The following is a 113,310-nucleotide window of genomic DNA, read 5'->3' as shown; positions in this document are numbered from 1 at the left end:
TTCCAGCGCTACGTCCAGCACTTCCCCACCGAGGGCGAGATCGTGCTGTTCGACCGCTCCTGGTACAACCGCGCCGGGGTCGAGCGGGTGATGGGCTTCTGCTCCGACGACGAGTACCAGACCTTCATGAACCAGGTGCCGGAGTTCGAGCGCCTGATCGTCGACTCCGGCATCCACCTGACCAAGTTCTGGTTCTCGGTGACCCGGCGCGAGCAGCGCACCCGCTTCGCGATCCGCCAGATCGATCCGGTCCGCCGCTGGAAGCTCTCCCCCATGGACCTGGAGTCACTGGACCGGTGGGACGACTACGGGGCGGCCAAGGAGGCGATGTTCGCTCGCACCGACACCGACCACGCCCCCTGGATCACGGTGCGCAGCAACGACAAGAAGCGTGCGCGGCTGAACGCGATGCGCTACTTCCTGAGCCGGTTCGACTACGAGGGCAGGGACGCGTCCGTCATCGGCGAGCCCGACCCCCTGATCGTGACCCGCGCCCGCGACACGATCGGCGACTAGGAAGCTCGCCCCGGCTGCCCGGAGCGACCCCGAGGACGGGGACGCCTAGCCTCGCCCCCGGACCACCCGGCCGACGCGGCGGCGCGCGTTGCGGTAGATCAGGTGCAGGCCGCCGCGGGCGATCTCATCCTGGCTGCGCCGCAGGTCGCGCTCGGCACGGGCCAGCGCGGAGCGCGTCTGGACCAGCTCGTCGCGCAGCCGCTGCGCGCGCCCGGCCTCCACGTCGGCGGTCCGGGCGCTGGTGTAGGTGTTCAGCGCGAGCTCGCGCTCGAACGGGGTCATCGGCACGAAGGCGTCCGGGTCGCCGGCGTCCCCGGTGAGCGTGCTGCTGATGAGCCCCAGGTTGTCCAGAGTCGTCCGCCAGAGCCGTTCCCGGGCCACGGCGAACGCGGCCCGCTCCCCGTCCGGGTCGCCGAACCAGCGCTCGACGAGGTCGAGCACCCGGGTTGTCCAGCCGTCCCCGCGTGGCTCGACGGCGAGGTCGGGACGGCCGAGGTCGTCCACGAAGTAGGCCAGCTTGCGCCGCGCGGCCACCGAGACGATGCCGTTGCCCATCCCGAACGGGATCATCTGGCCGTGGCCGCGCATGCCGATCGTCAGCGGGAGGCGCCCGTAGTAGGCCAGGCCGTCGAAGAGCCCGCGCGGGGCGGCGTGCAGCCGGACGTGTCGCGCGGGGACGCCGTGGTCGCGAAGGTGGTCGGCGAACGCGTCGTCGACGTCGCTGTGGCTGATCACGTCGAGCTCGTAGCCCCGGCGACGCAGGTCGCGGGCGACGGTCAGCAGGCCGGCGAAGACCTCCCTGCCGTCGAAGCCGGCGAGCTCGTTGCGCGCCTCGAAGGTCACCTGGAGCCCGACCCTGCGCTCGGGGGCGAGGTCGGGGACGTACAGGTCCGGCACGAGGTGGGACGCGACGGTCGTCGGGCACGGCTGGAACAGCACCTTCCCGGCGAGCTCGGGACGCAGGTAGCCGCGCACCGCCTCCATCGAGCCGTGGTTGCGGACGCCGAAGAAGGCCGCCTTCTCGACTGTCGCGTTCAGGTGCTCGGTGAACACCGGCTCGAACTCCGGCTCGCCCTCGAAGCGGTTGTAGCCCACGGCGAAGACGACCAGCGGCACCGCGATCGCCGCGAGCCGGTCGAGGCCGATGTTCCACTGCCAGCCCGCATTGGCGTTCTCGTTCGTGCTGCGCAGCATCAGCCCGCCGCCGCCGAGGACGACGGCGTCGGACTCGGCGTTGATCTGCTCCACCGTGCGGGGGCCGACCACGTGGCGAAGGTTGGTCGTGGAGGTCACGAGGAACTTCTCCCGCCCGGAATAGCCGTCGAACAGCTGCCTGACCAGCTCGAACAGCACCGTGTCGCCGTAGTTGTTCCTCGGCTTGAGGTCGAAGTGGAACAGGTGCCGGGTCACGCCGGTCGGTCTCCTTCCCGCTCGGGGCGGGCACCGCCTCGGTGACGGTTCCGCCAACCCGGGGCCGGTGGGACACCGATTCGGTGCACGCGCCTCCCCAATGGTTCCGGTTGCTGCGCCGAGCCTCGCGGGCCCGGGCCACGGGCCGCCGACGCCGACGTGAACGGCGCGTGCCCATCCGGGGAACGTCGGGCACCCGCTCACGGCGCGCGCGTACCACCCCACCCGGGGCGGGTCACCGCTCCGACCAGCGGGCGCCGGCCGGGCCGGCCGTCCGGCTCGCCGGGCGTCCACCCACCGGCGGCTCCCCGGCGCTCCAGGCGAGACTGATGACGAAGCCGGGCGGGCCGGCGACGTCGGCCAGGAGGTAGCTGGACTTCTGCCCGGCGATCCAGGCGCCACCGCGACGCAGCCACACCGCTCCCGGGTCGATCAGCAGCCCGCGGCCGTCGGCCTTGAGCACCGCCTCCACCCTCGTCCACCGGCGCACCACCTTCTCCGACGACTGCCCGAGCAACCGGTGCAGCTCGTCGAGCCGGTCCTGCTCCACCGTGTCGCGCTCGGCGTCCACGCCGAGCCGGCCGACGTGCGTCGACGGGGCGAGGGCCGCGACCACCAGCCCGTCCGCGTAGGCGACACTGGCCAGGGCCGGCACACCGCTCAGCCGGGGCCCGAGGTGGGCGTCGCCGCAACGCGCGCATCGTCCCGGCGTGACAGCCCAACCGGTGGCCGCGGGGAACCGCTCGGCGACGAGATGGTGGAGGAGCAGCCGGCCCACCCGCAGGCGGTGTCGTGCCGGGGGTCCGAGGGACGCGGCGCGCTCGGCGTCGACCTCGTCCAGCAGGCCGGGCAGCGCCTCCGTGACGACCCTGTCCTCCCAGGCCCACGCGACCGCAGCCGGGCCGACGGTGGCCGCACCCGCCGTCGGGTGCACGGGAGCGCTGGCGGGCGCCGGACCGGACACGGGCCTCCTCCTCGATGCCGCTGACGAGGGAACCGTCACCCACAGCGACGAACACCGCGCCACCGGCGGGTGAACGTCGGGAGAGGAGGCGGCGAACAGTCCCTCGTCGCCACCGTCGCGCGGCCGGCGGCCGTCCGCACCACGCAGGGGTGAACGGCGGATTGCTACCCTTTCTCCTTGCGATGAACGGGATGGGACGGATGCGACTGCCGCGGTGGCTGGGTGTGACCCGCTGGGCGCTCTTCACCGCTGCCCTCGTGCTGCTGGCGCTCGCGGGCTGGATCCGCTACCGGTTCGGGGTCGTCACCCTCGACCAGACCCTGCTGAACCTGCGTGGGGCGGCGGGTGACAAGGCCGGCAACCCGGCGCTGGTCGCCGAGGCCGTCGTCGTGTGCATCGTGCTGCCGCTGGTGGCCGCGGTGGCCCTGGTCGCCGTCCTCGCCTGGCGTCGACGGGTGCGTGGCACCCGGGGCGCTGCCCGCGTCCGCCGCCACCCGGTGCTGCCGGGGGCGCTCAGCCTGACCGTGGCGCTGGCGATCCTGCTCACCGTGACCGGGGTGCCGCAGTACGCGTCCGCACTGCTCGGGGACGCGTCCTTCGCGCCGTACTACGTGGCCCCGGGGACGCCCGTCCCCCCGTCGAAGCCGAAGAACCTGGTGACGATCTACCTGGAGTCGGGCGAGAACACCTTCGCCGATGCTTCCCTGTTCGGCAGCAACCTGCTGTCCGACCTCGACGACGCCACGGCCGGCTGGGCTCATTACGAGGGCCTCCAGCAGTACCCCGGCGGCGGCTGGACGATGGCCGGGCTGATCGGCACGCAGTGCGGGATCCCGCTCAAGAGCGACCTGCTCACCGCCGGCGTCGACCACAACCTGTTCGGCGAACAGGTCGACAGCTTCCTTCCCGGCGCGCGGTGCCTCGGCGACGTCCTGCACGAGGCGGGCTACACCAACGTCTTCCTCGGCGGCGCCAACTCCAAGTTCGCCGGCAAGGGCACCTTCCTGATGGACCACGGCTACGACTTCGTCTACGGGCTGGAGAACTGGGAGGCCGAGGGCGAGGCCCGGGAGAACATCTCCATCTGGGGCATGTCCGACCACCAGCTCTTCGCCCACGCCACCGAGCGGATCGACACCCTGCGCGCGGCCGGTCGCCCGTTCAACCTCACCATGCTCACCCTCGACACCCACGAGCCGGGGGGCGTGTACCCGACCTGCCGCACCGACGACGACGTGGCCATGGCGACCGCGATCCGGTGCTCGATGCAGGCCGTCGGCGGGTTCCTGGAGCACCTGCGTACCAGCGGCTACCTGGAGGACACGGTCGTCGTCGTCATGGGCGACCACCTGAAGGCCACCGCGGAGGGCGGCTTCTACAAGGCCGAACTCGATGCCCAGGCCGACCGGACGATCGTGCTGCGCGTGTGGAGCCCCGACGGCACCGTGCGGTTCGCGCGCGAACGCGCCGACCAGTTCAGCATGCTTCCCACGACCCTCGACCTGCTCGGCCTGGGCAGCCGTGACGGACGGGCGGGCCTGGGGTTGTCGCTGATCGGCGAGCGCGACCCGGCCGGCACCGCGCTGACCCTGCCACCGAACGACTACGCGGCCCTGATGGGCTCGCCCTCCTCCGACCTGTACCGCCTGTTCTGGCAGGAGCCCTGACGGCGGCCGCCCTCCGGGGCCTCGGGCAAAGCGTCAGCCGGCCGCCCGACGCTCCCGCGCCCTCGCGCGGACGTGCTCGAGGTCGCCGGACGGCAGCCCGAGCGGCGTCCCGTCCACGTGGAAGACCTCCCCGACGGCCTTCACCGTGACCTGTGCCCCTGGCACGATCCGGTGCTCCCGCAGGCGCCGGAGTCGCTCGGCATCCGCGTCGGAGACCCGCACGACGCGGTAGCCGCCGGGCGCGGCGTCGGACAGGCGCACCGCGTCCGCCTGCACCGTCCACTGCCCGCCGGCCGCAGGGATGGGGTCTCCGTGCGGATCGGTGACCGGGTGGCCCAGCAGGGCGTCGATGCGGTCGAGGAACCGCTCGGACACGGCGTGCTCGAGTCGTTCGGCGTCGCCGTGCACCTCGTCCCAGCCGTAGTCGAGCACCTGCGCGAGGAAGGTCTCCACCAGCCGGTGCCGCCGCACCATCGCGACGGCGAGGCGTTCCCCCAGCGGGGTCAGGGTCACCGGCCGGTACGGCTGGTAGCTCACCAGGCCCTGGAGCTGCAGCCGGCGCATGGTCTCGGAGACGTTCGCCGGGCTGGTCTCGAACCGGGCGGCCAGCGCCGTGGTGCTGATCGGCGGCTCGCCCCACTCCACGGCCGACCAGATGGCCTTCAGGTAGTCCTGGGCGACCGGCGTCAGGTCCTCGACCTGCATCAGGCACCCCCGGTCACGGTGAGCACGATGAGCACCAGGTTGAGCGCGACGATGAGGGCGACGACCGTCCACGCCAGCGCGCGCAGCACCAGGGTGTTCGCGAAGCGTCCCATCACCGTCGTGTCGCTGCTCAGGCGCACCAGCGGCGCCAGCGCGAACGGGATGCCGAGGCTCAGCAGCACCTGGCTGAGCACCAGCGCCCACGTCGGGTTCACACCGAGGGCGAGGATCACCAGCGCCGGCACCAGGGTGACCAGTCGGCGCGCCAGCATCGGCACCCGCACCTTGAGCAACCCGGACATGATCGTCGCGCCCGCGTAGCAGCCCACCGAGGTGGACGCCAGGCCGGAGGCGAGCAGGCCGATGCCGAACAGCGCCCCGACGGTCGGCCCGAGCGAGGAGGTGATCGCGGCGTGGGCTCCCTGGATCGAGTCGGTGCCGGCCACCCCCTGGAGGCTGCCCGCGGCGACCAGCAGCATCGCGATGTTCACCGTGCCGGCGACGGCCATCGAGGCCACCACGTCCCAGCGCGTGGCGCGGAGCAGGTGGGACAGGTCCTCCGCGCGGGGTCGGTGCCGGTCGCGGGCGAGCGCCGAGTGGACGTAGATCGCGTGCGGCATCACCGTCGCCCCCAGCATGCTGGCCGCCAGCAGTACCGAACCCGCCCCGTCGAAGCGGGGGACGAGCCCGCCCAGGGCGTCCGGCCAGGAGGTGTGGCTGACCAGGAGGCCGGCCATGAAGCCGATGGTGATCACCAGCAGCAGGCCCATCACCACGATCTCGAAGGGACGCTGCCCGCGCCGGCTCTGCACGGACAGGACCAGCATCGAGACCGCGCCGACGATGACGCCGCCCAGCAGCAGGGGCACGCCGAACAGGATCTCCAGGGCGATCGCGCCACCGAGCACCTCGGCGAGGTCGGTCGCCGCGGCCACGAGCTCCGCCTGCGCCCAGTAGAGCAGCCGCGGACCGCGCCGCAGCCGCGTCCCCATCAACTCCGGCAGGCTGCGCCCGGTGACCAGCCCGGTCTTGGCCGAGAGGTACTGCACCAGCACCGCCATGGAGTTGGCGGCGACCAGCACCCACACCAGCAGGTAGCCGTGCTGGGCGCCCGCGGTGAGGTTCGCCGCGACGTTCCCGGGGTCGACGTAGGCGATCGCCGCGACGAAGGCCGGGCCCCACAGCCACAGCACCCGGCGCCGGGGACGGACCGCCCCCAGCCCTGCCGACTCCTCCGGCGTCAGTACGTCACCGTGCACGAAAGTTAAGCTACCCCAACTTTTCGGTCGCCGTGTGCGGCGCCGTCAGGCGACGGTGAGCCCACGCGCGGCGAACCGCGCACAGAGCACGTCCGCACTCTCCGGGCGCGAGTACCAGAACCCCTGCATCTGCCGCACTCCCAGGCGCAGCAGGACGTCGCGCTCCTCGGGGAACTCGACGCCCTCGACGACCATGTCGAGGTGCAGCGTGCGGCTGAGCCGCACCAGCGACCGCATCACCTGCACCGAACGGCCGGACGTGGTGATGCCGGCGAGCAGCGACCGGTCCACCTTGAGGATGTCGAACGGGACCTCGACCACAGCCAGCATCGTCGAGTACCCCTGTCCGAAGTCGTCCAGCGCGAGCCTGATCCCGCTCGCCCGTACGTCCTCCAGGCGGGCGAGCACGTCCTCCCCCGCGCCGTGCACAGAATCCTCGGTCATCTCCACCGTCAGGCGGACGTGGGGATGCGCGGCCGCCAGGCGCGGCAGGAGCTCACCCATCTGGCCCTGGGCGAGCTGGCCCAGGTCGAGGTTCACGTGCAGGTCGCGCAGCCCCGGCGCGAGCGCCTGGAAACGGGCCATGTCGGACAGTGACCGCTCCAGCACCTGGTCGGTCAACTCGTCGAGCAGGCCCAACCGCTTGGCCTCGTGCACGAGCAGGGACGGGTCGATGGGCCCGTCATCGGGATGGGTCGCCCTGGCCAGGGCCTCGACGGCGACGATGCTGCCACGGGAGCCGTCGACGATCGGCTGGTAGGCCACCTCGACCGCCCGGCCCGAGATCAGGTCGGCGATCGCGGCCCGCCGCCCCGACGGACGTCCGGGCTGGTCCGCCACGGCCGCGGCGGACGGCAGCCGCCGCCCCCGCCCCGCGTACATGAGCGCGTCCGCCTCGTTGACCAGGGCGACGAGGTCGTCCTGGCCGTCCGCGGAGAAGGTGACGCCCTCGGACAGGCTCACCGGGAGCAGGTGCCCGTCGACCGCCACCGGCGACGCCGCTGCGGACACGATGCGGTGGGCCACCTGGCGGGCGTGCCCGGCATCCCGGACGTCGCGGAGCAGGACGACGAACTCGTCCCCGCCCACCCGCGCGACGGCGTCCCTGGGGCGGACGGCCTCCTGGAGCCGCCGGCCCACCTCGCGCAGCACCTCGTTTCCGGCCTCATGGCCGTACCGGTCGTTGACGGCCTTGAAGCCGTCGAGGTCGATGTAGACCACGGCGACGCCACCCCGCTCGCCGCGGCGCGCGTTGACGTCGTCGATGGCCGCCTGGAAGCCCCGGTAGTTGAACAGCCCGGTCAGCGGGTCGGTGTTGGCCTCGGTGCGCAGCTCGTTGGCCTCCCCGCGCACCCGCATCGTCTCCTGCCCGATGTGGGCGATCGCGCTGAGGGCCTGGAGGTCACGGTCGAGCAGCGGCGAACTGCCCGGGTTCCGGCGGGCGACGAGGTGGCGCACCTCGCCGGAGTGCGTGCGGAACGGCGTCCCGATCTCGAACCTCGACAGCGGGGGGGTGGCCCGAACCTCCACCCGGTCCACCCGCAGGGTGGCGGCGGCGAAGTCCGTCATCTGCTCCAGCGGGTCGGGGTCGTCGGGCCACGGCAGGGCCTTCGCCGTCCGGACGAGGCCGTCGAGGCGGTGCCGCGCGTCGTAGCCGAACAGCACGAGGGCGATCACCGCGAACACCGCAGTGGTGATCGTGAGGTCCATGATGAGCTTCATCCGGAACGGGTCGGCCAGGATGAACGCCCACGCCTGCGGCTCGCCGTGGTGGCTGACCATCGGGATCACCGCGTTCAGCGCGAACAAGAGCCCGAGGCGGCGAGGGATGTAGTGGCTGGTGACCGGGGCGTCGTCGTCGAGGATCGCCGGCAGGCGCCACAGCAACAGCGAGGCCGCGAGGTACACCCCCGTCGCGCCGAGGACCCCGACCCACAGGGGCAGGGCGAGAGCGAGCGACCAGCCGAGCACCGTGCTGTAGAGGAGGCCGAGCAGGACCGAGCGTCCCCCGACCCTGGCACCGGCGCGGACGTCGCGCTGGACCACGGTCGAGCCGACCGCCACGCCCACGGCCCACACCGCGACTGTGGTCAGCATGTCGGCCGACGGCAGTGCGAGGCCGAGGATGCCCGCCCCGATGCCGAAGGCTATGCGCTCGTCGACGGCAGACACGCGCACGCGGAACGACTGCGAGGCCGCGGCGCTCACGCCGAGGAAGGCGAGCTCGACCAGGTGGCCCTCGATGGTGGCGAGGCCGCGCACGGCGCAGCCCACCGCGAACAGGACGAGCAGCGAGATCTCCGCGGCGGCGTAGACGTCGTCCAGGGTGCGCCGCCGCGGGCGGCGCGCGCTCCGGAGGGGCAGGGCGTCCACTGCCTACTTCTCCAGCAGCTTCCGGATCTCCTCCTGGCTCAGCGCCTGCCAGGGCGAGCCGCCGGGGTCGACAAGGCTCGACTCGGGGCTGGTCGCGGTGTTCCACCAGCGTGCCTCGAACGCCATGCCCTGGTAGATGACGCGGTCACCGGCGGTGTAGGCCTTGTCCGGCTTCCAGGTCGGGTAGAAACCCGCGGGCAGGGTCGGCACCGGCACCGGCGTCTCTCCCGGCAGCACCGGGCCGACGAGGCGCCAGGGCGTCTGGGAGTCCTGGAGCACCGGGTCGTCGGGGACGTCGCCGCGCGTCCACCACTTCGCCTCGTACACGTTGCCGTGCCACACCACCTTGGTACCGGCGGGGTAGGAGGAGGTCGCGGACCAGATGCGGTACGGGCTGGTGGCCGGGTCGTCAGCGGTGGCCGTGGGGACCGGCTCCGGGGTGGTCACTCCCCCGGCGGCCTCACCGGGCGTGCCCGTGAGCCCCTCGGCCAGGACGGCGGCGAACCGCGTCGCGCCCTGGTCGACGCCGCTGCACGAGTCACTGACGCGACGGACGTCGGGGTAGTTCGTGCTGCAGGCCTTGTCACGGTTGAGCGACCAGACCGAGAGCCGGCCCAACCCGTTGTCGCGCGCGAACGCGTTCACCTCGCCGGCGTCGGCGAGGGTGAAGACCTCGGCCGGCTCGTCGTTCTGGCCGAGCATGGGCGTAGCGCCCACCTTGCGCCACAGCGACGACGGACCGAGAGGCATCCCGGCCGCCGAGTACAGGACGCCGAGCTGGCGGCGGGTGGCCGACAGCGCGGCGATCGACGCCGCGGCCATCGACTGGCCCTCCGCCCTGGTGTCGCCGAAGTTCATCGTCATGGCGTTGACGCCGGCCAGGTCGACACCGGCGGCGAGGAACCGGGCCACCGTGTCGGTGCCCTGCGTGGTGAGGCCCGAGGAGACCACCGGCAGGGTGAGCCAGACCGCGAGGTCCTTGCCCGCCGCGCGCCGGGCCTCCTGGAGGGCGGCGATCGCCTCGGCGCGGCGCTGCCCGCTGGCGGCGTCGGCGAGCGCGTCGCCCTCGATGTCGAGGTCGATGGTGTCCAGGCGGTAGCGGTCGACCACGGACGCGTACGCAGCGGTGAGGTCGGCCACGCTCGCGCAGCGCAGTGCGAGCTCGTCGTTGCGCTGCCCGCCGAAGGAGACGACCACCGAACGGCCCTGGTCGCGCAGGCGGGCGATCCGCCGGTCGAGGTCGAGGTCGGACGCCGCCTGGTCGAGCCCGTAGCTCGCACCCCAGCTGGGAGTGCAACTGCCGTCGGTCGCCGCGACGACGAAGGCGAGCACAGCGGACTGCGTCCCCTCGCCGGCCGGCGCCTCGAACGCGTAGGACGGGGTCGCGGTGACGTCCACGTAGCCGGCGAACCACGGCGTGCCCTCCACGGTCGCCTCCGCGGAGTCCTGCCACCACCCGAGGGTGAGCGCGGCTCCCGAGCCCGCGAGCGCGACGACGAGCACCAGCACGCCGAGGCGTAGCCAGGAGAAGCGGCGTCCGGGGAAACGGGTCGACATGTGATCCTCCGGTGGTCGGGGGTGGAGTCCGGCAGGGAGGCTGCCCTGCTGAGCTTGATACTACATTATAAAGTGTTATAGAGTCCACTGCATCACCCTTGGGCACCGAGGACCGTCACGAGCGAGGCACGTGCTGATGACCACCACCACACAAGCTCCCCCGGGCACCACGTCGACGGCATCGAGCCGGCGCCGTCAGTGGGGTGCCGAGCGGCGGCCCGAGCCGCTGGCCATCGTCCACTCCCGTCCGAGCACGGCGAAGATCACACTGGGCCGGCTCGGCATCGTGGTGACCCTGCTGGCCTGGGCGCTGTACGTGGTCACGACGATCATCCGTGAGTTCATCGACAACCCCCACCTCGACTTCCGCTTCGCCGTCGAGGCGGTCTTCTACCTGCTGGTGGTGACGTCGCTGACGTTCTCCGCGCTGATGTACCTGATCGCCCGCCAGGGCGCCCTGTACCGCTACCGCGACCACACCCGGGTTCCCCGCGCCGAGCTCGACCGGCACTTCCCCGACGGCTACGACCGGCGCGTCACCGTGCTGGTGCCGTCCTACGTCGAGGAGCTCCAGGTCGTCCGCAAGACCCTGTGGTCGGCGGCGCTGCAGGAGTTCGGCGACCTGCGCGTCGTCCTGCTGATCGACGACCCGCCCTCGCCGAGCGACCCCCAGCGGCTCGCCGACCTCACGGCCACCCGCGGGATCCCCGCGGAGATCGAGCGCGAGCTGGCGCCGGTGGCCGCCCGCTTCGAGGAGTTCGCCGACCGGCAGGCCGAGCGGCTCGCCCGCCGCGCGGCCACCATCGGCGACGTCCGGCTGCTCGCCGCGGAGTACACCGCCGCGGCCGAGTGGCTCGAGGCCCGCGCCGACGCCTGGCCGATCGAGGACCACACCGACGTCTTCTTCGCCGAGCAGGTGCTGATCGGCCTGGCCAGCGAGCTCCGCCTCAACCTGCTCGCGCTCAACGCCGCCGTGGAGCAGGGGCAGGCCCCCGGTGCCACGCGCATGGAGGAACTGGCCCGGCGCCTGGTGTGGACGTTCCGCGCCCGCCTGGACGCGTTCGAGCGCAAGACCTTCGCGTCGCTGTCGCACGAGGCGAACAAGGCGATGAACCTCAACTCCTACATCGGCCTCATGGGCCACCGGTGGAAGAAGGTGCCGACGGCCGACGGCGTCGTCCTGCTGGAGGCCGCGCCGGACGAGCCGTCCGACCTCGACATCCCCGATTCCGACTACCTGCTCACCCTGGACGCCGACTCGATGCTGCTGCGCGACTACTGCCTGCGGCTGGTCGAGTTCCTCGAGCAGCAGGGCAACGAGCGGGTCGCCGTCACCCAGACCCCGTACTCGGCCTACCGCGGCGCCCCGACGCGCATCGAGCGGATCGCGGGCGCGACCACCGACATCCAGCACACGCTCCACCAGGGCATGACCTACTACGGCGCGACCTTCTGGGTGGGCGCCAACGCGGTGATCCGCAAGCGCGCGCTCGACGACATCTGCCAGGTGGAGGTCGTCGGCGGCTTCCCGATCCGGACCTACATCCAGGACCGGACGGTGATCGAGGACACCGAGTCGTCGATCGACATCGGCACCCACGGCTGGTCGCTGGTGAACTACCCCGAACGGCTCAGCTACAGCGCCACTCCCCCGGACTTCGGCTCGCTCATCGTGCAGCGCCGGCGCTGGGCGAACGGCGGCCTGCTGATCCTGCCCAAGTTCCTGGTGCAGCTCGGCGAGCGGCGCCGCCGCAGCGAGCGCATCCTGTGGCGCGAGGCGGCCCTGCGGGTCAACTACATGGCCTCCATCGCGTGGGCGAGCGTCGGCCTGATCTTCCTGCTGGCCTACCCCTACGACGGGCGCCTGCTGAGCCCCTGGGTGTTCCTGGCCGCCGTGCCGTACTTCCTGCTGATGGGCTCCGACCTGCGCTACAACGGCTACCGGTTCAGCGACATCTTCCGCATCTACGGCTTCAACCTGGTGCTGCTGCCGATCAACCTCGCCGGCGTGCTGAAGTCGATCCAGCAGGCGCTCACCGGCGAGAAGATCCCCTTCGCGCGCACCCCGAAGGTCGCCGGACGCACGGCAGCCCCGGGCCTGTACGTGCTGTTCCCGTTCCTGATCGTGGGGTTCTCCGCCTTCACCTTCTGGCGCGACTTCACCGCCCAGAACTGGGGCAACGCCGCGTTCGCCGCCCTCAACGCCGTGCTGGCCGCCTGGGCGATCATCGCCTACATCGGCCTGGGCAACGCCCTCACCGACATGGTCCTCGGCGTGGTGAACTGGCTGTGGGTCGATAAGAAGCCTGCTCCCGCCGAGCGGGTCGTCGACCCGTCCGCGCCGGTGAACTGGGAGGCGATCCTCTACCACGGCGACCGGCGGCTGGCCCGCGACGCCCACCACGACCGCGACCGTCGCCGCAGGGCGGCGGGACGGCGCTCCTAGCCGGTCGGCACCAGACGGGGGCCGAGCGCTCAGCGCAGCAGGCGGCGCAGCCCCGCCCGGTAGGCCAGCCTCCCGACCAGGCCGACCACCGGGTCGGCCAGGCGAGGGAGCCAGGGAATCGTCAGCTCCTGCTGCCACTCCACGACCGATCCGCCGTCGGCGGGGGTCACCGTCCAGCGCACCCGGCCGCCGACGACCCGTCCGGTCTTGGCGATCTCGACCAGGCCGGGCAGCGCCCCCTCCGCGTCGCCGGCGGGCGGGCGGAACAGCTCGACGCGCATCGGGTCGTCGAAGCCCCACCTCCCCCAGCCGGTGCGGGCGACGAACTCCTGGCCGCGCGCAGGCGCACCGGCGTGGCGCAGCGTCGTGAGCGGGATCGCTGCGGAGTGCGCGTCCCAGTCGACGAGGCGGTCGAAGGTCTCCCCGGCGGGACGCGAAGAGACCGCCCGGAGGGTGAACGCGGCCATCGGTGCTCCTTCCGCCTCCAGCGTGCCACGCGCGCGGACGGGTGGACGGGGGTAAGGAGAGTGCTGTGGCACGCGTGTGGATCGGGACGTCCGGCTGGACCTACGCCTCCTGGTGGGGACGGGTCTATCCGGACATGCCCGACCGCGACCGCCTCGAGCACTACGCCGCCCACCTGTTCGACACCGTGGAGCTCAACGCGAGCTTCTACCGGTGGCCGCCGGACAGCTCCTTCGCCTCGTGGCGCCGCCGGCTCCCCGACGGCTTCCGCCTCTCGGTGAAGGCTCCCCGGGCGCTGAGCCACGCCCGCCGCCTGGGCGAACCGCAGTACTGGGTCGGACGCATCCGCGCAGCGGCAGGGATCCTCGGCGACCGGCTGGGGGTGGTGCTGCTCCAGCTCCCGCCCTCGCTCGCGCGCGACGACGGCCTGCTGCGCGCCTTCCTCCCGGCGTGGCCACGCGCCCTGCCGCTGGCCGTCGAGTTCCGCCACCCGAGCTGGGTCGACGACGCGGTGTTCGCCGCCCTGGAGGAGCACGGTGTCGCCTACGTCGTGACGAGCGGGGCCGGCCTGCCGTGCGTGCTGCGCGCGACCGCGCCGTTCGTCTACGTCCGGTTCCACGGCCCTGACGACCACCACCTCTACGCCGGGAGCTACAGCGACGACGCGATGGGCTGGTGGGCCGACCGGATCGGCGAGTGGCTGGACCAGGGCCGCGACGTGTGGGCCTACTTCAACAATGACGGGGACGCCAACGCCGTGCGGAACGCGGCCGCCCTGCGCCACCAGCTGTCGCTGCGCTCCCGGGTCTGACCCGGCTCAGCCTGCGGGGAGCTCCCAGGTGTGCACCGGCTCGTTGGCGTGCATGTGGGCGGCGTAGGCGGCGATCATCCCGCGCAGCGCCTCCGCCCGGGACAGCCCCTTCGCCTGGAGCCTCCGCACGGCGGCCACCTGCCAGTCGGCACCGTTCTGGCCGGTCAGGCAGCGTCCCTCGATCACCCCGAGCAGCCGGTCGCGGACGGCGGCATCCACCCCCCAGGCGGCCAGGCCCTCGTGCGCCATCGGCAGCAGCTCTCGCAGTACGAGCTCGCTGGCCGGGATCTCGCCGCGTCCCGGCCAGAACAGCGCGGCGTCGATGCCGTTGCGGGCCCCGATCGCGAAGTTCTCGGTGGCGGTGTTGAACGACATCCGCGTCCACAGGGGACGGTCGTCTGCGACCATCGCGTGCAGCGTGCCGTAGTAGAACGCCGCGTTGGCCAGCGTGTCGACGATCGTCGGGCCCGCGGGCAGCACGCGGTTCTCCACGCGGAGGTGGGGACGTCCGTCCACGATGTCGTAGATGGGCCGGTTCCAGCGGTAGATGGTCCCGTTGTGCAGGCGCATCTCGGCCAGCCTCGGGGTGCGGCCGGCGTCGAAGGCCTCCTGCGGGTCCTCGTCGTCGAGTTCGGGGAGCATGGCCGGGAAGTAGCGGGTGTTCTCCTCGAACAGGTCGAAGATCGAAGTGATCCACCGCTCCCCGAAGAACACGCGGGGACGCACACCCTGGTTCTTCAGCTCGACCGGACGGGTGTCCGCGGCCTGCGTGAACAGCTCGATGCGCGTCTCGGCCCACAGCTCCTTGCCCATGAAGTAGGGACTGTTCGCACCGAGGGCGAGCTGCGGCCCGGCCAGCACCTGCGCCGCGTTCCAGTGCGCGGCGAACTCCGACGGCTGCACCTGGAGGTGCAACTGCATCGAGGTGCACGCCGCCTCGGGGGCGAGGGAGTCGCTGTACCGCAGCAGCCGCTCCCCGGACGGACCGGTGATGTCGAGGTGGATGTCCTCGCCGCGGGCGGCGAGCACGGCGTCGTTGAGCGCCTGATAGCGCGTGTTGGCGCTCATCCAGTCGCCCTCGAAGGTCTCCGGCGTCACCGTCGGCAGGATGCCGATCATCATGATGTGGGCGCCCCGCTCGGAGCACCGCCGCTCGGCCTCGTTGAGCGAGGTGCGCAGGTCCGCCTCCAGCTGCACCGCGCTGCTGCCGTGGAGGCGGTGCGGGGCGACGTTGAACTCGATGTTGAAGCGGGCGAGCTCGGTCTGGTACTCCGGGTCGGCGATCGCCGCGAGCACCTCCGCGTTGTCCATCCTCGGCCGGTAGTCGCTGTCGACCAGGTTGAGCTCGATCTCCATGCCGGTCATCGGCTCGTCGAAGTCGAACGAGCGGGAGGCCAGCATCTGCTCGAACACGTCGAGGCAGGTCTTCACCTTGTCCCGGTAGCGCTGGCGCTGCTCACGGGTGAATGTCGCCGACTCGACGTCGCGTCCCATGCGGTGAGTATGCCCGCCCGCTTCCGCGCAGGGATAGGGCCGGCGTGTCCGGTCGACGACCGGCGGGCCGTGTCAGTCGGCGAACTCCGTGGCCGCGAAGCGCTGCAGGTAGGTGCCCAGCTCGAGGGCCACCGCCCCGTCCAGCTCGGTCGGACCGGGTCCGATCCACAGGTCGACGTCGAGCCCGGAGATGGCGCCGGCCAGCTCCGGGGGCCACTCGTTCCCGTAGCCGTAGCGGCTGCGGAGCACGACGTACTCCGCGCTGACCCGCTCGATGCGCTCGATCTCGGGCTGCTCGAGGAGCCGGAAGGCCGCCACCGGGTTCAGGGCGTCGAGACGCCGCGACAGCGTGGCGCGAAGGATCGTCGAGTTCGTCCAGCCGAGGACCGCGTACGCGTCGCCGGCCGGCGCGTGGGTGGCATCGCCGGGGTCGAGGGTCCAGGCGCGGGTGCGGTAGAGGCTGCGGAAGTCGACGCAGTGCTCCCTGAGCAACGCCGACAGCGATGCCGGGGTCTGTCCGGGGTGCCGGACCAGGCGCATCGGCAGCGTGGCGACCCGTCTCGTGGGCTCGCCGGGAGGGACTCTCTCCCAGGTATCGGTTCTCAACATCGTCGGCTCCTCCGGTCCTGCACGTCGGAGGCCAGACGTCGGGTCGTGATACCTCCACCCACGAGTACAGCGCGTGCGCCACGGCGGGGGTAAGACCCCCTTCGAGCGACGCCCTCGCGGGCGTCACCCGGACGAGTGGCGCCCGGTTTGTCCTCGCTGACTAGGTGATCTCCACGCTAGGACACCGACGCGCCGTCCTGCGCCACCCCACGAGACCATGTCGTGCACCAACCGCATGGCTTCCTGGCGTACCACCTCGTAGGGGACGGGCCCCGCCGTCGGCCGATCAGGCGAGGTGGCGCCGGGTGCCCGTCTCCAGCAGACCGGCATCGTGGGCACGGCGGACCAGCTCTGCGCGCGTGGCAGCCCCGAACTTCTCGCGCAGCGCGACCACCTGCTTGCGCACGGTGTTCACCGAGACGTACTGCTGGTCGGCGATCTCCTGCACGGTCGCGGACGTCGCGAGCAGCGGCAGCAGCACCTCCTCGCGACGGGTCAGCCGGACGAGGGTCGGCCGGGGGGCGCACGTGTCCCGCAGCGCGACCAGCGCCTCGCGGCGTCGGGCCGCCTCCACCGGGCAGTCCGGCTCCCCGTGGTGCGCAGCGTGGCTCTCGACGAGCCGCCCCCGCACCTCGGAGGGCAGCAGCGCGAAGGGCACGACGGTGTCTGCCTGGGCACCCACCTCGCAGGCCGCGGTCGCCGCCGCGGCCACGTCGCCCGACGGCGCCCCGAGGAGGGACAGCGCGGCCGCCTTGATGGCGTACAGGTGGGCGCGGTCACCCAGGGACGGCTCGAGGGAGAAGATCCCCTCATCGGCCGTGGCCACCGCCTCCGCGTACCGGCCCGCGGACAGGAGCAGCCGGGCCGCGGGCACCGTCGAGAGGGCCGGGTCGTCCCGCGTCAGGAGCTCGTCCACCACCTGGGCCGCGCGGTTCAGCTCGCCGATCCCGATCAGGATCTCCGCCCGGGCACGCAGCAGCAAAGGGCCCCACGGGCCGTGCTGGACGTCCTCCCCGGAGTCGGCGAGGATCGCGTCGAACCGTGCGAGCACCCGGGACGGCTCCTCCCACAGGAGGCCGTAGGTGGCGGCGAGGTGGGCGTGCATCGGCCGGAGGTTGAACCACCGGATCGCACCCTCCGCGTCATGGAGGCGCAACGCGCGGTCGGCGAGCCGACGGTCGAGGCGACGCAGCGCGGCGTCCGCCCACGCGAGGTGGAACACCGGCTCGATCCAGTTCGCGACCCGGCACTGGTGCTCGGCATGACGGGAGAGGTAGCGCTCGCTGGTGGCGAAGGCCTGCGTGTTGCCGGACGCGCTGCTCGACAGCGCCAGCACGAGGGCGGCCAGGAACCCGGCGAAGCCGCAGGACTCGGCGAGGAGCATGGCCAGCTCGGCCTCCCGCCGGGCACGCGCCCAGTCGGCACGCAGGAAGGCGACGAGCGAGGCCGTCGAGTGGAAGAAGCTGAGGTACTTCGCGCCCACCGCCGCCCCGTGCGGCGGCGGCTGCCGGATCACCTGGAGCAGCGCGGAGTAGGTGCGGGTGGCGCCGTCGAGCCGGACGTCGCCGACCGACTCGGGGATCGTCGCCTGGGCGAGCATCCACAGCGTGCCCGCGGCAACCTTCGCGTCGGCGCCCTCTGCGGTCTCCCAGTGGGAGTGCAGCGCACGGCCGTCGCGGATCATCGCGCTCAGCATGACGTCGAGGTCGAGCCGCCCGGTCACCGGATCGAACGCAGACGACAGCGCGGCCCCGTAGCTGAGCCCGGGATGGACGGCCCGCTGCTCCGGCGGGGCTTCGGCGTAGGCGGCCCGCACGACCGCGTTGGCCAGCAGCAGGCCGGGCGAGTAGGTGCACCACAGGGTCTCCAGGGCGACCCAGTCGTGCTCCTCCGCCGCCCAGCCGGCCAGTTGCACGGCGAGTGCCGGGAAGCGCCGGGCGAGCCCCGCGGCGAGCATCTCGCGGCGACAGGCGTCCAGGTCCGGGTCGGTCGACCGGAGGTCGGCGAGCATCGCGTCGCGGACGTCAGGGCGCAGGGTGCTCGGCTCAGCGCACGCGCCGTCCTCGACGAAGGCGCCGGCGGCCTCCAGCTGGGCGAGCAGGGCCGTGCATCCCCCCGGGACACAGCAGGACCTGGCGCTCTCGGCGGCCAGGGTGAGCACCTCCCGGCCGGCCTGGTCGGCAAGGGCGATGCGGGCCAGCCACGCGGGCCAGGGGCCGCCCGTGAGCAGGTCCTGCCAGGACGGGCGGTCGTCGGCCGGCACGCGGTGCGCGCCGGGAGGGTCGGTGGTCAGCAGATCGAGGTGGGGCACGAGTCACGTCCATGGCGGTGGAAGCGGCGCCGCCCGCGGTGGGGATGGGTCCCGCCGTGGGCGACCGGGTGGTGGAGGTCGGGGGGTCGACCACCGCGCCCGGGTCGGGCCAACCACTCCCCGTCCCGAACCGCGTCCTCGCGGCCCGCGACACCCGGACGAACCGGAGATTACGCGACCACCACAACGAACGCCTAATCGGCGTCCCACTAGGAGGAACGCCTATCACCCATCCGGGTGACCGAGGAGAGGGCGCCCGCAGGCTCACAACCCTGAGACGGGACGGTCCGGCCGGGTCGGGGTGGCCAGCAGACCGCGCAGGAGGCCGAGGAAAGCGGCCTTGTCCACCGCCTCCACCACCGTCGCGTTCGGGGTGAGGTCGAAGGTGCTCCACGCCATCACCGAGTGCCCGCGGGTGAGGCTGGACGACGTCTCGACGTCCACCCGGTAGGGCGCGGACGCGAGCACGAGCTCCGGGTGCAGCAGGATCGCCAGCGTCAGCGAGTCCGGGTGGGTCGACCCGTCCACGCCCACCGACTCGTCGAAGTCGATCGTCGCGTCGCACATCCGGCGGAAGAAGTCCGACAGCGGCGTTCCCAGCGAGCACAACCCGTTGTAGGTGGCCCGGTCGAAGGTGGCGTCGCGCAGCGTCAGAGGCGCCCAGGGCACGATCACCAGGTCGTCGAAGCCGGCGTCCATGACGATCTGCGCAGCCTCGGGGTCGACGTAGAAGTTGTACTCGGCGCTCGCCGTGATGTTGCCGCGCCCGTTGTTGGAGCCACCCATCACGTACAGGCTGCGCACGCGGGCTGCGAACCCGGGGTCGCGCAGGACGGCCGAGGCGATGTTGGTGAGCGGGCCGATGGCCACGATGCTCACCTCTCCGGGGTCCTCCGCGGTGATCCGGAGGAGGGCATCCACTCCGTCCTCGGGGTCGAGGTGGACCCCGTCCAGATCCATCGACAGGCCGCCCGACCCGTCGCCGTGGACGTTCTCCGCCGACTCCCACTCCCTGCGCAGGGGGCGCCGGCACCCCTCGTGGACGGGCACGCTGCCCAGCCGGCCGGCCACGTTCAGGGTCGTGTGCGCGTTGGCGACCTGCTGGTCGAACGACACGTTGCCCGCCACCATCGTGATCGCGCGCAGGTCCGCGCGCTCGTCCATCAGGCCGAGCAGGATCGTCACGCAGTCGTCCTGCGCCGTGTCCGTGTCGATGACCACCGGAATCCTCGCCATGCCACTCCCTTCCCGGCACACCCTAGGTGGGCGACAACGGGCACCCGGACCGCCGGGCGTGAGCACTTCTTGCCCAGTGCGGCCGCCGTCCCGCCACCCCCGCCGCGCACGGACGCCGCACCGCGGCCACCGTCGCCTTGCTAGCGTCGGGGACGAAGGGAGGGCGATGTCGCACAACCGCTTCCCCCGCGGCGTCTACGCGCGCGGGACGGACCCGGATGCCAGGTTCTCGCTCGCCAACGAGCGCACGTTCCTCGCCTGGATCTCCGCCGGGCTGGCCCTGGTCTCGGTCGGGGTCGGCGTGGCCTCGCTGGGCGTCGGCCTCAACCCCGTGTTCCGCGCGCCGGCCGCCGTGGTCCTCGTCCTGGGCGGGATCGCCTGCCCGGTCCAGGCCTGGTTCGGCTGGGTGCGCGTCGAGACGGCCCTCCGCGAGGGTCGCCGGCTCCCGTTCCCGCCACTGGTGGCCCTGCTGTCGGTGGTCGTCGCGGTCGCCGGGGCGCTGGTGCTGCTGGGCCTGCTGGTGCCGTGAGCGGGACGCCCGGCTGGCGCGACGACCCCGGCAGGCAGCCCGAACGAACGGCCCTGGCCTGGCAACGGACGGCGCTGGCCTTCCTCGTCCTTGCCCTCGCCTCCGCGCGGCTGGCCTGGCCCGCGCTGGGGGGCTGGGCCCTGCTGCCCGCGTCCGCGGTGGGCGCCGGAGCCATCGGCCTGCTCGTCGGCGCGCGCCGCCGCTACCACCGCACGCTCGACCAGGACCGCGAGGACGTCCTCGTCGCGCCACCGGACGGGAGGATGCCCCTGCTGGCCGCCGGCCTGGGGCTGGCCGTGGGCGCGCTGGCCGTGCTGCTGGTCTGGCTGGCGACGTCGTGAACGCTGCGGGACACACTTTCCTACATGGCCTCCTGTAGAAATCTCGACTAGATTCCCCCCATGGGCAGCGCTACGCGGAACGGGCCGAACCCGCTGCGCACCGACCGTCCCCGACCCGCGGCGCTGAGGGTGCTGCGACGGCTGGTCGCCGCGGACGGCCCCGTGACCATCGGGGCGATCACCGGGCTGCTTGGAGGGCACCCCAACACCGTGCGGGCCCAGCTCGCCCACCTCGTGGCGCAGGGATTCGCCACGGAGATGACGGTCACCGGCGGGGGACGCGGCCGTCCCGCACTGGCGTTCGTGCCCACGCTCTCCGGACGCCAGGTGGTGCTCGAGGAGCCCGACCGTGACGACCACAGCGCCCTGGTGGAGGCGGTCGCGGAGCACCTCGCCACCGCCCAGGACCCCGTCGCCTCCGCCCTCGCCCTCGGGCGGTCGTGGGGACGCAGGATCGCCCCGGCGAGCGACCGCACCCTCGTCGGCACGCTCGGCGCGCAGGGGTTCACCCCCGAGGTCTCCGCCGACGGCATCGCCCTGCGTACCTGCCCGCTGCTCGCGTCGGCGCTCCGGCACCCCGAGGTGGTCTGCGCCATGCACCAGGGGCTCATCGACGCGCTCTCGGCCGACCCTCTGGAACTCGTGCCGTTCGCCGCGCCGGGGCGGTGCCTGGTGCGCCCGGCCCCCGCCGCCCCGGCCTGAGGGCGGGCCGCGCCCGCCGTAGACTCGCCCGGGTCGGCCCGCAACCCGAGAGGCCCGCCGTGGACCTGTCCGCCCTCTTCCCCGCCGGCTTCGGCTGGGAGACCATGCTGGTGCTCGCGCTGGTCGCGCTCGCCGCCGGCTGGGTGGACGCCGTCGTGGGCGGGGGCGGGCTGCTCCAGCTGCCGGCACTGCTGCTGGTGCCCGGCATCGCGCCTGTCCAGGCCCTGGCCACCAACAAGCTCGCCTCGATCTGCGGGACGACCACCAGCGCGGTCACCTACTACCGGCGCGTCCGGCCGGACCTGCGCACGGCGTTGCCGATGGCAGGTTCCGCCCTGGCCGGGAGCGCGGGCGGCGCGGCGCTGGCGACCCTGCTGCCCGCCGCGGTCTTCACCCCGATCATCCTGGTGGCCCTCGTGGTCGTGGCGGTGTTCACGGTGGCCCGTCCCGCGATGGGCGCCCGCACGCGGCTGCGGTTCACCGGCCGGCGGCATTACGGCAGCGCGGTCGGCATCGGCGCGGTGATCGGCGCCTACGACGGGCTGCTCGGTCCCGGCACCGGCAGCTTCCTCGTGATCGCCCTGGTCGGCGTGCTCGGTTACAACTTCCTCGAAGCCTCGGCGAAGGCGAAGATCGTGAACGTCGCCACCAACCTCGGCGCGCTCGCGCTCTTCGTCTCCCACGGCGCCGTGCTGTGGGGGCCCGGCCTCGTGCTGGGCGTGGCGAACATGGCCGGCGGCTACCTGGGATCGCGGACTGCCATCGCCCGGGGGACCGGGTTCGTCCGGGCGGCCTTCCTGGTGGTGGTCGCCGCACTGATCGCCCGCCTGGGCTACGACGTCGTCACCCGCGACCTGCTCCCCTTCCTCGCCGGGCGCTGACCCGGTCCCCCGTAACGGGACTTCTCAGCCGCCCGGGGCGGCTCGGTAGGCTTCACCCGCCGCGGAACGGCCAAGGAGCGGGGCCGGGAGCGGATGAGTGGGGGTGGATGGTGCCGTTCGCACTGGAGGCACACGGCCTGGTCAAGGTCTTCGGCGACCTGCGCGCCGTGGACGGCGTCGACCTCGCCATCCCGCGCGGGACGTTCTACGGCATCGCCGGGCCGAACGGAGCGGGCAAGTCCACCACGCTGCGGATGCTGACCGGACTGCTGCGGCCGGACGCCGGCAACGCGGTCCTCGGCGGCGTCCCGGTGTGGCCGGACCCGCGGGCCGCCAAGGCGCAGGTCGGCTTCGTGCCCGACAACCCCGTGCTGTTCGACCGCCTGACCGCCCCCGAGATGCTCGAGTACGCGGGGCTGCTGCGGCGGATGGACCCGGCGGTGGTGGCCGAGCGGTCGACCGAGCTCCTGCACGTGCTCGACCTGGCGGACGAGGGCGAGAAGCTCATCGCCGACTACTCCCTGGGCATGATCAAGCGCATCGGGCTGGCGGTCGCGCTGCTGCACGGCCCGCGGGTGCTGGTGCTCGACGAGCCCTTCGGCGCGCTCGACCCCGTGAACACCCAGGTGATGGAGGACGTCCTCCAGCTGTACCGCCGCGGCGGCGGCACCGTGCTGTTCGCCAGCCACGTGATGGATGTCGTCCAGCGCCTGTGCGACCGGCTCGCGGTCATCGGATCCGGCCGCGTCCTCGCCGAGGGGACGGTGGCCGACGTCGCCGGCGGCCGGAACCTGCAGGACGCGTTCGTCGAGCTCGTCGGCGGGCGCGACCTCGAGGAGGGTGAGCTGTCGTGGCTCTCGTCCTTCTCCGGCTGAGGCTCGCGATCGCCCGCCGCGCGCGCGGCCACGGAAACGGTGCCCAGCTCTACTTCGCGACCTCCTGGGTGCTGGGGGGCGTGGGCGGGCTGCTGGCCGGCATGGTCACCGCCGTCCTGGTCTCGGGAGGCGGCACCGGCGACCTCCTGCTGGTGGTCGCCTTCTGCGGGGTCTTCCTGCCTTGGGTGATCGGCCCGATCGTCGAGCCGACGCTCGCCGACGGCGTCGTCGACCCGCAGCGGCTCGAGCAGTTCCCGCTCACCGGGTGGCAGCAGGTCACCGGCCTCCTGGCGGGGGCACTGGTGGCACCCACGGCCACGTTCACGTTCCTGTTCGCCTCGGGGGGCGTGGTCGCGCTCGAGGAACCGCCCGCGGTCCGTGCGGCCTCCCTGGTCGTGGCGCTGTGCTACACCGTCATGTGCGTCGCGGTGTCACGCTCGGCGCAGGCCCTTCTCGCCGGGGCGCTGCGCTCACGCCGGGGCACCGACCTGGCCGCCTTCGCGGCGAGCCTGCTCGTGCTGGGCGTCTACCTGTTCGCCCAGCAGGCGCGGGCGACGACAGCCGCACTCGGCGGCCAGTCGGCGACCGGACCGCTGGGCACCGTGCTGAGCTGGACGCCGCCGGGCGCGGCCGGCCGCGCGGTCCTCGCCGCACGGGACGGCGAATGGCTGGAGTTCACTCTGCGCCTGGGCATCGTCGCGCTCACCGCGGTGCTGGCGTTGCTGGCCTGGGCCTGGGTACTCGGCCGCCGCGTGAACGGGACGACGCTGGGCCAGCAGCGGGCGAGGAGCCGGCGCGCCACCTCACCCCTGCCGCTGCGCCCGGCCGTGCTGCGGGGGCTTCCCGCGGGGCCGGGGGTCGCGGCGGCGTCCCAGCAGCTCCGGTACTTCTTCCTGCGCTCGCCCCGCGCCATCCAGACCCTGGTGATCCCGCCCGTGATGGGCGTGGTGGTGGCGCATTCGAGCTTCGCCGGGTACGGCCTCGCCGCCCAGACCGCCGCCTTCGCCGCCATGTCCGTGGTGGCCGGCAGCTTCAACCTGTTCGGCTACGACGGCCCCGGCTTCACCTACCTGGTCCTGGGCGGGGCGCCGCTGCGCCGGGTGCTCACCGGCAAGGCGCTCGCCCCGCTGCTCTACCTCCTGCCCCTGGTCGCCACCTTCGCGCTCACGGAGTCGGCCATCCGCGGGGCGCCTGAGGCGATCCTCCCCGCGATCCTCGCCGGCTTCAGCGTGGTCGCCCTCGGCCTCGGAGTCGGCTCGGCATCCAGCGTGCTCAACCCGAGCGACCAGTCGCGGGTCGGCCTGCGGCGCGGGTCGTTCCTGAAGGTCTTCGCGTGGTTCATGGGCTTCTTCTCCGTCGCCGGGATCGGCGGCGGCCTGTGGTGGGTGCTCTCGCGGTTCACCGGCAGCCTGCTCACCGGGGTCTTCCTCTCCCTGGTGGCTGTCGTCGTCGCCCGGGCGATCCTGCACTGGTCGGGCCGGCGGCTGGAGGGCGACCCGTACCAGGTGATGCTCAAGCTGGACCCGCGGACGGCCTGAGCCGGCTTCAGCCGGCCTTGCGCAGCCCCTCCACGGTGGTCGTCGTGCCGTCCGCGGCCACGAGGAGCGCCGCGTGGTCGGCCAGCGTGGCCAGCCATCCGATCGCCGCGCGCCCACGGACGAAGGCCGCGGTCGCGTAGACGTCCGCCCAGGTGAGGCCCGGGCCGATAACCGTGGCCGAGGCCAGCCCGCTCACCGGCGCGCCCGTCTCGGGGTCGAGGATGTGGGCGCCACGGGCGGCCGTCCCCGAGGTGGCCACCGCACCCGAGCGCAGCGCGAGCGTCCGCAGCACGCGGGTGCGGTCGCGCGGGTCCTCGATCGCGACCACCCAGTCGGGGGTGTCGGTGCGGCGGCACGCGACGGCGATGTCCCCGCCCGCACAGACGAGCGCGTCGTGTGCGCCGAGCGGGCGCAGTCGCTCCTGGAGGCCCGTGAACGCCTCCTCCACGGCCCATCCCTTGACCAGGCCGGTCGGGTCGAACCGGGGGCGTCCGTCGGGACCGGGGATCCAGGCGGAGAAGGCGCCGCCGGTGCGCTGCCCGGCGAGCTCGCACAGCGCCGCCACGTGGCGGACGCGGGGGTGCGCGTCCGCCAGCCGGTCGCGACCGTCGCGGATGCGACTGGCGGGGCTGTCCGGTCGCCAGAGGCTGAACATGGCCTCGTCCTCGCGGAGGTCGTCGAACGCCGTCGCGACGGCCGCGGCCACCTCCGCAGACGCCGCGCGCGGCCCCCGCACGTGCACGCTCATCGGAAGGCCCATGACCTGCGCGACGAACGCCCGGCGAGGCAGGTCCTGCGGTCCCGGAGCGGGACGGAGCACCCCGGTCATCACAGGTGCGCCGCGTCGATCGCGGACTGGAGCGAGGTGATGTAGCCGTCGCTGGTGACAGTGGCGCCGGAGACCGCGTCGATCTCCGCGCTCTGGGCCGCGACCACCTCGGCGTTCAGCCGGGGCACGGCGTAGGCGTTGATCTGCTGGTCCTTGCCGTTCTCGTTCGGGTACTGGATGGCGTCGGCGGAGGTGATCGTGCCGTTCTCCACCGTGATCTGCACCTGCACCGTGCCCCACCGGGTCTGCACCGCGTCGCCGGTGTAGGTGCCGGACGCCGAGGAACCGGACGTGGAGCCTGTGCCGGCGGTGCCCGACGAGCTGGGCGCGGTGCTGGCCGGGCTGCTCGGCGTCGCACCCGCGGTGCTGCCGTCCCCGGACGCGCCGTCACCGGTGGTCGGGGTCGCGACCTGCGTGGCGGTGCTCGTGTGGTAGCTGAACAGCAGGACCAGCCCGCTGATCGTGCCCATGACGGCCGTGACGATTCTTCGCATGTCTCTCCTCCAGGTTGTGCCGGGTTACCAGCTGAAGCGTTCGGTGTGGATGTTGGCCGCCGGGACGCCGGCGGCGAGAGCCGCCTTCTCGACGGCATCCATCCACCCGGTGGCCCCACAGACGAACAGGTCGTGGGCGGCGATGTCGGGGACGAGCGCCAGCAGTGCCTGCTCGTCGCTCAGGTGGGCCGCGGCCTCCGGCAACCAGCTGTGGCGTCCGGCGATCCGCCGTCCCACGAGGTAGTACACCCGGGCACCGGTGCGGGCGGCCAGCCGCTCGATCTCGCCCCGCAGCACGAGGTCGGCCTCGGAGCGGGCACGGTAGAGGAGGGTGACCTCCCCCGGCTGCTGCTCCAGGTCCTCCAGCAGAGCCCGCAGCGGGCTGATGCCGATGCCGCTGGCCACCAGCGTCACGCCGCGCCGCGTCCGGACCCCGGCGTGCAGGCGCCCGTAGGGGCCCTCGAAGAGCACACGGGCCCCGGGGCGGACGGACGCGAGGGCATGGCTGCCGTCGCCGAGATCCTTCACGGTGACCCGGAGCGTGGTGTCCGTGGGCGCGGCCGAGAGGGAGTAGGGGTGCGCGCGGGTCCAGCCCGGGCCGGAGAGGAAGCGCCAGTTCATGAACTGGCCCGCGGCCATCGGGAGGCGGTCGAGGCCCCGTCCGGACATGATCACAGAGACCACGTCCGGGCCCTCCCGGACCACGCGCTCGACCCGCACGTCGTGCACCAGGCTGCGAACCAGCGGCACGCCGATCCGCCAGACGAGGATCGAGCCGGCCGCCGCGATCCACAGCGTCCACCAGTAGGCCGTGGCCACCGGGCTGGCGAGGAACTCCTGGCCGGTCCACAGCATGTGCGGGATCGCCAGGCCGACGCCGAGGTAGGCGTACAGGTGCAGCAGGTGCCACGACTCGTAGCGCAGCTTCCTCCGTGCCCGCCGCAGGCTGGTCAGGGCCACCATCACGATCAGGGCGGTGCCGGCGGTCGCAAGCAGCATTCCGGGGTAGTCGACGACCATCTCCCAGAACTGCACGAACGGGTTGATGCCGGCGGTCACGGCATAGCCGGCCGCGATGAGCACGAGGTGGGCGAGCATCAGCGAGAACGACCAGAAGCCCACCAGCCGGTGACGGCGGGCGAGTTCATCCTGCCCGTACGACCGCTCGACCACAGGGATCCGCGCCATCAGCAGCACCTGTACCAGCAGGAGGTCCGCGGCGACGAGGCCGGTGATCCTGCCGAGGCTGGTCAGCGCGCCGCCGGCCGTGCCCATCGCCTGGAGCCCGCCGCCGGCGACCCAGAGGGCGACGACCACGAGCATGCTCGCCCAGGTGGCGGCGCCCACGGCGTCCCGCCACCACCGCGGGGTGGTGACTCGTCGTCGGGGGGCTGTGGCGGGCGCCCGTACGGGTGCCGGCGCCTCGGTCAGGACTGCCATGGTCGCGGTGCCTTCCTCTTCTCTTCGCCTCGAGGATGGCCCCGGCCGCTTTCGGTTTCGTGCGGCGGCCCTGTGTGCCGGCTGTGGACAGCTAGCCCGCCATCGGCTGGTCGCGCCGGGGGTCCAGGGCGGCGGCCAGCGGCCGCAACGCGTCCAGGGCCCGCTTCTCCAGGCGCCGGACGGTGCTCGTGCTCAGCCCGAGGCGGCGCGCCACGTCGCCGCACTCCAGCGGCTCGCCGCCACCGAGCCCGTGACGCAGTCCGATCACCCGTGCCTGGTCCGGCTCGAGGCGGGCGAGCAGCCGGCGCACCTGCGCGGCGAAGATGCCGGCGTCCGGGTCCTCCGGCGACGGCTCGGCCAGGCCCGGGCCCTCGGCCAGCTGGTCGATGGCCAACGGCGGCCGGTAGTCCACCAGCCGCCGGGTCGCGGAGACGTCCTGGCCGATCAGGCCGGCCAGTTCCGCTGCCCCGGGGACGACGCCGCGCTCCTGCCCGAGTTCGGCCTGCAGGCCGCGCACCCTCCGCAGCTGCGCAGCGAGACCGGGCGGCAGGGTCACCGCGCCGAAGCGCAGCGAGCACACCTCTGCCAGGTGCTGGCGGATGCGCATCGTGGCGAAGGTCGAGAATCGGCCGCGTTCGACGTCGTAGCGCTGCAGCGCCACGGCCAGCGCCACGCAGCCCTCCTGGAAGAGGTCGTCGACGGGGAGCCCGCACCGGCGCGCCTCGACCCCGGCCAGCCGCCGCACCAGCCGCAGGTTGGCGAGCAGGAAGTGCCGGCGCGCCCGGACGCCGGCCTCTGCGATCGCCCGGAGTTCGGCGGTGGTGGCGGAGACGGGCCGTTCCCCGGTGGCGAGCAGGTGCTCGGCGAGGACGCCCGCCTCGATGGTGCGCGCGCCGGCGTACTCCTCCTGCGCCGACATGAGCGGGGTGCGGAATCGGGTCTCCATGGCCCCACCCTCCGGCCGCGGGACGCCGCGCAGAACCCCCGCGTCCCCGAATGTGCAGCAACACCGTGGCAACACCCGATCCTGGGGACGGGCTCACACCCGCCTCCGCCGCTCAGAGGGCGGGACCGGTGGCCAGCGCGAGCAGCTCCTTGCGCTCCTTCTCGAGGTTCACGAGCGTGGCGAACATCCGGTTGTAGGCCTGCTGGTCGTCCAGGGGATTCGTCCGCTGGAGCTTCGACTTCAGCCCGGCGATCTTCCGGGACAGCCCCTGCACCCGCAGCTGCGCGGCGTACTCGCGCGCGTAGGCCTCGGTGGGATCGCGCAACACCGGCTCCACCGCCAGCGAGACCACGAGCTGCTCCAGTACCGGGTCGGGGCGGGCGTGCAGGATCCGCTGCGTCCACTGCCCTGCGCCGTCCGCCGCGGACAGCACCGACTCGAACAGGGCCCGGTAGGCGGGATGGGTGAAGTCGTCCGCGACCAGACCGTTCCAGTCGGCGGTGAACGTCTCCGGCGCGCGGACGATCAGCCTCAGCGTGCCGCGCTCCGCCTCCAGCCGGCGGTCGCGCGGGTCGGGCACCGGCAGCCCCGGGCGGGGCTCGGGGATCGGGAGGGCCTCCTCCTGCTCAGGCCGGCGCTCCGCGGTCCGCGACCGGCGCTGCACGGTCACCTTCACCTCGCGGCGGACCTCCTCCGGGTCCATGCCCAGCCACTTCGCCAGCTCGCGGACGTAGCCCAGCACCAGGCTCTCGTCGCGGATGCTGCTGACCAGCGGCGCCGCGGCGCGCAGGGCGGCGAGCCGCCCGTCCACCCGGTCGAGGTCGTAGCCGGCCAGGACGTTGCGCATCACGAACTGGTACAGCGGCACCCGGCGTCCGACGAGCTCCCGCAGGGCGGCCTCGCCCTGCTGGATGCGCAGGTCACAGGGGTCGAGCCCGCCGGGCTCCACGGCGACGTAGGTCTGGGCGAGGAAGTTCTGGTCACCCTTGAAGACCTTCAGCGCCGCCGCCTGCCCGGCCGCGTCGCCGTCGAAGGTGAAGATCACCTCTCCCCCGGACACGTCGCCGGTCCCGAGGAGTCGCTGGAGCATGCGCGCGTGGTCGTCGCCGAAGGCCGTCCCGCAGGACGCCACGGCAGTGTCGACGCCGGCGAGGTGACAGGCCATCACGTCGGTGTAGCCCTCCACCACGACCGCCTGGTTCTTCTTGGCGATGTTGCCCCGGGCCAGGTCGAGGCCGTAGAGCACGGTCGACTTCTTGTAGACGATGGTCTCCGGGGTGTTCAGGTACTTGGCCGGCATGCGGTCGTCGTCGAAGATCTTCCGGGCGCCGAAACCGAGGACCGAGCGGCCCGCGTCGCGGATCGGCCACAGCACGCGGCCCTGGAAGAAGTCCCAGCCGTTCTCGCGCACGAGCCCGGCCTTGACCAGTTCGTCGTCGCTGAAGCCGCGCGAGCGCAGGTGCTGGCCCAGCTCACGTCCCCCGGTCGGGGCGAAGCCGATCCCGAAGTGCTCCGCGGCGTCCTTGTCGAAGCCCCGGCCGTCCAGGAACTGGCGGCCCGGCAGGCCGGACGGGGCCAGCAGGTGACCGGAGAAGAACTCCGCGGCCAGCTGGTTGGCCTCGAGGATGCGCAGCCGCAGCCCCGGTTCGACCCGCTGGCCGCCACCGTCGGAGTACCGCAACTGGAGGCCGACGCGGTCGGCGAGGAACTCCACGGCCTCGGCGAAGCTGACGTGGTTGATCTTCTGCACGAAGCTGATGACGTCGCCGCCCTCGCCGCAGCCGAAGCAGTGGAAGAAGCCGCGCGCGGGCGTCACGTGGAAGGACGGGGTGCGTTCGTCGTGGAACGGGCACAGGCCGGTGAGCGAGCCACCACCGGAGCGGCGCAGCGTTACATAGGACCCGATGACGTCCTCGATCCGGGAGCGTTCCCGGACGGTCGCCAGGTCCTCCTCGTTGATCAGTCCGGCCACGCGCGCAGTCTAGGCCCCGGGGCGAGGCCCGCGCGGACGGCTCAGGCGTCCCGGCCGATCCCCTTGGGCAGGCGGCCCGGATCCCACCCCAGCAGGTCGACCGCCGTGCCGAAGGCGAAGCGGTCGGTCATGCCGGCCACATAGGTGACCGCCGCGCGCACGCGTCCCTGCGTCCCCTGGTCGGGGGCGACGAACGCGACGGGGAGGGCGAGGGGGTGCTCGGCGTAGTACTCCACCAGCGCGTGCAGGACGGCGATCACCGCCGTCGACTGCGCCACCGAGTCCGGGCGGGTGTAGATGCGCTCGTAGTTGAAGGCGCGCAGGGCGGCCAGGGCGGACGCCTCGTCCTCCGCCATCCCCACCGAGCCGGTGCGGGACGCGGTCGAGATGACGGCGCGGACGAAGGTGCCCAGTTGCTGCCGGCGGCTGCGGCCCGCCACCTCCACCACCTCTGCGGGCAGGTCGTCGAGATCGACGATGCCCGCGCTCGCGGCGTCCTCCAGGTCGTGGGCGCAGTACGCGATCCGGTCCGCCCAGCTGACGATCTCACCCTCGATCGTCGCCGGCACCGGCCTCGACCAGGAGTGGTTGCGGATCCCGTCCAGCGTCTGGGCGCAGAGGTTGAGGCTGGTCAGCACCACGTCAGCACCCCAGGGCCCGTGGTCGTAGCCCTCGGCGAGGAACGCGTCGAAGGCATCCTCGCTGGCGTGGCCACCGGGCCCGTGCCCGCAGTCGTGGCCCAGGGCGATCGCCTCGGCGAGGGTCGCGTTGGCGCCGACGCCGCGGGCGATCGAGGTGGCCACCTGCGCCACTTCCAGGGCGTGGGTGAGCCGCGTGCGCTGGTGGTCGTTGGGAAACACGACCACCTGCGTCTTGCCGGCCAGCCGCCGGAACGCGCTGGAGTGGACGATGCGGTCCCGGTCGCGCTCGAAGCAGGTGCGCTCGGGGTCAGGCTCCTCCCGGATCTCCCGCTCCCCCGCCCCGGACGCCAGCGCCGCGCCCGGGCGCAGCTCCGCGGCCTCCCGCTCTTCGCGCTCCTCGCGCAGCACCGGCCGTCCCGGCTCGAGGCGGAGGCCCGGCTCGGCGTGGGCGCGCACGAGGCTGTCGCCCGCGTGCCCGGACATCGTGCGGGCCCAGGCGATCGCACGAGGTGGCAGTTCCGGCATGGGGTCCATCTTGGCAGCCCTCCGTCCCGGCCGGACGCCGCGCGGCGAGCCGTGTGGTCCGGGTCGCCGGAGGGCGTCCGCACCGCGCCACTGCCGGACGGCGGCGCCCGCGGTGTCGCGGGCGCGAATCGGCCGTCCGGCGGCGTGCCGACGCTACCCTTGCTGGCATGACGAACCAGCAGCCCGAGGGCACCTCGCCCAACCCGACGCCGCAGGGCGGCTTCCCGCAGCCGGGCACCTACGGCTCTCCGCAGCCCTATCCGCAGCCGGGTTCGTCCGGGTACACCCCGACCGCCCCTGCGTACGGCCAGCCCGCGCAGCCGGGCTACGGCGCCCAGCCCGCCTACGGGCAGCCGGCCGCGCCGCAGCAGCCGGCGGACAGCCCCTACCAGATCACCCACTACGCGGCCCAGTACGGCGCCCAGGGCACCCCACAGGCGCCCTACCCGCCGGCGCCGTACCAGACCCAGCCCTACCCGCCGGCGTCGGGGTGGCAGCCGGGCCAGCCGGAGAAGCGGAGCCCGATCCTGGGCATCGTCGCATTCGCCCTCGTCGCGATCGCGCTGGTGGCGAGCCTGGTGTCGCTGCAGCCGCTGGTGCAGTTGATGTCGAACCTCATCATCGCCAACGGAAGCACCACGATCGACAGCTCGATGATCACCCAGCAGATGGCCGACCAGTTGGCCGGCCCGGCCACGATGATCTTCGGCGTGAGCCCCGGCCTCGGACTGGTCGCGCTGATCCTCGGCATCGTCGCGATGGCCACGCGCCGGGGTCGCCTGTGGGGCGTGATCGCCCTCATCCTCGCGATCCTCGGTCCGGTCATCGTGTTCACCGCCCTGATGATGGGCATCCTGCCCGCGGCGGAGGCCGTCCAGTAGAACGCACCGGCAGCGCAGGACGGCCCCGGACCGCGGTAGCGCGCCGGGGCCGTTCCGCGTCCCCGGCCGCCGACGGGCCCCAGGTAACGCTTCGATAACCATCGACGGCACCTCTTGTTCCTTCATAAGTTAGTAAGGTTTACTAACCGACATGAGAGAGGTCGTGCGCCGCAAGCTGCGCCCCGAGGACGCCCGGAGGAGCAACCTCGCGCTCGTCCTGCGGGCGATCTACGAGGACTCCCAGCTCTCCCGCGCCGACCTGGCGCGGGCGACCGGCCTCACCAAGGTGACCGTGTCCGACCTGGTGGCCGAGCTCATCGCCTCCGGGCTCGTGCGCGAGACCGGCACCAGCGAGATCCAGCGTCCCGGCAAGCCGTCCACCCTGCTGGCATTCGACGCCGCCGCGCGCGACATCCTGGTGATGGACCTCTCGGCGCGTGACGAGCTCCGCGGCGCGGTGGTCTCGCTGCGCGGGGAGCTGCTGCTCACCGCCGTCCGGCCGCTCGACGGTGCGGTCGGCGACGAGGCGCTGGCCGCGGCCCTCGACCTCGCCCGCGAGCTGGTCGCGTCCGCCACCCACCCGGTGCTCGGGCTGGGCGTGGGCACGCCCGGCACCGTGAACGGCTCCGGCACGGTGCTGTCGGCGCCCAACCTCCACTGGCACAACCTGCCGCTCCAGCAGCTGCTGCACGACGAGCTGGGTATCCCGGTGCGCGTCGAGAACGACGCCAACGTCGCGGTGCTCGCCGAACGCCGGTTCGCCGGGGGCCCCGACGACCTGGTGCGCGTCCAGCTGTCGCGCGGCGTCGGTGCCGGCCTCGTGGTCGGCGGCCGCCTCGTGCACGGCGCGGCCAGCGACGCCGGTGAGATCGGCCACGTCGTCATCGATGAGAGCGGCACCCCGTGCGGCTGCGGCAAGGTCGGCTGCCTGGAGACCTGGACCTCGGTGCCGGCGCTCACCGCGCGCATCGGTGCCGAGCCCGGGCGCCGCGACGAGCTGCTCGCCGAGGCCGGCCACCGGCTGGGGCTCGCGCTGGCCCCGGTCGTCGGCATGCTCGGCCTGGCCACCATCGTCATCGGCGGCCCCACGGAGATCGCCACCGCCCCCCTGCTGGACGCCGCCCGCGAGTGCATCGCCGAACGCACCCGCTCGGAGTTCCGTCCCGACCTCGACCTGACCGCCAGCCGGCTGGGCGCGGACGCCGTCCTGCTCGGCGCCGCGGCCCTCGTCCTGCTGAGCGAGCTCGGCGTCGACTGACCCACCCGACTTCCCTGACGTCCGTCCTACCGAAAGGAATGCAATGAAGAAGATGCTGTCGGCGCTCACGCTGGTGACCGCCTCAGCCATCGCGCTGGCGGGGTGCTCCTCCGGCACCGCGAGCAGCCCGACCGCTGCGGCCTCCGCGTCCTCGGCCGCGCCGCAGAACATCACGCTGTGGCTGGCGGGCGGCGACACGCCCCAGGAGCTGCGTGACTACCTCAAGACCACCTACAACGCCAAGACCGGCGGCACCCTCACCATCGAGGAGCAGTCGTGGGGCGATCTGGTCACGAAGCTGACCACGGCGCTGCCCGACCCGAACAACACTCCCGACGTCGTCGAGGTCGGGAACACCCAGTCACCGACCTTCACCAACGTCGGCGCCTTCGCCGACATCTCCGACATGTACACCGAACTGGGTGGCGACAAGCTGCTGCCCTCGTTCGTCGAGGTCGGCAAGGTGGACGGCAAGAACTACACGCTGCCGTACTACTTCGGCTCGCGCTACATGTTCTACCGCAAGGACGTCTACAAGGCCGCCGGCGTCGAGGTGCCCAAGACCCTGGACGAGTTCAACGCGACCGTGAAGACCATCGCGGAGAAGAATCCCAAGAACATCAAGGACTTCTCCGGCTTCTTCATCGGCGGCCAGGACTGGCGCAACGGCATCTCCTGGATCTTCGCCAACGGCGGCGACCTCGCCAAGCAGGAGAACGGCCAGTGGGTCTCCACGCTGTCCGACCCCAACAGCATCAAGGGCCTGACCCAGCTCCAGGAGATCCAGAAGGTCGCCTCGCGCGCCCCGAAGACCGCCAAGGACGAGTCCCCGTGGCTCTACATCAACGACGCGGACAAGATCATGGACGGCGACAAGGTGGCCGGGAAGACCAGCCTCGCCGCGGCCACGATCATGGCCCCGGGTTGGGCGCACTGGTCGATCGGCGACCTGGTGAAGAAGGACGGCAAGGAGGTGCGCGAGTGGAACCCCGACACCTTCGGCGTCTACCCGCTGCCGGGCAACGACGGCAAGCCCGCCCCGGTCTTCGCCGGCGGCTCCAACATCGGGATCTCCGCCGCGTCCAAGAACCAGGCCGGCGCCCGTGAGCTGATGAAGATCATCTTCTCCTCCGAGTACCAGCAGATGCTGGGCAAGAACGGCCTCGGCCCGGCCAACTCCGACTACGTGTCCAGCATGGGCTCCGATGAGTTCGCCAAGGCGCTGATCGACTCCGCATCCAACTCCAAGCTCACCCCGGCCGCTCCGGGCTGGGCCGGCGTGGAGGCCTCGGGCAAGCTCGAGGAGTTCTTCTCCAAGGTGGCCGACGGTGGCGACATCACCGCCCTCGCCGCGGAGTACGACGCCCTCCTCACCCCGATGCTCAACGCCAAGTAGTCCACGAACCGCCCGGGCCGGGTCCGCACACCCGGCCCGGGCGCCCCTCCCGACGCTCGCCACCCCTCGCTCCGCTCGTCACCCCGCGCGCCGCTCGTCACGCCTGGTGACCCCGGCGTCGGCGCCGAACCCCTCCGCGGCGTCCCGCACCCCTTCCAGCCCCCCTCTCACCGAGGGCCAGCCAATGCGCCGAGGGCTCGACCCCCGGCGCTGGCCCTCGGCGCGAACGCTGGCCCTCGGCCAGGAAGGCTGGCCCTCGGTCCGGGCGTCAGCCGGCTTCCGATCAGGAGATACTCCCTCATGACTGCGTTGTCCTCCCCTGCCCGCGTGCAGCCGGCAGCGTCCGACCCGGGCACGGTCCGGCGCCGACGGCCGCCGGTGGCGCCCTACCTGCTGCTGGTGCCCGCGATCGCGGTCCTGCTGCTCGCCCTGGGCTACCCGCTGGTGTGGCAGTTCTGGACGTCCACCCAGAAGTTCGGGCTCGCCCAGCAGTTCGGCCGGCCGCCGGAGTTCGTCGGCCTGGCCAACTACACGCAGCTCTTCTCCGACCCCCAGACCTGGGCGGTGGTGGGACGCTCGATCGCGTTCTGCCTCGTCAACGCCGCGGTGACCGTGGTCATCGGCGTCCTCGTGGCGCTGCTCATGCAGGCGGTGGGGACCCTCACCCGGCTCGTCCTCCAGGTCGCGATGCTGCTCGCCTGGGCGATGCCCGTCATCGCGTCCATGACCGTGTGGATCTGGCTGTTCGACTGGCGCCGCGGCATCGTCAACTGGCTGCTGACCGGGCTCGGCCTCGACTTCACCAACCACAACTGGCTGGAGCACCCGCTCAGCTTCTACTTCGTCGCCACCGTCATCGTGGTCTGGATGTCGGTGCCGTTCGTCGCCTTCTCCGTCTACGCGGGCCTCACCCAGATCTCGGACGAGGTGATGGAGGCGGCAGCCCTCGACGGCGCCTCGCCGCGCCAGCGGTTCTTCTCGATCATCCTGCCGATGATCCGGCCCGTGCTGATGATCGTCGCCCTGCTCCAGGTGATCTGGGACCTGCGGGTCTTCGCCCAGATCAAGATGCTCCAGGACGCGGGGGCGCCGACCGCCTCCACCGACCTGCTCGGCACCTACATCTACCGCCTCGGTGTGGGGGCCTCCGACTTCGGCATGGCCTCCGCCCTGTCGATCTTCGTCCTCCTGCTCACCGTCGCCCTCAGCTTCTTCTACGTCGTGCACCTGATGAAGGAGGACTCCTGATGTCCACCACCACCGCCGCACGGAACCGCCGCCGCTTCCGCCCCGGTCGCGCCGCGGCCACGGTCGTCGCCGTCCTGGTCTCGCTGGCCTGGGTGTTCCCGGTCTACTGGATGCTGAACTCCTCGTTCCTGCCCAACACCGTGCTCACGTCCACAACTCCGCGGTTCCTCCCCATCGGCGGGTCGCTCGACAACTTCGTCGCCGTCATCGCCCAGGGCACCTTCTGGCCGGCGCTCGGGATGAGCCTCGCGATCACGCTCACCACGGTCGCCTTCTGCCTGGTGTTCGCCTTCCTGGCAGCACTGGCGATCAGCCGCTTCCGGTTCCGCGGGCGCGCGTCCTTCGTGCTCGCCGTGCTGTTCATCCAGATGCTGCCCGCGGAGGGCCTGTTCATCGCCCAGTACAAGCTGATGAGTTCGATCAACCTGCTCAACTCGGTCGCAGGCGTCTCGATCCTCTACATCGCCGCGGTCGTGCCGTTCACGATCTGGATGCTGCGCGGCTTCGTGGCCGGCGTCCCGATCGAGCTGGAGGAGGCAGCGATGGTGGACGGGCTGAGCCGCACCCAGGCCTTCTTCCGGATCACGTTCCCGCTGCTCGCCCCCGGCCTGGTCGCCTCCGGCGTCTACGCGTTCCTCCAGGCGTGGAACGAGTTCACCGTCGCCCTGGTGATCCTCCAGAAGGAGGAGTACCGCACGCTGCCGCTGTGGCTGCGCGGCTTCGTCCAGGCCAGCGCAACCCGGGCCACCGACTGGGGCCAGGTGATGGCCGCGTCCACCCTGGTCGCGGTGCCGGTGATCATCTTCTTCCTCATCGTCCAGGGACGCCTGACCTCCGGGCTCGTCGCCGGGGCGGTGAAGGGCTGAGATGACCGGCTCCGCACTCCGACGGGCGATCAGCGCGACGCTCATGCCGGGCTTCGCCGGCACCACCCTGCCCGCCTGGCTCGAGCGCGAACTCGCGGACGGGCTGGGCTCGGCCTGCCTGTTCGGCGGCAACATCGCCGACGCCGACCAGGTGCGCGCCCTCACCGGGGCGATCCACGCGGCGAACCCCTCCGCGGTGATCGCCACCGACGAGGAGGGTGGCGACGTCACCCGGCTGCACCACCACGAGGGCTCGTCGTACCCGTCGATGGCCTACCTCGGCCACCTCGACGACCTGGCGGTGACCGAGGAGACCGGGCGCGGGATCGGGCGCGAGCTGGCTGCGGCCGGCGTCGACCTGAACCTCGCCCCCGACGCCGACGTCAACTCCAACCCGCGCAACCCGGTCATCGGGATCCGCAGCTTCGGCGCGGACGCGTCCCTGGTCGCGCGGCACGTCGCCGCCTACACCCGCGGCCTGCAGTCGGCCGGCGTCGGCGCGGTGGCCAAGCACTTCCCCGGCCACGGAGACACCGCCACCGACTCCCACCTCGCCGTGCCCACCATCGGCGTGTCGCCGGACGTCCTCGCCGCGCGCGAGCTGGTGCCCTTCGAGGCCGCGGTCGCCGCCGGCACGCTCGGCGTGATGACCTCCCACATCCTCGTGCCGGCGATCGACCCGGCCCTGCCCGCGACCCTGTCCGCGTCCGTGCTCGGCCTGCTGCGCGGGCGCCTGGGCTTCCGCGGCGTCATCGTCAGCGACGCCCTCGACATGGCGGGCGCCAGCGGGGGACGCGGCATTCCCGCGGCAGCCGCGCTGGCCCTGGCCGCCGGGGTCGACCTGCTGTGCATCGGCACGGACAACACCCCCGACCAGCTGGACGCGATCCGCGCGGAGGTCCTCCGCGCCGTGCGGGACGGCGAGCTCACCGAGGACCGGGTGTTCGAGGCCGCCGAACGGGTCACCGGCCTGTCGGGCACCATCGCCTCTCTGCGACGGGCCGCGCCCCCGCCCCCGGTCGGGCCCGCGGCCGTCCCGCCGCTCTCCCCCGCGGGCTTCTGGCTGCGCGAGCCCGTGCGGCCGATGCCGTCGCCGGTCTTCCTGCGCCTGGACTCGACCGCCAACATCGCCGCCGGCGACACGGCGTGGGGAGTCGCAGAGCACCTGCGTCCCGAACTGGACCGCCGGTTGCCCGGCGCGACCTGCCTGACCGCCGCCACCCCGGACGAGGCCGCACGGGCCGTGGACGCCGCCGAGGGCCGTCCGCTCGTGGTGCAGGGCCGCGATCTGGCCAGGGTGGGCTTCCTGGCGAGCGCGACCGCTATGGTGCTCCAGCGACGTCCGGACGCGCTGGTCGTCGAGCTCGGCTGGCCCGAGTTCGGGGGTGAACCACCGCTGGCCGTCGCCACCTACGGCAGCGGGCGCGGCGCCGCCACCTGCCTGATCCAGCTGCTCGCGGAGGGGACCAGATGAGCCAGGGGCCGAGCCTCGGCATCGACATCGGGGGCACCAAGACCCACGGCGTCCTGCTCGACGCCTCCGGACGCGTGCTCGCCGACCAGGTCCGCCCGACCATGAAGGGCGCCGACGGCGTCCTGTCCACGGCCAGGGCTGTGGTCGACGACTGCCTGCGGGAGGCCGCGGTCGACCGCTCGCAGCTGGCCGGCGTCGGCGTGGGCGTCCCCGGCCAGGTCGACCACCTCACCGGGGTCGTGCGGACGGCCGTGAACCTCGGCATCGACCATCTGGAGCTCGGCGCCCTCCTGTCGGCCGACCTCGGCGTGGACGTGCGCGTGGACAACGACGTGAAGGCCGCAGCCCGCGGCGCCGCACAGGCCCTGGACGTCCAGGGCGCCGACCTCACGTACGTCAACATCGGCACGGGCGTGGCCGCCGCCACCCTGGTCGCGGGACGGGTCGTGCGCGGCGAGGGCAACCTTGCCGGCGAGATCGGGCACGTCCCGGTCGTCCCGGACGGCGAGCGGTGCGCGTGCGGGCAGCGCGGCTGCCTGGAAGCGCTCGTCGGCGGCGGCCGGATCGCGGCGCGCCTGGCCCTGATCGATCCTCCGCTGGCCCTGCCGACCCTGGTCGCGCAGGCCACCCGCGGACGCCTCGAGGCCATCGCGGAGCTCGACCGCATCGCCGGGGGCATCGCGACCGCCGTCCAGCTCGTCGTGCTCACCCAGGGCTCTGCGCGCGTGGTGCTCGGCGGCGGCGTCATCCACGCCACGCCCGGGCTCGTCGACCACGTGCGCCGGATGCTGGAGCTGCGGGCGGCTGAGTCGGACTTCCTCGCCTCCCTCCACCTGCCCGGGCGCGTCGTGGTGCTGCCCTCCGGCTACCCGGTGGCCGCCATCGGTGCGGCCCTCGTGGGACGCGCCGGGTCGGGCGCGACACGGCCGGCCCCGGTCGGCTGACATCGCGCCGCCCCACCCGGTCCGCAGGCCTCCTCCGCCCGGCGGGCACCGGTCGGTGGCCGGCTCAGCCTCCGGAGGCGTCCGACTCCGCGGCGGCCAGGTCCTCGTCCCCGAGCTCGGTGCTGTCGAGCCACCCGTAGGGCAGCACGACCTTCGCCCGCGGAGTGCCCTGCCGTCCGCGCGGTGAGCCGAGCTCGTCCCGCGGGAACGGCACGGACGCGTCCAGCTGCGCGAGCAGGTCGTCGAGCCCGTCGAAGGAGGACACCATCGCCAGTCCGCGGCGGAGCTCGCCGCCGACCGGGAAGCCCTTGAAGTACCACGCCATGTGCTTGCGGAGGTCGGTGAGGCCGTGCTTCTCCCCGTACAGCCCGGCGAGCAGCTCACCGTGGCGTCGCACCATGGCCGCCACCTCACCCAGGGACGGCAGCGTGCGCGTGGGTCGTCCGGTGAAGGCGTCGGCGAGGTCACGGAACAGCCAGGGACGGCCCAGGCAGCCACGCCCGATCACCACGCCCGCGCAGCCGGTCGCCGCCACCATCCGGAGCGCGTCGGCGGCCTCCCAGATGTCGCCGTTGCCCAGCACCGGGATGTCTACGGCGTCCACCAGCGCGGCGATGGTCTCCCAGGCAGCCTCGCCCGCGTACGCCTGCTGGACGGTGCGCGCGTGCAGCGCGATCGCCGCACAGCCGGCGTCCTGGGCGATCCGCCCGGCGTCCAGAAAGGTGAGGTGGTCGACGTCGATGCCGAGCCGGGTCTTCATCGTGACCGGGACGCCGTAGCGGTCGGCGGCCATGACGGTCGCCCGCAGGATGGCCGCCAGCCGGTCCCGCTTCCACGGCAGCGCCCCGCCGCCTCCGCGCCGGGTGACCTTGGGCACCGGGCAGCCGAAATTGAGGTCGACGTGGTGCACCCCGAATTCGGCGCACAGGATCTCGGTCGCCCGGGCCATCACCTCCGGGTCGACGCCGTAGAGCTGCACCGAGCGGACCTTCTCGCCCGGGTCGAAGGCCAGCATGTCGAAGGTCTTCGGGATCCGCTCGACGATGCCGCGCGAGGTGATCATCTCGCAGACGAACAGGCCCGGAGCGGAGCTGCGGCCCGGCGTCCCGACGGTCGGCGACGGCACTGCGTCGCGGCCGAGCCGTCCGGCGACCACGTCCTCTGCTGACCCCGTCGCACCCTCGGCCTGCTCGCGGCACAACTGGCGGAACGACGCGTTCGTGATGCCGGCCATGGGTGCGAGCACCACCGGCACGCCGACCTCGACCGTCCCGCCGGACGGGGCGACCAGCCGCAGTGGCCCTGCCATGTCCCTCCTCCAGGTTCGGTGTCGAAGCCGTCGCACGGCCCGCTGCGGACCCCGCAGCGGCCGGTTCGCGACAGCAATGAGCCCCGACAGCCTATCTACCCCTTGCGCGGGTGCCCGCGCGGAGTGTGCGCTAGACGTCAGGGCCACGGGCGCGCCGGCGAACCGGGGCGGACGCGTGGCGAGGACGACGGCGAGGAGGGGGCCCATGAGCACCGAGCACAGCCGGGTGATGGCGGCGCTGGCGGCGATCCCGCGGGCGCGGTTCCTGCCCGACGCCGTCCGCGACCGCGCCGCGCTGGACGAGCCGCTGCCGATCGGGCACGGCGCGACGAACTCGCAGCCGTGGACCGTCCAGTTCATGCTCGAACTGCTGCGGGTGCCCGAGGCCGGACGGGTGCTCGACGTGGGCAGCGGCTCGGGCTGGACGACCGCACTCCTCGCCCACCTCACCGGTCCCGCGGGGACGGTGCTCGGCCTCGACGTGGTGCCCGAACTGGTGGCGATGGGACGGCAGAACCTGGCCGGCTTCCACCTGCCGTGGGCCCGGATCGCCGACGCGGCGCCCGACACTCCGGGAGCGCCGGAGGAGGCGCCCTTCGACCGGATCCTGGTCTCGGCGGACGCCGGCCGCATCCCCGACGAGCTGGAGGCTCAGCTGGCCGTCGGCGGGCGGCTGGTGCTGCCCGCCGCGGGCGTGATGTGGGTGGTGGACCGCGACCACGAGGGCTGGCACCGCGAGCCGGTCACCGGCTACCGCTTCGCCTTCGTCCCCCTGGTCTAGGACGACGGAGGAGGGGACGGAACCCGCCCCCTCCTCCGTCGTGACGGTTCAGCAGCCGAGCAGCCGCGCGCCCAGGTAGGACTGGACCTGGTCGAGGGCGACCCGTTCCTGGCTCATCGTGTCGCGTTCCCGGATCGTGACCGCGTCGTCGGTGAGGGTGTCGAAGTCGACGGTGATGCAGAACGGTGTGCCGATCTCGTCCTGGCGGCGGTAGCGGCGTCCGATGGCCTGCGCGTCGTCGAACTCGACGTTCCAGATCCTGCGCAGCTGCGCGGCGAGGTCGCGGGCCTTCGGGGACAGGTCCGCGTTGCGCGACAGCGGAAGGACGGCCGCCTTCACCGGCGAGAGCCGCGGGTCGAGCTTCAGGACCGTCCGCACGTCGACGCCGCCCTTGGTGTTGGGCGCCTCGTCCTCGGTGTAGGCCTCGACGAGGAACGCCATCAGCGACCGGGTGAGGCCCGCGGCCGGCTCGATCACGTACGGCAGGTAGCGCTCGCCGGTCGCCTGCTCGAAGTAGCTCAGGTCGGTGCCCGAGTGCTTCGAGTGCGTGCCGAGGTCGAAGTCGGTGCGATTCGCGATGCCCTCGAGCTCACCCCAGCCGTCGCCGCCGGCGAAGCCGAAGTTGTACTCGATGTCGACGGTCCGCTTGGAGTAGTGCGACAGCTTCTCCTTGGGGTGCTCGTAGTGCCGCAGGTTCTCCGGGCTGATGCCCAGGTCGGTGTACCAGGCGGTGCGCGCGTCGATCCAGTGCTGGTGCCACTCCTCGTCGGTTCCGGGCTTGACGAAGAACTCCATCTCCATCTGCTCGAACTCGCGGGTGCGGAAGATGAAGTTGCCCGGCGTGATCTCGTTGCGGAAGCTCTTGCCGACCTGGCCGATGCCGAAAGGCACCTTCATCCGGGACGTGTTCTCGACGTTCTTGAAGTTCACGAAGATGCCCTGCGCGGTCTCCGGACGCAGGTAGTGCAGGCCCGACTCGTCCTCGATGACGCCGAGGTAGGTCTTCAGCATCATGTTGAAGTCGCGCGGCTCGGTGAAGCGGCCCAGCGTCCCGCACTCGGGACAGTTGATCTCCTCCAGGCCGGACGGCTTGCGTCCCTTCTTGAACTCGAACGCCTCCTCCAGCTGGTCGGAGCGGAACCGCTTGTGGCAGCTGAGGCACTCGGTCAACGGGTCGGAGAACACGCCGACGTGACCGGACGCGACCCAGACCTGGCGCGGCAGGATGATCGAGGAGTCCAGGCCCACCACGTCGTCGCGTCCCTGCACCACCGAGCGCCACCACTGGCGCTTGATGTTCTCCTTGAGCTCGACGCCGAACGGACCGTAGTCCCACGCCGCCCTCGTGCCGCCGTAGATCTCGCCGCAGGGGTACACGAACCCCCGGCGCTTGGTCAGGCTGATCACATTCTCCAGGCGGCTGGCCACCATGAACTCCCTCGTCGTCGCGACATGCTGCCTGGCTGGCAGCCCGCTCAGCCTACCGTCCCGCGGGGCCTGTTCTCGCCGACCGACGCGGGCTCTGCGTAGGCGCTGGGCTCGTCGATCGCCAGCGACAGCAGGGGCACCAGGACGAGCTTCGCGTCCGTGCCGTTGAAGGCCCTGCGGTACGACCCGACGTCCGCCCACCGGCTGACGATCGCCCACAACCCGGGGTCGTCGAGGTTCTGCACGAGGTCTGCCCCGAGGCTGCCCGCCGAGGACGCGAACTGCGCCACCACGGCCCGCGCCGCCGCCTCGAAGCCGGACGCGTCGCCGGGCACCCGGAACCTGCTGATCGCGATCACGCGGTCATGCTAGCCAGTGCAGCCGCTCCCGGCGGCATGCGAGAAAGGGCGAAGCCCCGGCGCAGGGGGCCGGGGCTTCGCGGTTCCGAGGCGGGTTTCCTACTGGTTGTCGTTCTTGCTGATCAGGCCCGGCTCGATGTCCGCGGTGCTGGCCGAGACGTCGGAGACACCGGTCCGCGGGGCGGCCTCGTCGGCGCGCACCGGGGTGCGGTCCTCGAGGACGTTGGTGTCGCCGCCGCGCATCGCGCGCTGGATCATGCCGATGATGCTGGGCTTGCCCTGCATCTTGGACAGGACGTCGAACGCGACCGCGGTGAGCAGGACCAGGCCCTTGATCACCTGGATCAGGTTCTGGTCGACCGACTGGTAGGCCAGGCCCAGGTTGAGCACACCCATCACCAGGCCACCGATCATGGAGCCGACCACGGTGCCGATGCCGCCGGTGACGGCAGCGCCACCGATGAACACGGCCGCGATGGCGTCCAGCTCGAAGCCGGTGCCGTCCTTGGGGTTGGCCGCATTCAGGTACGCGGTGTAGACCATGCCGGCGATACCGGCCAGCAGCGACATGTTCACCATCACCAGGAAGTCGACCCGACGGGTGTTCACACCGGTGAGCCGGGCGGCGTTGCGGTTGCCGCCGACGGCGTAGATGTGGCGGCCGAAGACCGTCTTCTGCGTGATGAAGCTGTAGATGATGACCAGGGTCAGCAGGATCAGGCCCACCACGGGGATGCCCTTGTAGGACGCGAGGAGCAGGGCCACCACGATGATCGCGGCGCTCATCAGCACGATCTTGGTCACCGACTGGGTCATCGACGGGACCTTCATGTTGTGCTTCTTCAGGCCCGCCCGGCGACGCATCTCCAGCCAGATCACTGCGGCGACGCCGAGGGCTGCCAGCAGCAACGTCAGGTTGTGGTAGTTCGTGTTGGGCCCGACCGCCGGCAGGTAGCCGTTGGCGATCTTCTGGAACTCCTCGGGCACCGGGATGGACTCGGCGTTCAGGATCATCAGGTCGAGGCCGCGGAACAGCAGCATGCCGGCCAGCGTGACGATGAACGCGGGGATGCCCACGTAGGCCACCCAGAAGCCCTGCCACATGCCGACCACGATGCCCATCACCAGGCCGAGCAGGATCGCCAGGTACCAGGGGAAGTTCCAGTCACGCATCGCCAGCGCGACGGTCGCGCCGACGAAGGCACACACCGAACCGACCGAGAGGTCGATGTGGCCGGCGATGATGACCATCACCATGCCGATGGCGAGGATGAGGATGTAGGCGTTCTGGACGAGCAGCGAGTTCACGTTGCGCGGGGCGAGGAAGCCGCCGTTGCTCAGGACGGTGAAGAGCAGGATCAACAGCACCAGAGCGATCAGCATGCCGTACTGCCGGACGTTGCCCGAGAACACGTCCTTCACGATTCCGCCGAAGCCGCGCTTCGGCTGGGTCTTGGCCAGGTCCGTCTCGGCCATGATCACACTGCCTTTCTCTGGGTCATGTAGCGCATGAGGGTTTCCTGGTCCGCGGCGTCACGGGGCACGTCCGCCGTGATCACGCCCGCGCTCAGGGTGTAGATGCGGTCGCAGATGCCGAGGAGTTCCGGCAGCTCCGACGAGATGACCAGGACGCCCTTGCCCGCCTCGGCCATCTGGTTGATCAGTTCGTAGATCTCGTACTTGGCGCCGACGTCGATGCCACGCGTCGGCTCGTCGAGGATGAGCACCTCGGGATCGGTGAACAGCCACTTGCCGAGGACGACCTTCTGCTGGTTGCCGCCGGAGAGCTTGTTCACCCCCTCCTCGATGCTGGGGGTCTTGATCCGCATCGCCTGGCGGTACCGCTCCGCGGCGACGATCTCCTCGTTGTCGTCCACGACGCCCCACTGCTGGATCTTGTCCAGGCCGGCGGAGGTGATCGACTCCCGGATGGTGTCGAGGAGGTTCAGCCCGAGGCTCTTGCGGTCCTCCGTGACGTAGGCGAGGCCGGCGTTGATCGCCTGCTGCACAGTCCGGATGTGGAGTTCCTTGCCGTGGAGGAACAGCCGGCCGGAGAGCTTCTGGCCGTAGGTCTGCCCGAAGACGCTGCGGGCGAGCTCCGTGCGGCCGGCGCCCATCAGCCCGGCCAGGCCGACGATCTCGCCGCGGCGGATGTTCAGGCTGGCGTCGCGGACCACGAGCCGCTCGCCGTCGTCGGGGTGGGCGACGGTCCAGTCGCGCACCTCGAAGAGCAGCTCGCCGATGTTCGGCGTGTGCTCCGGGTAGCGGTGCGACAGGTCGCGTCCCACCATGCCACGGATGATCCGGTCCTCGTTGACGCCCTCGGCGTTGATGTCGAGGGTCTCGATCGTCCGGCCGTCGCGGATGATGGTGATCGAGTCGGAGATCGCCTCGATCTCGTTCAGCTTGTGGCTGATCATGATGCAGGTGATGCCCTTGGCCTTGAGCTCCTTGAGCAGGCCGAGCAGGTGCCGGGAGTCGCTGTCGTTGAGGGCTGCGGTCGGCTCGTCCAGGATCAGCAGCTTGACGTCCTTGCCGAGCGCCTTGGCGATCTCGACGAGCTGCTGCTTGCCGATGCCGATGTTCTTGATCTGGACGTCGGGGTCCTCGGCCAGTCCCACGTGGTCGAGCAGTGCCCGGGCCCGCGCGTTGGCCTCGTTCCAGTCGATGACGCCGCCGCGAGCCTGCTCGTTGCCGAGGAACATGTTCTCGGTGATGGTCAGCTCGGGGATCAGTGCGAGTTCCTGGTGGATGATCGCGATGCCGGCGTCCTCGCTCTCGCGGATCGTCCGGAACCGCACCTCCTTGCCGTCGAAGACGATGTCGCCTTCGTAGGTGCCGAACGGGTACACCCCGGAGAGCACCTTCATCAGGGTCGACTTGCCGGCCCCGTTCTCACCGCAGATGCTGTGGATCTCGCCACGCGCGACCTCGAGATTGACGTCGGCCAGGGCCTTGACGCCCGGGAATTCCTTGGTGATGTTCCGCATCGACAAGATGGTGTCGACCATGCGTGTGTACCCCTTCGTCTGCCTGTCGGCTGATGCCCCCGCCGTTGGGGGTGCCGCCCCGGGTGGCGGCGAAGCCACCCGGGACGACAGTATCGGTCACTTGGCGAAGTCGGCCTCGGTGTAGTAGCCGGCGTCGAGCAGGACCTGCTTGACGTTGGCCTTGTTCAGCGAAACCGGCTGCAGCAGCATGGTCGGGACGACCTTCACGCCGTTGTCGTAGGTCTTGGTGTCGTTCACCGTGACCTCCTTGCCGCTGAGCACCTCCTGCACCATGGCAGCGGTGGTCTTGGCCAGCTCACGGGTGTCCTTGAAGATCGTCGAGTACTGCTCGCCCGACAGGATCATCTTCACGGACTCGAGCTCGGCGTCCTGGCCGGTGACGATCGGCATGGCCTTGCCGCCGGAGCCGTAGCCGTTGGCCTTCAGGGCCGCGATGATGCCGCGGGAGATGCCGTCGTAGGGGGCCAGCACACCGTTGATGTCCTTGTCGGAGTAGGACTTGGTGAGCAGGGTCTCCATGCGCTTCTTGGCCACGCCGGCGTCCCAACGCAGGGTGGTGACCTTGTTGAAGTCGGTCTCGCCGGACACGATCTTGAGGGTGCCGTCGTCGATCTTCGGCTGGAGCACGCTCATGGCGCCGTTGAAGAAGAACTTCGAGTTGTTGTCGTCGGCGGAACCGGCGAACAGCTCGACGTTCCAGGGGGACTTCGCGCCGGAGGCGGTCAGGCCCTCGAGCAGCGACTCACCCTGCTGCACACCCACCTTGAAGTTGTCGAAGGTGGTGTAGTAGCTGACCGCGTCGGTCTCACGAAGGAGCCGGTCGTAGGCGATCACCGGGATGCCGTTCTCCTTGGCATCGGCGAGGGCGCCCTTGAGGGCGACGCCGTCGATGGCCGCGATGACCAGCAGCTGGTTCTTCTTGGTGACCATGTCGGACACCTGGGTGACCTGGGTCGGGATCTCGTCGTTGGCGTACTGCAGGTTGACGGTGTAGCCCGCCTCCTCCAGCGTCTTCTTCAGGTACTCGCCGTCCTTGATCCACCGCTCGGAGGTCTTCGTCGGCATCGCGACGCCGATCGTCCCCTTCTCAGCCGCGGCGCTGCCGGACGCAGAACCGGAGGCCGAGGGGGAAGCGGTGTTCTGGCCGCAAGCGGTGACGGTCAGCGCCAGTGCCGCCGTCGCCGCGAAGGCAACCAATTTGCGCATTGCTGCTCTCCTTCTAGATCCCCCGCCCCTGCGCAGAGATCTGTCTTGATGGCTTGCCCACCCGGGAAGTCCCCGGATCGGGCAGTTATTCAGTTGTGTGGTGCGCCGGCTGTGGGGTTCAGAACCCCAGCGCCAGCCGGTAGTAGGCGTTGTTCCAGCGCAGTTCCTTGAGGAACTGCCCGGTCCTGGTGTCCCCGCCGATGAGGGCGAGTTCGGTACCGAGCATCTCGGCCAGGTCTGTGAGGTGCTCGGCGGTGAGCGCGGTCGACAGCACGGTGTGGTGCGGGCCGCCGGCGCTGAGCCAGCACTCGGTGGAGGTGGCGAAGTCGGGCTTGGCCTTCCAGACCGCGCGGGCGACCGGCAGCTTCGGCATGTCGGCCAGCGGCGGGACGACGGTGATCTCGTTCGCGACCATCCGGAACCGGTCACCCAGGTCGGACAGCCCGAGCACCACGGCGTCGCCGGGGGCCGCGTCGAACACCATGCGGACGGGATCCTCGCGTCCACCGATGCCCAGCGGGTGGATCTCGATCCGGGGGGTGCCCTGCGCGATGTCGGGGCTCACCTCGAGCATGTGGGCGCCGAGGCTGAGCTCGTTGCCGGGCTCCAGGTGATAGGTGTAGTCCTCCATGAAGGAGGTACCACCGGGCAGGCCCGCGGCCATGACGCCCAGCGTCCGGCCGAGGACCGCGGTCTTCCAGTCGCCCTCGCCGGCGAAGCCGATGCCTTCGCCCTCGAGCCGCTGGACGGCCAGCCCGGGCAGCTGCCGGAGCGCGCCGAGGTCCTCGAAGTTGGTGGTGAAGGCGCCGTAGCCGCCGTCCACGACGAACCGGCGCAGCGCGACCTCGATCCGGGCCCCGTAGCGCAGCGACTCGTGGCGGTCGGCGCCCGGGTGCAGCTCGGGAGCGACGTCGTACCGGTCCATGTACTCGGTGACCAGGGCATCGACCTCGGCCTCGCCCACCTGGTCCAGCACGTCGACGAGGTCGTTGACGCCGTAGGTGTTGACCGACACGCCGAACACCCGCTCGGCCTCGACCTTGTCGCCCTCGGTGACGGCGACGTTGCGCATGTTGTCGCCGAACCGGACGACCTTGAGCGTCCGCAGCTCGGCGCGGGCCACCGCTGCGCGGGCCCACGCGGCGATGCGGGCGACCACGCGGGCGTCGCTGACGTGGCCGGCGACGGTCTTGCGGGGGACGCCCATCCGGGTGGCGATGAACGCGAACTCGCGGTCGCCGTGCGCGGCCTGGTTCAGGTTCATGAAGTCCATGTCGATGGTCGACCACGGGAGGTCGACGTTGACCTGGGTGTGCAGGTGCAGGAACGGCTTGTCGAGAGCGTTCATGCCGCCGATCCACATCTTCGCCGGGGAGAAGGTGTGCATCCACGCGATCACGCCCACGCAGTCGTCGTCGGCGTTGGCGTCCAGCATCACCCGGCGGATCGCGCCCGCGTCGGTGAGGACGGGCTTGGCGACGACCTGCGCGGGCATCAGCTCGGACGCGGCCAGCGCGCCGGAGATCTGCGCGGACTGGTCGCGCACCTGCAGGAGCACGTCCTCGCCGTAGAGGCCCTGGCTACCGGTCAGGAACCAGATCTGCTTGCTCATTGGGCACTTCCTTGTCCATAGACGTTCTGATAGCGGTCGAAGAGTCGGTCGATGTCGTCCTGCGGGATGGGCACCGGCTCGCCGAGCTGGCGGGCGAGGTGGACGGTGCGCGCCACGTCCTCCACCATCACGGCGGCCTTCACCGCGTCGCGGGCGTCCGAACCGATGGTGAACGGGCCGTGGTTGGCCATCAGGACCGCGCGGGAGCGGCTGGTGCGCAGCGTCTCGACGATGCCGCGGCCGATCGAGTCGTCACCGATCAGCGCGAACGGGCCCACCGGGATGTCGCCGCCGAACTCGTCGCCGATCATGGTGAGCACGCACGGGATCGGCTCCCTGCGCGCGGCCCACGCCGTGGCGTAGTCGGAGTGCGTGTGCACCACGCCGCCGACCTCGGGCATGTGCCGGTAGACGTAGGCGTGCGCCGCGGTGTCGGACGACGGGCTGCGCGTGCCCTCGACGAGGGTGCCGAACAGGTCGCAGACGACCATCGACTCGGGGGTGAGGTCGTCGTAGGAGACGCCGGACGGCTTGATCACCAGGAGGTCCGCGCCGGGCACACGGGCCGACACGTTGCCCGCGGTCCACACCACGAGGTTGTTGCGCGGCAGTTCCGCGTGCAGCGCCGCGACCTCGGCCTTCAGCCGGTCGACGACGTCGCGCACCTCGGCCGGGATACCGGTCGCCGCGTCACGGGAGACATCCGCCTGGTCAGTCCTGGGCTCATCCGCCACTGGATCCGTCACCTCACTGTGAGTCCGAGTGTTAGCGTCAACAACAACGCCGTTGGCAGGATGTTACCGGTATCACCGGCGTTCGTGCAGCACGTGGAGATAACAGTTTGATATCGGTAACACCGGCCTCCCCGGGCCGCTGTCGGCGCGTTCAGCCGGGCGTGTGGCCGCGCTCGACGTGACCGAGGGAACGCAGCCCGCGGTCCAGGTGCCACCCGATGAACGCCGCCACGAGGCCACTCCCCTGTCGCATCGTGGCGCCGCCGACCCCGCGCGTCGCGGGCCAGTCGCCGCTCAGCAGGGCGCTGAGGTAGGTGACCGTCGCCGGCGCCGGATGCGCGGAACCGGGCGGGCGGCAGCGGCGGCACACCATGCCGCCCAGCTGGGGGGAGAAGGCCTCGTGCGGGCCGGCGGCGCCGCAGCGCGCGCAGTCGGTGAGAGTGGGGGCGTACCCCGCGAGCGCCACCGCCCGCAGCAGGTAGGCGTCCATCACCATCGCCGGTGGGCGGGGACCGTCCGAGGTGCCGGAGGTGAGGGCGTGGAGCGCGCCGACCAGCAGCTGGTACTGCTGGAGCGCCGGCTCGCCCTCCTCCGTCACCAGGCGGTCGGCGGTCTCGATCATCACCTGGCCGGTCGTGTAGCGCTCGTAGTCGTGGGCCAGCGGTTCGGAGTACGGGTGCAGGGTCACCGCCTGGGTGATCACGTCCAGCGTGCGGCCGGTGGCGAACTGGAGGTCGACGTGGCTGAACGGCTCGAGTCTCGCCCCGAATTTCGAGGACGTCCGGCGCACCCCGCGCGCGACCGCGCGGACCTTCCCGTGCTGCCGCGAGAGCATGGTGATGATCCGGTCGGCCTCGCCCAGCTTGTGGGTCCGAAGCACGACCGCCTCGTCACGGTAGGTCGGCACCGGGCCATTCTCCCCCGCCTCGGGACGGCCGATCACGAGCCACGCTCCGGCGTGCCGTTGTTAGCGCACACACCGGGCTGTCATGATGTGCGCGTCACGGTCTCACAGGGACGGGTCTGACCGCCGTCCGCAAGGAAGGATCAACGATGATCACTGACATCACCAGCGCCATCGAGCAGGGGCGCACCGCACTGGGCATCGAGCTCGGCTCCACCCGGATCAAGGCCGTGCTGACCGGCCCGGACAACTCCCCCGTCGCCACCGGCGGCCACGACTGGGAGAACCAGTTCGTCGACCGCATCTGGACCTACTCCCTCGACGCGGTGCGCGAGGGCCTGCAGGCGGCGTTCGCCTCGCTGGCCGCCGACGTCCGGACCCGCTACGGGGTGGAGCTGCGGACGGTGGGCTCCCTCGGCGTCTCGGCCATGATGCACGGCTACCTCGCGTTCGACGCCTCCGGCGAGCTGCTGGTGCCGTTCCGCACCTGGCGCAACACCATCACCGGCCCGGCGAGCGAGCAGCTGAGCGCCCTGTTCGGCTACAACATCCCGCAGCGGTGGTCGATCGCGCACCTGTACCAGGCCGTCCTGAACGGCGAGGAGCACATCGGCCGGATCGCCCACCTCACCACCCTGGCCGGCTACGTGCACGAGCAGCTCACCGGGTCCGAGGTGCTGGGTGTCGGCGACGCCAGCGGCATGTTCCCGATCGACCTGGCCACCGGGAGCTACAACGAGACCATGCTGGCCCAGTTCGACGAGCTGGTCGCCGGTCACGGCTTCGGCTGGACGCTGGGCGGCATCCTGCCGACCGTGCTGTCCGCGGGTGAGGAGGCCGGCCGCCTCACCGCCGCCGGTGCCGCGCTGCTGGACCCGAGCGGGACCCTCCAGCCCGGCGTGCTGTGCTGCCCGCCCGAGGGGGACGCCGGAACCGGCATGGTGGCGACGAACTCGGTGGCGAGGCGTACCGGCAACGTCAGCGCCGGCACCTCGATCTTCGCGATGGTCGTGCTCGAGCACGACCTGTCGCGGATGCACCCGGAGCTGGACCTGGTGACCACGCCGGCCGGCGACCTCGTGGCGATGGTGCACTGCAACAACGGTGCCAGCGAGCTGAACGCCTGGGCGGGCCTGTTCGCGGAGTTCGCGGGCCGCATCGGTGCCACCGTCGACACCGGGACGGTCTTCGAGAGCCTGTTCACCGCGTCGCTGGAGGGCGAGCCCGACTGCGGCGGCCTGCTCGCCTACAACTACCTCTCCGGCGAGCACATCACCGGGCTGGAGGAGGGTCGTCCGCTGTTCGTGCGCACGCCGGACAGCCGGTTCACCCTGGCCAACTTCATGCGGACGCACCTGTTCGCCGCGCTGTCGAGCCTGCGGATCGGCATGAACGTGTTGCTCAAGACCGAGAACGTCGCGCTCGACTCGCTGTTCGCCCACGGCGGGTTGTTCAAGACCAGGGGTGTCGCCCAGCGCTACCTCGCCGCGGCCGTGGACGCGCCGGTGTCGGTCGGTGACATCGCCGGCGAGGGCGGCGCGTGGGGCATCGCCGTGCTGGCCGCGTTCGCCCGTGACCGCGCCGAGGGCGAGTCGCTGGCCGACTACCTGAACGCGCACGTGTTCGCCGGGGCGGGGCTGGAGACCGTCGAGCCGGACCCGGCCGACGTCGCCGGCTTCGACGCCTACGTACAGCGGTTCAGCGCCGGGCTGGCCATCGAGCGCGCGGCGGTCGAGCACAGCTGAGCGGTGGCCCCGGCGGGCGTCGTCCGCCGGGGCCTCCCCCGCGCCGCACCCGCACACTAGGCTCGCGCAATGGGAATCCTGCGGATCACCGTCGACCACACCGTGCGGATCACGGCCACGTCGGCCAGGGTGCACGCGCTGGTGCGCGGCTCCTCCACCTTCTCCGGCGACCTGACCGGCAAGAAGTCGGCGCTGGTGCGCGAGATCGTCGCCGACCTGGGCGGACGAGGGGTGGGCGAGGACCAGATCGAGGTGACCGGCGTCCGCCTCGGCACCCGGGAGGGCAAGCTCCTCACCTCGCAGAGCATCGAGATCTCCCTGGTCGTCTCCGCCGACCCCGCCCACCTCCCCGAGGCGCTCGGGGCACTGTCCGACCGTCCCGGCGTGAGCGTGGAGCACCTGGAGTGGGTCTACGACGAGTTCGAGGCGAGCATCCCCGCGACCGCGCAGGCCATGACGATGGCCAGGCGCAAGGCGGACGCGGTCGCCGCAGCTGCCGGCCAGCAGGTCTCCGGCATCGCCAACGCGTCCGACTCCTGGAGCGTGCCGGGGCCTCGTCCGCTGATGGCCCAGGCCGAGATGGCATACGCCGCAGCCCCCCGCGCGGCCCGGGAGGCGGTCGACCTCGGCCTGGAACTGAACGCCACGACCGAACTCCGCGTGCACCTGAGCGTGGATTTCGAGTTGGCCTCCTAGGCTGAGCCCATGCACCGCATCTCGACGTTGAGAGTGTCTCCGATCTGCCTGGGCGGCAATGTCTTCGGCTGGACGGCCGACCCGGCGGCCTCCGAGGCGATCCTCGACGCGTTCGCGGAGGCGGGTGGCAACTTCATCGACACCGCCGACGTCTACTCCTCCTGGGTGCCCGGGCACCGGGGAGGTGAGTCCGAGACGATCATCGGCGGCTGGCTGCGGCACCACGGCGGCCGCGACGGCATCGTCGTGGCCACCAAGGTCGCCAAGCACCCGATCCACCGCGGCCTGCGTCCGGCGAACATCAAGATCTGCCTGGACGGCTCGCGCCGGCGCCTCGGCGTGGAGACCATCGACCTGTACTACGCCCACGAGGACGACCCGCACGTGCCCACCGCCGAGTGGCTGGGGGTGTTCGACCAGCTCGTGCGCTCGGGCGCGGTGCGCCACTACGGGCTGTCGAACTTCACCCCCGCGCGGGTCGCGGAGGTGATCGAGGTGGCCACGGCAGAGGACCTGGCGCTGCCCGTCGCCGTCCAGCCGCAGTACAACCTCGTGCACCGCGCCGAGGTCGAGTCCTCCGGCCTGGCCGCCCTGTGCGCAGAGCACCACCTCGCGATCGTTCCCTACTACGGGCTGGCGGCGGGCTTCCTCACCGGCAAGTACGCCCGCGGCGAGTCGGCACACGGCCCGCGCGCGGCGCGCGTCCGCAGCTTCGCCACCGACGCGGGGTTCGACGTGGTGGACGCGGTCGTCGGGGTCGCCGACGAGCTGGGCGTCGAGCCCGCCACTGTCGCGCTGGCCTGGCTGCGCCAGCAGCCGGGCGTCACCGCCCCCATCGCGTCCGCCAGTTCTGTCGAGCAACTGCCGGCGATCATGGCGGCCGCCGGCCTGAAGCTCTCCCGCTCGCAGGCCCACCGGCTCACGAAGGCGTCCGCGTCGTTCGCCTGAGCGGCTTCACACGCAGGAGCGCCACCGGCCGGGGGTCGGTGGCGCTCCTGCGTGTGGGACGTGCTCAGCTCTCGACCGAGCCCTCGATCTGCGTCGGCCCGCCGGAGTGGGCGACGCTGATCTTGCGCGGCTTGGCCTCCTCGGCCACCGGGATCCTCAGCTCGAGCACGCCGTCGCGGTACTCGGCGCCGATCCGGTCGAGGGCGACCCCGTACCCGAGCGTCAGCTGCCGGGCGAAGGTGCCGGCCGGGCGCTCCCGGACGAGCCACTTCTGCTCTTCGGTGGCGTCCACCTTGCGCTGGGCGCGAACGGTGAGGGTGCGGTCGTCGACGTCGACGTCGATGGTGCCGGGATCGACGCCGGGCAGGTCGATGCGGGCGACGAACGCGTCGCCCTCGCGGTACAGGTCCATGGGCATGGCGGCGCTGGCGGGCGTACGGGGGACGTCGGAGAACCAGCGATCCATCTCACGGAAGGGATCAAATGCGCGTGCCATGTCGGCTAGCTCCTCTCGCTTGTCTTAGCACTCTGCCTTCCCGAGTGCCAATCCCAGTCTGCCCCCGGCGACGCCGACTTTCAAGCGGGTTGAGTCGACCACGCTCAGGTTTGTTCAGCCGGGCCAGGGGGTGTCGATCCGCCTTCCTCCCCTAGGCTGCTGGCGTGGCCACGCGCAAGCAGATCCGTCCCCCCACACCGCACCCGTCCGGGGCGCGGCCGCCGGCGATCGAGCCGAAGGCGCTCCCCCGCCACGTCGCGATCGTGATGGACGGCAACGGGCGGTGGGCCAAGGCCCGGAACCTGCCGCGCACGGCCGGCCACGCCCGCGGAGAGGACGCCCTGTTCGACGTGATCGAGGGCGCGATCGAGGTGGGCATCACCTACCTGTCGGCGTACGCGTTCTCGACCGAGAACTGGCGACGCTCGCCCGACGAGGTGCGCTGGCTGATGGGCTTCAACCGCGATGTGATCCACCGCCGCCGCGATCAGCTGGACGCGATGGGCGTCCGGATCCGGTGGGCCGGGAGGGCACCGCGGCTGTGGCGCAGCGTGATCTCCGAGCTCCAGGACGCCGAGCGCCAGAGCGCGGGCAACGACGTGCTGACCCTCCAGTTCTGCGTGAACTACGGCGGCCGTGCCGAGATCGTGGACGCCGCCCGCGCGATCGCCGCGGCAGCGGCCCGCGGCGAGCTGGACCCGTCCCGGCTCACCGAGGAACGGTTCCGGCGCTTCCTCGACGAGCCGGACATCCCCGACGTCGACCTGTTCATCCGCTCGTCGGGCGAGCAGCGCACGTCCAACTTCCTGCTCTGGCAGTCGGCGTACGCCGAAATGGTGTTCATGGACCGCCTGTGGCCGGACTTCGACCGCCGCGACCTGTGGCGCGCGGTCGAGCAGTACGCCGGACGCGACCGCCGCTACGGCGGGGCCGAGCCGAACACCGTCCGCCCGGACGAGCTGCCCGGCTGAGAAGGCCGGGAGCCGGCTCTCAGTCGGCGCCGGCCTCCATGCCGGAGCGGTTCTGTGCGGCCTCGATGTCGGGCTCGGTGGCGTTGCCGGCGGTGATCGCCGCAGCGCGTCCCTGGTCGAGCTGGCCGACGAGCGCGGACACCTCCCCGCCGACCAGGCCCAGCTGCGCGTACTGCTCGAGCCGGGTGCGGGAGTCGGCGATGTCGAGGTTGCGCATCGTCAGCTGGCCGATCCGGTCGAGCGGGCCGAAGGCCGCGTCGCCGACGCGCTCCATCGACAGCTTCTCCGGGTGGTAGGAGAACGCGGGGCCCGCGGTGTCGAGGATCGAGTAGTCGTCACCACGACGCAGGCGCAGGGTCACCGAGCCGGTGACCGCCGAGCCGACCCAGCGCTGCAGGGACTCGCGGATCATCAGCGACTGCGGGTCGAGCCAGCGTCCCTCGTACATCAGGCGACCGAGCTTGCGTCCCTCGATCTGGTAGTTGGCGAGGGTGTCCTCGTTGTGGATCGCGGTGACCAGGCGCTCGTAGCCGATGTGGAGCAGGGCCATGCCGGGGGCCTCGTAGATGCCGCGGCTCTTCGCCTCGATGATGCGGTTCTCGATCTGGTCGCTCATGCCCAGGCCGTGGCGTCCGCCGATCGCGTTGGCCTCGAGCACCAGCTCGACGGCCGTGGCGAATGCCCGTCCGTTGATCGCGACCGGACGGCCCTGCTCGAAGCTCACCGTGACGTCCTCGGTGGCGATCTCGACGGCGGGATCCCAGAAGCGGACGCCCATGATCGGCTCGACGATCTCGATGCCGGTGTCGAGGTTCTCCAGTTCCTTGGCCTCGTGGGTCGCCCCCCAGATGTTGGCGTCGGTGGAGTAGGCCTTCTCCTTGGAGTCGCGGTACGGCAGCCCGCGCTCGGTCAGCCACTGGGACATCTCCGCGCGTCCGCCCAGCTCGCGGACGAAGTCTGCGTCCAGCCAGGGCTTGTAGATGCGCAGCTGCGGGTTGGCCATCAGGCCGTAGCGGTAGAACCGCTCGATGTCGTTGCCCTTGTAGGTGGAACCGTCGCCCCAGATCCAGACGTCGTCCTCGCGCATGGCGTTGACGAGCATGGTGCCGGTGACCGCACGGCCGATCGGCGTGGTGTTGAAGTAGGTGCGTCCGCCGGTGCGGATGTGGAAGGCGCCGCAGGTCAGGGCGGCGAGCCCCTCCTCCACCATCGCCGTGGTGCAGTCGACCATCCGGGAGATCTCGGCACCGTAGACGCCGGCCCGGCCCGGCACCGACTCGATGTCGGGCTCGTCGTACTGGCCGAGGTTGGCGGTGTAGGTGCACGGGATCGCGCCCTTCTCGCGCATCCAGGCCACGGCGACGGACGTGTCCAGGCCGCCGGAGAAGGCGAGGCCGACGCGTTCGCCGGCAGGGAGTTCGGTGAGCACCTTGGGCATGGGGGCGATCCTATCGGCCCCCGCCCGGCACCCTCCGCCGCGCCCGCGCCCGTGAGCCGGCGCCGCGCAGCGCCCTCGGTCCCCGAGAGCCAGCCTCCGCGACCGACGGCCAGCCCCCAGCCCCGACGGCCAGCCCTCACCGCCGAGGGCCAGCCCCCACCGCCGAGGGCCAGCCCCCTGCCCCCGGCGCCCAAACACCACCCTGAGGACCAGCCCCCACCGCCGAGGGCCAGCCCTAATGCCGAGGACCAGCACCCTGGGGCGAGCCCTCGGCGACAAGGCTGGCCCTCGGCACGGCGTCCGGACGCTGGAGGGCCGCGGCGACACGCGCGGTGAGCGCAGGACTCCACAGGTCGGACCACGTCCACCGGATCACCCGGATCCCGAGGTCGAAGAGCCGCTGCTCTCGCCGCTTCTCCGCGAGGACCACCTGCTCGACCGACTCGCCGGGACGGAGCAGCCGGCCGTACTTCACCAGACCGTCGAACTCCCCGGCGAGGCCCTGGTCGCGCCACCAGAAGTCGAGTCGCCCCACGAGCTCGCCGTCGTGGTCGAACACCTCGTGCTGGAGTTCGGGGACGGGGAGCCGCGCCTGGTGGAAACGGACCCGGCTGAGCGACTCGCCGGGGCTCTCGGCCAGCGGGTCGCCGAAGAGCACCGCCCGCTCCGCCATCCGGCAGCCACGGCCGGCAGCGCACCTGCCCAGGAGTTCCGCCCGGTCGCAGCCGAGCCGCAGGCCCGCGTCGATGACCATCACCGCCTCAGGGAAGGGCAGCCGCCGGGCGAGGTCGGAGATCGTCCTGCCCAGGCTCGTCGCAGGCAGTCCGTCGACGAGGGTGACGTCGTCCGCACCCAGCTGCGCCCTCCGGGCGTGGAGGGTAGCCGTGATCGCGCCGTGCCCCCCGCCGGCCCGGACGGCGACGACCTCGTCGAGCCGGTTCGTCAGCAGAGGGAGCCCGTGCAGGACCGCGGCCGACTCGTGCCCGAAGAAGGTGGAGGGGCCGAGAACCGGCGCGGCGCCGAGGATCCTGAGACGGTGGAGGCTGACCGCGCCGGGATCCCCAGGCTCTGCGACGACCCCGCGCCGCAGCCTCACCACCTCGCCGGAGGCGACTGCGGCCCTCAGGGCCGCGCGCGTCCGTCCGCTGTCGATCCACTGGGAGTAGCTGATGACCGTCATGCCGGTCATCTTCGGCGGGCGACGACGTTGGCCGTCACCTCTCCACAGGCGCCACCGTCCCGATCCCTGTTTGTCCACAGGCGCCGACGCCGCGAGCGTCCCCTGCCCCAGCGCATCGAAGGCCAGCCTTATCGCCGAGGGCCAGCCCCTGTGCACGGGCCCTCGGCGAGAAGGCTGGCCCTCACGCGGGAACGCTGGCCCTCACGCGGGAACGCTGGCCCTCACGCGGGAACGCTGGCCCTCACGCGGGAACGCTGGCCCTCACGCGGGAACGCTGGCCCTCAGGGGCGGGGCTCCGGCGGGACGGCCTCGGCGGCGGCGCGGCGCGCCTCCCGGTTGATCGCACCGACGACGGCGCGCAGCGAGGCGGTCACGATCGACTCGTGCAGGCCGACGCCCCACAGGACGTGGGCGTCCTCCCCCTCGCCGAGCTCGGCCTCCACGTAGGCGGCGGCCATCGCGTCACCACCGGAGGACAGGGCGTGCTCGGTGTAGTCGAGGACGCGCACCCGGTAGCCGAGGATGCCGAGGGCGTCCACGAAGGCCGACACCGGGCCGTTGCCCTCCCCGGTGATCTCGCGCTCCACCCCACGGTCGTGGACGGTGGTCGTCACCGAGTAGCCGTGCCCGTTCGACACCGACTTCACCGTCACCAGGCTCAGCGGCTCCACGTCGGCCAGGTACTCGTCGGCGAAGATCCGCCACATCTCCTCCGGCGACACCTCGCCGCCCTGCGAGTCGGTGCGCTGCTGGACCACGCGGGAGAACTCCATCTGGAGCCGACGCGGCAGGTCCATGTGGTGCTCGGACTTCATGATGTACGCCATCCCGCCCTTGCCGGACTGGCTGTTGACCCGGATCACGGCCTCGTAGGTGCGGCCGACGTCGTGCGGGTCGATCGGGAGGTAGGGCGCCTCCCAGGGGATCTCGTGCAGAGACTTCCCCTGGGAAGCGGCCTGGTTCTCCAGCACCTCCAGCCCCTTCTTGATGGCGTCCTGGTGGGAGCCGGAGAAGGCGGTGTAGACCAGGTCCCCCGCGTACGGGTGGCGCGGGTGGACCGGCAGGTTGGTGCAGTACTCCACCGTCCGACGGATCTCGTCGATGTCGGAGAAGTCGATCTTCGGGTCGATGCCCTGGCTGAACAGGTTCAGCCCCAGGGTCACCAGGTCGACATTGCCGGTGCGCTCGCCGTGGCCGAACAGGCAGCCCTCGACGCGGTCGGCACCGGCCATGACGGCCAGCTCCGTGGCGGCCACGGCGGTCCCGCGGTCGTTGTGCGGGTGCAGCGAGATGCAGACGTGCTCGCGGTTGCGGATGTGCCGTCCGAAGTACTCGATCTGGTCGGCGTAGGTGTTCGGGGTGGACCGCTCGACCGTCGCCGGCAGGTTGAAGATGATCTCCCTGCCCGGCCCGGGCTGCCACACGTCCGACACGGCGTTGCAGACCTCGATGGCGAAGTCGGTCGGCGTCTGCGTGAAGATCTCGGGGCTGTACTCGTAACCGAACTCGACGTCGCCGAGGTTCTGCTCGGCGTACTTCATGACCAGTTCGGTGCCCCGGGACGCCATGGCGATGCACTGCGCCTCGTCGATGTTGAACACCACCCGCCGGAACAGTTCCGCTGTCGCGTTGTACATGTGGATGGTCGCCCGCTTCGCCCCGATCAGGGACTGCGCGGTGCGTTCGATCAGGTCCTCACGGGCTTGGGTCAGGACGCTGATGGTGACATCGTCGGGGACGGCGTCGGAGGTGATCAGGCTGCGCACGAAGTCGAAGTCGGTCTGCGAGGCGGACGGGAACCCGATCTCGATCTCCTTGTAGCCCATCCGGACCAGGAGGTCGAACATCTTCCGCTTCCGCGACGGCGTCATCGGGTCGATCAGCGCCTGGTTCCCGTCCCGCAGGTCGGTGGACAACCAGCGGGGCGCCGCGGTGATCTTCTTCGTCGGCCAGGTCCGGTCGGGCAGGTCGATCGGCTGGAACGGCGTGTAGCGGCCGAACGGCATCGGGCTGGGCTGCTGCACCGGCGCAGGCTGGATACGCGTCGGGAAAGAGTGGGTGGTCATCGGTTCCTCGCTGGTTGGCGACTTCGTGCCAGGCGCGTGCAGAACTCCGCAGCGAGGAGGCCTGATCCGTTACGAGGCCTCGCTGCGGCGACCAAGCAGGAGTCGCACCGACGACATGCCGCCATGGTGACACACCCGCCGGGCCCGCGCCAAGCGTCCCGCCGGCGATCCCGCCGATTGGGACGCCCCGGTGTGCGTCCCCGCCCGGACGGGTACCCGGAGGGCGAACACACCCAGGGAGGACCCGTGCCCAAGACCACCAGGACCGGCAAGGCTCGCGAGGACGAGCTCCCCGCCACCCTGCAACGATCCGACGACAAGGCCAAGCGCACCTTCGCGAAGGCCCACGACGCCGCGGCGAAGGAGTACGGCGAGGGCGAGCGTGCCCACCGCGTCGCGTACAGCGCCCTCAAGCACACCCACGAGAAGGTGGGCGACCACTGGGATCCGAAGGAGTCCAACCGCCCCTCGGACGCGCAGGCGGAGGGCGGTCACCGCACGCACCGCGAGACGGCCGGCGGGGTGGACGCCAACGCCTCGAAGGCCCACCTCTACGAGCTGGCCGGCCGCCTGGAGATCAGCGGACGCTCACGGATGACCAAGGACGAACTGGTGGACGCGATCCGGAAGGCGAACGACCGGGCCTCGGCGAGAGCCCGCCGGTCGTAGGACGCCTCAGAAGCCCAGCCGGTTGAGGTGCCTGGGGTCGCGCTGCCAGTCCTTGAGCACCTTCACCCGCAGGTCGAGGTGGACCGGCATGCCGACCAGCGCCTCGATCTGCGTGCGGGCGGCGGTGCCGACCTCACGCAGTCGCTCGCCCCGGTGCCCGATCATGATGCCCTTCTGGGAGTCGCGCTCGACGATCATCGCCGCGTAGATCACCAGCAACGGCCGGTCGGCCGGGCGCTCGGGCTTCAGGCCCATCTCCTCGATGGTCACCATCAGCGAGTGCGGGAGCTCGTCCTGGACGCCCTCCAGCGCCGCCTCGCGGATGAGTTCGGCGATCCGGGTCTCGGTGGGCTCGTCGGTGACCTCGCCGTCCGGGTACAGCGCCGGCCCCTCGGGCAGCAGCTTCACCAGTTCGTCGACGACCACGTCCACCTGGTCGTCGGTGACCGCCGAGACCGGGACGATCGTCTCCCACCGGATGCCGAGCTCCTCCTCCAGCGAGGCGATCTTGAGCAGGTGTTCGGCCATCCGTCCCGGCTTGACCAGGTCGGACTTGGTGGCCAGGGCCACCAGCTTCGGCCGCCGAGGCAGCTTCGCGATCTCGCTGACCAGGTAGGTGTCGCCGGGCCCGATCCGCTCGTTCGACGGCAGGCACACGCCCACCACGTCCACCTCGGTCCAGGTGTCGCGCACCAGGTCGTTGAGGCGCTCGCCGAGCAGCGTCCGCGGGCGGTGCAGGCCCGGGGTGTCGATCACCACCAGCTGGGCGTCGGGACGGTTCACGATGCCCCGCACCGCGTGCCGGGTGGTCTGCGGCTTGGACGAGGCGATCGCCACCTTCGTCCCGACCAGCGCGTTCATCAGGGTGGACTTGCCCGCGTTGGGACGGCCGACGAAGCAGGCGAAGCCCGAGCGGAACCCCTCGGGTGTGGTCTGCGACAGGTGGGATGAGGTCATGAGGTCCTCCGTGCCGACTCCTCGGCGAGCTTGGCTGCGGCCTCGACGGCCTCGTCCGCGCCGACCAGCGATGCGAGGACGGTCTGGATGGTGTGGCGGCGGTCCGTGCTGCGCTCCGCGGTGAGCTCGATGCCCTCCCACTGCACGACGGAGCCGGGGATCGGCACCTTGTTGAGCTCCTTGGCCATCAGCCCGAGGACGGTGTCCACGTCCTCGTCGTCGACCTTGAGCCCGAAGAGCTCGCCGAGGTCGTCGATCGGCAGGCGTGCGGACACGCGGAACCGTCCCTCGCCGAGCTCTGTGACCGGCGGGACCTCGTGGTCGTACTCGTCCACGATCTCGCCGACGATCTCCTCCAGCACGTCCTCGATCGTGGCCAGGCCGGCGGTGCCGCCGAACTCGTCGATCACGATCACCACGTGGCTGCGGGTCAGCTGCATCTCGCGGAGCAGTTCGTCCACCGGCTTGGAGTCCGGGCAGAACGTCGGCGGACGCATCAGCGTGTCCACGGTCTCGTTCGTCTGGGCCTTGGGGTTGTCGTACATCCGCCGGATGACGTCCTTCAGGTAGAGCACGCCGATCACGTCGTCGACGTCGTCACCGATCACCGGGATGCGGCTGAAGCCCGACCGCAGCGCCAGCGACACGCCCTGCCGCAGCGTCTTGCCGTGTTCGATGTAGACCATTTCGGTGCGGGGCACCATGACTTCCTTGACGATCGTGTCGCCGAGTTCGAAGACGGAGTGGATCATCCGGCGCTCGCCGGCCTCGATCAACTCGCGGGCCTCGGCGATGTCGACCAGCTCCCTGAGCTCTGCCTCGGAAGTGAACGGACCCTCGGTGAACCCCTTGCCCGGTGTCAGGGCGTTGCCGATGAGGATCATCAGCTGCGGGATGGGCCCCAGCACGGTGGTGAGCAGTCCGATCGGCCCGGCGGCGGCCAGTGCGACACGCTCGGCGTGCTGGCGGCCGAGCGTCCGCGGGGCGACGCCGAGCACGATGAACGACACCGCGACCATCGTCAGCACCGGATAGGTGATCCGTTCCCACGCCTGGTCGAAGTGCTCGAAGAAGACGAGGGTGACCAGCACGGTCGCCACGACCTCCAGCAGGATCCGCAGCAACAGCGTGGTGTTCAGGTGCGGCGCTGGGTCCTGCGCGACGCGCAGGAGCCTCAGCGCCGCCCGGTCCCCCTCCTCCTGCAGGCCTTCGGCCCGGGAGCGGGAGATCGAGGAGAGCGCGGACTCCGCGGTCGTGAAGAGAGCGGCGAGCAGGACGCAGGCGGTGGCTACGGCCAGCAGGATCCACTGGGTCTGGGTCAACAGTCGTTCACGCGCCTCGTCCGGGGTTGGTGGACGGTCAGTTTACTGGGCGCGGGGCCCGTTCAGCACGGGGCCTGCGCTGCGGCCGGTGCGGCGAGCGGCGGACGGACGGGATCGAGCCGCACGATCACCATCGGCAGGAAGAACTGCACGAGCGGTCCGATCGACAGCGCGTACACCACGGTGCCGATGCCCACGGTGCCGCCCAGGGCCCAGCCGATCGCGAGCACCGCCAGTTCCAGCCCGGTACGGACGAGCCGCAGCGACCAGCCCGTGCGGCGCGCGAGGCCGGTCATCAGCCCGTCCCTCGGGCCGGGGCCGAGCTGGGACCCGATGTAGAGCGCTCCGGCGATCCCGTTCACGACCAGCCCGCCGACGAGCAGCAGCCAGGAGGCGGGCCACTGGGTGGCGGCCGGCACGAGACCGAGCGTGACGTCGGTGGCGACGCCGATGACCACAGCGTTGGCCACCGTGCCCAGCCCCGGCCACTGCCGCAGCGGGATCCACAGCAGCAGCACGGCGAAGCCGACGACGATCACCACCGTCCCGAACGACCAGCCGAGCATCTGCTGCAGCCCCGCGTGGAAGACGTCCCACGGGTCGAGGCCGAGGCCGCTGCGGATGAACATCGCCATCGCCGCGCCGTACAGCCACAGGCCGAGGAACAACTGCGGGATCCGGCGCCCCAGGCGCCCGGCGCGCAGCTGGGCGAGCGGGCCGAGGTCGGCGAGCTCGACGGCATCGGGACGGGGTCGGCGGAGCAGCATGAGCCCATCCTGCCCGCGGATTGGCCTTGCCAGAAAGAGCCAATTCAACCAGAGTGGCCCCATGGCCCAACCCATTGCCAGCCTCCCCCGGCTCGTCCGGCTGCTCGGCCCGCGCGATCCCGGCCTGCCCGCGTACCGGTGGCTGGCCGACGGCCTGCGCCTGCTGATCACCGACGGACGCGTGCCGAGCGGCCAGGTCCTGCCCAGCGAGCGGCGGCTCACCGAGGCGCTGGGGGTCAGCCGGACGACGGTCACCCGGGCCTACGCCCAGTTGCGGGAGACCGGGTTCCTCGTGTCCCGCCGCGGGTCCGGACACGTCGCCACGCTCCCCCTGGGACGCCGGCGCCTCGGCGTCGGCGGCGCCCTCCTGCCCGGCGAGGAGACCGGCGAGGACCTGCTCGACCTGACCTGCGCGGCGTGCCGCGCCCCCGCGGGCACGGCCGAGGCCTACGCGGCAGCCCTCGAGCAGCTCCCCAGCTTCCTGGCCGGCACGGGGTACGCCACCGCAGGCCTCCCGCAGCTCCGCGAGGTGATCGCCGCCCGCTACACCGAGCGCGGCCTGCCGACCGACCCCGACCAGGTGATGGTGGTGGGCGGCGCGCTGGCCGGGGTGAGCCTCGCCGTTCGTGCGCTGACCAGGCCGGGCGAGCCCGTGCTGGTGGAGAGCCCGTCCTACCCCAACGCCGTGGACGCCGCCCGGCGCTGCGGCGTCCGGCTGGTGCCACTGCCGGTGGAGCCGCTCGGCTGGGACCTCGACCAGGCCGTCGCGACGATCGCGTCCGCGCGGCCGGTGGTCGCGCAGCTCATCCTCGACTTCCACAACCCCACGGGCGCACTCATGGAGGATGCGGACCGCGCGCGGCTGGCCGCGGCGCTGCGGCGCGCCGGCACCACCGCCATCGTCGACGAGACACTGCTGGAGGTGCGCCTGGACGACGCCCCCACACCACTGCCGTTCGCGGCGCACCTCTCCCGCTGCGTGCTGGTGGGCAGCTCGTCGAAGTCCCACTGGGGCGGTCTGCGCACGGGGTGGTTGCGCGTGCCGAAGCCGCTGGTGGCACGGCTGATGCAGGCGCGGATCGCCGACGACCTCGGCGCGCCGATCGTGGAGCAGCTCGCACTGACCGAACTGCTCACCCGCAGCCCGGGGCTGCACCCCGAGCGCAGGGAGGAACTGCGGGCCTCGCGCGCCGCGATGCTGGCCGGGCTGCCTGAGGCCGTCCCGGGCGCACGGTGGGTGCCGCCGGCCGGCGGGCTGAGCCTGTGGGTGGAACTGCCGGAGCCGCGGGCCGGGGCGCTGGCCACCGCGGCAAGGGAGGCGGGGGTGCTGATCAGCCCCGGTCCCCAGTTCGCGGCCAGCCACGGGCTCGAGCGGTTCGTCCGCCTGCCGTACAAGGACCCGGCCGACGTGGTGACGGAGGCGATGCGGCGCCTCGGCGCCGCCTGGCGTTCCCGGCACGACGCCCCGTCCGGCCGGCCGGCCGCCGGGCCGCGTCCCGTGGTCGCCTGACGCGCCGCCTCAGCCGGTGCGCCGGGCGCTCCAGGCGGCGATGATCTTGTCGTTCAGGTCGAACATGACCTTCTTCTCCGCCGGTTCGGCGTGGTCGTGGCCGAGCAGGTGGAGCAGCCCGTGGATGAGCAGGTAGTCGGCCTCCTCCTCCGGCGTCCGGTTGCTGTCCGCCGCCTGGGTCGCCGTCACCTCCGGGCAGAGCACGATGTCGCCGAGCAGCCCCAGCGGGGGCTCCTCGTCCGGCTCCGGCGCGCGCAGCTCGTCCATCGGGAAGCTGAGCACGTCGGTCGGGCCGGGCTCGCCCATGAACTTCTCGTGGTAGGCCGACATGGTCTGCGGGTCGACCAGCAGGATCGACAGCTCGGCCTGCGGGTGGATGCGCAGCGCGTCCAGCGCGAAGGTGGCCAGCTGCACCAGCCGCTCGGTGTCGACCGCGACACCCGACTCGTTGTTCAACTCGATCACAGGGCTCCTCCGCTCAGTTCCTGCGCCCCGGGGGCAGCGTCGCCTCGAAGCGGTCGTAGGCCGCGACGATCCTGCCGACCAGGCGGTGCCGGACCACGTCGTGGCTGGTCAGGCGGCAGAACGCGATGTCGTGGACGCCGTCGAGGATCTGCTCCACCACGGTCAGTCCGGACCGCGTGCCGGTCGGCAGGTCGATCTGGGTGACGTCGCCGGTCACCACGATGCGGGAGCCGAAGCCGAGCCTGGTGAGGAACATCTTCATCTGCTCCATCGAGGTGTTCTGCGCCTCGTCCAGGATGATGAAGGCGTCGTTCAACGTACGACCGCGCATGTAGGCCAGCGGGGCTACCTCGATCGTCCCCGCGGTCAGCAGCCGGGGCACAGACTCGGGGTCGATCATGTCGTGCAGCGCGTCGTAGAGCGGACGCAGGTACGGGTCGATCTTGTCGTTCAGGGTGCCCGGCAGGAAGCCGAGCCGCTCCCCCGCCTCGATGGCCGGGCGGGTCAGGATGATCCGGTTGACCTCCTTGGCCTGGAGCGCCTGGACGGCCTTGGCCATGGCGAGGTAGGTCTTCCCGGTGCCGGCCGGGCCGATGCCGAAGACCACGGTGTGCGCGTCGATCGCGTCCACGTAGCGCTTCTGGTTCAGCGTCTTGGGCCGGATGGTCCTGCCCCGGTTCGACAGGATGTTGTGCGTGAGCACCTCGGAGGCGCTGACGTCGTCGCCGGCGGCCATGCCGAGCACCCGCTCAACGGTGTCGGCGGTCAGGCCCTGGCCGGTGCGCACGATCGTGATCAGCTCGGTCAGCACGTCGGCGGCTGCGGTGACGTCGGCGGGCGTGCCGCTGAGGGTGATCTCGTTGCCGCGGACGTGGAGGTCGGCCGGCAGTTCACGCTCGAGGATCCGCAGGAACTCGTCGCGCGGCCCGAGTACCGACACCATGTTGATCGAGGCGGGAATGGCCACGCGCCGCTCGGCGAGCGCGCTGTGCGGTTGGTTCAGAAGGTCCTCCTGTGCTCAGACCTTCATCCTACCCAGCCGGGTCCGGTCTACCGTCGGCCCCGTGGGCCGCGCCGGGCACAATGGCGTGCACACCCACGACGGGAGGCCGACGATGCCCGCACCCGGCGCACCACCCACGCCGACCGGTCCTGCCGGGGTCGCCGCGATGGCGATCACGAGCGCCAGCGCCGTCCCGCTGATCGCGCTGCAGCTGCCCGCGGTGGGGCTGCCGCTGCTGGCGGCCGGCCTCGGGCTGGCCCTGTGGGTCGACCGGACGCTCGCCCGCAGCCTGTCGGCGGTCGCCGTCGGGCTGCTGATCCTCGCCGCCACGTCGCTCGAGGCCGATCTCAGCGACCTCGGCATGGTGCGCTTCGCGCTCGTCCTCGGCGGCGCGGTCCTGCTGCCCACGCTGCTCGCCCGCCGGCTGGTGGACCCCGACGCCATCCGCTTCCCGATCCGGGGACGGCGGTGGACGCCCACCCAGTGGTGGTACCTCGCCGCCGTCGTGGCGATCGCCTACCTCGTGCTGCCGTTCTACTTCGTCGGCTCCGGGGCGTACGCGAACTGGCCGGCGGTGGCCACCGGTGGCGAGATCGCCCGCCTCTTCGTCGGCGTCAACGCCGTCGGCATCTGGGACGAGCTGTTCTTCGTCTGCATCGTCTTCGCCCTGTACCGCCGCCACGTCGGCCTGTGGACCGCGAACCTGCTCCAGGCCGTCGTCTTCGTCTCGTTCCTGTGGGAGCTCGGGTACCGCTCCTGGGGCCCGCTGCTGACGATCCCGTTCGCGTTGGTACAGGGCTGGATCTTCGCCACGACGGCCTCCCTGGGCTACGTCGTGACCGTCCACCTGCTCTTCGACGCGATCGTCTTCCTCGTGCTGGTGCACGCGCACAACCCGCAGCTGTTCGACGTCTTCGTCACCATCCCCCGCTGAGCGGGCGGGGTCAGGACGCGAACCGGTCGGTGGCGGCCACCAGTTCTGCGGCGATCGCCGGCTCGGAGGCCGAGTGCCCGGCCAGCACCACGCGGTAGTCGGCCTCCGGCCAGGCGCGGTGGAGCGCGTCCGCGGTGGTCACCGGGCACGGCAGGTCGTAGCGTCCCTGGACGATGACGCCCGGGATGTCGCGCAGCCGTCCCGCCTCCGCGAGCAACTGCCCCTCTGCGAACCAGCCGCCGTTGACGAAGTAGTGGTTCTCGATCCGCGCGAACGCGAGCGCGAACGACGCCTCGGAGAACTCCTCGACGAGTTCGGGGGAGAACACCAGCGTCGAGGTCGCCGCCTCCCAGGTGGTCCACGCGACCCCCGCCGGCAGGTGGACGGCGGGGTCGGGGTCGAACAGCAGCTCGTGGTACTTCGCGATGCGGTCGCCGGTGAAGTCGGCGGGCAGCGGCTTCTCGAACGAGCGCCACCACTCCGGCGCGAGGTTCGCCGCACCGCCGTTGTAGTACCAGTCGAGCTCGCTGCGACGCAGCGTGAAGATGCCGCGCAACACCAGCTCCGTGACCCGTTCCGGGTGCGCCTCGGCGTACGCAAGGCCGAGGGAACTCCCCCACGACCCGCCGAACACCAGCCAGCGGTCGATGCCGCGGTCCAGCCGGATCCGCTCGATGTCGTCGACCAGGTGCCAGGTCGTGTTCGCGCTCAGGTCGGCGTCCGGCTCGCTGGCGTGCGGACGGCTGCGACCGCAGCCGCGCTGGTCGAACAGCACCACGCGGTAGCGGGCCGGGTCGAAGTAGCGCCGGTAGTTGGGGACGCAGCCCCCGCCGGGACCGCCGTGCACGAACACGGCCGGCTTGCCGTCGGGGTTGCCGCACTCCTCCCAGTACACCTGCTGGCCGTCACCGACCTCCAGCAGGCCGTGGGCGTAGGGCTCGATCGGGGGGTACAGGACGTCGTCCGCGCTCGGCACCTCAGTCCTCGTCATCGTCGTCGTAGTCGTCGATGATGTGCATCGCCGCCTCCTCCGCGGAGGCCGCGCCGCCGTCGATGCCGACGTCGCTGGCGACGCTCTCGGCCTCGGTGTCCAGCCCGGGGATCCCGCCGTTGGCGTCCACGAGGCGGCCCGAGCGGGCGTGGCCCACCTCGCGCGGCTCGGACGGGTCGGTGTTCCACGGACCCTCGAGGCGGACGGGCTCCTGCTGCTCCTGGGCGATCCGCATCTCCAGCGTCTCCCCCCGGCGCATCTCCGCCGGCGTGTTGCCGAAGCCCTGGGCGGGTGACCACCTCTCCGGGGTCACGTAGCCCTCGTCGAGGGGATCGTCGACACCGCGGTCGAGGAGCGTGCGCTCCTGTTCCAGCTGGTCGAGCTGCTCCGATTCGTCGGGAACGGCTTCGTCAAAGTCGGTCATAGCCCAAGACTGCCACGACCGGTCTCGCGGCGGGCAGGCAACTCCCCCAAGACCACCGCGAACATCTCCCGGGGCTGTGCACGGATGTCCGGGTCTTCGTCCATCGCAACCAAACGCCTACCGACTAGGCCCTCCTCCGCAATAGGATGCCCTCTCGTGTCCGCACAGAGCTCCCCCGTCCCGTCCCGGAGGGGCAACTACGACCTGGTCATGGCCGCCTTCGTCGGCCTGCTGCTGATCTCGAACATCGGCGCGACCAAGCTGATCGCCTTCGGGCCGCGGGTGGACGTCGGGGGCGTGCAGCTGCTGCCGATCATCACCGACGGCGGCGCGATCCTGTTCCCGCTCACCTACATCCTCGGCGACGTCCTGGCCGAGGTGTACGGGCTGCGCCGGGCCAACCGGGCGATCCTCACCGGCTTCGTGCTGGCCGCGCTCATGTCGCTCACCTTCCTCGTGGTGGACGCCGCGCCGCCGGCCGCCGACTGGCCCAACCAGGACGCGTGGCACGCCGTCCTGGGGTTCGTGCCCCGGATCGTGGTGGCGAGCCTGCTGGGCTACCTGGCCGGCCAACTGCTCAACGCCCTGGTGCTGGTCCGTATCAAGCAGCGCTGGGGCGCCGGCCGGTTGTGGGTGCGGCTGATCACCTCCACCCTGGTCGGCGAGCTCGCCGACACGCTGGTGTTCTGCCTGATCGCGTTCGGCCCGCTCGGCAACCCGCTGGGCGGGGAGTCGATCCCCTGGCCGGCACTGCTCAACTACACCGCCGTCGGCTGGCTGTACAAGGTCGGCGTGGAGGTGCTGTTCCTCCCGGTGACCTACCGGGTCATCGCCGCGGTGAGGCGCCGGGAGCCCGAGGGGGCCTGAGCGGCGTCAGTCGCGGACGACCCGGAACGCCCACGAGCCCGATCCCGGTCCCTCCGCGACGTACTCGCCCCCGATGCCGCGCAGGGCGCCGACGAACTCGGCGTTCTCCCCGCCGGACCAGCCGGTGAGCCGCAGCACCGGCACCGGATTCACGAAGAGCGAGAACGACGCCCTGGCGTGGTCGGGCAGTGCCTTGACGAACGCGGGGTCCGTGCCGAGTGTCGCCGGCGGGGACGCGAGCTCGCCCAGGTAGGGCGCGGACGTGGCGGCGAACAGCACATCGCCCTCGACCCTCGACGTCACGGGCAGGCCGCCCTCCGGGGGTCCGACCAGCTCCTCCAGGGCTGCCCGGGCGCGGGCAACGTCGTCGGTCTCGATCCGGAGTCCGACATCGGGCATCCCGCCCTCCGCCGCGGTGTCGGAGGACGACAGGCCGACGCTGAACGAGCGGCCCAGCAGCGCGGCGAGGTCCGCCTCGTCGAGGCCGGCGCCGGTGAGCCAGTCGCGCAGGTAGGCCTCCATGGTCGGGAAGAGCTTCTCGACCGCGCTCCCGCCATCGGCGAAGCCGAGCGCGGCCCACGTGGAGGCCGGCAGCGCACCCAGGTCGGCCGCACCGGTGAGCCCGGTGTCCCCCAGCCCGATCAGCCGGCCGCCGAAGGTCATGGTGTCTGCGGTGAAGGCCAGCGAGACGACCGCCCGTCCCTGCACCGGGCCCGCCGGGGCGTCCTCGGCGAGCCTCGCCGCCGCGGCGAGGTCGATCCAGCCCGCCGCCACCCCGGGGTCGCCGAGGGTGGCGAGGTCGGCCGTGAAGGTGGCGTTCGACGACAGCGGTCCGGCGTCCAGCTGGCCGAGGAACGCACGGGTGTCTGCGGGCTCGGTGAGCAGCGCATAGCCGTCGCGGATGGTGACGTCCCACGCCTGCCCGGTGCGTCCCGCCCAGTCACGCAGTGCCGCGGCGGCCTTCGCCTCGTCCCTGACCTGGACGGCGAACAGCCCGCCGGCCCCGCCGGCCTGCCGCGGCACGGCCGCGACGGCGAAGCGGTCGCCCAGCCACGGCTGCACGTCGCGGGCGTAGTCCACGTCCTCCAGCGGAGTGCCCGGCACGGCGAGCAGCTTCCAGGCGATGGCCTTCGGGTCCGGCCGGCCGGAGGCCACGGCCTCCTTCACCTGGGGGAGGTCGCGCAGGAACTGCCAGGCCGAGGCCTTCTGCACCAGCGACGGGTCGAGGTCCACCTGGAGGTAGCTCACCGCCGTGCCCGGCACCAGCGCCGCCGGGCCGCGCCCGCCGCCGAACCAGCCGAGGTAGTAGCCCGCGGCGGCGACACCGCCGCCGGTGACCAGCAGCGCGAGGGCGAGCACGAGGACGGGCAGCGCGAGGCGGCGCTTCCGCACGGGCTGCTGGGGCAGGGCCCAGGCCGGTGGCGGCGGCCCGGCTGCGGCGAAGCCCGGCGCGGGCGCTCCCGGCGGCGCCGGGTGGGTCGCGGCGTACTCCGCGGGGCTCGCGAACGCGAGCGTCGGCTCGTCGGAGGACGGACGCGACCACGGGCTCTCCTCCTGCTGCGCACCGGTCCAGGACGCGAGCAGGGTGCCGCAGCGCGGGCACTCGTCGTCGCCGGCGGCCACCTCCAGGTGGCAGGTCGGACAGGTCATCAGGGCAGCTCCCGGGCGGGTGGGCGGACCGGCTCAGGCTATCGGCGCGGGCACGGGCGCGACCTGTCCCCTCGCGGGCGACAGTCAGCCGCGCGTGCGGGCGTAGAAGCGCCCCAGGAACTGGGTGCGGAACTCCTCGAACCGACCCTGTTCGATGCTCGCGCGGATGTCGTCGACCAGGCGGACCGTGAACCGCTCGTTGTGGATCGTCGCGAGGGTGGCGGCCAGCATCTCCTTGGCCTTGAACAGGTGGTGCAGGTAGGCCCGCGTGTAGTGGGCGCAGGTGTAGCAGTCGCAGTCGGGGTCGAGCGGACGGAAGTCGCGGCGGCTGGCCGCGGTGTTCACGTTGAAGCGCCCGTCGAGGGTGTAGATGGCCGCGTTGCGTCCCACCCGCGACGGCATCACGCAGTCGAAGGTGTCGGCACCGGCCTCGATCGCGGCGAAGAAGTCGTCCGGCTCGGAGATGCCCAGCAGGTGGCGCGGACGGTCGACCGGCAGCTCGGAGGACACCCAGCCGACGATCGTGCCGAGGTTCTCCTTCTCCAGCGCGCCGCCGATCCCGTACCCGTCGAAGCGGTGGCCGTCCACCTCGAGCCCGGCCAGGTCGCGGGCCGCCTGCCGTCGCAGGTCCTCGTACTGGGCGCCCTGCACCACGCCGAACAGCGCCTGGTAGGGCTTGTGGGCACGCTCTGCCGTGAGCCGGCCGTGCTCGGCGAGGCAGCGGACCGCCCACTCCTGGGTACGGGCGAGCGAGCGCTCCTGGTAGCCGCGGGTGTTCAGCAGCGTCGTGCACTCGTCGAACGCGAACATGACGTCGGCGCCCAGCTGGTGCTGGATGCCCATCGACACCTCCGGCGTGAACCGGTGCCGGTCGCCGTTGAGGTGCGAGGTGAACGTCACCCCGTCGTCGTCGACGTGGGCGAGGCGGTTCTTCCCCTCGGCGATCACGTCGTCGTCGGCGAGGCCGGTGGCGTCCATCGCCAGGACCTTCTTGAACCCCACGCCGAGGCTCATCACCTGGAAGCCGCCGGAGTCGGTGAACGTGGGTCCCGGCCAGTTCATGAACGCGCCGAGCCCGCCGGCCTCGTCCACGATGTCGGGGCCCGGCTGGAGGAACAGGTGGTAGGCGTTCGCGAGCACGGCCTGGGCGCCGACGCCCGCCACGCTCTCGGGGAGGACCGCCTTGACGGTGGCCTTGGTGCCCACCGCGATGAACGCCGGCGTCCGGATGTCGCCGTGGGGCGTGTGGATGACGCCGGTGCGACCCAGGCCGTCGGGCAGGAACGTGCCCGGGGTGAACGAGAAGCCCTCGTGCGCGGGCGACCGGTCGCCGGACGCGGCGTCGGGGCCGCTCTCAGCGGTCACGGACGGCCAGGGCCTGGAGCTGGGCGAGGGCGACGACACCCGCGGTGGACGTGCGCAGCACCGCGTCGGCGATCAGCGCGGTCCGTCCCCCCGCCGCGGTGAAGGCCGCCACCTCGGCGTCGCTGAGTCCGCCCTCCGGCCCGACGATGAACATGATCTCCCCGATCGGAGGCAGGGTGATCGCACCCAGCCTCGTCCGGGCGGTCTCGTGCAGCACGACCGTCAGGTCGGTCTGCGCGATGCGCAGGGCGAGCTCTGCCGTGGTCATGGGCGTGGACACCGTGGGCACCCGGAAGCGCCGGCACTGCTTGGACGCCTCCCGTGCGGTGGCGCGCCAGCGCGTGAGCCCCCGTTCGACCCGGTCCGGCGCCCAGCGCACCACCGAGCGCTCGGCCTGCCAGGGCACGATCTCGTCGACGCCGAGTTCGGTGAGCATCTCGACCGCCTGCTCGGCGCGGTCGCCCTTCGGGAGCGCCTGCACGGCGACGTACCGGACGGGACGCTCCGGCTCGTGCAGCACTTCCTCGACCGTCATCGACAGGCCGCTCTTGTCCGCGCCGGCGACCGGGCCACGCACGGCGGTGCCGTTGCCGTCACTGATCAGGATGACCTCGCCCACGCGGAGGCGGCGGACGGCGGACGCGTGCCGTCCCTCCTCCCCGGTGAGCTCGACGACCTGCCCGACGGCCGGGGCGTCGAGCGCGGCGAGGAACAGCGGCTCGGTCACGAGAAGGTCTCCTTGAGCCAGCCGAACACGCCCTTGCCGTGCCGATCGGCCGAGACCTCGGGCCGGCTCTCGTCACGGAGAGCGGCGAACTGCCGCAGCAGCTCCCGCTGCTCGTCGTCCAGCTTCGTCGGGGTCTGCACGAGCAGCGTCACGCCCAGCTCGCCGCGCCCGTCGCGGCGCAGCCGCGGGACGCCCCGTCCGGCGATCGAGATCCGGGTGCCCGACTGGGTGCCCGCCGGGATGTCGACGGCCACCGTGGACAGCTCGGCGTCCAGGTCGTCACGCTCGGCCTCCAGAGTGTCCAGCGTCACCTGCGTGCCCAGAGCCGCGGCGGTCATCGGCACCTTCACCACGACCTCGAGGTCGTCGCCGTTGCGGGTGAACACCTCGTGCGGGGCGATCGTCAGCTCGACGTAGAGGTCGCCGGCCGGACCGCCGCCCGGGCCGACCTCGCCCTGGGAGACCAGGTGCACGCGGTTGCCGGAGGCGACGCCCGCGGGGATCTTGACGTTGATCGTGCGGTTGCTGCGCACCCGGCCCTCGCCCGAGCACTCGCCGCACGGGTTGGTGATGACCGTGCCGTAGCCCCGGCAGCTCGGGCACGGCTGGCTCGTGCGGATCTCACCGAGGAACGACCGCTGCACCTGCGTGACGTCGCCCGAGCCGTGGCACGTGCCGCACGTCACCGGCTCCGCGCCGCCCTCGGAACCGTTGCCGTTGCACCGCGGGCAGACCACGGCGGTGTCGACGCGCAGCGGCTTGGTGATGCCGAACGCCGCCTCGGCGAGGGTGAGGGTGAGGCGGACGAGGGCGTCCTGGCCACGGCGCACGCGGGAGCGCGGCCCCCGGCTGGACTGGGTGCCGAACATCGCGTCCACCAGGTTGGTGAAGTCGAACCCGCCACCGGGGAAGCCGAAGCCGGGTCCACCGGCGAACCCGCCGCCCATCGGGTCGCCGCCGCGGTCGTACATCGAACGCTTGTTGGGGTCGTGGAGGACCTCGTAGGCCTCGCCGATCTCCTTGAACTTCTCCGCGGCGTCCGCGGTGTCGGCCACGTCGGGGTGGTACTTCATGGCGAGCCGCCGGTAGGCCTTCTTGATCTGCTCGGGGGTCGCGTCCCTGGGCACACCGAGGGTCTCGTAGTAGTCAGCGCTCACGCATCATCCTTCGGCTAGGAACCGGCCGACGTAGCGGGCCACCGCCCGCACCGCGGCCATGGTCGAGGGGTAGTCCATCCGGGTGGGGCCGACCACCCCGAGGTTCGCCCAGATATCGCTGCTGGTGCCGTAGCCGCTGGCGACCACGGAGGTGGCGTGCAACGGCTCGTACGGGTTCTCGTGGCCGATCCGGACGAGCACGTCGCCGGCGCCGGCCACCTCCCCCAACAACCGGAGCAGCACGACCTGTTCCTCGAGCGCCTCGAGGACCGGGCGGACGGTGGTCTCGTACTGGTCGGAGAAGCGGGTGAGGTTCGGGACTCCGCCCACCACGACGCGGGTGGACGGGTCGGCGCTGGCCACCTCGACGAGGGCGGCGATGACCACAGCCCCGAGCGGACGCAACCCATCGGGCAGCTCCTCGGCCAGCGTGGCGGCCCGTTCTGCGGCCTGGCTCGGGCCGAGGCCGACGAGGGCGGCCACCAGGCGTCCGCGCAGGTCGGCGATGTCGTCCGGCGACGCCCCGCCGAGGTCGACCGGGTGCTGGTCGACCTTGCCGGCGGAGTTCACGAGGATCAGCAGTCCTCGCTCGGGGGTCAGGCTCACGATCTCGAGGTGCCGCAGCGTCGCCCGGGACAGCACCGGGTACTGGACGATGGCCACCTGCTGGGTGATCTGGGCGAGCAGCCGCACCGTCCGGCGCACGACGTCGTCGACGTCCACCGCGCCGGCCATGAAGGTCTCGATCGCGCGCCGCTCCGCCGACGACAGCGGCTTCACCGCCCCGAGCCGGTCGACGAACAGGCGGTAGCCCTTGTCGGTGGGGATGCGGCCGGCGCTGGTGTGGGGCTGCATGATGTAGCCCTCCTCCTCCAGCACCGCCATGTCGTTGCGCACGGTCGCCGGGGACACGTCGAGGTGGTAGCGCTCCACGAGGGCGCGCGAACCCACCGGTTCGCGCATCGACACGTAATCGGTGACGATCGCCCGCAGGATGGTGAGCTTGCGGTCGTCGAGCACGGCAGGCCTCCCCTCAGCGATTGGCACTCTGGGTGGTGGAGTGCCAGTCTAGCCCAGCGCCGGGGCCCGAGGGCACGCCCGGCACGCCCTAGGCTGGCCCCGTGATGCAGTTCTCGGTGGACACCTTCGTACCCGTGGCCGACGGCGTGTTCGTCGCCGCCGCCCAACCCGCGGGGGTGAACATCGGCGTCGTCGCCGGCCCGTCCGGCTGTCTGGTCGTCGACACCGGATCGTCGCCGGCGCAGGGCGCGGAGATCCGGCTGCGCGCCGAGGAGCTGACGGGCGTCCCCGTGGTCGGCGCCGTGGTCACCCACTGGCACTACGACCACCTGTACGGCGTGGCCGGCTTCGCGGGGCTGCCGACGTGGGCGCACGAGACCGTTCCTGCATGGCTGGACCGGCCGGAGGCGCGGCAGGCGTCGGCCGCGCTCGGGGTGGAGCACGGCAGCCTGGCCCTCCCGTCGGACACCTTCTCGCTGGCGCGCGTGCTCGATGCCGGCGGACGGCGGGTCGAGGTCGTCCACTTCGGACGCGGGCACACCGACGGCGACGTCGCGGTGATCGTGCCGGACGCCGACGTGATCTTCGCCGGCGACCTGCTGGAGAGTTCCGGCCCGCCGTCCTTCGGCGAGGACTGCCACCTCAAGGAGTGGCCCAGCGCCGTCGACGGCATCCTCGGCCTGGTCACGGAGCACACGGTCATCGTGCCCGGGCACGGCCGGCCGATGGACCGCCTCGCCGGGTTCACCCAGCGCGCGGAGATCTCCGGCCTCTACGGGCAGGTGGAGTACCTGGTCGGCCGCGGGGTGAAGCTCACCGAGGCGTACGAGGCCGGCGAGTGGCCGTTCGACGAGGCCACCGTCCGTGCCGTGCTGCCCCTGGCCTACGCCCAGCTGGCTGCCGAGGGCAAGGTCCCCCGTCCGCAGCTCCCGCTGGCCTGACCTCCCGGTCCCGGCTCAACCGGCAGCGACGGAGGAGCGTCCGCCGCGCTCAGCTGCCCCCGCCGGCCTTGCGGCGGAACATGCCGCCGCCACCCTGTCGGCCACGCTCGGCCGGGCCCTTGTCGCGGTGGTGGTCGGTGCCCGCCACCACGTCGTCGTGGCCCTGCTTCTTGCGCTCCAGCGCCTCGCGCATCTGTGCCTTGAGGTCGTCATTGAGATCTTTGTCGGCCATGTCGGCTCCCTTTCCGCGAAGCTGCTCCGAACACTCTGCCATCGCCGGGCGCGCCAGTACAGGCGGCGGCTCGGCGCTTCGCCACGTCTGTTTCACGACGCTACGTGAGTTCGCGCAGCGTCGTGAACGACGCGTGGCGAACCGTCGTTCGGCCCGGAGGCACAGCGATCCCCGAAGTCGAACCCTCCCGATCAGGACCGCGAAGAGGGCTAGCCGAACAGGGCGTCCCTCGACACCTGCCACAGGCGCGGGTCCATCGCGGAGAGCAGGCGGCGTCCGATCACGCCGGAGTGGTAGTCGACACCGGTGTCGGTGGCGATGCGTCCGCCCAGTTCGGTCACCATGAGAGCGCCCGCGAGATGGTCCCAGGGGAACATCGAGCGGTAGCTGAGGAAATCGAGCTCTCCTTCGACCAGCTTCGGGTAGTCGATGCCGCACGATCCCCAGGAGCGGATCAGCTTCACCTCCGCCTGCTCCTCACCCGGGACCGGCAGGTAGCTGGCACCCAGCGGCACCTCCCGCGGGCTGGGCGGAGGCGGCGCGAGCCGCTCGTCGTTGCGGGTGACGCCGGCGCCGCGCTCCGCGATGTACATGCGGCAGTGGATCGGCTGCCAGATCCAGCCGCGGACGGTCTCCCCTTGGCGCACCTCGGCCAGCATCACCGCGAAGTCCGCGCGGCCACGGGCGAAGTTGCGCGTACCGTCCACCGGGTCGATCACCCAGGCGTGCTCGGCGTGCGGCAGTGCGTCGAGGCTGCTCGGATCGGTGAACACGCCCTCCTCGCCGACGACGAGGACTCCCGGCTCGGCCGCGCGCAGGACCCGGGCGATCTCCACCTCGGCGTCGCGGTCGGCCACGGTGACCAGGTCGCCGGGCTTCTTCTCCTCGATGTCCTCGGATCCGAGCGCGCCGAACCGGGGCAGGATGAGCCGATCAGCGACATCGGCGAGGAGACCCGCTACCTCTTGGGTGTGCAACACGGACTCCTGAGCTGGTCGGAACCTTGGGGGCTGTCGACAGGCTATCCACCCGCTGACGGACGCCCCGCCCTCGTCCGTCCTGTAGTCGGGCGACGGCCACGGGCCGGACCTGTGGTCCTCAGCCGGTGACGAAGTCGATCAGGCGTTCCACCTCGCGCGGCAGCGCGGCGTCCAGGTCGCGCCAGTCGCGGACCCGCCCCAGGATCCACTGCCACGTGGCAGCGATGTCGGCCTGGCTCGCGAAGGGGCGTCCCAGGGCTCGGGAGGCGCCGTGCTTCCACTCGATGTCCCTCGGCACGACCGGCCAGGCCTGGAGGCCCAGCCGCTCGGGGCGCACGGCCTGCCAGATGTCGATGTAGGGGTGGCCGGTGACCAGCACGTGGGGCGAGGACACCTGCGCCACGATCCGGCTCTCCTTGCTGCCCGGCACGAGGTGGTCGACGAGCACGCCCAGGCGCCGGTCGGGGGCCGGGGAGAACTCCGCGACGATGGCCGGCAGGTCGTCCACACCGCCCAGGAACTCCACGACCACGCCCTCGTGGCGCAGGTCGTCGCCCCAGATCTTCTCCACCAGCTCCGCGTCGTGGCGTCCCTCGACGTAGATACGGGAGGCGGCCGCCACCCGGGCGGGCCCGACGTCCCCGACGCGCGAACCGGACGCCGTGTGCGTCGGGGTGGCGGGACGCTGCGTCCTCGGCGGGGCGACCAGGCTGACCGGCTTCCCGTCCAGCCAGAAGCCGGGACCGAACGGGAAGCTGCGCCGGGCACCGCGCCGGTCCTCCAGCACGACCAGCCCGTTCTCCCAGCGCACCACCGCACCGCAGAATCCGGACGTGGGGTCCTCGACCACCATGCCGACGCTCACCGGCGTCTCCACGGTGACCGGCTTGCCCGCACGCTGCCAGCCGGGGCTCAGGACGTCACGCTCGTACCGCATCCCGGCACCCTAACAAGCCGCGTCCGCCCCGTCCGGGACCGCCCCGCGCCACCCCCCAACACCGAGGGCCAGCCATTCGGCCGAGGGCCAGCGCCTGTGCGCGAGCCCTCGGCCACAAGGCTGGTCCTCGCGCGGAAAGGCTGGTCCTCGAACAGGAGGCGGGGCCGGGCAGGAGGCCGGCCCGGCCGGACGGAGATCAGTCGGCGCCGAGGTAGGTGCGCTTGACGCGATCGTCCCCGAGGAGGTTGCGGCCGGTGTCGGAGAACATGATCTGCCCGACCTCGAGGACGTAGCCCCTGTCGGCGAGCGACAGGGCTGCCTGCGCGTTCTGCTCCACCAGCAGGATCGTCACGCCGTCGGCCTGGAGGTCCCGGATCGTCTTCATGATCGTCTGGGTCATGATCGGGCTGAGGCCCATGGACGGCTCGTCCAGCATCAGCAGCTTGGGTCGGCTCATCATGGCCCGCCCGATGGCCAGCATCTGCTGCTCGCCGCCGGAGAACAGGCCCGCGGGCTCCGAGCGCCGGCTGCCCAGCACAGGGAAGAGGTCGTAGACCCGGTCCATGTCGGAGCGGATCGCCGCGGTGTCCCGGCGCGAGTAGGCGCCGAGCTTCAGGTTGTCCTCCACCGTCATCTGGCGGAACAGCCGCCGGCCCTCGGGCGACTGGGCGATGCCCAGCTCGACCACGCGGTGGGCCGGCGTCCCGTCCAGCCGTGCGCCCTGGAACCAGATCTCGCCGGAGACCAGCTTGAGCAGCCCGGACACCGCGCGCAGGGTCGTGGACTTGCCCGCGCCGTTGGTGCCCAGCAGGGTGACGATCTGACCCTCCTCCACGGTGAAGCTGATGCCCTTGACCGCGTTCACGCGGCCGTAGGCCACCACCATGTCCTTCACCTCAAGCATCGGCACTTCCCTTTCCTGCCTCGGACGCGGGCGGCTCCGCCGTGAGCGGTGCCACGTCGGCCGGCGGCTCAGCCGGGGCGCCGATGTAGGCCTCGATCACCCGCGGGTCGTTCTGGACCACCTCGCCGACACCCTCCACCAGGACCTCGCCGCGTACCAGGCAGCACACCCGGTCGCAGAGGTTGAAGATGAAGCGCATGTCGTGCTCGATCACGAGCACGGCCAGGCCGAGGTCGCGGATCTTGAAGATCAACTCCTCCGCCTGCCGCGTCTCCTGCGGGTTCATGCCCGCGGTGGGCTCGTCCAGCAGCAGCAGCTTCGGGTCCGTGGCGAGCGCACGGGCGATCTCCAGCCGCCGCTGGTCGCCGTAGGGCAGGTTGCGCGACAGCATGTCCGCCGCGCTGCTCAGCCCCACGAAGTCCAGCAGCTCGCGCGCACGCTCGGTCGAGGCGAGCTCCTCGCGCCGGTGCCGCGGGAGGCGGAAGACCGCGTCGATCGCGTTCGTCTTCGTCCGGCTGTACATCCCCACCATGACGTTCTCCAGCGCCGTCATGTTGTGGAACAGCCGGATGTTCTGGAAGGTGCGCGCCATGCCGGCCCGGACCACGAGCCGCGGCTTGGGCGGCAGCAGCTCGCCCGCGAAGCGGACCTCGCCCGAGGTCGGCTTGTACAGGCCGGTCAGGCAGTTGAAGAACGTCGTCTTGCCCGCGCCGTTCGGCCCGATCAGGCCCACGATCTCGCCGGCGTGGACGTCGAGACTGACGTTGTTCACCGCGGTCAGGCCGCCGAACCGCATGGTCACGCTGGACGCCTGGAGCAGCAGCGTGCTGGCGTCGACGTGGTGGCCGGCCCCGCTCATCACCTGGGTCATAGGTCGAACCCCCTCCGTTCCGGGTTCAGGTGGGCGTGATGCGAGATCAGCTCCTCCTCGATCTCCTCGGCCAGTTCCTCGTCCTCGTCGTGGAACTCCATCTGTCTGCGTTCGTCCGCGACGATGCCCTCCGGCCGGAACTGCATCATGACGACCATCAGCAGGCCGAACAGCAGCAGTCGGTAGTCGGAGAAGAAGCGCAGCTTCTCGGGCAACAGCTTCAGGATCGTCGCGCCGATGAGGACGCCGACCACGGTGCCCATGCCGCCCAGCACCACCGCTGCCAGCAGGAACGCCGACTCCAGGAAGACGTACTGGTCGGGCGTCACCGAGACGTCGTGGTGGGCCTTGACCGCACCCGCCACGCCGGCGAGGAAGGCGCCCCCGGCGAAGGCCAGCAGCTTGAGGGCGAAGGTGTTCACACCCATCGCCTCCGCGGCCAGCTCGTCCTCGCGGATGGCCACCCAGCCGCGCCCGATGCGGGAGTAGTTCAGGTTCATGAACACCACGATGATCAGCGCGATCACCAACAGCATCAGCCAGTAGTAGTTGGCGAACCGGCCGATGTCGACGCCGAAGATGACGTGCGCGTCCCCGAAGTTGAACCCGAGGAACTCGAGGTCCGGGATCCCCGGGATGCCGTTCGACCCGTTGGTCAGGTTCGGGCCGTCGTTGCCGTCCAGGTTGTTCATGGTGATCCGGAAGATCTCGCCGAAGGCGAGCGTCACGATGGCCAGGTAGTCACCGGAGACGCGCAGCGTGGGCGCACCGATCAGCAGGCCCAGCAGGGACGCGACCGTGCCCGAGATCAGCACCACGACGATGAACGGCGGGTGGAAGTCCAGGGTGGAGAAGGCCGACTCCGACAGGATCGCCGCCGTGAACGCACCGGCTCCGAGGAACGCGATGTAGCCGAGGTCGAGCAGGCCGACCAGGCCCACCACGATGTTCAGGCCGAGAGCGGCAGCGGCGAAGATGAGCACCTGGGAGGCGATCGACATGTTCGCGTCCGACCCGTTCTGGGTGAACGGGAACGCGAAGGCTGTCGCGAACGCCGCGAGTACGAGGACCCGGTTGTTGTTGGCGCCGGCGATGCCGATCCAGGCCATCACTCCCAACTGCCGCAGCACCAGCACCACGCCCACGAGGAACGCGACGAAGGTGAGGAAGGCCCCGGCGTCGGTCTGGTTCAGCGCGAACGCGGCCGCGAACAGCACGCCCGCCATCATCAGCACGATCCCGAGGATCTGGAGCCAGGTGGGGCTCTTCAGCCGTGCCAGCGTCGGCTCCGGCGAGTCCGGGAGGAACGGCGTCGCGACGGCGGCCATCAGTGCTCCGACGAGGGCGGTGAAGCCGCCGACGTCGATGTTGACCAGGCCCTTCAGCTCGATCGCGATCGCCGCCAGCCCGATCAGGACGGTGGCGAGCGTCGCCAGGGACGCGGTCTTGGCGGAGGTGTTCCACGCCACCGTCTTGGCCCACTGGCCCAGCCTCTGCTTGCCGACCAGCGGGATCGCCAGCAGCAGCAGGATCAGCACGGGCAGGACCACGAAGGCGAACTGGAGGGGTGACGGCGCCCCGTAGAAGCCGACGTCGTCGAGCGCACCACTGCCGTAGGACCACGGCAGGAAGATCGACACGATCATGAGGACGGCGCCGACGATGCCGACCGCGCGGGCCGGGTAGCGGAAGCGGACCTTGGTCTCGTCGCTGATGATGACTCTCATGCGCGGTCCACCACCTTCGCGCCGAGCAGGCCCTGTGGCCGGAACACCAGCACCAGGATGAGGAGGGCGAACGCCCACACGTCCTTCCACGCCGAACTGCCGAACTGGCCGGGGATGAACGTGGTGGCCATGGCCTCGACGACGCCCAGGACCAGCCCGCCCACGACGGCGCCGTTGATGTTGCCGATCCCGCCGAGCACGGCGGCCGTGAAGGCCTTGAGGCCGGCCAGGAAGCCCATGCGGAAGTCGATGTTGCCGTAGTTGAGGCCATGGGCCACACCGGCGATGGCGGCGAGGCCGGCGCCGACGGCGAAGGCCGCCACGATCACCTTGTCGACGTTGATGCCCATCAGTCGTGCGGTGTCGGGGTCCTGGGAGGTCGCGACCATCGCGCGTCCCGTCTTCGAGCGGTTCACGAAGAACCACAGGAACAGGGTGCTGATCGCGAGGGCGACGATGGTGAAGAGGGCCGGCATCTGGATCGTCACGCTGCCGATCCTGACGATCTCACCGGAGATCCCGGCGACCGAAGGGAACGGGATGGCGCTCTTCGCGTCCGGGAAACCGGGAATCCTGCCGTAGAAGAGCCGGACGAACTCCTGCAGGAAGACCGACACGCCGATCGCCGTGATCAGCGGCGCCAGCCGGGGAGCGTTTCGGAGCGGACGGTACGCGAACCGCTCCGTCAGGAGCGCGACCGTGACCGACACCACGATCCCTCCGAGCAGCATCAGCGGCAGGAGGATCAGCAGCGAGGCCGAGACGCCCCAGTCCGTGGGCTGGCCCATGAGCATCCAGGTGGCGAAGGCACCGAAGGCACCCACCATGAAGATCTCGCCGTGGGCGAAGTTGATCAACTGGACGATGCCGTAGACGACGGTGTAGCCCACCGCGATCAGGGCATACAGGGCTCCCAGCGACAGCCCGTTGATCAACTGCTGGAAGAACAGGTCCAACACTTAGGCACGCACCTCTTCGTTCGAGGACGAGGACCCGCCGGCGCCCACCCGGGAGTGGGCGCCGGCGGGTCCTGAGATCACTTCAGTTCGCCGGTCTTCTTGGCGGCCCACGCACCGTTGGTCACGGCGTAGACCGTGAGGACGCGGGACACCGAGTCACCGAACTCGTCGAAGGCGACCTTGCCGGTGGCGCCGTCGAAGCTGACCGACGCCATCGCCGTGATGGTGGCCTCGCGGGCCGACTTGGCGTCGGCTGCGTCCTTGAGGCTGACCTTCAGGGCGTTGATGATCGCGTTGGCCGCGTCGTAGGAGTACGCACCGTAGGCCTCGTAGCCCTCGGCGAAGCCGGCGGCCTTGTAGCCCTCGAGGAACGGCTTGGCCGACTCGAGGGTCTCCACCGGCGCGCCGACCGACGTGGCCAGGTCACCGTCGGTGCCACCGAGCTTGATGAACTCGCCGGAGAAGATGCCGTCGCCACCCATGACCGGAACCTTCAGCCCGGCAGCCTTCATCTGCTTGGACAGCGGTCCGGCCTGCGGGTACTCGCCGCCGTAGTAGACGGCCTCGGGAGCGCCGCCCTGCACCTTGGAGATCACCGCGGAGAAGTTCTTGTCATCCGGGTTGATGGTCTCCGCGGCCACGATGGTGCCGCCGCCCGCGGTGAACGCCTTGGAGAACTCGCTCACCAGGCCCTGGCCGTAGGACTTCTTGTCGTGGATGGTCGCGACCTTCTTCACGCCCTCACCGAGCAGGTACTGCGCGGCGAAGGGGCCCTGGACGGCGTCCGTGGTGCAGGTACGGAAGTAGTTGGCGTTCGGACGCTTGGGGGCGGTCAGGAAGTCCGCGCCCTTGGTCAGCGTCGGGTTGGTGTTGGCCGGCGAGACCTGGACGATCTTCGCGGAGTCGAGCACCGGGATGACGCTCTGGGCGACCGAGGAGTTCAGGGTGCCGACCACGCCGACCACGGCGTCGTCGGAGGCGAGCTTGGTGGCGGCATTCTTGCCGGTGTCGGGCTTGGCCTCGTCGTCCTCTGCGGCCAGTTCGAGCTTCCAGCCCGGGATGGCTCCGGACTCGTTCGCCTGACGGATCGCCAGGTCGACCGAGTTGCGGATGCCCAGGCCGAGCGCGGACAGGTCACCGGAGAGCGGCGCGATGACACCGATCTTCGCGACCTTGGTTGCCCCGCCCGCGCTGCCACTGGCGGCCGGTTCGGTGCGGGAGCCGCACCCGGTGAGTGCCAGCGATGCCGCCACGACGGCGACGCCCGCGAGCTTGAACAGGCGTGTGTTCACGTTTCCTCCTTGTGAGCAATCTGCTTTCCCGGTCCCCCCAGGGATTGGCAAAGGGTACGGGCGCAGGCTCATTCGAGCACCCTGATGTCTCAACTTTGTTACAGAACCGTTGTGTCCTTCGGCGTTACCGAATCGTTGTACTCCGGCGCTCGTCGCGCAAGGTGGGATCGCTTGCAGGAATTGCCCGCGACGGCTGTCCGGCGAGCCTCCGCGACGCTCAGTCGAGCAGCTCGCGGATCACCGCGTCCGCCAGCAGACGCCCCGCAAGGGTCGGCCGCAGGCGCCCGTCCGCCAGGTCCACCGTCCCATCGCCGACCAGGGCGGGCACGCGGGCGCGTTCGGAGGCGCTCAGGACGTCCAGGGGCAGCCCCTGGGCCAGGCGGAGCTCGAGCAGGACGCGCTCCACCCTCCGCTGCTCCGGCGTGAGCACCTCTCGTGCCTGGGCCGGCGAGGTCCCGGCCGCCAGGCGGGCCGTGTAGTCGCGGGGGTGGCGGACGTTCCACCAGCGCACGCCGCCGACGTGCGAGTGCGCGCCGGGACCGGCCCCCCACCAGTCGTCACCCACCCAGTAGGCGAGGTTGTGCCGGCACTCCTGTCCCGGACGCGCCCAGTTGCTCACCTCGTACGCGGCGAAGCCCTGGGCGCCGAGCAGCTCCTCGGCCAGCAGGTAGCAGTCGGCGTGCCGGTCGTCGTCGGTCCCGGGGAGCTCGCCGCGCGCGATCCGGGCGGCCAGGCGGGTGCCCGGCTCGACGATCAGCGAGTAGGCGCTCACGTGGTCCGGCGCCAGGGCGAGCGCGGTCTCCAGGCTCGCCCTCCAGTCCTCGAGGGTCTCGGTCGGGCTGCCGTAGATCAGGTCGAGGCTCACCGAACCGAACCCGGCGGCGCGGGCCGCGTCCACCACCGCGCCCACCCGTCCCGGGGTGTGGCGCCGGTCGAGAACGGCGAGCACCCCCGGGCGCGAGGACTGCATGCCCAGCGACAACCGGGTGAAGCCTGCCGCCACCAGCGTGTCGAGGTAGCGCCGGTCGACGGACTCGGGGTTGGCCTCTGTGGTCACCTCCGCGTCCGGCGCCAGCGGGAAGCGGCGTCGGATCGCCCCCAGGAGGCCGGCGAGCTCCCCCGCGGGCAGGAGGGTGGGCGTCCCGCCCCCGAAGAAGACGCTCTGCACCGGCCGCTGATCCGCCCCGAGGACGGCGCGCGCGAGGTCGAGTTCTGCCTCGACCGCTGCGAGGTAGGCCTCCTGGCTCGCGCCCGGCGCCGCGCCGAGCTCCGCAGCGGTGTAGGTGTTGAAGTCGCAGTACCCGCAGCGCGAGGCGCAGTACGGGACGTGGACGTACAGGCTCAGCCCGCGCTCCCCCGCGCCGGCCAGCGCGGAGCGGGGCAGGCTCCCGTCCGCCGGAGCGGCCTCACCCTCGGGTGGCGTGGACGGCACGCGCGCCTCAGGGAAGCTCGAACGGCAACTCCTGGCCGTCGAGCGCGTGCCGGCAGGAACAGGTGGCCACCGCGTCCGGCTCGTACGCCGGGAGCCCGGCGATGGCCCGGGTGAGCAGCGCCTTCATCCGCTCGATGTTGCCGGCGAACTGCGCGAGCACGGCGTGGTGGGTGACGGCGTCACCCCCGTCCACGCCCGCGTCGTGGTCGGTGACCAGGCAGACCGTGGAATAGCACATGGCCAGTTCCCGGGCGACGGACGCCTCCGGCACCCCGGTCATGCCGACCACCGTGCCGCCCAGCGCGGCGTGCATCCGCGACTCCGCGCGCGTGGAAAACCTCGGCCCGTTGATGACGACCAGCGTCCCGCCGTCCACCGGCTGCACGTCGGCGTCGGCCGCAGCGAGGACGGCCGCGCGTCCGCGCGGACAGTACGGGTCGGCGAAGCCCACGTGCACGACCTTGCCCTTGGCCGAGTAGACGGTGTGCTTCCGGCCCCACGTGCGGTCGATCACCTGGTCGGGGACGACGAACGTGCCGGGGCCGAACTCGGCCTTCAGCGAGCCGACCGCCGCCGGTGCCAGCACCTGGCGGACGCCGACGCTGCGCAGCGCCCACAGGTTCGCCCGGTAGTTCACCCGGTGCGGCGGGAACTGGTGCCGTTGCCCGTGGCGGGGAACGAAAGCGACCCGACGTCCGGCCACCTCACCGACCGTGATCGGCGCGCTGGGCGATCCGAACGGTGTCGTGGGCAGGACGGTGGTCGCGTTGTGCAGGAACTCGTAGAACCCGCTGCCGCCGATGATGCCGATCTCCGCGTCCATGGCGAAGAGCCTAGACCGCCCGGACCCGCAGAATGTCGGCGAGGAGTGTCACGATGCCGTCATGAGCCTCCTGGTGCGTCCGGCGACGTCCTTCCCGGACGTGGCCGCGGTCCTCGGCCCGCGCCGCCCCGACGCGAACATCTGCTGGTGCCTGAGCTATCGGCTGCGCTCGAGCGCGGAGAACCGGTCCCTCACCGGCCCCGCCCGCGGGGAACGGGTGGAGCAGCTCTGCGCCCTCGACCCGCCACCCGGCGTGCTCGCCTACCGGGACGGGGAGGTGGTGGGCTGGGCGGCCGTCCACCCGCGGGCGGACACGAGCTTCGCCACCGCCCGGCGCATCCCGCACGTCGACGACCTCGACGTCTGGTCCGCCTGGTGCTTCCGGGTGCGTCCCGGCCACCGGAAGCAGGGCATCACACACGCCCTCCTCGACGGGGCGGTCGCGTTCGCCCGCGACCACGGCGCGCCGGCGATCGAGGGGTACCCGGTCGACAACGGCGGACGGCGGGTGGACCTGACGATGGCCTACGTCGGCACCCGGAAGCTGTTCGAGGACGCGGGGTTCGTCCCGGGGTCGGCCACCACGTCCGTGCTGGCCGGGTTCCCGCGGGTGGTGATGCGCCTGGACCTGCGCTGACCTACTTCTTCTTCTCCGAGGTCTCACCGGTGGAGAGGGCGGCGACGAACGCCTCCTGGGGCACCTCGACGCGGCCGACCATCTTCATCCGCTTCTTGCCCTCCTTCTGCTTCTCCAGCAGCTTGCGCTTGCGGGTGATGTCGCCCCCGTAGCACTTGGCGAGCACGTCCTTGCGCATGGCGCGGACGGTCTCGCGCGCGATCACTCGGGCGCCGATGGCGGCCTGGATCGGCACCTCGAACTGCTGGCGCGGGATGAGTTCCTTGAGCTTCTTGGCCATCGCCACGCCGTAGCCGTAGGCGGCGTCGGTGTGCACGATCGAGCTGAACGCGTCCACCGGCTCGCCGTGCAGCAGGATGTCGACCTTGACCAGCTTGCTGACCTGCTCGCCGGCCTCGTCGTAGTCGAGCGAGGCGAAGCCCTTCGTCCGCGACTTCAGTGCGTCGAAGAAGTCGAACACGATCTCCGCCAGCGGCATCAGGTAGCGGATCTCGACCCGGTCCTCGCTGAGGTAGTCCATGCCGAGCTGCTCCCCGCGACGGGCCTGGCACAGCTCCATCACCGTCCCGATGTACTCGGCGGGGGTCAGGATCGTGGCCCGCACGACCGGCTCGTGCACCTCCGCGATCTTCCCGTCCGGGTACTCCGAGGGGTTGGTGACGGTGTGCTCCGTGCCGTCCTCCATCACCACCCGGTAGACGACGTTCGGCGCGGTCGAGATCAGGTCGAGGTTGAACTCGCGTTCCAGGCGCTCGCGGACGATCTCCATGTGCAGCAGGCCGAGGAAGCCGATGCGGAAGCCGAACCCCAGGGCGCCGGAGGTCTCCGGCTCGTAGACCAGCGCTGCGTCGTTGAGCTGGAGCTTGTCGAGCGCCTCGCGCAGCTCCGGGAAGTCGGCACCGTCGATCGGGTAGAGGCCGGCATAGACCATCGGGTGCGGTGGACGGTACCCGCCGAGGTCCTTGCGCGCGGGCCGGGACGCCGCGGTGACCGTGTCGCCGACGCGCGACTGCCGGACCTCCTTCACGCCGGTGATCAGGTAGCCCACCTCGCCGACGCCGAGGGCGCTGGCCTTCACCGGCTCGGGCGAGATCACCCCGACCTCGAGGGTCTCGTGCGTGGCCTTGGTGGACATCATCAGCACGCGCTCGCGGTGGCTGAGCTCCCCGTCGACCACGCGGACGTAGGTGACGACGCCACGGTAGGTGTCGTAGACGGAGTCGAAGATGAGGGCGCGCGGCGGGGCCTTGGGATCGCCGACGGGGTGCGGGATGTCCGCCACCACATGGTCGAGCAGTTCGCGCACCCCCTCGCCGGTCTTGGCGCTGACCCGGAACACGTCGTCGGGCTCGCACCCGACCAGGTGGGCGATCTCGGCCGCGTACTTCTCCGGCTGGGCGCTGGGAAGGTCGATCTTGTTCAGCACCGGGACGATGTGCAGGTCGGCCTCGAGCGCCAGGTAGAGGTTGGCAAGGGTCTGCGCCTCGATCCCCTGCGCGGCGTCGATCAGCAGGATCGCGCCCTCGCAGGCGGCCAGCGAGCGGGACACCTCGTAGGTGAAGTCGACGTGACCGGGCGTGTCGATCATGTTGAGGACGTAGTCGGTGCCACCGGACGACCACGGCATGCGCACGGCCTGGGACTTGATCGTGATGCCGCGCTCGCGCTCGATGTCCATCCGGTCGAGGTACTGGGCGCGCATCGACCGCTCGTCGACCACGCCGGTGAGCTGCAGCATGCGGTCGGCCAGGGTGGACTTGCCGTGGTCGATGTGCGCGATGATGCAGAAGTTGCGGATCAGCTCGGGCGGGGTCTTGCCGGGAACGGGAGTTGGCATGCGCTTTCTTCGGTCAACGGGACAGCCAGCACACGATACCGGACGGGACGCCACCGCCGGACGGCACCCCCGTCCGGCCCTGGACGCCGCTGCGGCCGCCGCCGGGGTGGCGCGGGACGACGATTTGAGGCCCGGCTACGGTCGCTGATAGAGTGCGAAGTCGCGTCCCGTGCGGCGCGACGACCAGCACACACCTGCGAAAAGGGCAAGCCCGGTGGCGAACATCAAGTCTCAGAAGAAGCGGATCCTGACCAACGAGAAGGCCAGGCTGCGGAACAAGGCCGTCAAGTCGAGCCTGCGTACCCACGTCCGCAAGTTCAACGAGGCCGTGGCCGAGGGCGACACCGCCAAGGCGCAGGACCTCGCGAAGACCGCGACCCGCGCGCTGGACAAGGCCGTCACCAAGGGCGTCATCCACAAGAACCAGGCCGCGAACCGCAAGTCTGCGATCGCCACGAAGGCCGCCGCTCTCTGAACTTCCTCGACAGACGCCGCCCGGGAGACCGGGCGGCGTCTGTCGTTCCCTGAGGTCCCCTACCGGTCAGCGCCGCTCGCGCGTGCGGCACCCGATGACGGTGAGCACCACCTGCTCGAGCGCGAAACCCGGGTCGCTGGCCGCGCCCTTCACCGCGGCGTCGGCGACGGCGACGGACTGGATGGCGCGGGCGATCCCGGCCGGGCTCCAGTCCCGCGCGAGCCGCGACAGGTCCTTCAGCTTCCACGGCGGCACCCCGATCGCACGGGCCAGGTCGGCGTCGCGGAGGCGCGCGTCGCGGCCCTCCAGGTACCGGCCGAGGCTGCGCAGGTTGCTGGACAGCGCGCTGGTGATGAGCACGGGGGCGACGCCCGTCGACAGCGCCCACCGGAGCTTGGCCAGGGCACCGTCGCTGCGCCCGCTGAGGGTGTCGTCGGCCACGGCGAAGCTGGTCACCTCCGCCCGTCCGCCGAAGTAGCGCCGCACGGCCGCCTCCGTGACCAGGCCGTCGGCCGAGTCGTCGAGCAGTTGGCGGACGGCGGCGGCGAGTGACCGGGTGTCGGTGCCGACGGCCTCGACGAGCACCGCGGCGCTGGCGGCGTCCGCACGGCCGCCCAGCCGGCGGGCCTCTGCCGCGACGAACTGGGGAAGCTCCCACGGCTTGATCGAGGGGTGGTCGGCCACCTGGAGCCGGAGCTTGCGCAGCCGGTCGAGCAGGGCCTTGCCCTTGTTGCCGCCGGAGTGCACGAGGGCGAGCGCCAGGTCGGAACCGGGGTCTCCCGCCAGAGCGACCACCTGGTCGGCCAGGTCGGCGGGCAGCTCGGCGAGGTCGGTGACGACGAGGACGGTGGCGGACGCGAAGAGCGACCCGCCCGCGGCCTCGGCCAGCGACCCGGCGTCCAGCGACGGGGCCTCCACGCGGGTGACGGCGGCGTCCGGCCGTTCGGAGACGGCGCGGGACACGAAGCCGGACACCGCGCGTTCGGCCAGCAGCGCCTCGGGCCCGGTGACCAGCAGCGCCCGCCCGAACGGGCTCGTCTCATCCACGGGCCTAGCATGCCAGCCGCCTCCCCCCTCGGCTCACCCGCCCCGCTGAGTGGTGACCTCCAGCGTCGGACCCGTCCGGCGGACCGCGATCGACCCGTTCCGGTCGGTGCGGTAGATCCGGGCGCCGCCCGCTTCCACCGCGGAAACCGTGCGCGGGGCGGGGTGCCCGTAGTCGTTGTCACGACCGACGCTGACCAGGGCGACGCTCTCCCCCACCCCCGCGAGGAAGGCCGGCAACTGGTGCCCCGAGCCGTGGTGGGGCACCAGGAGGACCTCGGCCGCCCACTCCGGCACGGTCGCCACCGCGTGGCTCTGGCCGGCCTCCTCCAGGTCGCCGGCAAGGACGATGCGCAGCGAGCCGGTGGTGACCCGCATCAGGACGGAGCTGTCGTTCTGCTCGGCGCTGTCGTTCTGGTCGGCGGCCTCCTCCCCCGCCGGTCCTGCGTCGTAGGGGCGCACCGAGAGCACGGCGAGGCGGACGTCGCCGGCCCCGACGACCAACCCGGGGACGGCCACCGTCCGCGGGACGCCGGGCAGGGCCGCGTCCACCCTGCGCCAGTTGGCGGCGGGCTCCTGGATCCCGGAGTAGAGCAGCCGGTCCACCCTGCGCCCGGACGTGACACCCGCGACCCCGCCCGCGTGGTCGGCGTGCAGGTGAGTGAGCACCAGCCAGGCCACCTCGCTGACCCGGAGCTGGTCCAGGCACCGGTCCACCGGCCCCGGGTCGGGGCCGGTGTCGACAACGATGGCCTGTCCCGGGCCGGTGGCGATGACCGTCGCGTCGCCCTGCCCGACGTCGCAGCTGACCACCTGCCAGGACGGTGGCGGCCAGCCGGGGGCCGTGACCGGCGTCAGGAGCGCGGCGGCCATCGCGAGAGCGACGAGGACGGCGAGAACCGGACGGCGCCACACCAGTGGCAGCGCCACGACGGCCACGACACAGCACGCAGCCAGGACGCCCAGTCCCACCGAGCCCTCCGGCCAGGTCAGGACGGCGCCGGGGAGGGCGCTGCCGAACGCGGCGATCCAGCACAGCGCCTGCGCGAACCCGCCGGCCGCCCATCCGGCCACCGCCGCCAGCGCAGGGACCGGCACCGACAGCGCCGCGGCAGCGAAGCCGAAGACCGTGCCCGGCCCGACGAGGGGTGCAGCGACCAGGTTCGCCGCGACGCCGGCCAGGCTGACCTGGCCCGAGATGGCGGTGACGACCGGCTGGGTGGCCAGCTGGGCCGCCACCGGGACGGCCACCGCCTCCGCCAGCCACCCGGGTAGCCACGCCGCCAGCGCCGACGCCCACCGCCGCGCCCACAGGATGATCCCGGCGCTGGCGAACACCGACAGCACGAAGCCGGTGGACCGGCACAGCCACGGGTCGACCAGGACCAGCCCGACGACGGCCCAGGAGAGGAAGCGCAGGCCGCGCCGGGCGCCGCCCAGGCCGAGGGCCGCCAGCCCGACCATCCCCATCGCCGCGGCGCGCAGCACGCTCGGCTCGGCCCGGCACAGCAGCACGAAGGCCACCACGCCCACCAGCACGACGCCGCGCCGCCACCACCCGGTGACGCCCAGCCGGGAGGCCAGCCACAGCATCGCCGCCAGCATCAGGGTGAGGTTCGCCCCGGAGACCGCGGTGAGATGGGTCAGCCCGGTCGCACGGAACTGGTCCTGCAACTCCGGGGTCATGGCGTCGGTGTCGCCGACCACCAGCGCCGGGACGAGGGCCCGCGGATCCTCCGGCAGGCCCGCGACGGCCTCACGGAGGCCCTGCCGCACCCGGGTCACGGCGGCGTCCACGGGACCGGGCGCGGCGACGACCTCCGGCGGCGTCCGGACACTCGCCCACGCGCTGGCCTGCTGCCCCGCACCGGCAGGGCTCAGTCGCACGACGCCGCGGACCTTCGAGCCCGGCGCCAGATGCGCCCACGCGTCGAGCAGGCCGCCGGAGGCGGACAACCGGACGGTGGCGCCGGTGTCCCACGCCGCCCCACGCCCCGCGACCCGGTCGAGGGTGGCTTCGGCGAACCAGACCGGTCCGCCGGGTCCCCGATCCGACACGCGACCACCGGCGACCCGCGCCTGCACGTCCACCACCGCCCCCTCGGCGGCCCATGCCGCGACCGGGCCGGTGGCGGACGCCCACGCCCTGGCGACGGCGAGTCCCGACGTGGCGACGAGCACGAGGGCGATCGCGGCCGGAAGCAGGCGCCGCCGCCACCCGGCGACGACGACGAGGACCGCCCCGGCCACCGCCCCGGCGGCGACGAACCACGCTTGCGCAGAGGTGCCCGCCCACGAGCCCGCCCAGGCGGCAGCGGCGAGCAGCGGGGGACGCCAGTCGGTGCGCTCCCCCTCCACGGGCGGGCCAACAGTCTGGGCGCGGCCCCGACCGGCCTCCCGGTCACGGGACCCGGACGTGCGGCGCGATGTCGGCATACGTCTTCGGGCCGATCCCGTCGACCTCCTGGAGCTCGGTGACCGCCGTGAACCGCCCGTGCTCGGCCCGCCAGTCGAGGATCTTCTGGGCGGTCACCGGCCCGACCCCGGGGAGCGTGTCGAGTTGCTGGAGCGTCGCGGTGTTCAGGGAGACCGTGCCAGAGCCCGCGGCCGTCCCGCCCCCGCCATCGCCGACCGCCGAGCGGACTTCTCCCCCCGGCTTCGACCGCGTCCCCACCACGACCTGGGCACCGTCGGGGACGACGGCTGCCAGGTTGAGCTCTCCGGGGTCGGCCGAGCCGGTGAGCCCACCCGCGGCGTCGATGGCATCGGCCACGCGGCTGCCCTCCGGCAGGCGGACCAGGCCCGGCTTGCGCACCGCCCCCAGCACGTGAACGAGCACCTCCGGCGGGGTCGCGCTCGGCGTGGGCGTCGGGCTGGCCACGACCGTCGGCACGGCGGCCACCGCCACCGGTGTCGACCGGGCCTGGAGCAGGCCGTACACCGTCCACCCCGTGGCCACCACCAGGACGAGGACCACCGCGGCCAGGTGCTCGCGGGTGAACGACAGCGCCTTCTGCCCCACGCCGGCCGCCAGGACCCCCATCGTGCGCAACGCGCTGCCCGGCTCGCCCACGGCCGCCCCCTGCGCTTCCGTCGCCGACGACCCGGGCCGCGCCCGCTCCCGTGGACGGGGAGGGCCGGCGCGGGAGTCGGTCGCCACGTCGGCCGGGGTCCGGTCCGGTGGACCGGCACTGTCAGGCTCCAACTCCGGCCGGTCGCGGTCACGGTGCCCTGAAGGACGGTCGTCGGCGGGATCGGCCTCGGGAAGCGCGTAGCGCGGTCGCACCTCCGCGAGCAGCAGCTCGAGACGCTCCCTCACGACATCGCTCAGCACGGGATCGGACGCAACCTTCATGCCGCACTATCCGTGGGCGAGCCCCCGGGGGCTCCACCCCGCCCGGACGCCTGTGGACAGCCGGCCGTCCCGGCACGGGTTGTCCACAGGTGGCGCCTCCACGGGCTGCTCCCGGCACGCCTCGACGACGGGCTTGCCCCGGGCTGCCAGTCTGGAGCGGTGACCCCGACAGCCCGCCGCACCCCGGCCCCACGGACGCCGCCGCGCGGTGCGCGTCCGGGCAGGACCGGCCGCGCGCGGGCGGGTGGGCCCCGGGTCCCCGCACCTCCGGCAAGCGTCCGCCCGCTGCTGGTCGCCGCAGCGGTGAGCGCTGCGCCCGCTGCGGTGCTCCTGCTGCTGGCGGTCGCGCCCGAACTCCAGGCGCGGCACGAGTGGCTGGCGATGGCCGCGTCCTTCGCTCCGTACGGCTGGGTCGCGTGGCTGGTCGCCCTCGTCCTCGTGCTGGCCGGCGCGCGGGGCCGAACACGTCTGGCCGCGGCCCCGCTCGCCCTGGGACTGGCGTGGCACACCGCCATGCTGGTGCCCTACCTGCCGGCGCCGGCGCCGGCGACAGCTGCGGCGTCGCCGTCGGCGTCGATGTCGGTGCTCGAGTTGAACCTGCACTACGGGAGGGCTGACCTGCGCGCGCTGGCCACGCAGGTCCGCGAGGCCCGCCCCGACGTCGTCGTGCTGGCCGAGGTGACCACCGCGAACGAGGAGGTGTTCGGCCAGAAGGCGTGGGCCAGGATGTTCCCGTACCGCGCGGGCAGCGCAGGGCAGCCCTACGATCCCGCGACGGGGATCGGCGACTCGCGGGGCACGCTCGTGCTCTCGCGGTATCCGCTGTCAGCCACCGAGCACGCCGCGGCCACCCGGTTCACGAACCTGGCCGTCGTCGTGGAGCTTCCCGACCACCCGTTCACCCTCGTCGCCGCCCACCCGGTCAACCCCGAGTACGGCGCGGACGCCTGGGTGAACGACGCCGAAGCGCTCACCCGCCTCGCGCTGAAGCACGACGCCGGGCCACTGGTGGTGGCCGGCGACCTCAATGCCACCGCAGAACACCTCACGCTGCGGCAGCTGAGCGCGCGAGCGGGGCTCACCGACGCCGGGGCGGGTCACGGCTGGCAGCCGACCTTCCCTGCCGACGCGTGGTACCCGCCACTGATCCAGATCGACCACGTGCTGGTCTCGCGGGAGTTCCGCACGCTCGACCACCACACGATCCGCGTGCCCGGCACCGACCACCTGGGGCTGGTCGTCCGGCTCAGCCTGGGCTGAGCGCCGCCCGGGGCGGGCCGGTGCCTGCCGCCGGGCGTGGAACGACGCCGGCGCTCAGGCCGGGACGATGCTGACCAGCCGCGGCGCCCGGACGATCACCTGGCGCACCTCGCGCCCGGCGAGCGCCCGCTGGACGCCGGGATCGGCCAGCGCGACAGCGGTGAGCTCCTCCTCGGAGATGGCCGGTGCGACGTCGAGCTTCGCGCGCACCTTGCCCTGCACCTGGACGACGCAGGTCACCGAGTCCGCGACCAGCAGCGCAGGGTCGACGACCGGCCACGCGGCGTTGGCCACGGACGGGGCGTGGCCCAGCAGCTCCCACATCTCCTCGGCGACGTACGGGGCGATGGTGCTCAGCGAGACGGCCACCGCCTCGACGGCCTCGCGGACCGCCGGGTCGGCCGGACCGGCGCCGGTGTCGATCACCTTGCGGGTGGCGTTCACCAGCTCCATGATCCGGGCCACGGCCACGTTGAACCGTTGGCTCTCCAGCGACTCGGTGATGTCCGCGACCGCCTTGTGGGTCACCCGCCGCATCGCCAGGTCACCGGCGGCCGGGTCGGTCCCCGCGGCGCTGGCCACGTCCTGCGCCAGCCGGTGCGCGCGCTGCAGGAACTTCAGCGACGAGCCCGGCGACATGTCCGCCCAGTCGATGTCGTCCTCCGGCGGGCCGGCGAACACCACGGTGGTGCGGATCGCGTCCACACCGTAGGCGTCGATCTGCTGGCCGAGGTCGACCCCGTTGCCCAGCGACTTGCTCATCGCCTTGCCCTGGTTGATCACCTGTCCCTGGTTCATCAACCGCAGGAACGGCTCAGGGAAGTCCACCAACCCCAGGTCGGCGAGCACCTTGGTGAAGAACCGCGAGTACAGCAGGTGCAGGATCGCGTGCTCGACGCCGCCCACGTACTGCGCGACCGGCATCCACTTCGCCACCTCCGCGGGGTCGAACGGCCCCTCGGTGTAGTTCGGCGAGCAGTAGCGGAAGAAGTACCAGGAGGAGTCGACGAACGTGTCCATGGTGTCGGTGTCGCGCTCCGCCGGCCCGCCGCAGGCGGGGCAGGCGACGTTGACCCACTCGGTGGCAGAGGCCAGCGGGCTGGTGCCCTTGGGGGCAAGCGCCGCGCCGCGCAGGTCGGGCAGCCGCACCGGCAGCTGGTCGTCCGGCACCGGCACCTCGCCGCAGGAGGGGCAGTGCACGATCGGGATCGGGCAGCCCCAGAAGCGCTGGCGGCTGAGCAGCCAGTCGCGCAGGCGGTAGGTGATCGCGGACTCACCGCGTCCCTCTTCTGCCAACTGCGCGGTGATCGCGGCGATCCCCGCCTTCTTGTCGGCCAGCCCGTCGAGCGCCGGCGAGTTGACGTACGTCCCGTCGCCGGGGGTGGCCACGCCGGTCTCGCCCGGGTCGGGCTGGCCGGTCTCGACCACCACGCGGACGGGGAGATCGAACGCCTTCGCGAAGTCGAGGTCGCGCTGGTCGTGGGCGGGCACGGCCATCACCGCGCCGGTGCCGTACTCGGCCAGCACGTAGTCGGCCGCGTAGACCGGGAGGCGCTCCCCGTTGACCGGGTTGATCGCGTGGACGCCGAGGAAGACGCCCGACTTGGGCCGCTCGGAGGACTGGCGCTCGATCTCGGTGACCCGCTTGGTCGCCTCCAGGTACTCCTCGAAGGCGGCCCGGTGCTCTTCGGTGACGATCTCGGACGCCAGCGGGGCCTCCGGCGCGACGACGAAGAAGGTGGCGCCGAACAGGGTGTCGGGGCGGGTCGTGAAGACACGCACCGGCTCGTCGCGTCCCTCGATCTCGAAGTCGACCCAGGCGCCCTCGGAGCGCCCGATCCAGTTGCGCTGCATGGCGAGCACCCGGTCGGGCCAGTGGCCCTCGATCAGGGACATGTCGTCCAGCAGCCGCTGGGCGTAGTCGGTGATCTTGAAGTACCACTGGGTGAGCTTGCGCTTCGTGACGACGGCGCTGCAGCGCTCGCACAGGCCCTGAACCACCTGCTCATTGGCCAGCACGGTCTGGTCGTTCGGGCACCAGTTCACGTAGCTGTCCCTGCGGTAGGCAAGGCCACGCTCGTAGAAGCGCAGGAACAGCCACTGCGTCCACCGGTAGTACTCGGGGTCGGACGTGTGCAGCCGCCGCGACCAGTCCAGGCTCAGGCCGTACCGCTTGAAGGAACGCGCCTGGGTCTCGATGTTGGCGTAGGTCCAGTCCGCCGGGTGGGCGTCGCGGGCGATGGCCGCGTTCTCGGCGGGCAGGCCGAAGGAGTCCCACCCGATCGGGTGCATCACGTCGAAGCCGCGCAGTCGCCAGTACCGGGCCACCACGTCGCCCATCACGAACGCCTCGGCGTGACCCATGTGCAGGTCGCCGGAGGGGTAGGGAAACATGTCGAGCATGTAGCGGCGTTCCCGCGACCCGTCGTCGAGCGGGCTGAAAGTGCCGTCCTCCTCCCAGAACCGCTGCCACTTCTCCTGCGCCGCGGCGGCGTCGTAGCTCGTCCGTTCCCGTTCGGTGGTCACTTCGGTGTCTCTCCTTCGTCCTGCGCGCATCCCTGGGTGGCATGAAAAAGCCCCCGCGGGCCGACAGGCTCGCCAGGGGCCGCCGCGACTGCGTTGCAGCCGCGGCTATCGAAGCAGCAGGGATGCGTGGTGCACCCCAGAATGGTATCGGATCGTGCGTACCCACCCGCACGCGCCTCCCGTGACGGTCCGGCCGGCCCGCCACCGCTACCAACAATTCCGTAGCCGAGGGTCGCCCCGAGCCTCGGGCAGGGTGGTTAGGGAAGCCTTTCCTTGCTTGCGACTAGGGGTTTCGCTCACAAGCATGGATGGCGTGGCACTCACCATCGGCGTCGTCGACGCGACCAGGAGCGAATCGCTGTCGCACCGCCTGAACTGGCTGCGCGCAGGCGTCCTGGGCGCGAACGACGGCATCGTCTCCACCGCGGGCCTGGTCTTCGGCGTGGCCGGCGCCACCACCGACTCGGTGGCCCTGCTGATCGCCGGCCTGGCCGGAATGGTGGCGGGCGCCCTGTCCATGGCCGGGGGCGAGTACGTGTCGGTCAGCAGCCAGAAGGACAGCGAGCTGGCCGCCCTCCGCCGGCAGGAGCACGAGCTCGCGTCCGACCCCGAGGGCAAGCTCCGGCAACTCGCCGACCACTACTCGGAGCGGGGCCTCTCCCCCGAGCTGGCCGAGCAGGTCGCCCGTGAGCTCAGCGAACACGCAGCCCTCGACGCCCACGCCCAGGTGTTCCTCAACCTCGAGGCCGGCGACCACGTGTCGCCGTGGTCGGCGGCCCGCGCGTCCCTGGTGGCCTTCCTCGCCGGCTCGGTGATCCCGCTGCTGGCGATCGTGCTCACGCCGCTCGGCGTGCGGCTGCCGTTCACCGTCACCGCCGTGCTGCTCGCACTGGTCGTCACCGGGTTCGTGAGCGCCCGCCTGGGCGGCGCCCGTCCAGGGCGGGCGATCGTGCGCAACGTCGTGGTCGGCAGCCTGGCCATGGGGCTCACCTACGCCGTCGGCTGGCTGGTGGGTCAGCAGCTCTGAACAAGTCCGTGAGCGCCCCCAGGACGGCGCCACGCAGTTCGGGCCACGCGGACGGCGGGACCACCTCGGCGTTCAGCCAGTCCAGCACCGCGGCGAGCGGCACCGCCGGGTCCACCAGGTCGATCTGTTCGAGGCACACCACCTGCAGCGCCCCGTCCCCGGTCTGCCAGGCCGCCATGCCGAGCAGCCCCAGCACGGACGGGCGCTGGGCGCCCAGGCTGCGCCGTACGGCACCGCTCCACGCCCGGAGTTGGCGGTCGGCTGTCTCCTGGCCGAGGTCGCGCAGCGCGTCCAGCTGGCACTCCGGGCGGACGGCGAGCAGCGCGAGCCGCACACCATCGGACACCGAGGGTGGCTCCTCGGCGGCGAGCAGCCGTCGCAGCAGCCGTCGCCTCCCCCGCACGCCCAGGGCCTGCAGCTCCGCCGACCGTTCGGCCGCCTCCCCCGACAGCGCCTCCAGGTCCGTGCCCGGCGGGCCGGCCAGTCCCGCGGCGAGGTCGCGCCGGGAGCCCCTCGCCGGCAGCCCGAGGACGGCGGCCTCGGCCGCGGCCGCTCCCACCGCCCCGGTGATCGTTCCGCCCGGGCCGTCGGGACAGTCCGCACGCCAGGTGGACGAGCCGACCTGCAGCAGGCGGCCCAGCCGCACCAGGCCGACCAGCTCCACGCAGGAGGCCAGCACGTCCCACGCCAGGCGGTCGTCGTCGGTGTAGGCGAGGAACCAGCCCTCCGCGTCCGGGAAGCGGCCGAACAGCCGCCCGAGCAGGCTGTCCAGCGCGGCCTCCCCGGCCACTGCGGCGAGGTCGACCCGTGCGGTCACGACGACCCTGCCCCCCTGCAGGACCACCACCACCAGCGACTCCTCGGGGTGGAACCCGATCAGGTAGGGCACCAGCCCGACCAGGTCTTCGACACTGCGCACGGCCAGCCGTGCCTGCGGTTCAAGGACGCTCACACCAGGGCATTCTCCGAAGGCGCTGCGCGGATCCGCGCACCCGTCCACAGGCCCCTGGCCGGCCACCCGGTTGTCCACAGCCGTGACGGTGGGGCGGGGTAGCCTTGACGGCGATGACGCAGAACCTCCCCTCCGGCACCCCGGACGACCGCACCCCGAACGGCCCGCTGGCACCGCCCGCGGGCTGGGCGCCGGCGCCCCTGTCCGACGGCGGCCGGCCCTCGGTGGGCCGCGCCACCCGGGCGCAGCCCGTGGCCGGCGACCCGCTGGGCACCTCGGTCCTGCCCGCGGTCACCATCGAGGAGTTCGCCCCGCCCCGCTCCCGGCTGCCCCTGGTCGTGGTCGCGGTGGCGCTGCTCGCCGCCGCGCTCATCTGGGCGGGTACGACGTGGCGTGCGCAGAGCGGCCCGACGGCGGAGGGATCCCCCTCGGCCCGTCCCTCGGCGACCTCGTCCGCACCCGGGCTTCCCTTCGTCACCCCCGACGAGCGCTTCACCGGGCGCTGGGAGATCCTCCAGCACCAGTGGACGGACTCGGGCCTCGAGGTCGAGATCAGGGTGGCCGCGGAACGCGGGCCGATCACCTACTCCTTCGCTGCGTTCGGCAACAACGACATGCAGTCGACGAGCGCCTCGCCCGGCTCGCAGAACCCCAAGTTCACCGGCCTGCCCATCGCCAGCGGGCGCGACGAGACGGGCTGGCTGTTCTTCCCCCTCGAGCGCGGGCCCTCGACCATCATCCTGGCCACGGCCAGCGGCAACCAGATGTCGGCGCTGCCGGTCGCCGGGTGATCCGGGGCGCAGCCGCTAAGGTGAGCGGGTGACACCAGAGGATGCCGCCCTCCACATCGGCATCTTCACCGACGACTTCTATCCCGAGTCCGGGGGCGTGTCCCGCTCGATCCAGCTCCAGGTGCAGCAACTCGCGCGCGCCGGCCACCGGGTCACCCTCTTCGCCCCGTCGGTCAAGCTGACCCCGCCCACCGAGTGCGCGTGGGTCGGGCTGCCGTACTGGCGCGTGCCGGGCACCCCGAGCTACCTGTGCTCGCTGCAGGTGGGACGCGGGCGGGCCCGCCGGATCGCCGCCGACCACCCCCTCGACGTCGTCCACTCCCAGAACGAGCGCGGTTCGGTCTTCCTCGCCGCCCAGGTGGCGCGCGTCCTCGACATCGCGCACGTGCACACCTTCCACTCCAACTACGTGGGCACCCATCGCACGACGCCCCTGTCGTCGGGGCTGAACTCCCTCACCTACCTCGACTGGTCCGGACGCCTGCTGCGGCGCGTGGCCGGCCAGGGACGTGACGTCCCCGCCGCCGTGCCGACCGACCCGGACGCGACGGCCGACTCGCCGTTCGCCGGACGTGACTGGCGCAGCCTGGCGCGGCTCGCATCCGCCGTGGACGGCTTCACCTCACCGGCCGGCTACGTGGTCGACTCGATCGTGGACGCCTCGGGCGGCGCGCTGGCCGGCCGCGGCAGCGTCGTGGCCTCCGGGGTCGCGGACGCGTTCGTCCGCGCCGAGCGCAAGCGTCCCCGCGGTGGCGTCACCCGGTTCCTCAGCGCGGGCCGGCTGGGCCCGGAGAAGCGGGTCGACGTGCTGCTCGACGCCTTCGCCCGCCTCGGCCGCGACGACGCGGAGCTGCACATCGTGGGCTCCGGGGCGGCCGAGGGCGCCCTGCGTCAGCAGGCCGCGCGCATCCGCCACGGCAAGGTGCGGTTCCTGGGGCACTTCGACGACGCCGACCTCATCGCCCAGGAGATCGCCGACGCGGACGCGTTCGTGCTGGCGTCCCACCGGTTCGACACCCAGGGCATGGTGCTCGCGGAGGCCGCGGCCACGGGGACGCCGATCATCTACTGCGACGAACGCCTCACGGTGGGCGTCACGCCTCTCAACGCCCTGCTCACCGGCCCGGACGCCGGTGCCCTCGCCGCGGGGATGGCCGAGCTGATGGACGACCCGCAGCGCCTGGCCGCGATGTCCGCGGCCTCCAGGGACCTCGGCCGTGGGCTCACCGCAGAGGCGATGGGGCGGGCCTACGTGGCCGCGTACCGGGCTGCCATCGGGGCCCACGCCGGCGTCCCGGCCTCCTGAGGCCGGTCCGGCCCCGGGGCGGTCACTCCCCGGCGTTCACCATCGGTTCCGGCGACGTCGACGCCGTCCGCGGGGTGTTGTGCTGCGCCTCGGGGTGGTACCGCGAGAGGACGACCACGCCGGCCACCGCGACCGCTCCGCTCAGCACCATGCCGACCGCGTCCCACGGGCCCAGCAGGACGCCCTCGCCCAGCACCGCCAGGCCGAACGTGACCGCGACGATCGGGTCGGTGGTGGTCATCGAGCCGACCACGATCTCGGCCGGGCCGTTCGCGTAGCCCTGCTGGACCATCCAGCCGCCGACCAGGTAGCAGATGAGGAGGAAGCCGGCGACCGTCCAGAAGAGCGGACGCTCGGTGAAGCCGCCCATGCGCACCAGCTCGGAGATCGTCTTGACCATCGCAGAGGACAGCCCGTAGAAGAACGACCCGCCCGAGGCCCACATCAGGCAGCGGGCCGCCGGGGGCCCGAACCGTCCGAGCACGCCGAACACGGCGCCCATGGCGAACACGATCAGGCAGGCGACGATGATGCGGGTCGGCGGGAGCTCGGTGTCGGGGGCCGCGGTGCTCGCCGAGAACAGGGTGAACACCACGATGCCCACGATGGTCAGCGCCACCGCGGACCAGATGGCCTTCGACGGCCGGAAGTGGTGGATCTTGGCGGCGAGCAGGACGGCCCACGGCACGGCGAGGATGCCGACCGGCTGCACCACCGTGACCGGCGCCATCATCAGCCCGAAGATGTGCAGCGTGGCGCCGACGGCCACCGTCCCCAGGCCGAGGAGCCAGCGGGGGTTGCGGACGAGGTCCCAGACCTGGCCCAGGCCCATCGAGCGGTTCTCCGCGGTCTTGTCGACCGAGCGGCTCACCGCGAGGTGCTGGATCGTGGAACCGCCCGCGAACAGGAAGGACGCGAACACGACGATGGCGATGGCCAGCGGGATGTTCTGCTCGAAGAGCGAGAACCCGGGGATGACCAGCGGAAGCGTGTGGGTCATGCGGTCCTGTCCGTCCGTAGGGCGTTCGGGCGGCCAGCCTAGCCGAGCAGGACGCGGTTGCCCCCGTCGGCGGGGTCAGCGCTGCTCGGAGAAGCGGACGGCGGCCCGGAACTGGGCGGCGACGGTCGAGCCGAGGTTGAGCGGCCAGCGGTGCATGACGTACTCGGTCGCCTCGTCGACGGTCAGCTGCCGGGTGGAGTTCCCCGCGCGCACCCACAACTCCGGAGCGGTGCCCTTGCCGGGCCGCAGGTACACCGGCCGGGGCGAGGGACGGCAGGTCAGCCGGCAGACGGTCGCCTCCGCGTCCCCGCCGGTCGGCACCTGGGCGAACTCGACGACCACAGAGGCCGCGGCGTTCTGGCCGAGCGCGGTGGTCAGCAGGTCCCGCAGCCACAGTTCGTAGCGGTCGACGTCCGGGGTCTTGAGGGTGGCCAGGTCGGCGTCCAGGCCGAGGGGCGTGCCGAGATCGTCCACCCCGATCAGCAGCGTGCCGCCGTCCGCGTTCAGGAACGCGCAGGCCGTCTTGGCGATCACCTGCTCCATCCGCTCGTCCTTCTGCCCGGTGCGCAGGTTCACCCGTGCCGTCGACTTGAACTCGACGCGCTCGGACTCCCCCGCCGCCAGCAGTTCAGCGACGCTCTCGCGCTGCGGGTGCTGGAAGTGGGCCGCGACCGCCCCGTAGAGCGCGATCCCCGCCACCGTGAACCCCAGCGCGAGCAGGACCGTCGCGGGGCTCCACAGTTGGGCGGAGGGGCTCACCCAGCCGGTCACCAGCAGCCCGAGGGAGGTGCCGAGGATCGCGATCACCACCGATGTGGCCACGCCCAGGCGTGCCCTCCCCCGCAGCAGCCAGCGGGCGATCCCGCCCAGCGCCCACGCCACGAGCAGCACCACCGGCAGCGCGGCCGCCACACCCCACACCGGCACGTCGACAAGACTCCTCACGAGGCAACCTCCCGGCGACCATCCAACCAGTTCAGCGCGATCGCGATCACCACCGCCGCGGCCGCGCCGGTCACGGTGTAGGCCACCCGTTCGGCCGCGAGGACGCCGGTGGAACCCGCCGAACCGAGCAGCACCACCGCGGGCGTCATGAAGACCGCCTGGCCGGTGTCGTCGCGCAGCACCGTGTAGGCGAGGGTGAGGACGACGCACGCGGCGAGGGCCACCACGATCAGGCCCAGCGGCAGGAGGGTGGCGATCAGCAGCGACACCAGCGCGCCGGCGACCGTGCCGATCACCCGCTGGCCCGAGCGCCTGCGGGTCTCCTCGCCGTACGGACGCAGGACGACGGTGAGCGTCAGCGCCACCCAGTAGCCGTGCGGCCACGCCAGGAGCGCGACGCCGTACACCACCACGCCGACCGCCACGGCGGTCACCACGGCGTGCCGCCAGGCGATCGCCTGTGGGACGCCCTGTCGCGACGCCGCCGGGTCACGCAGGCGGCTGCCGAGCGCGACCACGACGACTCCGCCGACGACCATCCAGCCGGCGGTCGGGGCCACCTCCAGGTCTCCGGGCACCGACACCAGCAGTGCGACAGCGCTCGGCAACCCCGCCATCAGCGAGTCGACGAGCGCGTTCGCCGGGGCCACCAGGAGGCAGCACAAGGCGACGAAGAACGCCGCGGCCAGCGGCTGCCCGCGCAGCGCGACCGCGACCGCGCCGGCCATCGCTGCGGGGACGACGAGCGCGAGGGCCTGCGGCGGGCGCAGCGTCAGCCCGGCGCGCAGCGCAGCAATGTAGCCCATGCCGATGCCGATCGCTGCGGGCACACCCGCCCACAGGTAGCCGGCCACCAGCGGTACCAGGAGCACGACCGCGACCGCCGCGGAGACGCCGAGCACCTTCGGCGGGATCCGCCAGGGCGCCACGGGGCTGGTCATGACCGCGAGCGTAGCGGCCGGCGCTCCCCCGCGGGGGTCACCAGCCGCCGCCCCCGCCACCGCCGAAGCCGCCGCCGCCGGAGAAGCCGGATCCGCCGCTGGTGGCGGCCGTGGCGTGCTGCATGGAGCTCGACATGGTGCTCGCCAGGGAGTCCATCGACGAGGCGAAGGTGTGGTGGTTGAAGCCGTAGCCGTACCCGTAGCCGATGTACCAGTAGGGGTTGAAGGCGTAGCGGCCCTGCTCGGCGAGCTGGGCGAACACCTTCGTCCAGCGCTCGGCGACTCCGAACATGATCGCGTAGGGGAGGTAGCGGGAGAACACGTCGATGCCCTCCTCGAACCGGATCTGGTCGGCCTCTGCGGTGCGCAGGTAGAGCTCGAAGCCGCGGGTCTGGGCCAGAACGGCCGAGCCCGCTGCGGTCCGCGAACCGAACCGGTTGTTCATCGTGATCACCGCGAGCCCGGTGATCACGCCGGCAACGCCCACGAGGCCCCAGCCGAAGAGGCCGAACAGGAACCCCAGCCCGACGCCGGCCCCGACGATGCCGATGCCGGCGACGAACGCCAGCGCGCGGACCGTCGCGGGGTTGGCGGTGAACCACCGCAGCTCGGTGGAGACCCGGCGGTGCAGCGCCCCCTGGACGTCGCTGAGCATCCCCGCGTAGGACGAGTCGCGCAGGTCGTCGGTGGTGACCTCCGACCCCGCGGAGAACATGCGGTTGAGCAACTGCCGCTCGTAGTCGACCAGCTGGTCCGGCCCCTGGAGCCGGGTGAAGGCCCAGTCGCGGTTGCCGGTCTGCGTGATGCGCAGGTGACCACGGACCGCGAGGTCGATCACGGTCGCGGACACGTCCTTGTTGTCGGCGCTGGCGTCGGTCAGCGTCCCGAGTTCGCCGGGACGCGCGCCGCGCGGCGGCGAGAACTGGACCGCGACCGGCGCCTCGTGGGTCTCGTAGCCGACGGCCGACTCCTGGCCGGGGGCGGGCACCACGCCGGGCGTGAGCCCGAGGTACACCTGGTCGCGCGCGCTGCGTCGCGTCCGGCGGAAGACGGCGGCGAGGCCGAGCGCGGACAGCGCCGCCGCCACGCCGCCGGTCCACGGCGTCAGCGGGAACATGTTGCCGACCGTGAAGCGCCGCTCCACGCGGGCGTCCGCCGCGGGGGTGAAGGTGCCGGCCGGGAAGCCCGCGGTGACCTGCATGCCGCGGCCGTTGCCCACGTTGCTGGTCGAGAACGTCGCCGCGGCGCCGCTGGAGGCCGCCTCGCACGGGTCGCTGAACGTCGAGCCGGAGAAGCAGGCGGCGCGGGTGACCGTGGCGGGGCCGGTGACCGTCGCCGTCGCGGCGTCGATCGGCACCTCCCACCCGGGACCGACGGCGTTCCAGTTGACCTCGTCGAGGCCCGACTGCGCCTGCTGCCGGGCGATGATCCCGTGGATCGTGTAGTTCACCTGGTAGGTCTGCACGCCGGTGAACGTGCGGCCCTCGCTGCCCACCCGGACCAGCAGGTTGCCGTCCTGCTCCTCCTGGAGCACCTCGGTGTTCGCGCCGGTCGGGCTGGTCACGGCGCCGATGGTCATGTCGAGCATCCGCCAGTGGTCGGGGTCGTCGCCGATCTCCTGACGCAGCGGGAAGGTCAGGTACGGCCCGTGGCCGGGGTCGTTGCCGAAGTCGAAGTCGAGCGTCAGCTGGACGCTCGCCGTCCCCGCCTGGTCGACGGTCGCGACCACCCGGTAGTCGGTGATCCGCCAGTTCTCGCCGGCCGCCCTCGCCACCCCTGGCGCGAGGATCAGCGGCCCCAGGGCGAGCACCAGCACCAGCAACGCCTTCCACAGCCGCGTCATACCGCGAGCCTAACAAGCCCCGCCGACCCCGGACCCGGTGAACCGCGCCATTCGGCCCGCCGCGGAACGTCGTCGGTATCCTGACCGGAACGAGGGGAGGCCGATGACCGGACAGGTGGTGAGCGCGGAACTGCTCGCCGTCGTCGTGGCGATGGTGGACGGACGCCCGTCCGTGCTCACCCTCGGCGCGCCGCCGCGGCTCCCGTCCGGGCCCCTGCTGCCCAGCCACCGGTCCCTCCAGGCCGCCACCCGCGCCTGGGTGGAGGAACAGACCGGACGCCGGCTGGGGTACCTCGAGCAGCTGTACACCTTCGCCGACCTCGACCGCGACGGCGGCGGCAGCGGCCGTCCCATCTCCGTGTCCTACCTCGGCCTCACCACGCCCGGGCACCCGGGGATCGGCGGCTGGCGCGACTGGTACGCCCTGCTGCCGTGGGAGGACACCCGCACCGACACCACGCTCCTCGACGACCACATCGCGCCGGGGCTGCGCCGCTGGGTCGAGTCCGACCCCGCCGCGCGCGGCGAGCGCCGGCGCCGCGTCGACACCACCTTCGGGCTGGCCGGACTGGCCTGGCAGCCCGAACTGGTGCTCCAGCGCTACGAACTGCTCTACGAGAGCGGGCTGGTGCCGGAGTCGCCCGCGCCGTGGCGACGCCCGGACGACGAGCTGGTACCGGGAGAGCGGATGGCCGGGGACCACCGGCGGGTGCTCGCCACGGGCCTCGCCCGGCTGCGCGCCAAGATCACCTACCGCCCGGTGGTCTTCGAGCTGATGCCCACCAGCTTCACCCTGCGCCAGCTCCAGGACTGCGTCGAGGCACTGGCGGGCCGCGACGTGCACACCCAGAACTTCCGCCGCCTGATCGAGCAGCAGGACCTCGTCGAGGAGACCGGCGACGTCCACGCCGGCACCGGGGGCCGGCCCGCCCGCCTGTACCGCTTCCGCCGCCAGGTGCTCCAGGAGCGGCACGTCGCCGGCACCAAGCTCCCCACCACCCGCGCCCGCTGACCGTCCGCGCGTCGCACGCTGCCGGACCACCCACTCCGCTCCCCGGCCCGCCCGCGCGGGCGGACGCGTCCCAGTGGGCGGGAATAGTCCTTGACCGCCTTTTGCTCAGATGTAGCATAAGGGCGTTGACGAAAGGGACACCTGAGATGACCACGCTGACTGCCGCCGACCTGTACCAGAAGGTCACACACGTCATTCCCTCCGTGGAGTGGGCCACCATGGCCGACGACGTGGACGCGATCCTGCGGCTCAAGCGGGAGCGCAACGCCGTGATCCTTGCGCACAACTACATGACGCCGGAGATCTTCCACGGCGTCTCCGACATCGTCGGCGACTCCCTGGCGCTGGCGCGCGAGGCGGTCACGGTGGACGCGGACGTGATCGTGCTGGCCGGCGTCCACTTCATGGCGGAGACGGCCAAGCTGCTGAACCCGGGCAAGACGGTGCTGATCCCCGACCTGCGCTCCGGCTGCTCGCTGGCCGAGTCGATCACGCCCGAGGACGTCCGCGCGCTGCGCGCCGCGCACCCCGGCGTCCCGGTGGTCACCTACGTGAACACGTCCGCCGCGGTGAAGGCCGAGTCGGACATCTGCTGCACCTCCGGCAACGCGGTGCGGGTGATCGAGAGCCTCGGCGTGCCCAGGGTGATCATGATCCCCGACCGCTTCCTCGCCGCGAACGTCGCCCGCCAGACCGGCGTCGAGGTGATCGTCCACCCCGGTGCCTGCGAGGTGCACGAGCGCTTCACCCCGGACGACATCCGGCAGGTGCGCGCGGACCACCCCGGCATCACGGTGCTCGCCCATCCCGAGTGCCCGCCGGAGGTGGTGGACGAGGCCGACTACGCCGGGTCGACCGCGCAGATGGTGAACTTCGTCGAGGCGAAGAGGCCGCTGAAGGTCGCGCTGATCACCGAGTGCTCGATGAGCGACAACGTCGCCCAGGCCTACCCCGACCTGGAGTTCGTCCGGCCCTGCAACCTGTGCCCCCACATGAAGCGCAACACCCTCGGAGCGATCCGGCACGCGCTGGAGACCATGACCAACGAGGTGACCGTGCCGGCCGACGTCGCCGACCGCGCGCGCCTGGCCGTCGAGCGCATGCTCGCCGTGGGGACGGCGAAGTGACGACGCGGGTGGTGGACGCCGGCTGCCCGGTCATCATCGGCGCCGGCCTCGCCGGCCTGACCGCTGCGATCGAGCTCAGCCCGCTCCCCTGCGTCGTCCTTTCGGCCGGCGCGGTGAGCACCGGCACGTCGACCGGCTGGGCCCAGGGCGGCGTCGCCGCGGCCGTGGGCCCCGACGACGACCCGGAGCGGCACGCGGAGGACACGCTGGCCGCCGGTGCCGGCCTGTGCGAGCCGGACGTGGTGCGGGCGATCACGGCGGCGGCGCCCGAGGCGATCGCCTGGCTGTCCGCGCACGGGGCCGACTTCGACAGGGCGGCGGACGGCAGCCTCCGGCTGGGGCTCGAGGGCGCCCACGGGCGGCGACGCATCGTCCACGCCCACGGAGACCGGACGGGCGCCGAGTTGCTCGAGACCGTGGTCGACACGGCACGGCGACTGCCGTCGGTGTCGCTGTGGGACCACTCCCCCGCGCTGGAGATCCTGACCGGTGGGGGCCGCGTCACCGGAGTGCTGGTCGGCACGCCCGACGGGCCCGTCGAACTGCGCACCGATGTCGTGCTGCTGGCCACCGGAGGGATCGGCGGGCTGTACACCCACACCACGAACCCGCTCTCCTCCCGCGGGCAGGGCCTCGCCCTGGCGTACCGCGCGGGCGCGACGCTCCGCGACGTGGAGATGGTGCAGTTCCACCCGACCGCGCTGGAGGTCGGCATCGACCCGATGCCGCTGGTCAGCGAGGCCGTCCGCGGCGAGGGCGCGATCCTGGTCAACGAGCTCGGCGAGTGGGTGTTGCGCAACCCGCTGTCGGCCCGGGACGTCGTGTCGCGCGCCGAGTGGGCCCAGCTCCAGGCCGGGCACCGGGTGTTCCTCGACGCCCGCACCGATCCCGGCGAGCGCTTCGCCGAGCTGTTCGGCTCCATCTACGCGACCGCGCGCAAGGCGGGCCTCGACCCGGTGAAGGACCTGCTGCCGGTGCGTCCCGCGGCCCACTACCACATGGGTGGCGTGCTGGTTGACCTGGCCGGCCGGGCCAGCATCGAGGGCCTGTACGCCGCCGGGGAGGTGGCGTCCACCGGCCTGCACGGCGCGAACCGCCTGGCCAGCAACTCCCTGCTCGAGGCCGTGGTCTGCGGACGCTGGGTCGCGCAGCAGTGGCGCGCGAGCGGCGTCCCGGCCGGGTCGCCGCCGCCCCGGCCCGCGCACAGCTGGGCCGAGGCCTGGCAGCAGGGCACTCCCGACCCGGTGGTGGCCAGGGTGCGCGAGGTGGTCACGGCGGGAGCCGGAGTCCTGCGGGACGCCGACGGCCTCCGGGCCGCCCTGGCGGAGCTCGAACCGCTGCGCACGCACGACACCGGGCTCGTCGGTCACCTGGTCGTCGAGGCCGCCCTGCGCAGGGAGGAGTCCCGCGGCGGGCACACCCGACTGGACTTCCCCCAGACAGCCCCCCAGGCGCGGCACGTGCTCACCCTCCCGTCGCTGAACGGTGCCGGACGCCGCGAACCGGCGGTGGCGCGATGAGGTCGCTGCCCCGGATCGTGATCGAGCCGCTCGTGCGCGCCGCCCTGCTGGAGGACCTCGGCCGCGCCGGCGACCTCACCACCGATGCGATCATCGCAGAGGACGCCCACGCCACCGTCGCGCTCGTCAGCCGCGAGCCCGGGGTGGTCGCGGGCACCGACTGTGCCCGCCTGGCCTGGGAGCTCGTCGATCCGCGCATCGAGGTGCGCGACCTGCTCCCCGACGGCAGCCGCGTGCAGCCGGGCACCGTGATCGGCGCGGCGTCCGGCCCGGCCCGTGGCCTGCTCAGCGGCGAACGGGTGGCCCTGAACTTCCTCGGCCACCTCTCCGGCGTCGCCACCGGCACCGCCACCATCGCGGACGCCATCGCCCACACACGGGCCCGGGTGGCCGACACCCGCAAGACGATCCCGGGCCTCCGGGCCCTGCAGAAGCACGCGGTGAAGGCCGGCGGCGGCAGCAACCACCGGTTCGGGCTGGACGACGCCGTGCTCATCAAGGACAACCACATCGCCGTCGCCGGGGGCATCACCGCCGCCGTCGGGCGGGCACGGGCGAACGTCGGCCACCTGGTGAAGATCGAGGTCGAGGTCGACTCGCTGGAGCAACTGGCCGAACTGCTGCCCCTGGGCGTGGACGCGGTGCTGCTCGACAACATGGGCCCCGAACTGCTGCGGGAAGCGGTCTCCATGGTCGCCGGCCGCCTGGTCACCGAGGCGTCCGGCCGCATCACCCCCGCGACGGCGATCCCGATCGCCGAGGCCGGCGTCGACCTGATCTCCGTCGGCTGGCTCACCCACTCCGCCCGGGTGCTCGACATCGGCCTCGACCACACCGGCGCCTGACCCCCTTCCCCCACCGCAAAGTGGACTCAAACCGCCGTCATCGGCGGTGTGAGTCCACTTTGCGGGAAGGAGAAGGAGGGGAAGCGCGGGGCAGGGCCGTGGACGGCGGGCGGGAGCGGGGAGCTCAGGCGGCCAGGACGGCCTCCGCGGTGCGGCGGCCGGACACCAGTGCGCCCTGGATGGACGCGGTGTCGCGGTGGTCGCCGCACACGTACAGGCCCGGCCCGACTCCGACCGGCCGGCGCACCTCGAGCGGCGGCGGCATGGCGGGCAGCGCGTCCGGGATCGCGTGGGTGGCCAGCAGGTGCCAGTCGTCGGTCGGGCGGTCGTACAGCGAGGCGAGCTGGGCCCGGAGCACCGTCTCCTCCGGCACGTCGGCGTGCTCGGGCAGCAGCGCGGACGCCTGCACGAGGTGGCGGCCGGCCGGCGCGTAGCCGGGCGCGACGTTCGACACCACGGCGGTGTTGACGACCGGGCCGGTGCCGGCGCGTCCCTCGACCATCAGGTAGCGGCTGGACGTCGGGGCCTGTGACGTGCCGAACCACCACGTGACGAGCCCCTTCATCACCGGCGCCTCGACCGGGGCCAGGCCCGCGGCGGTCCGCGGGTCGGTGGCGACCACGACGGCGGCGGCCGCCCGCTCTCCGGACGGGGTGTGCACGACCCAGCGCGCACCGTCGCGGACGACGGCGGACACCGGCGTCCCCAACTCGACCGGACGCGCGAGGCCCGCGACCAGCTGGTGCGGGATCGCCGCCATGCCCTGCGCCGGCAACGCGGGGACGCCGAGGGAGAACGAGCGCGCCAGCAGCCGGACGAACCGCGCCGACGTGGCGCCGGCGTCCTCCGCCAGCACGCCCGCGAGGAACGGCTCGACGACACGCTCGCGCAGCGGTCCGGTGAACCCGGCCGCGTCGAAGGAGCCGGCCAGAGAGGTGTCGGGAGCCGCGAGGAGGCGCGGCACGGAGCCCAGGGCCGGGGCCAGCCAGCGCACGAGCGCGGCCACCGCCGCGGGCTGGAGGTAGCGCGAGCCGGCCGGCCCGAGCAGGCTGAGCGGGTTGGCGGTGAGCAGCCACGCGCCCTCGTCATCCCTCACGGCCACGCCGCGTCCGAACGACTGGAGGGCCAGCGCGGGCAGGTCGAGCTGGGTCCTTGCGTCCGGGTAGGCCGGGTTCAGGAGCTGGAACCCGCGGTCGCAGCGGAACCCGTCGACGACGTCGGTGCGCACCCGCCCGCCGATCCCGTCGGCGGCCTCGAGCACCTCGACGGAACGCCCCGCCCGGGTCAGCACACGGGCGCACTGGAGGCCGGCGAGGCCCGCCCCGATCACGATCACGTCGCTCATGGGCACCATTCTCGCCACGTCACCAAGGCCGTTCGAGGGGCCCCGGATCACCGGCTAGGACGTTTTACCTTCGTAACGTGTCCCGGCTACGGTGTCCCGGTGAGCGCTG

100 protein-coding genes (1 of these 100 only partly in view) are annotated in these 113,310 nt (G+C 72.1%); 37 read left to right on the top strand and 63 right to left on the bottom strand.

Annotated elements, in window-relative coordinates; translation table 11 throughout:
* Positions 1-516, top strand: the 3' portion of a protein-coding gene (gene ppk2 / locus ACFQQJ_RS10380; RefSeq protein WP_377106232.1) for a polyphosphate kinase 2. Its footprint begins 414 nt before the window's first position; 516 of the gene's 930 nt are visible here — the last part of the coding sequence; the start codon falls outside the window, past its left edge; the stop codon is at positions 514-516.
* Between the two features lie 45 nt (positions 517-561).
* Here the strand turns inward: ppk2 and ACFQQJ_RS10375 are convergent, their stop codons facing one another.
* The gene (locus ACFQQJ_RS10375) at positions 562-1,926 is read right to left on the bottom strand and encodes a polysaccharide pyruvyl transferase family protein (RefSeq protein ID WP_377106230.1); all 1,365 of its coding nucleotides are present in this window, start codon (positions 1,924-1,926) and stop codon (positions 562-564) included.
* A 235-nt stretch (positions 1,927-2,161) separates the two neighbouring features.
* Entirely contained in the window at positions 2,162-2,890 is a 729-nt protein-coding gene (locus ACFQQJ_RS10370) for a 4'-phosphopantetheinyl transferase family protein (protein WP_377106228.1), read from the bottom strand.
* Positions 2,891-3,072: 182 nt separating this feature from the next.
* Between ACFQQJ_RS10370 and ACFQQJ_RS10365 the strand changes: the two genes are divergently transcribed.
* A complete protein-coding gene (locus ACFQQJ_RS10365) occupies positions 3,073-4,557 on the top strand; it encodes a sulfatase-like hydrolase/transferase (protein ID WP_377106226.1) in 1,485 nt (494 codons plus the stop codon).
* A gap of 33 nt (positions 4,558-4,590) precedes the next feature.
* Here ACFQQJ_RS10365 and ACFQQJ_RS10360 read toward each other — a convergent pair whose 3' ends face one another.
* The 4 genes from ACFQQJ_RS10360 to ACFQQJ_RS10345 all read right to left on the bottom strand — a co-directional run bounded on the left by ACFQQJ_RS10360 (position 4,591) and on the right by ACFQQJ_RS10345 (position 10,451).
* The gene (locus tag ACFQQJ_RS10360; RefSeq protein ID WP_377106225.1) at positions 4,591-5,262 is read right to left on the bottom strand and encodes a metal-dependent transcriptional regulator; all 672 of its coding nucleotides are present in this window, start codon (positions 5,260-5,262) and stop codon (positions 4,591-4,593) included.
* Positions 5,262-6,455 carry an Nramp family divalent metal transporter gene (locus ACFQQJ_RS10355; RefSeq protein WP_377106332.1) on the bottom strand — a complete coding sequence of 398 codons (1,194 nt, stop codon included), beginning with the start codon at positions 6,453-6,455 and terminating at the stop codon, positions 5,262-5,264. The genes ACFQQJ_RS10360 and ACFQQJ_RS10355 overlap by 1 nt, the downstream gene beginning before the upstream one ends.
* Positions 6,456-6,566: 111 nt before the next feature.
* Complete coding sequence (locus ACFQQJ_RS10350; RefSeq protein WP_377106223.1) at positions 6,567-8,894, bottom strand: putative bifunctional diguanylate cyclase/phosphodiesterase; 2,328 nt, start codon at positions 8,892-8,894, stop codon at positions 6,567-6,569.
* 3 nt (positions 8,895-8,897) lie between these two features.
* Positions 8,898-10,451, bottom strand: a complete 1,554-nt coding sequence (locus ACFQQJ_RS10345; protein WP_377106221.1) for a chitinase — start codon at positions 10,449-10,451, stop codon at positions 8,898-8,900.
* Between the two features lie 136 nt (positions 10,452-10,587).
* Between ACFQQJ_RS10345 and ACFQQJ_RS10340 the strand changes: the two genes are divergently transcribed.
* Positions 10,588-12,897: a glycosyltransferase family 2 protein gene (locus tag ACFQQJ_RS10340; RefSeq protein WP_377106219.1), complete on the top strand. Its 2,310-nt coding sequence runs from the start codon at positions 10,588-10,590 to the stop codon at positions 12,895-12,897.
* Positions 12,898-12,926: 29 nt separating this feature from the next.
* Here ACFQQJ_RS10340 and ACFQQJ_RS10335 read toward each other — a convergent pair whose 3' ends face one another.
* Entirely contained in the window at positions 12,927-13,364 is a 438-nt protein-coding gene (locus tag ACFQQJ_RS10335; RefSeq protein ID WP_377106218.1) for a hypothetical protein, read from the bottom strand.
* 65 nt (positions 13,365-13,429) lie between these two features.
* On the opposite strand from ACFQQJ_RS10335, the gene ACFQQJ_RS10330 reads away from it, so the two are divergent.
* Positions 13,430-14,173 carry a DUF72 domain-containing protein gene (locus tag ACFQQJ_RS10330; protein ID WP_377106217.1) on the top strand — a complete coding sequence of 248 codons (744 nt, stop codon included), beginning with the start codon at positions 13,430-13,432 and terminating at the stop codon, positions 14,171-14,173.
* A gap of 6 nt (positions 14,174-14,179) precedes the next feature.
* Here the strand turns inward: ACFQQJ_RS10330 and ACFQQJ_RS10325 are convergent, their stop codons facing one another.
* From ACFQQJ_RS10325 to ACFQQJ_RS10310, 4 genes are all read right to left on the bottom strand, one after another.
* Positions 14,180-15,667 carry a glutamate-cysteine ligase family protein gene (locus ACFQQJ_RS10325; protein ID WP_377106215.1) on the bottom strand — a complete coding sequence of 496 codons (1,488 nt, stop codon included), beginning with the start codon at positions 15,665-15,667 and terminating at the stop codon, positions 14,180-14,182.
* Between the two features lie 72 nt (positions 15,668-15,739).
* Positions 15,740-16,276, bottom strand: coding sequence for a hypothetical protein (locus ACFQQJ_RS10320; protein ID WP_377106213.1), 537 nt, complete (start codon positions 16,274-16,276; stop codon positions 15,740-15,742).
* A 286-nt stretch (positions 16,277-16,562) separates the two neighbouring features.
* On the bottom strand, positions 16,563-18,587 hold the full coding sequence (locus ACFQQJ_RS10315; protein ID WP_377106212.1) for a response regulator transcription factor: 2,025 nt from the start codon (positions 18,585-18,587) through the stop codon (positions 16,563-16,565).
* Between the two features lie 264 nt (positions 18,588-18,851).
* Entirely contained in the window at positions 18,852-19,823 is a 972-nt protein-coding gene (locus ACFQQJ_RS10310; RefSeq protein WP_377106210.1) for a nucleoside hydrolase, read from the bottom strand.
* 166 nt (positions 19,824-19,989) lie between these two features.
* Here ACFQQJ_RS10310 and ACFQQJ_RS10305 point away from each other — a divergent pair, with 166 nt between their 5' ends.
* The 6 genes from ACFQQJ_RS10305 (at position 19,990) to ACFQQJ_RS10280 (ending at position 24,689) form a co-directional block, all read left to right on the top strand.
* Positions 19,990-20,352, top strand: coding sequence for a YidH family protein (locus ACFQQJ_RS10305; protein ID WP_377106208.1), 363 nt, complete (start codon positions 19,990-19,992; stop codon positions 20,350-20,352).
* Positions 20,349-20,693, top strand: a complete 345-nt coding sequence (locus tag ACFQQJ_RS10300; RefSeq protein WP_377106207.1) for a DUF202 domain-containing protein — start codon at positions 20,349-20,351, stop codon at positions 20,691-20,693. The genes ACFQQJ_RS10305 and ACFQQJ_RS10300 overlap by 4 nt, the downstream gene beginning before the upstream one ends.
* A 60-nt stretch (positions 20,694-20,753) precedes the next feature.
* Positions 20,754-21,395: a helix-turn-helix transcriptional regulator gene (locus tag ACFQQJ_RS10295; protein ID WP_377106205.1), complete on the top strand. Its 642-nt coding sequence runs from the start codon at positions 20,754-20,756 to the stop codon at positions 21,393-21,395.
* Positions 21,396-21,454: 59 nt separating this feature from the next.
* Positions 21,455-22,276, top strand: a complete 822-nt coding sequence (locus ACFQQJ_RS10290) for a sulfite exporter TauE/SafE family protein (protein ID WP_377106203.1) — start codon at positions 21,455-21,457, stop codon at positions 22,274-22,276.
* A gap of 107 nt (positions 22,277-22,383) precedes the next feature.
* Positions 22,384-23,151: an ABC transporter ATP-binding protein gene (locus ACFQQJ_RS10285; RefSeq protein ID WP_377106202.1), complete on the top strand. Its 768-nt coding sequence runs from the start codon at positions 22,384-22,386 to the stop codon at positions 23,149-23,151.
* Positions 23,127-24,689: a hypothetical protein gene (locus tag ACFQQJ_RS10280; protein WP_377106201.1), complete on the top strand. Its 1,563-nt coding sequence runs from the start codon at positions 23,127-23,129 to the stop codon at positions 24,687-24,689. Before ACFQQJ_RS10285 ends, ACFQQJ_RS10280 begins: the two co-directional genes overlap by 25 nt.
* Before the next feature lie 7 nt (positions 24,690-24,696).
* Here the strand turns inward: ACFQQJ_RS10280 and ACFQQJ_RS10275 are convergent, their stop codons facing one another.
* The 6 genes from ACFQQJ_RS10275 to ACFQQJ_RS10250 all read right to left on the bottom strand — a co-directional run bounded on the left by ACFQQJ_RS10275 (position 24,697) and on the right by ACFQQJ_RS10250 (position 31,536).
* Positions 24,697-25,518, bottom strand: a complete 822-nt coding sequence (locus ACFQQJ_RS10275) for an FAD:protein FMN transferase (protein WP_377106199.1) — start codon at positions 25,516-25,518, stop codon at positions 24,697-24,699.
* Positions 25,518-26,012: an FMN-binding protein gene (locus ACFQQJ_RS10270; RefSeq protein ID WP_377106197.1), complete on the bottom strand. Its 495-nt coding sequence runs from the start codon at positions 26,010-26,012 to the stop codon at positions 25,518-25,520. The genes ACFQQJ_RS10275 and ACFQQJ_RS10270 overlap by 1 nt, the downstream gene beginning before the upstream one ends.
* Before the next feature lie 24 nt (positions 26,013-26,036).
* On the bottom strand, positions 26,037-27,452 hold the full coding sequence (locus tag ACFQQJ_RS10265) for a ferric reductase-like transmembrane domain-containing protein (RefSeq protein ID WP_377106195.1): 1,416 nt from the start codon (positions 27,450-27,452) through the stop codon (positions 26,037-26,039).
* Between the two features lie 91 nt (positions 27,453-27,543).
* Positions 27,544-28,398, bottom strand: a complete 855-nt coding sequence (locus ACFQQJ_RS10260) for a sigma-70 family RNA polymerase sigma factor (protein WP_377106194.1) — start codon at positions 28,396-28,398, stop codon at positions 27,544-27,546.
* A gap of 112 nt (positions 28,399-28,510) precedes the next feature.
* Positions 28,511-30,370 carry a DNA primase gene (gene dnaG / locus ACFQQJ_RS10255; protein WP_377106192.1) on the bottom strand — a complete coding sequence of 620 codons (1,860 nt, stop codon included), beginning with the start codon at positions 30,368-30,370 and terminating at the stop codon, positions 28,511-28,513.
* A gap of 41 nt (positions 30,371-30,411) precedes the next feature.
* Entirely contained in the window at positions 30,412-31,536 is a 1,125-nt protein-coding gene (locus ACFQQJ_RS10250) for an HD domain-containing protein (protein WP_377106190.1), read from the bottom strand.
* Positions 31,537-31,703: 167 nt separating this feature from the next.
* On the opposite strand from ACFQQJ_RS10250, the gene ACFQQJ_RS10245 reads away from it, so the two are divergent.
* The 7 genes from ACFQQJ_RS10245 (at position 31,704) to ACFQQJ_RS10215 (ending at position 39,603) form a co-directional block, all read left to right on the top strand.
* On the top strand, positions 31,704-32,417 hold the full coding sequence (locus ACFQQJ_RS10245; RefSeq protein ID WP_377106189.1) for a hypothetical protein: 714 nt from the start codon (positions 31,704-31,706) through the stop codon (positions 32,415-32,417).
* A 151-nt stretch (positions 32,418-32,568) separates the two neighbouring features.
* Complete coding sequence (locus ACFQQJ_RS10240; protein ID WP_377106188.1) at positions 32,569-33,675, top strand: ROK family protein; 1,107 nt, start codon at positions 32,569-32,571, stop codon at positions 33,673-33,675.
* 43 nt (positions 33,676-33,718) lie between these two features.
* Positions 33,719-35,071, top strand: a complete 1,353-nt coding sequence (locus ACFQQJ_RS10235) for an extracellular solute-binding protein (RefSeq protein WP_377106186.1) — start codon at positions 33,719-33,721, stop codon at positions 35,069-35,071.
* A gap of 300 nt (positions 35,072-35,371) precedes the next feature.
* The gene (locus ACFQQJ_RS10230) at positions 35,372-36,319 is read left to right on the top strand and encodes a carbohydrate ABC transporter permease (protein ID WP_377106184.1); all 948 of its coding nucleotides are present in this window, start codon (positions 35,372-35,374) and stop codon (positions 36,317-36,319) included.
* Positions 36,319-37,185 carry a carbohydrate ABC transporter permease gene (locus tag ACFQQJ_RS10225; protein ID WP_377106182.1) on the top strand — a complete coding sequence of 289 codons (867 nt, stop codon included), beginning with the start codon at positions 36,319-36,321 and terminating at the stop codon, positions 37,183-37,185. Before ACFQQJ_RS10230 ends, ACFQQJ_RS10225 begins: the two co-directional genes overlap by 1 nt.
* A 1-nt stretch (position 37,186) precedes the next feature.
* Positions 37,187-38,659, top strand: coding sequence for a glycoside hydrolase family 3 protein (locus ACFQQJ_RS10220; protein ID WP_377106180.1), 1,473 nt, complete (start codon positions 37,187-37,189; stop codon positions 38,657-38,659).
* Entirely contained in the window at positions 38,656-39,603 is a 948-nt protein-coding gene (locus ACFQQJ_RS10215; RefSeq protein WP_377106179.1) for an ROK family protein, read from the top strand. Before ACFQQJ_RS10220 ends, ACFQQJ_RS10215 begins: the two co-directional genes overlap by 4 nt.
* Positions 39,604-39,667: 64 nt before the next feature.
* Here the strand turns inward: ACFQQJ_RS10215 and dusB are convergent, their stop codons facing one another.
* A complete protein-coding gene (dusB, locus tag ACFQQJ_RS10210; protein ID WP_377106178.1) occupies positions 39,668-40,912 on the bottom strand; it encodes a tRNA dihydrouridine synthase DusB in 1,245 nt (414 codons plus the stop codon).
* 205 nt (positions 40,913-41,117) lie between these two features.
* On the opposite strand from dusB, the gene ACFQQJ_RS10205 reads away from it, so the two are divergent.
* The gene (locus ACFQQJ_RS10205) at positions 41,118-41,693 is read left to right on the top strand and encodes a protein-L-isoaspartate O-methyltransferase (RefSeq protein WP_377106176.1); all 576 of its coding nucleotides are present in this window, start codon (positions 41,118-41,120) and stop codon (positions 41,691-41,693) included.
* A gap of 48 nt (positions 41,694-41,741) precedes the next feature.
* On the opposite strand, the gene ACFQQJ_RS10200 is transcribed toward ACFQQJ_RS10205, so the two are convergent.
* The 8 genes from ACFQQJ_RS10200 to recO all read right to left on the bottom strand — a co-directional run bounded on the left by ACFQQJ_RS10200 (position 41,742) and on the right by recO (position 50,950).
* Positions 41,742-43,124 carry a glycine--tRNA ligase gene (locus ACFQQJ_RS10200; protein WP_377106174.1) on the bottom strand — a complete coding sequence of 461 codons (1,383 nt, stop codon included), beginning with the start codon at positions 43,122-43,124 and terminating at the stop codon, positions 41,742-41,744.
* 44 nt (positions 43,125-43,168) lie between these two features.
* Positions 43,169-43,480, bottom strand: a complete 312-nt coding sequence (locus tag ACFQQJ_RS10195) for an antibiotic biosynthesis monooxygenase family protein (protein WP_377106173.1) — start codon at positions 43,478-43,480, stop codon at positions 43,169-43,171.
* Between the two features lie 99 nt (positions 43,481-43,579).
* Positions 43,580-44,956: a multiple monosaccharide ABC transporter permease gene (gene mmsB, locus ACFQQJ_RS10190; protein ID WP_377106172.1), complete on the bottom strand. Its 1,377-nt coding sequence runs from the start codon at positions 44,954-44,956 to the stop codon at positions 43,580-43,582.
* Between the two features lie 2 nt (positions 44,957-44,958).
* Positions 44,959-46,491, bottom strand: coding sequence for a multiple monosaccharide ABC transporter ATP-binding protein (mmsA, locus tag ACFQQJ_RS10185; protein WP_377106170.1), 1,533 nt, complete (start codon positions 46,489-46,491; stop codon positions 44,959-44,961).
* Between the two features lie 96 nt (positions 46,492-46,587).
* Entirely contained in the window at positions 46,588-47,697 is a 1,110-nt protein-coding gene (gene chvE, locus ACFQQJ_RS10180; protein ID WP_377106169.1) for a multiple monosaccharide ABC transporter substrate-binding protein, read from the bottom strand.
* Positions 47,698-47,815: 118 nt separating this feature from the next.
* Positions 47,816-49,309 (bottom strand): L-arabinose isomerase, encoded by a 1,494-nt coding sequence (araA, locus tag ACFQQJ_RS10175; RefSeq protein ID WP_377106167.1) that lies wholly within the window; start codon positions 49,307-49,309, stop codon positions 47,816-47,818.
* Positions 49,306-49,974 carry an L-ribulose-5-phosphate 4-epimerase gene (locus ACFQQJ_RS10170; RefSeq protein WP_377106165.1) on the bottom strand — a complete coding sequence of 223 codons (669 nt, stop codon included), beginning with the start codon at positions 49,972-49,974 and terminating at the stop codon, positions 49,306-49,308. Before ACFQQJ_RS10170 ends, araA begins: the two co-directional genes overlap by 4 nt.
* A 220-nt stretch (positions 49,975-50,194) precedes the next feature.
* Positions 50,195-50,950: a DNA repair protein RecO gene (gene recO / locus ACFQQJ_RS10165; protein ID WP_377106163.1), complete on the bottom strand. Its 756-nt coding sequence runs from the start codon at positions 50,948-50,950 to the stop codon at positions 50,195-50,197.
* A 146-nt stretch (positions 50,951-51,096) separates the two neighbouring features.
* Here recO and ACFQQJ_RS10160 point away from each other — a divergent pair, with 146 nt between their 5' ends.
* The 3 genes from ACFQQJ_RS10160 to ACFQQJ_RS10150 all read left to right on the top strand — a co-directional run bounded on the left by ACFQQJ_RS10160 (position 51,097) and on the right by ACFQQJ_RS10150 (position 54,336).
* Positions 51,097-52,692: a xylulokinase gene (locus ACFQQJ_RS10160; protein ID WP_377106162.1), complete on the top strand. Its 1,596-nt coding sequence runs from the start codon at positions 51,097-51,099 to the stop codon at positions 52,690-52,692.
* A 69-nt stretch (positions 52,693-52,761) separates the two neighbouring features.
* Positions 52,762-53,388, top strand: a complete 627-nt coding sequence (locus tag ACFQQJ_RS10155) for an SIMPL domain-containing protein (RefSeq protein WP_377106160.1) — start codon at positions 52,762-52,764, stop codon at positions 53,386-53,388.
* A gap of 9 nt (positions 53,389-53,397) precedes the next feature.
* Entirely contained in the window at positions 53,398-54,336 is a 939-nt protein-coding gene (locus ACFQQJ_RS10150) for an aldo/keto reductase (protein ID WP_377106158.1), read from the top strand.
* A gap of 64 nt (positions 54,337-54,400) precedes the next feature.
* Here ACFQQJ_RS10150 and ACFQQJ_RS10145 read toward each other — a convergent pair whose 3' ends face one another.
* A complete protein-coding gene (locus ACFQQJ_RS10145; protein WP_377106156.1) occupies positions 54,401-54,832 on the bottom strand; it encodes an Hsp20/alpha crystallin family protein in 432 nt (143 codons plus the stop codon).
* Positions 54,833-54,996: 164 nt separating this feature from the next.
* Between ACFQQJ_RS10145 and ACFQQJ_RS10140 the strand changes: the two genes are divergently transcribed.
* Positions 54,997-55,803 (top strand): isoprenyl transferase, encoded by an 807-nt coding sequence (locus ACFQQJ_RS10140; protein WP_377106155.1) that lies wholly within the window; start codon positions 54,997-54,999, stop codon positions 55,801-55,803.
* 19 nt (positions 55,804-55,822) lie between these two features.
* Here the strand turns inward: ACFQQJ_RS10140 and argG are convergent, their stop codons facing one another.
* The 3 genes from argG to leuA form a co-directional block, all read right to left on the bottom strand.
* Positions 55,823-57,241: an argininosuccinate synthase gene (gene argG, locus ACFQQJ_RS10135; RefSeq protein WP_377106153.1), complete on the bottom strand. Its 1,419-nt coding sequence runs from the start codon at positions 57,239-57,241 to the stop codon at positions 55,823-55,825.
* 235 nt (positions 57,242-57,476) lie between these two features.
* Positions 57,477-58,421, bottom strand: coding sequence for a hypothetical protein (locus ACFQQJ_RS10130; RefSeq protein ID WP_377106152.1), 945 nt, complete (start codon positions 58,419-58,421; stop codon positions 57,477-57,479).
* Between the two features lie 281 nt (positions 58,422-58,702).
* Positions 58,703-60,487: a 2-isopropylmalate synthase gene (gene leuA, locus ACFQQJ_RS10125; RefSeq protein WP_377106151.1), complete on the bottom strand. Its 1,785-nt coding sequence runs from the start codon at positions 60,485-60,487 to the stop codon at positions 58,703-58,705.
* 246 nt (positions 60,488-60,733) lie between these two features.
* On the opposite strand from leuA, the gene ACFQQJ_RS10120 reads away from it, so the two are divergent.
* Entirely contained in the window at positions 60,734-61,156 is a 423-nt protein-coding gene (locus tag ACFQQJ_RS10120) for a ChaB family protein (RefSeq protein WP_377106149.1), read from the top strand.
* A gap of 6 nt (positions 61,157-61,162) precedes the next feature.
* On the opposite strand, the gene era is transcribed toward ACFQQJ_RS10120, so the two are convergent.
* The 3 genes from era to ACFQQJ_RS10105 form a co-directional block, all read right to left on the bottom strand.
* On the bottom strand, positions 61,163-62,113 hold the full coding sequence (gene era, locus ACFQQJ_RS10115; RefSeq protein WP_377106147.1) for a GTPase Era: 951 nt from the start codon (positions 62,111-62,113) through the stop codon (positions 61,163-61,165).
* Positions 62,110-63,435, bottom strand: a complete 1,326-nt coding sequence (locus ACFQQJ_RS10110; RefSeq protein WP_377106146.1) for a hemolysin family protein — start codon at positions 63,433-63,435, stop codon at positions 62,110-62,112. Before ACFQQJ_RS10110 ends, era begins: the two co-directional genes overlap by 4 nt.
* 62 nt (positions 63,436-63,497) lie before the next feature.
* Positions 63,498-64,202, bottom strand: coding sequence for a YitT family protein (locus tag ACFQQJ_RS10105; RefSeq protein WP_377106144.1), 705 nt, complete (start codon positions 64,200-64,202; stop codon positions 63,498-63,500).
* Positions 64,203-64,263: 61 nt separating this feature from the next.
* Between ACFQQJ_RS10105 and ACFQQJ_RS10100 the strand changes: the two genes are divergently transcribed.
* A complete protein-coding gene (locus tag ACFQQJ_RS10100) occupies positions 64,264-65,712 on the top strand; it encodes a PLP-dependent aminotransferase family protein (RefSeq protein WP_377106142.1) in 1,449 nt (482 codons plus the stop codon).
* A gap of 9 nt (positions 65,713-65,721) precedes the next feature.
* Here ACFQQJ_RS10100 and ybeY read toward each other — a convergent pair whose 3' ends face one another.
* On the bottom strand, positions 65,722-66,177 hold the full coding sequence (gene ybeY, locus ACFQQJ_RS10095; RefSeq protein WP_377106140.1) for an rRNA maturation RNase YbeY: 456 nt from the start codon (positions 66,175-66,177) through the stop codon (positions 65,722-65,724).
* Between the two features lie 13 nt (positions 66,178-66,190).
* Positions 66,191-67,120, bottom strand: a complete 930-nt coding sequence (locus ACFQQJ_RS10090; protein WP_377106331.1) for a PhoH family protein — start codon at positions 67,118-67,120, stop codon at positions 66,191-66,193.
* Between the two features lie 172 nt (positions 67,121-67,292).
* Between ACFQQJ_RS10090 and ACFQQJ_RS10085 the strand changes: the two genes are divergently transcribed.
* Positions 67,293-68,114, top strand: a complete 822-nt coding sequence (locus ACFQQJ_RS10085) for a type II CAAX prenyl endopeptidase Rce1 family protein (protein ID WP_377106139.1) — start codon at positions 67,293-67,295, stop codon at positions 68,112-68,114.
* 10 nt (positions 68,115-68,124) lie between these two features.
* Here the strand turns inward: ACFQQJ_RS10085 and pip are convergent, their stop codons facing one another.
* Complete coding sequence (pip, locus tag ACFQQJ_RS10080) at positions 68,125-69,105, bottom strand: prolyl aminopeptidase (protein WP_377106137.1); 981 nt, start codon at positions 69,103-69,105, stop codon at positions 68,125-68,127.
* Positions 69,092-69,529 carry a DUF5709 domain-containing protein gene (locus ACFQQJ_RS10075; RefSeq protein ID WP_377106136.1) on the bottom strand — a complete coding sequence of 146 codons (438 nt, stop codon included), beginning with the start codon at positions 69,527-69,529 and terminating at the stop codon, positions 69,092-69,094. The genes pip and ACFQQJ_RS10075 overlap by 14 nt, the downstream gene beginning before the upstream one ends.
* Before the next feature lie 156 nt (positions 69,530-69,685).
* Here ACFQQJ_RS10075 and ACFQQJ_RS10070 point away from each other — a divergent pair, with 156 nt between their 5' ends.
* Positions 69,686-70,396 (top strand): queuosine precursor transporter, encoded by a 711-nt coding sequence (locus ACFQQJ_RS10070; protein ID WP_377106134.1) that lies wholly within the window; start codon positions 69,686-69,688, stop codon positions 70,394-70,396.
* Positions 70,397-70,402: 6 nt separating this feature from the next.
* Here ACFQQJ_RS10070 and ACFQQJ_RS10065 read toward each other — a convergent pair whose 3' ends face one another.
* The 5 genes from ACFQQJ_RS10065 to hrcA form a co-directional block, all read right to left on the bottom strand.
* Positions 70,403-72,046, bottom strand: coding sequence for a DUF3352 domain-containing protein (locus ACFQQJ_RS10065; RefSeq protein ID WP_377106133.1), 1,644 nt, complete (start codon positions 72,044-72,046; stop codon positions 70,403-70,405).
* 84 nt (positions 72,047-72,130) lie between these two features.
* Positions 72,131-73,327, bottom strand: a complete 1,197-nt coding sequence (tgt, locus tag ACFQQJ_RS10060; RefSeq protein WP_377106329.1) for a tRNA guanosine(34) transglycosylase Tgt — start codon at positions 73,325-73,327, stop codon at positions 72,131-72,133.
* Positions 73,328-73,400: 73 nt separating this feature from the next.
* On the bottom strand, positions 73,401-74,138 hold the full coding sequence (locus tag ACFQQJ_RS10055; protein ID WP_377106132.1) for a 16S rRNA (uracil(1498)-N(3))-methyltransferase: 738 nt from the start codon (positions 74,136-74,138) through the stop codon (positions 73,401-73,403).
* Positions 74,135-75,295: a molecular chaperone DnaJ gene (gene dnaJ / locus ACFQQJ_RS10050; protein WP_377106130.1), complete on the bottom strand. Its 1,161-nt coding sequence runs from the start codon at positions 75,293-75,295 to the stop codon at positions 74,135-74,137. Before dnaJ ends, ACFQQJ_RS10055 begins: the two co-directional genes overlap by 4 nt.
* 3 nt (positions 75,296-75,298) lie before the next feature.
* Positions 75,299-76,315: a heat-inducible transcriptional repressor HrcA gene (gene hrcA / locus ACFQQJ_RS10045; RefSeq protein ID WP_377106128.1), complete on the bottom strand. Its 1,017-nt coding sequence runs from the start codon at positions 76,313-76,315 to the stop codon at positions 75,299-75,301.
* 104 nt (positions 76,316-76,419) lie between these two features.
* Between hrcA and ACFQQJ_RS10040 the strand changes: the two genes are divergently transcribed.
* Complete coding sequence (locus tag ACFQQJ_RS10040; RefSeq protein ID WP_377106327.1) at positions 76,420-77,256, top strand: MBL fold metallo-hydrolase; 837 nt, start codon at positions 76,420-76,422, stop codon at positions 77,254-77,256.
* A gap of 49 nt (positions 77,257-77,305) precedes the next feature.
* Here the strand turns inward: ACFQQJ_RS10040 and ACFQQJ_RS10035 are convergent, their stop codons facing one another.
* The 10 genes from ACFQQJ_RS10035 to ACFQQJ_RS09990 all read right to left on the bottom strand — a co-directional run bounded on the left by ACFQQJ_RS10035 (position 77,306) and on the right by ACFQQJ_RS09990 (position 87,413).
* Positions 77,306-77,488 carry a DUF5302 domain-containing protein gene (locus ACFQQJ_RS10035; RefSeq protein ID WP_377106127.1) on the bottom strand — a complete coding sequence of 61 codons (183 nt, stop codon included), beginning with the start codon at positions 77,486-77,488 and terminating at the stop codon, positions 77,306-77,308.
* A gap of 209 nt (positions 77,489-77,697) precedes the next feature.
* Complete coding sequence (locus ACFQQJ_RS10030; RefSeq protein ID WP_377106125.1) at positions 77,698-78,468, bottom strand: inositol monophosphatase family protein; 771 nt, start codon at positions 78,466-78,468, stop codon at positions 77,698-77,700.
* Positions 78,469-78,586: 118 nt separating this feature from the next.
* Positions 78,587-79,405, bottom strand: coding sequence for a DUF3097 domain-containing protein (locus ACFQQJ_RS10025; protein WP_377106124.1), 819 nt, complete (start codon positions 79,403-79,405; stop codon positions 78,587-78,589).
* A gap of 196 nt (positions 79,406-79,601) precedes the next feature.
* Positions 79,602-80,309, bottom strand: a complete 708-nt coding sequence (locus tag ACFQQJ_RS10020; RefSeq protein ID WP_377106326.1) for an ABC transporter ATP-binding protein — start codon at positions 80,307-80,309, stop codon at positions 79,602-79,604.
* Positions 80,302-81,180, bottom strand: a complete 879-nt coding sequence (locus ACFQQJ_RS10015; RefSeq protein WP_377106123.1) for an ABC transporter ATP-binding protein — start codon at positions 81,178-81,180, stop codon at positions 80,302-80,304. Before ACFQQJ_RS10015 ends, ACFQQJ_RS10020 begins: the two co-directional genes overlap by 8 nt.
* Entirely contained in the window at positions 81,177-82,907 is a 1,731-nt protein-coding gene (locus ACFQQJ_RS10010; RefSeq protein WP_377106122.1) for a branched-chain amino acid ABC transporter permease, read from the bottom strand. Before ACFQQJ_RS10010 ends, ACFQQJ_RS10015 begins: the two co-directional genes overlap by 4 nt.
* Positions 82,904-83,866 carry a branched-chain amino acid ABC transporter permease gene (locus ACFQQJ_RS10005; protein WP_377106121.1) on the bottom strand — a complete coding sequence of 321 codons (963 nt, stop codon included), beginning with the start codon at positions 83,864-83,866 and terminating at the stop codon, positions 82,904-82,906. Before ACFQQJ_RS10005 ends, ACFQQJ_RS10010 begins: the two co-directional genes overlap by 4 nt.
* A gap of 77 nt (positions 83,867-83,943) precedes the next feature.
* Positions 83,944-85,158, bottom strand: coding sequence for a branched-chain amino acid ABC transporter substrate-binding protein (locus tag ACFQQJ_RS10000; protein WP_377106120.1), 1,215 nt, complete (start codon positions 85,156-85,158; stop codon positions 83,944-83,946).
* A gap of 217 nt (positions 85,159-85,375) precedes the next feature.
* Positions 85,376-86,590, bottom strand: coding sequence for a radical SAM family heme chaperone HemW (gene hemW, locus ACFQQJ_RS09995; RefSeq protein WP_377106118.1), 1,215 nt, complete (start codon positions 86,588-86,590; stop codon positions 85,376-85,378).
* 7 nt (positions 86,591-86,597) lie between these two features.
* A complete protein-coding gene (locus ACFQQJ_RS09990; RefSeq protein WP_377106116.1) occupies positions 86,598-87,413 on the bottom strand; it encodes an S-methyl-5'-thioadenosine phosphorylase in 816 nt (271 codons plus the stop codon).
* A gap of 61 nt (positions 87,414-87,474) precedes the next feature.
* Here ACFQQJ_RS09990 and ACFQQJ_RS09985 point away from each other — a divergent pair, with 61 nt between their 5' ends.
* On the top strand, positions 87,475-88,050 hold the full coding sequence (locus ACFQQJ_RS09985; protein ID WP_377106114.1) for a GNAT family N-acetyltransferase: 576 nt from the start codon (positions 87,475-87,477) through the stop codon (positions 88,048-88,050).
* A gap of 1 nt (position 88,051) precedes the next feature.
* Here ACFQQJ_RS09985 and lepA read toward each other — a convergent pair whose 3' ends face one another.
* The gene (lepA, locus tag ACFQQJ_RS09980; RefSeq protein ID WP_377106112.1) at positions 88,052-89,887 is read right to left on the bottom strand and encodes a translation elongation factor 4; all 1,836 of its coding nucleotides are present in this window, start codon (positions 89,885-89,887) and stop codon (positions 88,052-88,054) included.
* Between the two features lie 214 nt (positions 89,888-90,101).
* Here lepA and rpsT point away from each other — a divergent pair, with 214 nt between their 5' ends.
* On the top strand, positions 90,102-90,362 hold the full coding sequence (gene rpsT / locus ACFQQJ_RS09975; protein WP_377106110.1) for a 30S ribosomal protein S20: 261 nt from the start codon (positions 90,102-90,104) through the stop codon (positions 90,360-90,362).
* A 66-nt stretch (positions 90,363-90,428) separates the two neighbouring features.
* On the opposite strand, the gene holA is transcribed toward rpsT, so the two are convergent.
* Genes holA through ACFQQJ_RS09960 form a run of 3 tightly spaced genes read right to left on the bottom strand, consistent with a single transcriptional unit; the run spans position 90,429 to position 94,761 of the window.
* The gene (gene holA, locus ACFQQJ_RS09970; protein WP_377106108.1) at positions 90,429-91,409 is read right to left on the bottom strand and encodes a DNA polymerase III subunit delta; all 981 of its coding nucleotides are present in this window, start codon (positions 91,407-91,409) and stop codon (positions 90,429-90,431) included.
* A 33-nt stretch (positions 91,410-91,442) separates the two neighbouring features.
* Positions 91,443-93,764 (bottom strand): ComEC/Rec2 family competence protein, encoded by a 2,322-nt coding sequence (locus ACFQQJ_RS09965; RefSeq protein WP_377106107.1) that lies wholly within the window; start codon positions 93,762-93,764, stop codon positions 91,443-91,445.
* 43 nt (positions 93,765-93,807) lie between these two features.
* Positions 93,808-94,761: a helix-hairpin-helix domain-containing protein gene (locus ACFQQJ_RS09960; RefSeq protein WP_377106106.1), complete on the bottom strand. Its 954-nt coding sequence runs from the start codon at positions 94,759-94,761 to the stop codon at positions 93,808-93,810.
* Between the two features lie 159 nt (positions 94,762-94,920).
* On the opposite strand from ACFQQJ_RS09960, the gene ACFQQJ_RS09955 reads away from it, so the two are divergent.
* Entirely contained in the window at positions 94,921-96,021 is a 1,101-nt protein-coding gene (locus tag ACFQQJ_RS09955; RefSeq protein WP_377106104.1) for an endonuclease/exonuclease/phosphatase family protein, read from the top strand.
* A 54-nt stretch (positions 96,022-96,075) separates the two neighbouring features.
* On the opposite strand, the gene leuS is transcribed toward ACFQQJ_RS09955, so the two are convergent.
* A complete protein-coding gene (leuS, locus tag ACFQQJ_RS09950) occupies positions 96,076-98,577 on the bottom strand; it encodes a leucine--tRNA ligase (protein ID WP_377106103.1) in 2,502 nt (833 codons plus the stop codon).
* A 283-nt stretch (positions 98,578-98,860) separates the two neighbouring features.
* Here leuS and ACFQQJ_RS09945 point away from each other — a divergent pair, with 283 nt between their 5' ends.
* On the top strand, positions 98,861-99,574 hold the full coding sequence (locus ACFQQJ_RS09945) for a VIT family protein (protein WP_377106101.1): 714 nt from the start codon (positions 98,861-98,863) through the stop codon (positions 99,572-99,574).
* Here ACFQQJ_RS09945 and ACFQQJ_RS09940 read toward each other — a convergent pair.
* Positions 99,534-100,526 carry a DUF4192 family protein gene (locus tag ACFQQJ_RS09940; RefSeq protein WP_377106099.1) on the bottom strand — a complete coding sequence of 331 codons (993 nt, stop codon included), beginning with the start codon at positions 100,524-100,526 and terminating at the stop codon, positions 99,534-99,536. The genes ACFQQJ_RS09945 and ACFQQJ_RS09940 overlap by 41 nt on opposite strands.
* Positions 100,527-100,639: 113 nt before the next feature.
* Here ACFQQJ_RS09940 and ACFQQJ_RS09935 point away from each other — a divergent pair, with 113 nt between their 5' ends.
* A complete protein-coding gene (locus ACFQQJ_RS09935) occupies positions 100,640-101,317 on the top strand; it encodes a hypothetical protein (RefSeq protein WP_377106098.1) in 678 nt (225 codons plus the stop codon).
* 28 nt (positions 101,318-101,345) lie between these two features.
* Positions 101,346-102,623 (top strand): glycosyltransferase, encoded by a 1,278-nt coding sequence (locus ACFQQJ_RS09930; protein WP_377106096.1) that lies wholly within the window; start codon positions 101,346-101,348, stop codon positions 102,621-102,623.
* 22 nt (positions 102,624-102,645) lie between these two features.
* Here ACFQQJ_RS09930 and ACFQQJ_RS09925 read toward each other — a convergent pair whose 3' ends face one another.
* The 4 genes from ACFQQJ_RS09925 to ACFQQJ_RS09910 form a co-directional block, all read right to left on the bottom strand.
* Complete coding sequence (locus ACFQQJ_RS09925; RefSeq protein ID WP_377106095.1) at positions 102,646-103,623, bottom strand: hypothetical protein; 978 nt, start codon at positions 103,621-103,623, stop codon at positions 102,646-102,648.
* A 75-nt stretch (positions 103,624-103,698) separates the two neighbouring features.
* Positions 103,699-104,568, bottom strand: a complete 870-nt coding sequence (locus tag ACFQQJ_RS09920; protein WP_377106093.1) for a helix-turn-helix domain-containing protein — start codon at positions 104,566-104,568, stop codon at positions 103,699-103,701.
* Entirely contained in the window at positions 104,565-105,509 is a 945-nt protein-coding gene (locus tag ACFQQJ_RS09915; protein ID WP_377106092.1) for an FUSC family protein, read from the bottom strand. Before ACFQQJ_RS09915 ends, ACFQQJ_RS09920 begins: the two co-directional genes overlap by 4 nt.
* A gap of 37 nt (positions 105,510-105,546) precedes the next feature.
* Complete coding sequence (locus tag ACFQQJ_RS09910; protein ID WP_377106090.1) at positions 105,547-107,352, bottom strand: DUF2207 domain-containing protein; 1,806 nt, start codon at positions 107,350-107,352, stop codon at positions 105,547-105,549.
* A 103-nt stretch (positions 107,353-107,455) separates the two neighbouring features.
* On the opposite strand from ACFQQJ_RS09910, the gene ACFQQJ_RS09905 reads away from it, so the two are divergent.
* The 4 genes from ACFQQJ_RS09905 (at position 107,456) to nadC (ending at position 111,856) form a co-directional block, all read left to right on the top strand.
* Positions 107,456-108,364, top strand: a complete 909-nt coding sequence (locus ACFQQJ_RS09905) for a hypothetical protein (RefSeq protein WP_377106089.1) — start codon at positions 107,456-107,458, stop codon at positions 108,362-108,364.
* Positions 108,365-108,510: 146 nt separating this feature from the next.
* Positions 108,511-109,491: a quinolinate synthase NadA gene (gene nadA, locus ACFQQJ_RS09900; protein WP_377106087.1), complete on the top strand. Its 981-nt coding sequence runs from the start codon at positions 108,511-108,513 to the stop codon at positions 109,489-109,491.
* Positions 109,488-111,011, top strand: coding sequence for an L-aspartate oxidase (locus ACFQQJ_RS09895; RefSeq protein WP_377106085.1), 1,524 nt, complete (start codon positions 109,488-109,490; stop codon positions 111,009-111,011). The genes nadA and ACFQQJ_RS09895 overlap by 4 nt, the downstream gene beginning before the upstream one ends.
* A complete protein-coding gene (gene nadC, locus ACFQQJ_RS09890; protein ID WP_377106083.1) occupies positions 111,008-111,856 on the top strand; it encodes a carboxylating nicotinate-nucleotide diphosphorylase in 849 nt (282 codons plus the stop codon). The genes ACFQQJ_RS09895 and nadC overlap by 4 nt, the downstream gene beginning before the upstream one ends.
* Positions 111,857-111,980: 124 nt before the next feature.
* Here the strand turns inward: nadC and ACFQQJ_RS09885 are convergent, their stop codons facing one another.
* Positions 111,981-113,201 (bottom strand): FAD-dependent oxidoreductase, encoded by a 1,221-nt coding sequence (locus ACFQQJ_RS09885; RefSeq protein WP_377106082.1) that lies wholly within the window; start codon positions 113,199-113,201, stop codon positions 111,981-111,983.
* Positions 113,202-113,310 lie beyond the last annotated feature (109 nt).

The organism is Propionicimonas sp. T2.31MG-18 (assembly GCF_964266745.1).
GTDB lineage: Bacteria > Actinomycetota > Actinomycetes > Propionibacteriales > Propionibacteriaceae > Propionicimonas.
This window is presented reverse-complemented; position numbering and strand designations above follow the sequence as displayed.

What these genes read in the sequence shown, in the direction of transcription:
- ACFQQJ_RS10365 (WP_377106226.1), top strand. Translation starts at nt 3,073, where the DNA reads ATGAACGGGATGGGACGGATGCGACTGCCGCGGTGGCTGGGTGTGACC.
- ACFQQJ_RS10360 (WP_377106225.1), bottom strand. Translation starts at nt 5,262, where the DNA reads ATGCAGGTCGAGGACCTGACGCCGGTCGCCCAGGACTACCTGAAGGCC.
- ACFQQJ_RS10345 (WP_377106221.1), bottom strand. Translation starts at nt 10,451, where the DNA reads ATGTCGACCCGTTTCCCCGGACGCCGCTTCTCCTGGCTACGCCTCGGC.
- ACFQQJ_RS10340 (WP_377106219.1), top strand. Translation starts at nt 10,588, where the DNA reads ATGACCACCACCACACAAGCTCCCCCGGGCACCACGTCGACGGCATCG.
- ACFQQJ_RS10335 (WP_377106218.1), bottom strand. Translation starts at nt 13,364, where the DNA reads ATGGCCGCGTTCACCCTCCGGGCGGTCTCTTCGCGTCCCGCCGGGGAG.
- ACFQQJ_RS10325 (WP_377106215.1), bottom strand. Translation starts at nt 15,667, where the DNA reads ATGGGACGCGACGTCGAGTCGGCGACATTCACCCGTGAGCAGCGCCAG.
- ACFQQJ_RS10320 (WP_377106213.1), bottom strand. Translation starts at nt 16,276, where the DNA reads ATGTTGAGAACCGATACCTGGGAGAGAGTCCCTCCCGGCGAGCCCACG.
- ACFQQJ_RS10310 (WP_377106210.1), bottom strand. Translation starts at nt 19,823, where the DNA reads ATGGCGAGGATTCCGGTGGTCATCGACACGGACACGGCGCAGGACGAC.
- ACFQQJ_RS10305 (WP_377106208.1), top strand. Translation starts at nt 19,990, where the DNA reads ATGTCGCACAACCGCTTCCCCCGCGGCGTCTACGCGCGCGGGACGGAC.
- ACFQQJ_RS10295 (WP_377106205.1), top strand. Translation starts at nt 20,754, where the DNA reads ATGGGCAGCGCTACGCGGAACGGGCCGAACCCGCTGCGCACCGACCGT.
- ACFQQJ_RS10285 (WP_377106202.1), top strand. Translation starts at nt 22,384, where the DNA reads ATGGTGCCGTTCGCACTGGAGGCACACGGCCTGGTCAAGGTCTTCGGC.
- ACFQQJ_RS10275 (WP_377106199.1), bottom strand. Translation starts at nt 25,518, where the DNA reads ATGACCGGGGTGCTCCGTCCCGCTCCGGGACCGCAGGACCTGCCTCGC.
- ACFQQJ_RS10270 (WP_377106197.1), bottom strand. Translation starts at nt 26,012, where the DNA reads ATGCGAAGAATCGTCACGGCCGTCATGGGCACGATCAGCGGGCTGGTC.
- ACFQQJ_RS10265 (WP_377106195.1), bottom strand. Translation starts at nt 27,452, where the DNA reads ATGGCAGTCCTGACCGAGGCGCCGGCACCCGTACGGGCGCCCGCCACA.
- ACFQQJ_RS10260 (WP_377106194.1), bottom strand. Translation starts at nt 28,398, where the DNA reads ATGGAGACCCGATTCCGCACCCCGCTCATGTCGGCGCAGGAGGAGTAC.
- ACFQQJ_RS10250 (WP_377106190.1), bottom strand. Translation starts at nt 31,536, where the DNA reads ATGCCGGAACTGCCACCTCGTGCGATCGCCTGGGCCCGCACGATGTCC.
- ACFQQJ_RS10245 (WP_377106189.1), top strand. Translation starts at nt 31,704, where the DNA reads ATGACGAACCAGCAGCCCGAGGGCACCTCGCCCAACCCGACGCCGCAG.
- ACFQQJ_RS10240 (WP_377106188.1), top strand. Translation starts at nt 32,569, where the DNA reads ATGAGAGAGGTCGTGCGCCGCAAGCTGCGCCCCGAGGACGCCCGGAGG.
- ACFQQJ_RS10235 (WP_377106186.1), top strand. Translation starts at nt 33,719, where the DNA reads ATGAAGAAGATGCTGTCGGCGCTCACGCTGGTGACCGCCTCAGCCATC.
- ACFQQJ_RS10230 (WP_377106184.1), top strand. Translation starts at nt 35,372, where the DNA reads ATGACTGCGTTGTCCTCCCCTGCCCGCGTGCAGCCGGCAGCGTCCGAC.
- ACFQQJ_RS10225 (WP_377106182.1), top strand. Translation starts at nt 36,319, where the DNA reads ATGTCCACCACCACCGCCGCACGGAACCGCCGCCGCTTCCGCCCCGGT.
- ACFQQJ_RS10220 (WP_377106180.1), top strand. Translation starts at nt 37,187, where the DNA reads ATGACCGGCTCCGCACTCCGACGGGCGATCAGCGCGACGCTCATGCCG.
- ACFQQJ_RS10215 (WP_377106179.1), top strand. Translation starts at nt 38,656, where the DNA reads ATGAGCCAGGGGCCGAGCCTCGGCATCGACATCGGGGGCACCAAGACC.
- dusB (WP_377106178.1), bottom strand. Translation starts at nt 40,912, where the DNA reads ATGGCAGGGCCACTGCGGCTGGTCGCCCCGTCCGGCGGGACGGTCGAG.
- ACFQQJ_RS10205 (WP_377106176.1), top strand. Translation starts at nt 41,118, where the DNA reads ATGAGCACCGAGCACAGCCGGGTGATGGCGGCGCTGGCGGCGATCCCG.
- ACFQQJ_RS10200 (WP_377106174.1), bottom strand. Translation starts at nt 43,124, where the DNA reads ATGGTGGCCAGCCGCCTGGAGAATGTGATCAGCCTGACCAAGCGCCGG.
- mmsB (WP_377106172.1), bottom strand. Translation starts at nt 44,956, where the DNA reads ATGGCCGAGACGGACCTGGCCAAGACCCAGCCGAAGCGCGGCTTCGGC.
- mmsA (WP_377106170.1), bottom strand. Translation starts at nt 46,491, where the DNA reads ATGGTCGACACCATCTTGTCGATGCGGAACATCACCAAGGAATTCCCG.
- chvE (WP_377106169.1), bottom strand. Translation starts at nt 47,697, where the DNA reads ATGCGCAAATTGGTTGCCTTCGCGGCGACGGCGGCACTGGCGCTGACC.
- araA (WP_377106167.1), bottom strand. Translation starts at nt 49,309, where the DNA reads ATGAGCAAGCAGATCTGGTTCCTGACCGGTAGCCAGGGCCTCTACGGC.
- ACFQQJ_RS10160 (WP_377106162.1), top strand. Translation starts at nt 51,097, where the DNA reads ATGATCACTGACATCACCAGCGCCATCGAGCAGGGGCGCACCGCACTG.
- ACFQQJ_RS10155 (WP_377106160.1), top strand. Translation starts at nt 52,762, where the DNA reads ATGGGAATCCTGCGGATCACCGTCGACCACACCGTGCGGATCACGGCC.
- ACFQQJ_RS10150 (WP_377106158.1), top strand. Translation starts at nt 53,398, where the DNA reads ATGCACCGCATCTCGACGTTGAGAGTGTCTCCGATCTGCCTGGGCGGC.
- ACFQQJ_RS10145 (WP_377106156.1), bottom strand. Translation starts at nt 54,832, where the DNA reads ATGGCACGCGCATTTGATCCCTTCCGTGAGATGGATCGCTGGTTCTCC.
- argG (WP_377106153.1), bottom strand. Translation starts at nt 57,241, where the DNA reads ATGCCCAAGGTGCTCACCGAACTCCCTGCCGGCGAACGCGTCGGCCTC.
- ACFQQJ_RS10130 (WP_377106152.1), bottom strand. Translation starts at nt 58,421, where the DNA reads ATGACGGTCATCAGCTACTCCCAGTGGATCGACAGCGGACGGACGCGC.
- leuA (WP_377106151.1), bottom strand. Translation starts at nt 60,487, where the DNA reads ATGACCACCCACTCTTTCCCGACGCGTATCCAGCCTGCGCCGGTGCAG.
- era (WP_377106147.1), bottom strand. Translation starts at nt 62,113, where the DNA reads ATGACCTCATCCCACCTGTCGCAGACCACACCCGAGGGGTTCCGCTCG.
- ACFQQJ_RS10105 (WP_377106144.1), bottom strand. Translation starts at nt 64,202, where the DNA reads ATGCTGCTCCGCCGACCCCGTCCCGATGCCGTCGAGCTCGCCGACCTC.
- ACFQQJ_RS10100 (WP_377106142.1), top strand. Translation starts at nt 64,264, where the DNA reads ATGGCCCAACCCATTGCCAGCCTCCCCCGGCTCGTCCGGCTGCTCGGC.
- ACFQQJ_RS10090 (WP_377106331.1), bottom strand. Translation starts at nt 67,120, where the DNA reads ATGGTGTCGGTACTCGGGCCGCGCGACGAGTTCCTGCGGATCCTCGAG.
- ACFQQJ_RS10085 (WP_377106139.1), top strand. Translation starts at nt 67,293, where the DNA reads ATGCCCGCACCCGGCGCACCACCCACGCCGACCGGTCCTGCCGGGGTC.
- pip (WP_377106137.1), bottom strand. Translation starts at nt 69,105, where the DNA reads ATGACGAGGACTGAGGTGCCGAGCGCGGACGACGTCCTGTACCCCCCG.
- ACFQQJ_RS10075 (WP_377106136.1), bottom strand. Translation starts at nt 69,529, where the DNA reads ATGACCGACTTTGACGAAGCCGTTCCCGACGAATCGGAGCAGCTCGAC.
- ACFQQJ_RS10065 (WP_377106133.1), bottom strand. Translation starts at nt 72,046, where the DNA reads ATGACCTGTCCGACCTGCCACCTGGAGGTGGCCGCCGGCGACGACGAG.
- ACFQQJ_RS10040 (WP_377106327.1), top strand. Translation starts at nt 76,420, where the DNA reads ATGCAGTTCTCGGTGGACACCTTCGTACCCGTGGCCGACGGCGTGTTC.
- ACFQQJ_RS10035 (WP_377106127.1), bottom strand. Translation starts at nt 77,488, where the DNA reads ATGGCCGACAAAGATCTCAATGACGACCTCAAGGCACAGATGCGCGAG.
- ACFQQJ_RS10025 (WP_377106124.1), bottom strand. Translation starts at nt 79,405, where the DNA reads ATGCGGTACGAGCGTGACGTCCTGAGCCCCGGCTGGCAGCGTGCGGGC.
- ACFQQJ_RS10020 (WP_377106326.1), bottom strand. Translation starts at nt 80,309, where the DNA reads ATGCTTGAGGTGAAGGACATGGTGGTGGCCTACGGCCGCGTGAACGCG.
- ACFQQJ_RS10015 (WP_377106123.1), bottom strand. Translation starts at nt 81,180, where the DNA reads ATGACCCAGGTGATGAGCGGGGCCGGCCACCACGTCGACGCCAGCACG.
- ACFQQJ_RS10010 (WP_377106122.1), bottom strand. Translation starts at nt 82,907, where the DNA reads ATGAGAGTCATCATCAGCGACGAGACCAAGGTCCGCTTCCGCTACCCG.
- ACFQQJ_RS09990 (WP_377106116.1), bottom strand. Translation starts at nt 87,413, where the DNA reads ATGGACGCGGAGATCGGCATCATCGGCGGCAGCGGGTTCTACGAGTTC.
- ACFQQJ_RS09985 (WP_377106114.1), top strand. Translation starts at nt 87,475, where the DNA reads ATGAGCCTCCTGGTGCGTCCGGCGACGTCCTTCCCGGACGTGGCCGCG.
- lepA (WP_377106112.1), bottom strand. Translation starts at nt 89,887, where the DNA reads ATGCCAACTCCCGTTCCCGGCAAGACCCCGCCCGAGCTGATCCGCAAC.
- ACFQQJ_RS09960 (WP_377106106.1), bottom strand. Translation starts at nt 94,761, where the DNA reads ATGAAGGTTGCGTCCGATCCCGTGCTGAGCGATGTCGTGAGGGAGCGT.
- leuS (WP_377106103.1), bottom strand. Translation starts at nt 98,577, where the DNA reads ATGCGCGCAGGACGAAGGAGAGACACCGAAGTGACCACCGAACGGGAA.
- ACFQQJ_RS09935 (WP_377106098.1), top strand. Translation starts at nt 100,640, where the DNA reads ATGACGCAGAACCTCCCCTCCGGCACCCCGGACGACCGCACCCCGAAC.
- ACFQQJ_RS09925 (WP_377106095.1), bottom strand. Translation starts at nt 103,623, where the DNA reads ATGACCCACACGCTTCCGCTGGTCATCCCCGGGTTCTCGCTCTTCGAG.
- ACFQQJ_RS09915 (WP_377106092.1), bottom strand. Translation starts at nt 105,509, where the DNA reads ATGACCAGCCCCGTGGCGCCCTGGCGGATCCCGCCGAAGGTGCTCGGC.
- ACFQQJ_RS09910 (WP_377106090.1), bottom strand. Translation starts at nt 107,352, where the DNA reads ATGACGCGGCTGTGGAAGGCGTTGCTGGTGCTGGTGCTCGCCCTGGGG.
- ACFQQJ_RS09905 (WP_377106089.1), top strand. Translation starts at nt 107,456, where the DNA reads ATGACCGGACAGGTGGTGAGCGCGGAACTGCTCGCCGTCGTCGTGGCG.
- nadA (WP_377106087.1), top strand. Translation starts at nt 108,511, where the DNA reads ATGACCACGCTGACTGCCGCCGACCTGTACCAGAAGGTCACACACGTC.
- nadC (WP_377106083.1), top strand. Translation starts at nt 111,008, where the DNA reads ATGAGGTCGCTGCCCCGGATCGTGATCGAGCCGCTCGTGCGCGCCGCC.
- ACFQQJ_RS09885 (WP_377106082.1), bottom strand. Translation starts at nt 113,201, where the DNA reads ATGAGCGACGTGATCGTGATCGGGGCGGGCCTCGCCGGCCTCCAGTGC.